Here is a 114,113-nt window from a genome sequence, read left to right as displayed (position 1 = left end):
GCGTGCTGGTGTTCGACGACACGCCGCTGGCGGCCGTGGTCGACGAGATCAACCGCTACCGGCCGGGGCGCCTCATCGTCACGCGCGCCGAACTCGGCCGCCGCAAGGTGCAGGCGCGGCTGCGGCTGGACGAGCTGCCGCATGTCGAGACGCTGATCGCCGTGAGCTACGGCGCGAAGCTCACGTCGCTGCCCGCCGGCATCGTGCTGCTGGGCTAGCCGCGCTGTGTGACGCGGCTGTGAAAAAAACAGTGCTGCGTCCGCGTTCGCAAATTCTCCCGAACTTTTGCAGCGCGCGTGTCGGTCGCATCCGGTGAGCCCGGTCTCTTCTCCAGAACGGTTTTTCTCTGGGGTATGACATGAGCAACAAGACATTCCGCCGCGCGCCGGTCGCGCACGCCGCCGCCCTCGCGCTGGCCATGGCGGGCCTGGCGGGCAATGCACAGGCGCAGCGCGCCTTCAGCGCCGCGTGGATGGCGCAGAAGAACGTGGCGCAGGGCACCGCCGTGGTTACGGGCTACCTGCCCAACGGCACGCCGGCCTCGATGCTGACGAACCCGCTGGCGCAGCAGCAGAAGGCCAACGAGCAGCTGCGCCAGTCGCTCGGCAACCTGGGCCTCACGGCGCAGGCGATTGCCGCGCAGCAGGCCGCACAGGCCGCCGCACGCGCCGCCGCGCTGAACGAGCCCTCGGTGCCCGACGGCCTGGCCGAAGGCGGCCTGAAGGTCGACACGAATTCACTCAGCGCCGGCTGGCTCAACGCTCGCGCGCTCCACCGCGATTCGCAGAAGCAGGTTGACGGCCGCACCGTCGTCACCGTGGAGCAGACCGGCGACAAGGCCATCCTGAACTGGGAGACCTTCAACGTCGGGCGCAACACCACGGTCGATTTCAAGCAGCAGGCCGACTGGGCCGTGCTCAACCGCGTGAACGACCCGAAGGCGCGGCCTTCGCAGATCCAGGGCCAGATCAAGGCCGACGGCACGGTGCTCATCGCCAACCGCAACGGCATCGTGTTCAGCGGCACCAGCCAGACCGACACGCGCAACCTCGTGGCCGCTGCCGCCCACATCGGCGACGACCAGTTCAAGGCGCGCGGCATCTACTCGAACGACACCGCGCCGAGCTTCACCACGCGCAAGGAAGACCAGGGCAAGGTCGAGGTGCAGGCCGGCGCACGGCTGACCACCAAGGAGCCCGCCTCCGTCACGCAGGGCGGCGGCTACGTGCTGCTGCTGGGCAAGGACGTGGCCAACGCCGGCGAGATCGCCGCGCGCAAGGGCCAGGCGCAGCTCGCGGCGGGCGACAGCTTCGTGATCCGCAAGGGCATGGGCACCGAGGCCAACGCCTTCTCGACCACGCGCGGCAACGAGATCGCGCCGCAGTTCGTGGCCGACAGCACGGCGGGCACGGTGCGCAACACCGGCCTCATCGTGGCGCGCGAAGGCGACATCACGCTCGCCGGCCGCGACGTGCGCCAGGACGGCGTGGCGCTGGCCACCTCCACCGTCGCCGTGCGCGGCACGGTGCACTTGCTGAACTCGGCCGCCGACACGCGCGGCAACGTGGCGCTGGGCCAGGGCGCGGTCACGGCCGTACTGATCGAGGACGACGGCAAGGCCAGCGCACTCGACAGCCAGCGCGACGCGCTCATCAAGGAATCGGCCGCGCAGGACGCCGCGCGCGCGCTCGTGCCGCCCGCGCTCTTCGACAACCTCTCGCGGCTGTCGGACCGGCGCGACCAGTCGCGCATCGAGATCGTCTCGGGCGGCGACATCCGCTTCGAGGGCGAGTCGCTCACGCTGGCCACCGGCGGGCAGATCGCGGCCAGCGCCACGCGCCGCAGCTTCGTGGCCGACAAGGCGCGCCTCGATGTGTCGGGCGCGGTGGGCGTGAACGTGACGATGGAATCGAACAACGTCAAGGTCAACGTGCAGGGCAACGAGATGCGCGACGCCCCGCGCAACCGCGAGAGCGGCAAGCTGTTCAACAACGACGTGTGGATCGACCGGCGCAAGCTGGTGCGCGTGGCGCCCGGCGTGGGCGGCTACGAGGGCGAGCGCTGGTACGCGGCGGGCGGCCTGCTGGAGGTCGGCGGCTACCTGGGCAACCAGGGCCACGGCATCGGCGAATGGGCCGCGCAGGGCGGCACGGTGGTGTTGGGCGGCAGCGAGGTGGTCACGCAGGCGGGCTCGACGGTCAACCTGTCGGGTGGTTCGCTCAACGTGCAGACCGGCAAGATCTACCAGACCTGGCTCAAGGGCAGCGACGGGCGGCTGTACAACCTGAACAGCGCGCCGTCGGACCTGCTGTACGACGGCGTCTACAAGGGCTTCGAGGCCGAGCACGTGCGCTGGGGCAAGGCGAACACCGACTATTTCTACAACCCGCTGATCGGGCCGCAGCGCAAGCTGGAGAACGGCTATACCGTCGGGCGCGACGCCGGCCGGCTGGTGGTGAGCGCGCCCACGGCGGTGCTCGAAGGCGACATCGTGGCCGAGGTGTTCAACGGCGCGCAGCAGACGCGCGCCCGCGACGCCGCGCTGGACGACGGCTACCGCCAGTCGCAGACGGCGGTGGCGCGCGGAGGCGTGCTGGCGGTGGGGCGCTACGGCGCGCTCGGCCGCATCGACCTGTTCGACACCGACGTGCGCTTCGGCGACGTGGCACCGGTCACGCAGCAGATGGCCGCAGCCGACGTGCTGGCCGACGAGCGCATCGGCACGCTGTGGCTCGACGCGGCGCACCTGAATGCGCAGCGCCTGTCGGTGCTGGACATTGGCACGCGCGGCAGCATCAACGTCGAGAAGGCGCTCACGCTGGCCGACGGCGGACGCATGGCCCTGCTCGGCGCGTTCATCGACATCGGCGCCGACGTCACGGTGCGCGGCGGCGCGCTGGAAGCCGGCAATGTCTTCACGTCGCCGGTGGCGGGCGCCCAGCCGCGCGTGCTGGCGAAGGACGCCGATTCGTCGCTCACCGTGCGCGACGGCGTCACGCTCGACCTGCGCGGGCGCCGCGTCGACATCGGCACGGCGCCTGAGGACTCGGCCACGCTCGCGGTCATCGACGGCGGCACGGTGCGCCTCGAATCGACGCACGGCGTGACGGTCGGGCAGGGCAGCCTGATCGACGTGTCGTCGGGCGCGGCGCTGCTGGCCAAGGGCAAGCAGAAGGGCGGCAAGGGCGGCAACGTGACGCTGGTGGCCGACTCGGCCGCGTCGCCCACCGATGCGAAGGGGCGCCTGTCGCTCGGCGGCGAGATCCGCGGCCACGGCGTGAACGGCGGCGGCACGCTGAAGATCGAAACGGGCCACGCGCTGCTCATCGGCCCAGACCCGGCGCTGTCGGACGCGACGCAGCTCGTGCTCGACGCGTCGCGCCTGCAGTCGGGCTTTTCCACCTACGACTTCAACGGCCATGCGGGCCTCACGGTCGCGCCGGGCGCGCAGCTCGACGTGCTCATGCCGGTCTATCGCATCGCGCCCGGGGCCGGTGCCGACCATGAAGCCGGCATCGCATTGCCACTGTGGACGCCGCCGCTGCTGCAGCAGGACACGGTGAACCGCCAGGCCGTGCAGCGCCAGGGCGCCGACCTCGTGCTGCGTTCGCAGCGCCGCATCACCGAAGGCGGCAACATCGCCATCGGCGCGGGGGCGGTGGTGACGGTCGATCCGGGCCGCTCGATCCAGCTGCTCGGCGGCGGCCTGAGCAGCTTCGTGGTCGATGGCCGGCTCAACGCCTGGGGCGGGCGCATCGCCATCGACATCGAGGCGCCGGCCTTCAACTCGCCGCTGAGCACGTCGTTGCAGCCGCACAACCGCTCGGTGTGGATCGGTGAGGGCGCGGTGCTCGACGTGGCGGCGCGCGCGCAGACCGGCATCGACGACGACGGCCGCCGCTACGGCACGGTGCGCAACGGCGGCACCATCTCCATCGGCGGCGCGCTCGACTGGGAGGCCAAGGGCGCTGCCAACGCGCCCGACCTCGCGATCGTCATCCGCCCCGGCGCGCTGCTCGATGCCTCGGGCAGCCATGCGCGCATCGACGTGCCGGCGGTCGGCGGCCTGTGGCGCGAGCTCGACGTGGTCAGCGACGGCGGCAGCATCGTGCTCAAGTCGGCGCACAGCCTGTACCTCGATGGCACGTTGCGCGCCCACGCGGGCGGCGCGAATGCGGCGGGCGGCACGCTCGCAGTGGCGCTCGAAGCGCCGGTGTTCTCGAAGATCTACACCGTCGACGACGCCGTGCGGCAGGCGCGCGAGCTGGTGATCTCGCAGGCGCAGCAGCCCAGCGGATTGCCGGCCACCCTCAAGCCGGGCCATGCCGACGCGGCACTGGCCTACGGCAAGGGGCGCCTGAGCGCGGACCAGGTGCGGGACGGGGGCTTTGGCAATCTGTCGCTGCTGGTCAACGGCCTGCTGAGCTTCGACGGCCACGTCGACCTCACGACCGCGCAGAGCCTGCGCCTGTACGCCGGCAGCTTCGCGCTGGCCGACAGCGCGGCCACCGATTCGCACGTGCGGCTCGCCTCGTCCTACCTGCGGCTGGCCGGCGTGACCGGTGCGCCCAAGCAGGACAACGAGGTGATCTACACCACCACCTGGCGCCACGGCGCATCGACCCGCGCGAGCGAGGCCACCTTCACGGCCGAGGCCGACCACATCGACATCCGCGACCGCGTGGGCTTCGGCGCGCACGGCGAGATCGCCATGAAGACCGGCCCCGCGCAGGTGGTGGACCGCCGCGGCTTCGACGCCGTGCACATGACCAGCCGCGGCGACCTGCGCCTGCTGGGCGGCACGCCCACGCTCGGCCTGCTCGGCGCGACCACGACCGAGCTGGCGACGCTGGGCGACCTCACGCTCACCGCCGCGCAGATCTACCCCGCCACCGGCGCCAACGCGCAGATCCGTGCGGGCTACGACGAGGGCCGCGTGCTCGACATCCGTCGCCAGGTCGAGGGCGACGTGGCGATCCCGCAGTCGGCATTCGGCACGCTCGCGCTCGGCGGCGGCACGGTGCGCCAGGGCGGCATCGTGCGCGCGCCGCTGGGCAACCTCATCGTGGGGCAGGACGGACGCAGCACCTTCGAGGCGCGCGCCAGCCTGCTCGAGCTGCTGCCGGGCAGCATCACTTCGGTCAGCGGCGCCGGCCTGCTCATGCCCTACGGCGGCACGACCGACGGCATCGGCTACAGCGTGGCCGGCGCGCCCATCGACAAGCGCGCCATCGGCAGCAGCGGCATCCTGCTCACCGGCGACAGCGTGGTCGGGCACCAGGGCGCGCTGCTCGACCTGTCGGGCGGCGGCGAGCTCACGGGCGCGGGCTTCGTGAGCGGACGCGGCGGGTCGGTGGACGTGCTGCGCACGCCGCTGGCCAATGCCAATCCGGCCAACACCTTCAGCAAGGCGGGCAACGGCGTGTACGCCATCGTGCCGGGCTTCCAGGGCGGCTACGCGCCGGTGTCGCCCGACGCGGGCGCCGGTGAGCCGGCCATCGGCCGGCAGGTCACGCTCGATCACGATGTGGGCGGGCTCAAGGCCGGCACCTACACGCTGCTGCCTTCGACCTACGCGCTGCTGCCCGGTGCCTTCCGCGTGGAAGTGGGGGCGCAAAGCGCGCTGCCCGCGACGCCGCTGCCGGCCGGCTACGGCTCGTACGTGGCGAGCGGCTACCTCGGCGTGGCGAACACGGCGGTGAAGTCGTCGCTGGCCAGCCAGCTGGTCGTCACGCCGGCGGCGCTGGTGAAGCAGCACGCCAGCTACAACGAGATGGGCTACGACGCCTTCGTGGTGGCCGATGCGGCACGCCGCGGCGGCGTGCGCGGCGAGATCGCGGCCGACGCCCGCAACCTGCTGCTGGACTACTTCTATTCCAAGCCGAAGGACGGCGTGTCGATGCTGCAGTTCGACGGCCAGGCGCTGTTCAACCCGGCGGTCGGCAGCGCGGGCTTCGGCGGCACGCTGTCGGCGAAGGGCATCGCCATCGAGGTGACGGCACCGGGCGCGCAGCGCACGGCCGGGTTCACGGGCGCGTCGCTGCAGGCCGACCAGCTCAACGCCTTCGGTGCACCACGGATGATCCTGGGCGGCCAGATCGACCTGCCGTATGCCGACAACTACGCAACCTTCAAGTCGAACACCGGCCATGTCGTCGTGCGCAGCGGCGCGACCTTGCGCGGCGCGGAAATCTTCCTCGTGGCCGGCGGCTACGGCGACGGCATCCAGGTGGAGCAGGGCGCGTCGCTGAACACGCTGGGCGCCGGTGCGCCGGCCTACGATTCCACCGACGGCGTGGTGTTCTCGGCGGGCCTGGGCGGGGTGCTGGGCCTGTCGAACGGCTGGATCAACCTGCTGCCGCCCGTCGCCGGAGGGATACCCGCCACGGTCCAGATCGGCGCGTGCCCCAGCGGCGCCTGCACCGGCCACACCACGCTGTACGGCGAGGGCACGCTGGCCGTGGCCACCAACCGCTCGTTCACGATGGCCGACAACGTGCGCTACGGCGCGAAGAACCTGCTGCTGGCGGTGTCCTCGGTCAACCTGGGCAGCGACGCGGCGCTGCAGCAGGCGGCGGCCAACGGCCAGCTGCCGTCGGGCCTGTCGATGAACCAGGTCATCCTGGCGAACCTGCTGGCCGGCAACAAGGGCGAAGGCGTGCCCGCGGTCGAGACGCTGGTGCTGAACGCGCGCGAGTCGGTGAACATCTACGGCGCGGTGTCGCTGGACACGCTCGACCCCGCCACCGGCGTGTCGTCCATCGAGCGGCTGGTGCTGGGCACGCCCGCCATCTACGGCTACGGCGGCGCGGGCGACACCGCGAAGATCACGACCGGCGAATTCATCTGGACCGGCCTCACGCCGCGCCCGCCCGGCAACGACGAGATCTTTCCCGGTGGGAACGCACCGGGCGGCGCCATCGGCAGCCTGCTGGGCCACGGCACGCTCGACGTGTCGGCCGCGCGCATCGTGCTGGGCCACGCGCCCCACACGCAACCCGACGCGGGCTACTCGGCGGACCGGCTCGCGCTGGGCTTCGGCACGGTCAACCTGAACGCGAGCGAGCGCATCACCGCCAACGGCAAGGGCACGCTGGGCGTGTACCACCAGCAGGGCGCGTACGTGACGGGCAAGGGTTACGACCACACGGGCGGCCAGCTGAACCTGCGCACCCCGCTGCTCACCGGCGAGGCCGGCTCGAACAACCGCATCACGGCGGGCGGCGACATCGTGGTGAGCGCACCGGCAGGCGCGCAGCCCGCCGGTGACGCGGCGCTGGGCGCGCAACTGGCGCTCACCGGTCGCAACATCACCATCGACGGCACGGTGGGCCTGCCCTCGGGCAAGCTGCAGCTCACGGCCAGCGGCGACGTGACGCTGGGCGCCGAGTCGCGCATCGACCTCGCGGGCCGCGCCGTGAAGTTCTTCGAGCAGACGCGCTACAGCCGCGGCGGCGACCTGGAGGTGACGAGCACGGCCGGCAACATCGCGCAGGCGGCGGGTTCGGTGATCGACCTGTCGGCCACGCACAACCGCGGCGGCTCGCTGCAGGCGACGGCGCTGGGCACTGGTGCGGGCCGCATCGACCTGGGCGGACGCATCCTCGGCACCGCGAGCGGCACGTACGACGCGGGCGGCACGGTGGTGCCCTACGACGCGGCCGAGATCAGCGTGCGCGGCCAGACCGTGGCCGACTTCGCGGGCCTGAATACGCGCCTCAACGAAGGCGGCGTGACGGGCGCGCGGCGCTTCCAGATCAAGCAGGGCGACCTCGCCATCGGCGACGAAGTGAAGGCGCGCGTGGTCGAGGTCACGCTCGACGGCGGCAGCCTCACGGTGAACGGCCGCATCGACGCCAGCGGCTTCCAGGTGGGCGCGATCCGCCTTGCGGCCAAGGGCGACCTCACGGTGAACGGCACGCTCGACGCGCACGCCACCGGCCTGCGCGTGGACAGCTACGGCAAGATCATCGACAGCCCGAACCGCGCCATCGTCGACCTCACGAGCACGCACGGCACGCTGACGCTGGGCGGCGGCGCGGCCATCGACCTGCGTGCCGGCACGGCCGTGAGCGCGGCACAAGGCAACGACGGCATCGCGCGCGGCACGCTCGCGCTGAACGCGCCGCGGCGCGGCGACAACGACGTGGCGGTGAACGTCGCCGGCACGCCCGCCATCCAGGGCGCGAAGAGCATCGCGGTCAACGCCTTCCGCACCTACAGCGACGCACCGCTGGCGAGCGCGCCCGACGTCACGGGCCACGTGCCGCAGCTCATCACGCAGAAGTACCTCGACGAGATCGACGGCCACAGCAGCGCCTTCATCGACAAGGCGCTGGCCAACACCTCGCTGTCGGCGCGCCTGGCGGGCCTGGGCAGCTACCACCTGCGCCCCGGCGTGGAGATCGTCAGCAGCACCGGCGAGGGCGACCTCAGCGTGGTCGGCGACATCGACCTCTCGGGCTACCGCTACGGCCCCGGCGCGAACCGCACCGACCCGGCGCGGCGCGGCTTCGGCGAGCCCGGCGTGCTGGTGATCCGCGCCGGCGGCAACCTCAACGTGTACGGCAGCATCAACGACGGCTTCGCGCCGCCGCCGGCCACGCCCGACGACAAGGGCTGGTACCTCACCGAGCAGCGCACGAAGTTCGGCACGCCGTTCACGCCCGACGGCGGCGACATCGTCGTGCCGATCGACGGCGTGGTGCTCGACAAGGGCACCGTGTTCCCGAAGGACGCGCTGCTGAACTACGACGTGCCCGCCGAAGCCATGGCGCTGCCGGCCGGCACGGTGCTGCCCGTGACCGTGACCTTGGGCGCGGCCTACACGCTGCCCGCCGGCACGGTGCTGCGTGCCAACGTCTACAACGCCGACGGCAGCGTGCGCCTGAAGGCCGGCACGGTGCTGGGCGAGGCCGTGGTGCTGGACAGCGGCATGAAGCTGGGCGCGGGCACCGCGCTGCGCGCCGAGGCCAGCGTGCAGGCGATGGTGTGGCCCAAGGGCGTGCGCCTGCCGGTCGCGATGAAGGCCGACGGCACCATCGCGCTGGCGCGCGGTGCGGTGATTCCGTCGCTGACCGATGTGCAGCTGCCGAACGACGCGGCCGTGAACCTGCGGCCCGAAGTCGACGGCGTGCAGGGCCGCAACTGGGCCGTGGCGCCGATGCTGGGGCAGGGCGCGACGAGCTGGAGCCTGCAGCTCACGGCCGGCGCCGACCTGGACTCGGCCGACCGCCGCGCGGTCGATCCGGCCAAGCACGGCGCGCTCATCCTGGCCGACAGCCACGCGATGTACAACGTCAAGCTCACGCCGGGCGGTAGCGGCTTCCTGTGGGGTCCGAACGGGCCCATGTGGGGCCACGACGAGGGAACGCCGATGGACCCGCTGGATTTCGAGGCGGGCTACTGCGACTGGGGCGGTGAGGGCACCTGCGTGGTCGACCCGGCGCGCCTTTCCTACTTCTGGGGCCCCAACGGCGACGACTGGGACCCGAGCTTCGTCGAGGGCACGCCGGTGCTGCCCGAATACGTCACGATCTGCGAGTGGGGGCCGGGCATCTGCACGACGGTCATCAACCCCGTCAAGGACGTCACCAAGTACACGCCGCTGTCGCCGATGTTCAGCGTGCTGCGCACCGGCACGGGCGACCTGGGCCTGGCGGCGGCGGGCAACTTCATCATGGAGTCGCCGTTCGGCGTTTACACGGCCGGCACGCGCTCGGCGCCGCTGCTCGACGCCAACGGCCTTGACCCCTTCAACCTCGCACGCGGCAAGGCCGTCGGCGGCTCGGTGATCGGCCCGCAGACGGCGGACTACAGCGCCGCGCTCGCGGCCTACCAGGCCTGGTACCCCGAGCAGGGCGGCAACCTCGACATCACGGTGGGCGGCAACGTCGTCGGCGACGTCTGGGGTCATTTCGGGGGCGAGCGCGGACAGGCGCCGAGCGCCGCGGTGGGCAGCTGGCTGTGGCGCCAGGGCTCGGGCACGGCCCTGCCCGGCAGCGACCGCATCGCGACGTCGTGGTGGATCAACTTCGGCACCTACGCGCTGCCGGCCGGTGCGCAGGTCAGCACCGACAGCAGCCCCGAGCCCTTCCTGGTGGGCTTCACCGGCATGGGCACGCTGGGCGGCGGCAACCTCACGCTGCGCGCGGGCGGCGACGCGGGCCTCACCACGCGGCTGGGCAACGGCCAGGTCTGGCAGCGCAGCGAGGCCATCGTGGCGGCGGTCGGCAGCACGGGCCGCGTCGACGCCAACGGGCAACTGACGCTCACCGGCGGCGGCGACCTGCAGCTGCGCATCGGCGGCGTCGTCAACCCCAACCTGGCCGCGGCGCAGTACGGCAGCTCTGGCACCAATACGCAGTACCAGGACCTCAACGGCGCCCTGGTCAACCTGCGCGGCGCGGCCACCGTGTCGGCCTCCGCCATCGGCGGCGTCGAGGTGCGCTACCGCAAGTACGCGTTCTCGCTGCCGGGCCAGGAGGGCGATGTGAAGGACACGCGCCCCATCGACCCCTTCACCCCGACCATCGGCGTCGGCAATGCCGGCATCGTGCTCGTGCCGGGCGATTCCGCGATGTACCTGGACACGCCGGGCGACCTGGTGCTCACCAGCGTGGCCGACGCGGGCCGCGCGCGGGTGCCGAACAGCTCGGCATTCAAGTTCGGCGGCACCGAGTACGGCATCGGCCAGGGCTGGTTCACGCTGTGGACCGATCGCACCGCGATCAACCTGTTCAGCGCGGGCGGCAACCTCACGCCCGGCACCGACCTGGCGAACCGGGAGGCCGCCGGCCGGTACCTGGGCAGCATCAACATGAGCGACAACGTCACGGTCTACCCGTCGATCCTGCGCGCGACGGCGGCCTCGGGCAGCCTGTACTTCGGCTTCTCGGCCACGCCCGCCACGCAGGCGCCCGGCCGCGCGCTGGTGCTCGCGCCGTCGCCATCAGGGGCGCTCGAGTTCCTGGCGGGCAACTCGCTGTTCGGCGGCGGCTATCCGGTGGGGATGTCGGGCGCGGTCACGCCGCTGCCCACGCCCTGGGCGCCCGCCTTCGTGGGCTACAACTCGCGCCAGCAGCCGGTGGTCTACAACACCAGCCCGGAGGGCTCGATGGTCGGATCGCCCGGCGTGCCGAACTACGGGGTGGTCGACAACCACCCTCTGTTCGCCTTCGGGCCGGACACGCTGGGCCCCCGCGCGCTGCACGCGGCCGATGCGCCGCCCTCGCTGTTCTACGCCGTGCGCGGCGACATCCTGGGCTTGGCCAGCGGCACGGCGCGCAAGGTGCAGGCCAGCGGCGAACCCGCGCCCGAGATCTGGTACCGCTCGGCCGCGCCGGCGCGCATCCGCGCCGGGCGCGACATCGTCGGCACCGAGGCGCTGATCGTGAACAACGACCCGCGCGACGTGTCGCTGGTGCAGGCCGGGCGCGACATCCTGTACGCGAACCTGCAGGTGGCGGGCCCCGGCACGCTGGAGGTGTCGGCCGGTCGCCACATCACGCAGGACGACCGCGCCAGCGTGGTGAGCCGCGGCGCGCTGGCCGAGGGCGACACGCGCCCCGGCGCGAGCATCGCGATGATGGCCGGCATGGGCGCGATGGGGGTGGGTGGGCCGGACTTCTCGGCCATCGCCGACCGCTACCTCGACCCCGCGAAGCGCGCCGAGTCGGGCCCCGGCCAGTCGCTGGCGAGCCAGCCGGGCCGCGTGGTGAAGACCTACGACGCCGAGCTGGCCGCATGGCTCAAGGAACGCTACGGCTTCGTCGCCACCAGCGCCGACGTGAAGGACCCGGGCAGCGCGCTCGCGTACTTCAAGGCGCTGGCGCCCGAGCAGCAGCGCGTGTTCCTGCGCGGCGTGTACTTCGCCGAGCTGCGTGCGGGCGGGCGCGAGTACAACGACGTGGACGGCCCGCGCTACGGCAGCTACCTGCGCGGGCGCGGCATGATCGCCACGCTGTTCCCCGACCTCGACGCGGCGGGCCAGGAGATCGTGCGCACCGGCGACATCATCCTGTACGGCCCCTCGGGCGTGCACACCGACTTCGGCGGCGACATCCAGATGCTCGCGCCGGGCGGGCAGATCGTGGTGGGCGTGCAGGGCGCGGTGCCGCCGGGCAGCGCGGGCGTCATCACGCAGGGCATGGGCCACATCCAGCTGTTCAGCGAAGGCAGCCTGCTGCTGGGCCTGTCGCGCGTGATGACCACCTTCGGCGGCGACGTGCTGGCCTGGTCGGAGCAGGGCGACATCAACGCGGGCCGGGGTTCCAAGACCACGCTGGTCTACACGCCGCCCAAGCGCGTGTACGACAACATCGGCAACGTGAAGCTGTCGTCGCAGGTGCCCAGCTCGGGCGCGGGCCTGGCCACGCTGGCGCCCATCGCCGAAGTGCCGGCGGGCGACATGGACCTGATCGCGCCGCTGGGCACCATCGACGCGGGCGAGGCGGGCATCCGCGTGTCGGGCAACGTGAACCTCGCGGCCCTGCAGGTGGTGAACGCGGCCAACATCCAGGTCAAGGGCGAATCGGCCGGCCTGCCGGTGGTGGCTTCGGTGAACGTGGGCGCGCTCACCAACGCCAGCGCGGCGGCCTCGCAGGCCGTGGGCGCGGCGCAGGAGGCGATGCAGCGCGAACGCGCGGCGGCGCGCCAGGCGCTGCCGTCGGTGTTCTCGGTGCGCGTGCTGGGCTTCGGCAACGAGGCCGCCGACGGCGCCGCCGCGCCGGCCGATGCGGGCCGCGCCGCTGCGCGCCCGGTGGGCTACGACGCGCACAGCCCGGTGCAGGTGCTGGGGCGCGGGCCGCTGGGCGACGCGCAGAAGACGAAGCTCACGGCGCAGGAGCGGCGTCTGCTGGGGCAGTGAGAGGGAAGGGCGGCAGATGAATTTTTTGTGACAAACGACATTCCGGGGCGCGCAGTTCCGTCTTTGTCTCAGAGCTTTCGTGACTGTCCGATGCCCCCTCTGCTGTTGTCTTCTGCCGGCCCCCGCCCGCGCCCGTGGGCGTCGTTCCTGCTGGCCATGGCGTTCGCCGCCCTGGCCGGCGCGGCGCATGGCACGCCGCCCGAGGCCAACGCCAGCGGCGTGTTCCTCAACGCCGCCGGCGACGTGCTGACCGCGCGCCATGCGGTGGCCGACTGCCGTTCGCTGTTCGCCCTCAAGGACGCGCAGGTGACGCAGGCCCGGGTGATCGCCGAGAGCGCCGAGCTCGATGTCGCGGTGCTGCGCACCACCCTCACGCCGTACCTGCACGCCACGCTCGCGGCGGACGCGCGCACGCCGGCCCCGGGCAGCGTGGGCGTGTTCACCGAGGCCTACGCGGTGCTGCAGCGCATGCCCGACCGCGCGGCGTTGCTCAGCAACGCCATGACCGTGCCCGGCGTGGAAGGGTTGCAGCTGCTGTCGGGCGTGCAACCCGGCGCCAGCGGCAGCGCGGTGCTGGGCGCCGACGGGCTGCTGCTCGGCGTGGTGGTCGAGCGTGTCGCCGCCGCGCCGCATGCCTCGGGCATGGTGCTCAGCCGCGCGGCCTCGGCCGCGGGCGTGGCGGGCGGCGTGACGCGGGTGCGCGCGGTGCCGGCGGCGCGCCTGCGCGACTTCCTGGACGCCCACGGCATCGCCTACACGCAAAGCCGCGAACCGCAGCTCGGCCCCCAACAGTCGCCCGCCGCGCGGGCCTCGACCCTGTCGGTCGGCGTGCTGTGCGGGTGAGCGTCCTTCTTCGATTTTTCATTGGAACTCCCATGACCTCTTCTTCCGGCAAGACCCGCGGCTGGCGCCGCCTGCGCCTGGCGCTCGGCGGGCTCGGCCTCGGGCTGTCCGCCGCCGCCGCGCCCCTGGCCGCATCGGCGCAGGCCCAGCCGCAGGTGCCGCAGCACTGGATCAGCTACGCCAACCTCGCCAGCAACCAGCTGCAGTCGTCGCTCAGCGACCCGGCCAGCGACACCGTGGTGCGGTTGCACACGTGGATGCAGGAACGCATGCTGAAGGAAGGCCAGCCCGTGCCGCCCGCGCCGGTGGTGGTGCGCGTGTGGGTCGCGGGCAGCGGCAAGGTCGAGCGCGTGGCCTTCGATTCGCTGGGCGATGCGCAGGCCGACACCGACCTGCGCGCGCTGCTCACCGCGCAGCCGCTGGCCGAGCCGCCGCCGCGCGACATGCGCCAGCCGATGGTGCTGCAACTCACGCTCAGCTTTGTCGCGCGCACCTGACCGATCGCGCCGCCTTTGCGTGGCGCTGCTGGGCCTGGCGGCTTCAGTACCGCTGCACGCCGCCATGCCCTGGCCCGTGCCAGGGCTCGCGGCATTGGTGAAGGCCTTCGGGCCGGCCGTGGTCCACATCGGCGTGGAGCGGCCCTCGGTGCCGGCGCGCCGCTTCAGCGACCGCTGGCTGCTGCGCGCGCCGCCGGCCGAGGCCGACGAGAGCAGCCTGGGCAGCGGCTTCCTCGTGAGCGCCGACGGGCTCATCCTCACCAACGCGCACGTCGTCGCGCACGGCACGCAGATCCGCGTGAAGCTGCCCGACCGGCGCGAGTTCCGGGCGCGGCTCATCGGCCTCGATGCACTGGCCGACGTCGCCCTGCTGAAGATCGACGCGACCGGCTTGCCCACGGTGCGCATCGGCGACCCGGCGGACGTGGAACCCGGCGACGGCGTGGCTGCCATCGGCTCGCCCTACGGCTTCGGCAACTCGGTGACGGCCGGCATCGTCAGCGCCAAGGGGCGGTTGCTGCCGGGCGCGGAGTCGATGCAGTTCCTGCAGACCGACGTGCCGATCAACCCCGGCAACTCGGGCGGGCCGCTGTTCAACCTGCGCGGCGAGGTGATCGGCATCAACTCGCGCATCTACAGCCGCAGCGGCGGCTACCAGGGGCTGTCGTTCGCCATTCCCATCGACGCCGCCATGCGCATCAAGGACCAGCTGCTGGCCACCGGCACCGTCACGCGCGGGCGCATCGGCGTGTCCGTGCAGGAGGTGGGGCAGGCGCTGGCCGACACCTTCCGCCTGCCGCGCCCGGCCGGCGCGCTGGTGACCGACGTGGAGCCGCGCGGCGCGGCGGCGCGCGGCGGGCTGAAGACCGGCGACGTGATCCTGTCGGTGCAGGGCCGCGAGGTGGTGCAGGCGGCCGACGCGCCGGGCTTCATCGCCGAGCAGGTGCCGGGGCAGCGCGCGCGCCTCATGGTGTGGCGCGACCGCGCCGAGCACGTGGTCGAGGTGAAGGTGGAGGGCTACGACACGCCGCGCCTGCAAGGCGAGGCGGCGACGGCGGCCTCGGTGCCTTCGCGCCTGGGCTTCGCGGTGCGCCCGCTGGCGCCGGCCGAGCGGCAGTTCCTGCGCGTGGAGGGCGGGCTGCTGGTGCAGCGCGTGAACGTGGCGGCGTCGCGCGCGGGCGTGCAGCCGGGCGACGTCATCCTGGCGCTCAACGGCCAGCCGATCGACAGCGCCGAAGCCCTGACCCAGGCGCTGGAAGGAGCCGACGGCACGGCGGCGCTGCTGGTGCAGCGCGCGGGGGCGCGGATCTTCGTGCCGATCTGCGCGCAGGCCGGGTCGCCGAAGTGCTGAGCAAGGCGTTGCGCTGACCGGCCGCGTCATTCGAGCGTCACGAAGCGAACCTAGCATCCGCTTCGACATGCCCCCCGGGCGGCGGCTTTCGCCGGGCGTATCGAACTCATGCGGCATGCACCTCCTTCCTTTCCTCTCGTCTCCCTGGTCGGCATCGCGCTGGTCGCCTGCATGACCGGGCCGTGGATGAGCGCCCGCGCGCAGTCCGACGCGGCGCCGCTTCGGCCGCAGGCCGCGCGCATCGCCTTCGACATTGCGGCCCAGCCGCTGGCCGCCGCGCTGGAGCAGTACGGCCGCGCGACCGGACTGCCCGTGTTCTTCGATGCCGAACGCGTGGCCGGACGCCAAGCCGCGCCCGTGCACGGCCTGTTCGATGCGCAGGCCGCCCTCGATGCGCTGCTCGCGGGCACGGGCCTGGTTGCCGACGACGCCGGCGTGGGGGCCACGACCGCCTTCGTGCTCCGGCTCACTCCGGCTGTGCCTGCGTCGGCACGTCCGACTGATGCGGTGCAGGCCGGGCCCGCCACCGCGCACCGCGGCTACGACGGGCTGGTGCAGACCCGCGTCTGGGAAGCCCTGTGCGCCCACCCGCGCTCAGCACCGGGCGGCTACCGCGCGGCGATGCGTTTCGTGATCGACGGCACCGGCCGCATCGCCCATGCCTTCCTGCTGCACACCAGCGGCGATCGCGTGCGCGACGAGGCCATCCTCGACACGCTGCGGCAGCTGCGCATCGATCGCGCGCCGCCGCCGGACATGGCGCAGCCGCTCACGATGCTGATCCTGCCGCGCTCGCAGACGCCCGGGCTCGAGTGCCCGGTGCGCCGCTGACGCCATCGCCATGCCCGAGAACGCGCTGCCCGCGTTGCGCGACTTCCTGGTCGCGCGCTACGACGAGCTCAAGCAGCGGCTCGCGCGGCGGCTGGGCAATGCCGAGCGCGCCGGCGACGCGCTGCAGGACACCTGGCTGCGCCTGGAAAGCCGCGACGACATCGACGGCGTGCACGACCCTGCCGCCTACCTGCTGCGCGTGGCCGTCAACCTGGCCTACGACCAGGTCGCGAAGCAGGGGCGCCTGGCCACGTCCGACGAGATCGAGGCGCTGCTCGACGAAACGCCCGACCCCGCGCCGGGGCCCGCGCAGATCGCGCAGGACCGCGCGGAGCTGGCCACGCTGCGCGCACTCATCGAGCGGCTGCCGCCACGGCGCCGGCAGGTGCTGGTGATGGTGCGCTGGCAGCACTTGCCGCAGCGCGAGGTGGCGGCGCGGCTCGGCATCTCGCTGCGCACGGTGGAGAAGGAACTCAAGGAAGCGCATGACCACATCGCCGCCCGCATGGGTCGAACGCCCGAAGCAAAGGAGCCGCATGAAAAATAAAGTGCGGTTCACCGCGTCGAGAGCCGTCTCATGGGTATGCGACATCTTTCAACGCGCACGGGTTGACGCCCCGATGACCCCGTCCGATGCACACGCCCAGGCCTTGCGCGAAGCGCAGACCTGGCTGCGCCGGCTGTCGTCCGGCGCGGCCACGCAGCACGACGTCGAGGGCTTTCGCCGCTGGCGCGATGGCAACCCGCTGCACCAGCCCGCGCTGGCGCAGGCCCGGCGCCTGTGGCAAGCGCTCGACCCGGCCATCGGCGGCATGCCGGCCGAAGTCCAGCGAGCTCCCGTGCTGTCGGCGCGGCCGGTGGCTGCGCGCCGCGCGTTCCTCGGCGCGGCGGTGGGCGCGGCCGGGGCCGCGGGTGTGGCGGTGGTCTCTCCGCCGCTAGGCCTGTGGCCGTCGCTCGGCGAGTGGAACGCCGACTACCGCACGGCCACCGGCGAGCAGCGCGCGGTGCAGGTGGCCGAGGGCGTCGACCTGGTGCTCAACACGCAGACCAGCGTGCAGCGCCGCAGTGTCGAGGGCCGCGTCGTCGGCATCGACCTGATCGCGGGCGAGGCGGCCCTCGACCTGGTGGCCGGGCCGCAGCCCTTCGGCGTCGTGGCGGGCGCGGCCCGCAGCGAGGCGCAGGCCGGTCGCTTCGAGGTGCGCTACCTCGCGGGCCGGGGCTGCGTGACCTGCCTCGAAGGGCGCGTGCGCGTCACGCACGCGAGGGGCACGCGCGATCTGCAGGCCGGCGAGCAGGTGCTGTACGACGCGGGTTCGCTCGGGCCGGTGGCAGCCGTGGCAACCCGCGAGGCCTCGGCCTGGCGCAGCGGCGTGCTCGTGTTCAGGCAGACGCCGCTGGCGCACGTGATCGAGGAGATCAACCGCTACCGGCCGGGCCGCGTGGTGCTGCTGGCGCAGCGCCTGGCCGGGCGCGAAGTCAGCGGGCGTTTCGCCATCGCTTCGCTCGACACGGTGCTGGTGCAGATCCAGCGCTCGTACGACCTCGAGGCGCGCGCGCTGCCGGGCGGCGTGCTGCTGCTTAGCTGATGAATGTGACAGCCTGATTGGCCCTCGCGTGCGCTCAGGATTGGTCCAGAAACTTAGCGGTTTTGTTTGCGTCTGTCGGTCTGTCCAGTAAGGGGCACGGATTCCGTGCCGGTGCATTTCATTCTTTACTGGGCGTCAGATGAACACACACGAGGGACACCGCAGCCGCCGCCAGGGCGCTGCCGTGCAGGCGAGGAGTTTCCGGATTTCGCCGCTGGCACAGGCCATGGCGCTGGCGCTGGCCGCCGGCGCGGCCGCCGCACCGGCGCATGCGCAGCGCGCCTTCAGCCCGACTTGGTTCAACGCCAAGGGCGCGGCGCAGGCCACGGCCACGGCCACCGGCCTGATGCCCAACGGGTCGCCGGCGGCGCAGCTCACGAGTCCGCTCGCGCAGCAGCAGCGCGCCAGCGAGCAGCTGCAGCAGTCCATCGGCAACCTGAACTTGGCGGCACGCGGCATCGCGGCGCAGCAGGCAGCACAGGCGGCCGCGCGGCGCGCCGCGCAGAACGACCCCTCGGTGCCCGACGGCCTGGCCGAAGGCGGCCTGAAGGTCGACACGAATTCGCTGACCGCCGGCTGGTCGAATGCGCGCGCGCTGACCGGTGATTCACAGCGGCAGGTCGATGGCCGCACGGTCGTCACCGTCGAGCAGACAGCCGACAAGGCGATCCTGAACTGGGAGACCTTCAACGTCGGCAAGAACACCACGGTGGCTTTCGCGCAGCAGAAAGACTGGGCGGTGCTCAACAGGGTGAACGACCCGCAGGCGCGGCCGAGCCAGATCCAGGGCCGCATCAAGGCCGACGGCACGGTGATGGTGCTCAACCGCAACGGCATCGTGTTCAGCGGCAGCAGCCAGGTCGACACGCGCAACCTCGTGGCCGCGGCGGCGCAGATCGACGACGCGCAGTTCCAGGCCCACGGCGTGTACGCCAACGGCAACACGCCCAACTTCAAGAACGCGCAAGGCCGCGTCGAGGTGCAGCCCGGCGCACGGCTTTCCACGCCCGCGCCGGGCTCGGCCACGCAGGGCGGCGGCTATGTGCTGCTGCTGGGCGCCGAGGTGCACAACGCCGGCGAGATCGCCACGCCCGGCGGGCAGACGATGCTCGCGGCAGGCGACCACTTCACCATCCGCAAGGGCGTGGGCACCGACGGCAACCTGGGCTCGACCACGCGCGGCAACGAAGTCGCGGTCACGTTGGACACGAACAGCCCGGCGGGCACGGTGCGCAACACCGGGCTGATCCAGGCGACCACCGGCGACGTCACGCTGGCCGGGCGCGAGGTGGTGCAGGGCGGCGTCATCCTGTCCAGCACCTCGGTCAACACACGCGGCACGGTGCACCTGAACGCGACCGGCGCCACGGGCCAGGTCCGGTTCGGCGAAGGCAGCACCACGGCCATCGTGCTCGACACCGGCGGCGCGACCGCGCTCGACAGCCAGCGCGCCGGGCTCATGGCGCCGGCGGTCCTGCTGGGCACCGGCAGCATCGTGCTGGCGGGCAACGACCGCCGCGACCTGTCGCGCGTCGAAGTCGCCAGCGGCGGCACGGTCGAGTTCCAGGCCGGCTCGCTCACGCTGGCCACCGGCGGCCAGGTGGTGGTCGACGCGAAGCAGCGCAGCCTCGTGCGCGAGGGTGCGCGCATCGACGTGTCGGGCGCGGTGGGCGTGAAGCTCGCGATGGAGTCCAACAACATCAAGATCAACGTGCAGGGCAACGAGCAGCGCGATGCGCCGCTCAACCGCGACAGCAAGAACCTCAACAACAACGACCTGTGGATCGACCGGCGCTCGCTGGTCTTCGTGCCCGGCGGCACCGGCGGCTACCAGGGCGAGCGCTGGTACACCGGCGGCGGCCTGCTCGAGGTGAGCGGCTACCTGGGCACGCAGGCGCACGGCGTGGGCGAGTGGATGGCGCAGGGCGGCGTGGTGGGCTTCAGCGGCGGCGAGCTGGTCACGCAGCGTGGCGCGAGCATCAACATCTCGGGCGGCACGCTCGACGTGCTCACGGGCAAGCTCAACCAGAGTTGGCTCAAGGGCGCGGACGGGCGGCTCTACGAAGTGTCGAAGGCGCCGGGCGACCTGCGCTACACGGGCGTCTACAAGGGCTTCGAAGACGAACACGCGCGCTGGGGCAAGAAGACGACGGGCTTCTTCTACAACCCGCTGATCGGCCCACAGACGCGGCTGGAAAGCGGCTACACCGTGGGCCGCGACGCCGGCCTGCTCATCGTCGGCACCCAGGCCGCGGTGCTCGAGGGCGCGATCGTCGGCGAGACCTTCCAGGGCGACCGGCAGACGCAGGCGCGGCAGGCCGGGCTCGATGGCTACCAGCAGTCGACCGGCGCGGTGGCGCAGCGCGGGCAGCTCGTCGTGGGCCGCTACGACGCCTACTACGACAAGACGGGCGGTGCGATCCACCGGCGGCTCGATGCTGCGGGCATCAAGAACGTGGTGCTCGGCGACACGGCCGAAGGCATTGCGGCGGGGCTCGACCTCTCGACGGTGTTGCCCGCGGAGCGCCGCGACACGCTGGTGCTCGATGCGGCGCAGCTCAGCGGCTTTGGCCTGGGCGCGGTGCGCATCGCGGCCACCGACAGCATCGCGGTCGACAAGGCGCTGCAGGTCGGCGACGGCGGCCACCTCGTGCTGTACAGCCCGAACGTGAAGGTCAACGCCGACCTCGTCGCGCGCGGCGGCGGCATCCAGTTGGGCAACGTGCTCGAACAGGTCAGCCTCAACTACCTGAAGGACACCAGCACGCTCACCGCGCCCGACGGCGGCACGAGCTCGGTGGTGCTCGCAGGCGGCGCGACGCTCGACACCCGCGGCCTGTGGACCCACCTGCTGACGAACCCGGCCGACGCGGGCGGCGTGGCCTACCGCAACGGCGGCAGCGTGTCCGTGCGCAGCACCGGCGATGTGGTGCTGGGCACCGGCAGCGTCATCGACGTGTCGTCCGGCGCGGCGCTGTTGTCGAAGGCCAAACAGCAAGGCGGCAAGGGCGGCAGCGTCACGCTCGAGGCGGACGGCTTCAACACGGGCAGTGGCCATGTCGCGCTCGACGGCGCGGTGCTGCGCGGCCACGGCGTGGACGGTGGCGGCACGCTGAGCGTGCAGACGATGCGCGTCGCCATCGGCGACACCTCGGGCACGGCGCAGGCCGACACGCTGATGCTCGACGCCGGTTTCTTCGACAAGGGCTTCAGCCGCTATGCGCTCATCGGCAACCATGGCCTCACCGTGGCCGACGGTGCGCAGATCGACGTGACGATGCCGGTGTACCGCTTCGGCGCCCACGCGCAGGACGTCGCCACCGGCAGCCGTCCGGCCGACGCGCTCGAGGTGTGGACGCCGCCGCTCTACCAGGAAGACGCCACCCAAGCGGTGCTCACGCAGCGCAAGGGCGCGAGCCTGTCGCTGCAGGCCGGCACGACGACCACGCTCGCCAAGGAGCTGCCGACGGTGCAGGCCGTGGTGGGCAAGGGCGCGGCGATCCATGTCGACCCGGGCCAGGCCATCGAGGTGCGCAGCGCCGGCCAGCTCACGGTGGACGGCACGCTGCGCGCGAACGGCGGGCGCATCGTGCTGAAGACGGTGGACATCACCGACCTCGAGGCCGACATTGCCAATGCAACGGCCCATGCCCGCTCGATCTGGATCGGCGGGCAGGCGGTGCTCGATGCGTCGGCGCACGCGGCCACCGCCACCGACACCACCGGCAAGCGCTACGGCCTGGTGCGCGACGGCGGCAGCATCGTGGTCGGCGGCGAGATCGATCCGGTGGGGAGCAAGGCCACCGCGTCGCAGAACTTCGTCGTCGTGCGCCCGGGCGCGCTGCTCGATGCCTCGGGCACGCATGCGGTGCTCGACGTGCCCGGCATGGGCGCGACCGATGTGAGCAGCAATGGCGGCAGCATCTCGCTCGCGTCGTACAACGGGCTGCAGCTGGACGGCAGCTTGCGCGCCGTCGCGGGCGGGGAGCGCGCGGCCGGCGGTACGCTGGCCGTGGTGCTCGGCACGCCGGGCCTGCGCCTGCACCTGGACCCGCTGCAGCAGGCGGAAGACCGCGTGCGCCGGCACCGCGTGCTGGTGCTGGGCGTTGAGCAGGGGGCACCGCTGGCGCCCGACACCCTGCAGGCCGGCGTCGACGACGGCGCGCTCGCCTACGGCCAGGGCCGGCTGGGCACCGACACGGTCCGGCGCGGCGGCTTCGACAGCCTCTCGCTGTTTGCCGGCTCCACGCTCGCCTTCGAAGACGGCGTCGACCTGCGCCTGCGGCAGGGCCTGCAGATCTATGCCGGCGGCCTTGCGCTTGCCAAGGACGCACCCGACGACGCGCACGTGGCGCTGTCGGCCGCGCACGTGCGGCTGGCCGGCGCGATGCCGTCGTTCTCGCGTGAAGTGCTGAGGGCGCCCATCGCCGAGGGCGGTGTGGTGCGCGTGCCGTCCGGCGCCCGCCTCGATGTGGCCGGCGACCTGATCGACATCCGCGACGGCATGGGCTTCGGCGTCAATGGCAAGGTCCCGATGCTCGACAGCGCGAGCGAAGCGCCCACGGTCGACCTGGCCGCCTTCGGCCATGTCACGCTGGCCAGCAGCGGCGACCTGCGCTTTCTGCAAGGCCGGCAAGACGTCGGCGTTTCCACGAGCCTCGTCGTGCCCGGCAGCCTGACCCTGCGCGCCGCGCAGATCTACCCGGCCACGGGCGTGGTGGCGCTGGTGTCCGCGGGCCTGGCGCCGGACGGCACCTACCGGCCCGACACGGTGCTGCGCATCGAGGGCACGGGTGCGAGCCCGCAGGTGCCGTACTCGGCCTTCGGTGACCTGTCGCTGCGCGCCGGCGTCATCGAGCAGGGAGGTGTGGTGCGGGTGCCGCTCGGCCAGCTGACGCTCGGCGACGCGCTCACCACGCAGGTCAGGCTGCTGCCCGGCAGTCTCACCTCGGTGAGCGGCGAGGGGCTCAACATGCCCTATGGCGGCACGGTCGACGGCATCAACTACCTGTACGACGGCAAGCAGGTCAAGCTCACTGGCGTGGGCGCGGGCGATACCTACAAGCGCAACCAGACGATCGGCCTCACGTTCATGGGGGCCAGCGTGCAGGGCCAGGAAGGCGCCACGCTCGACCTGTCGGGCGGCGGCAACCTCAGGGGCGCGGGCTTCGTGAGCGGGCGCGGCGGCTCGACCGACGCGCGCTTCAGCCCGCTGATGCAGGTCGGCGCCCGCGGCGGCTTCACGTTGCCGGGGCTCGCGACCAACCCGGTGTATGCCATCGTGCCCGGCGTGCAGCCGGCAGTGGCGCCCACGGGTGCAGAGAAGGGCGCGGTCGATCCGCTCGTGGGTCAGCACATCACCATCGGCGCTGGCGTGCCGGGCCTGCTCGCGGGCACCTACACGCTGATGCCCTCGACCTATGCGTTGCAGCAGGGCGCCTTCCGCGTGGAGCTGAACGGCGCGGCCGGCCTGGGCGCGCCCACCGGCACGCTGGCGATGCGCAACGGCTCGTGGCTCACGGCCGCGCAGCTGGGCGTGGGCCGCACCGGCATCGGCGACACGCTGTTCCGTCAGGCGATCGTGACTTCGGGCGAGGTGCTGCGCAGCTACTCGCAATACAACGAGATGGGCTACGCCGACTTCGTGCGCGCCGATGCGCTGCGCGTGGGCGTGCCGCGCGCCATGCTGCCGGCGGACGCGCGCAACCTGCACCTGAAGCTCGCACCCGGTGCGGGCGCCGAGGCCTTGCGCTTCGACGGCACGGCGCGCTTCCAGGTGGGCGAGGGCGGGCGGGGCGGTTCCGTGGTGGCCACGAGCAGCGAGGAGCAGCTCGGTCTCGAGATCGTCGCGGCCGGCGCGCCGGCGACGGCGGGCTTCCAGGGCGTCACGCTCGACGCCGGCGCACTCAGCGGCATGGGCGCGTCGCGCCTGGTCATCGGCGGCTTGCAAGGCGCCGACTACGGGCAGAGCGGCAACGTCATCCAGACCGGCGACGGCGGGAACAGCGTGGTGCTGCGCCAGGGGGCGGTGCTGTCCGCGCCCGAGGTGTTCCTGGCCGCGGTGGGCGTGACCGAGGGCACGCCGCTCGGCGTGGTGGTCGAGCAGGGCGCGCGCATCCACACCCTCGGCCGTGGCAAGGCGGCTTACGACGCTGGCGACGGCTTCGTCTACGCCGCGACCGGCCAGATGGTGATGGTTTCCAACGGCCGGGTGAGCACGCTGCCGGTGCCCCAGACCCAGGCCGCGTCGGACAACCGCAGCCTGCAGATCGGCGTGTGTGCCAGCGCGTCGTGCAGCGGGCAGACCGAGCTGTATTCCGAAGGCACCATCGCCATGGTGACGCCCGACCGCTTCGAGATGAACGAGGCGGTGCGCTACGGCACGCGCCACCTCACGCTGGCGGTGCGCGGCATCAACGTGGGCGACAGTGCCGCGCTGGCCGCCGCCGCACAGAACCACACGCTGCCGCCGGGACTGGCCATGAGCCAGGCCCTGCTCGACCGCCTGCTGCGCGGCGACCGGCAGTACGGCGCGCCCGCGCTCGAAACGCTGGAACTGAGCGCCAGCGGCGGCGTCAACTTCTTCGGCACCGCGGCGCTGGACACCATCGACCCCGCCACCGGCAAGGCGACGATGGCGCAGCTGGTGCTGGCCACGCCCGCCATCTACGGGCAGGGCGGCGCGGACGACGTGGCCACCATCCGCACCGGTCGCCTGGTGTGGCAGGGCGCGACCACGGCGCCTGCTGCCGTGGTGCGCGACGGCGCGGGCACCGGCAGCGGCACGCTGAACATCGAGGCCGAGCACATCGAGTTCGGCTACGGCCCCAACAGCCAGCCGAGCGGCCTGGAAGACGCGGGTCGCCTGGTGTTGGGCTTTGCCGACGTGAACCTCAAGGCCTCCGAGCGCGTGAGCGCGAACGGCAAGGGCAGCCTCTCGGTCTACCAGGCGCAGGGCGCGTACGAAGCGGGCAAGGGCTACGCGTACAGCGGCGGCAACCTGAACATCGTGGCGCCGCTGCTGACGGGCGAGGCAGGCTCGGTGAACCGCATCACGGCGGGCGGCACGCTGCGCGTGGCCGCACCCGCGGGCGCGCCGGCGGCGGCCACCGGCGATGCCGCATTGGGCGCCGAGCTGAGCCTGCGCGGACACGACCTGACGCTCGACACCGCCGTGGCGCTGCCCAGCGGCAAGCTCACGCTGAGCGCCGAACGCGACCTCACGCTGACCGACCGCGCGGTGCTCGACCTGTCGGGCCGCGAGGTGGTGTTCAACGACGTGAGCAGGTACAGCGCCGGCGGCGACGTGGTGCTCGAAAGCCTGCACGGCAACCTGCGGCAGGCGGCCGGCTCGGTGATCGACATCTCGGCGCAGAACAACCGCGCCGGCACGCTGAAGGCGATGGCGCTCGACGATGCCGCCGGCACGGTCGACCTGCAGGGCCGCATCCTCGGCGCGAGCAGCGGCCACTACGACGCGGGCGGCACGCGGGTGCCGTTCGCGGCGGGCAGCATGGACGTGCGCGCGCGGCAGTTCGGCGATGCCGAATTCGCGGCGCTCAACCAGCGGCTGAACGACGGCGGTGTGTTCGGCGCGCGCAGCTTCCAGCTGCGCCAGGGCGACCTCACCATCGGCGACGGCCTGAAGGCCGGCGAGGTGAACGTGTCGCTCGACAACGGCAGCCTCACCGTCACCGGCACCATCGATGCGAGCGGCGAGCGTGTGGGCCGCATCAGCCTGGCCGCGAAGCACAACCTCACGCTGGCCGGCAGCGCGGTGCTCGATGCGCACGGCCGCACGCTGCGCGTGGACAGCCACGGCCAGATCATCGATTCGCCGAACCGCGCGATGGTCGAACTCACGTCGAACGACGGCCAGCTCACGTTGGCCTCGGGTTCGCGCATCGACCTGCGCCACGGCACAGACGCCACGGTGGGCGGCGAACCGGGTCAGAACGACGGCAGGGCGCGCGGCACGCTGGAACTCAACGCGGGCCGCACCGGCGAGACCGTTGGCGACATCCGCATCGACGCCAGCGGCAACATCGCCATCGAGGGCGCGCGCTCCATCGCCGTGAACGGCATGTGGCGCTACGACGATGCCCGCTTCGGCACCGACGCGGCGGCCACCGGCCGGCCTTACCAGGTCATCGACCAGGCGTACCTCGACGCCAAGCACCTGCAGAGCACCGTCTTCATCGACAACGCGCTGGCCAACGGCGCGCTGATGAACGGCAAGCTCGCAGGCCTGAACAACGCGCGCTATGCCGATGCCTTCCACCTGCGCCCCGGCGTGCAGATCGTCAGCAAGACGCCCGACGGCGACCTGGTGGTGCAGGGCGACATCGACCTGTCGGGCTACCGCTACGCCAGCGCCAATCCGCACACGCAAAAGACCGGCGTGTACGGCTCGGGCGAGGTGGGCGCGCTGGCCCTGCGCGCGGGCGGCAACCTCGACATCTTCGGCAGCATCAACGACGGCTTTGCGCCGCCGCCCGACACGCCGGACGACGGCGGCTGGCTGCTGCTGCCGGGCGTCAACCTGCTGCGCGGCGACACCGTGCTGCCGCGCGGCGGCGTGGTGCTGGCCGACGGCACGACCTTCGAGGGGGGCGCCGGCACGCTCAACTACGACCTGCCGATCAAGTCGACGGCCTTCGGGGCCGGGCAGGTGATGCCGGTGGCCAGCGTGCTGGCCAAGGCGCTCGAACTGAAGGTGGGCACGGTGCTGAGCGCCGACGTGCGCGACGCCTCGGGCACGCTGCTGTTCGCAGCGGGCAGCATCGTGGGCGGCGCCAACGTGACGCTGCCGGTGGGCACGCGCCTGGGGGCCGGCATGCGCCTGCCGTCGGCGGCCACGCTGTCGGGCGTGGTGTGGCCCAAGGGCGTGCCGCTGCCCGGCGACGGCAAGAAGTTCGTGCTCAACGGCGCCCTCACGCTGCCGCTGGGCGCGCTGCTCCCGGCCGCGACCAACATCAAGCTGCCCGCCGGCGTGACCTCGGTGAATCTGCGTCCGGACGGTGCCGGCAGGCTGTGGGCCGCGGCGGCGATGCTGCCTGAAGGTTCGCAGTCGTGGTCGGTGCGGCTGGCCGCGGGTGCAGACCTGAACGCGGCGGACAACCGCATCGTGCAGGTGCATCCGGCGGCGGGCCGGGGCGACCTGCGGCTGGCGGACAGCCACTACGGGATGTTCGGCAAGCTGAAGCCCGGCGGCGCGTTGTGGAGCGTGGAAGGGTCCATCAACTTCGTGGGCGACGAGAGCATGGCTGGCAAGCCCATCGATTTCGCGGACATCCAGTACCCGGAGCTTTGCGTGGACCTTCCCAGCTATTGCGTCATCACCGCCCCGGAGTACAGCTACCTGCCGGGCAGCACGCGCTTCAGCGTGGTGCGCACCGGCGCGGCCGATCTCGACCTGCTGGCCGCCGGCAACCTGCGCATGGATTCGCTGTTCGGCGTGTACACCGCCGGCGCCTCGTCGCAGGCCACGCGGGCCGGCGACCCCTACAACCTGCCGCGCGCGGTGGGCGCCAAGGGCACGGTGCTCAACGACGCGAGCGGTGGCTACGAGAAGTTCGTCGATGGCGGCACGCAGAACCTGGCACGCGCCTGGTACCCCGCCTCCGGCGGCAACCTGACGCTCCAGGCCGGCGGCGACCTGACCGGCGACATGACGCTGACCGCCGGCGGCAGCGGCTATGGGCGGCCGAATCCTGCCGACAAGGGCTTCAGCAGCGGCGCCATCGGCAACTGGCTGTGGCGCCAGGGCACGGGCGACAGCTTCGGCGGCGCGCAGGACCAGCCCACGGCGTGGTGGATCAACTTCGGCTCGTATGTCGGCACGACCGGGGCGGCCGATAAGTTGCTCGGCTTCACCGGCTTCGGCACGCTGGGCGGCGGCGACCTGCGCGTGGACGTGGGCGGCAATGCGGGCCTGCAGGGACGGCGCGGCGCCAAGACAGATTCGTCCATCGACAGCCGGCGCAGCCAGGGCCTGGTGCTGGCGGTGGGCGGCACCGGCCGTGTGCTGGCCGACGGCAGCCTGAGCCTGACGGGCGGTGGCGACGTGCTCGTGCGCGTGGGAGGCGCCTTCAATCCGCTCCACACGCCCTACGTCGAGGGTGCCGGTGGCGACTCCGACGCCGGGCTCAACGGGGCCATCGTCAACCTTCGGGGCGACGTGCAGCTGCAGGCCGGCACCCTCGGCAGCCTGCCCCGGGTCTATGGGCTCTCCGAGCGGGCGCAGTCGCCCCGCGAGACCCGCGCCTACGACCTCTACACGGCAACCCGCGGCATGGCGCAAGGCGGCATCGTGTTGGCCCCGGGCGATGCGAACTACACGCTCGCCACGCGTGGCGACCTGGTGGTCAAGGGGGTGATCGATCCGACGCGCGTCGACCTCCCCAATGCCACGCCGTTCAGCGCCAACGGCCTGGAAGGACGGGGCCAGAGCTGGTTCACCCTGTGGACACCGCACACGGCCATCCGCCTCTTCGGCGCAGGCGGCAACCTGGTGCCGGTGACGGGTGGCGCGGGCGTACCCGTGACCGACTCGGCCTTCGTGTACCCCTCGATCCTGAGTGCGGTGGCCGCCAGTGGCAGCCTGTTCTATGGCGATGCGGCGACCTTCGACAACACCGGCACGGGCACGCCGCTGGTGCTGGCGCCCTCGGCCCACGGCATGCTGGAGTTCCTGGCCAGCGACTCGATCTATGCGGGAGGCAACACCGTGAGCCAGTCGGGCGCGGCGGCCTCTGCGCTGGCGACGCCGTTGCGTCCGGCCTTCCAGGGCACGACCGGCGATGGCACGGTGCTGGACAACCTGTCGGGCGGCAATCGCCTGGATGGCGGCGGTGTGCGTCCGCTGTTCGCCTTCGGCCCCAACACGGTGTCGGGCGAAGCGGTGGGCGAGCAGCCGGCGCGCTTCTACGCCGTGCATGGCGACCTGGTCGGCGTGAGCAGCGGGCGCATCCTGCGCTTCGGGCCTGACGATGCGACGCGTGCCGGCCAGACCTGGTACGAGGGCGCGCAGCCGGTGTGGATGATGGCTGGGCGAGACATCGTGGCGAGCGGCACGCCCATCGGGCAGGCCGAGGATTCGGGCGGCATTGCGCAGACCTACTTCGCGAGCAACGGCAACCTGTTCGCGCACCAGAAGCCGGGCGACATCTCGGTGGTCTCGGCAGGCCGCGACATCCTGTTCAGCACCTTCAACGTGGCCGGCCCCGGCACGCTGGAGATCACGGCCGGGCGCGACATCCGCATGGAGAACAAGGCCTCGGTCAGCAGCCTCGGCGCGGTGGTGCCGGGCGACAGCCGGCCCGGTGCGGGCATCGCGATGTTGGCCGGCGTGGGCGCCCACGGGCCCGACTACGCGGGCTTTGCGCAGCGCTACCTCGATCCGGCCCACCTGATGCAGAGCGGCCAGCCGCTGGCCGACCAGGCCGGCAAGGTGGTGAAGAACTACAACCGCCAGCTCACGCTGGGCGACTGGCTGCGCGCCGAGCATGGCTACAGCGGCGACGACAACGGCGCGGCGGCCTGGATGGCGCAGCGGCAAGCCCGTCTCGACGCGGACACCGGCACGCCGCGCCGCGTGCTCGCCAACGACTACCGGCAGGCGAGCCAGCTGTACCTGGTGAACTGGCTCGAAGCCTCGCAGGGCTACAGCGGCAAGGGCGGCGCACAGGAGGCGCTCGCCTTCTTCAACGCACTGCCGCCGGAACAGCAGCGCATCTACCTGCGCGGCGTGTACTTCGCGGAACTGAAGGAGGGCGGCCGCGAATACAACGACGAGGCCGGCGTGCGCTACGGCAGCTACCTGCGCGGGCGCAACGCCATCGCGTCGCTGTTCCCGGGAACGAGCTACAGGGGCGACATCACGATGTTCGGCGCGGCCGGCATCAACACGCTGTTCGGCGGCGACATCGCGCTGCTCACGCCGGGCGGACGCCAGGTGTTCGGCATCGAGGGCGCGGCGCCCCAGGCCGTGGGCACGCTGATTCCGGGTGTCATCACGCAGGGTGCGGGCGACATTTCTCTGTACGCGCTGGGCAGCATCCTGCTGGGCCAGAGCCGGATCATGACCACCTTCGGCGGCAGCGTGCTGGGCTGGTCGGCCGAAGGCGACATCAACGCGGGCCGGGGCTCGAAGACCACCGTGGTCTACACGCCGCCCAAGCGCGTGTACGACCGTTGGGGCAACGTGGTGCTGTCGTCGGACGTGCCGAGCACGGGCGCGGGCATTGCCACGCTGAACCCGATTCCCGAGGTGCCGGCCGGCGACATCGACCTGATCGCGCCGCTGGGCACCATCGACGCGGGCGAGGCGGGCATCCGCGTGTCGGGCAACGTGAACCTGGCGGCGCTGCAGATCGTGAATGCCGACAACATGGCGGTGCAGGGCAAGAGCACGGGGCTGCCGGTGGTGGCGTCGGTGAATGTCGGTGCCCTGACCAACGCCAGCGCAGCGGCGTCGCAGGCCACGGCGGCGGCGCAGGACGTGATGCAGCGCGAACGCGCTGCGGCGCGCCAGAGCCTGCCGTCGGTGTTCTCGGTGCGCGTGCTGGGCTTCGGCAACGAGCCCGCGTCCGGCGCGCCCGAGGCCCCCGAGGTGCGGCGCAGGCCGGCGGAGCAGGCGAGCTACGACCCGTCGGGCTTCGTCCAGATGGTCGGGCACGGTGCGCTCACCGACGCGCAGCTGACGCGCCTGAACGAGCCCGAACGGCGCGGCCTGCCGCGCGGCCGCTAGCCGGCGATGCACCATGTCGCACGTCTGCCTGTTGCCCCGCGGCGATGCCGCGGGAGCCGCCCCTGCGCCACCGGATGTCCAGCAACTGCTGGTGGCGCACTACGCGCAACTGCACCGGCGGCTGTCGCTGCACCTGGGGTGTGCGGACGCCGCCACCGAAAGCCTGCACGATGCCTGGCTGCGCCTGGGCGAGGCCGCCTTCACGGACACCTTGCAGAACCCCGTGGCCTACATCTTCCGCGTGGCCTGCAATGCGGCGATGGACCGCCTGCGCGCCGAGCGCCCCTGGCAGTACGCCGGCGAGGCGGAGGACACGCTCGCGCAGGTGGCCGATCACGCGCCGGGGCCCGAGCTGATCGCCGAGGCGCGCTCCGACCTGAAGGCGGTCGAACGCGCGATGCAGGGGCTGCCGCACCGTCACCAGGACATCTTTGTGGCCTTGCGCGTGCACGAGCTGACGCGGCACGAGGTGGCCGTGCGGCACGGGCTGTCGCTCCGGCGGGTGGATTCCACGCTGCGCCAGGCGATGCAACGCCTGCCGTCGGGTCGCCGGTCAGGCATGCATGTCTAGGCGGTCTCTTTTGTATGCAATGTTTGCAAATGAAAACTAAAGGCCTATGATGAATTCATCATGGAATCGGCCCGACTCGATCTCCACGTTCCAGACGGCTGGACGGGATGGTTCGAACTCACGCGCACGCCGAAGGGCACTTACGCCGGCATCGCGGCGCTGAGCCTGGACGGCATCACGCGCTGCGCCCTGGTCATCACGCAGCAGCTGTCGTGGGACTCGGCCGTGGCGCGCGCGAACGTGCGCGCGGAGCATTTCGTGCGCCAGTGGTCGCCCGAGCGCGGGCACTGACACGCACCGGCGGGGCATTGAAAGCGCGCCGGCGCCGCGCATGGTAGAAACCGCCACCCGTGGGCGCGGTCGTGCATCGCGCCGCGCGGCAGCGGTGTCTTTCTCCCTTCGCTCCGTGCCCTTGCCCTCCCCATTTCCTGTCGTTCATGCAGAACCTGTTTGCCCGGGCTGACGTGCCGCGCGCCCGGTGGTTCGCCTGGCTGCTGTGCAGCCTGGCGATGCTCGTGCTCGCCGGTTGCGCCGGCCTGCCGACCGAGGTGGTGCGCAAGCCCTCCAGTGCCATCACCGACGGCGCGGACACCGCGCTGGGCCGCCTCGTGCAGGCCGCCGCGCCGCCGGGCGAGCCGCTCAGCGGCTTTCGCCTGCTGCCGATGCCGCAGTTCTCGCTGCATGCGCGCATCGAGCTGGCGCGCCGCGCGCAGCGCTCCATCGACGTGCAGTACTACCTCGTGCAGAACGACGAGACCGGCCGCTACCTGCTGCGCACGCTGCGCGACGCGGCCGACCGCGGCGTGCGCGTGCGCCTGCTGGTGGACGACCTGTACACGGCGGGCGCCGATCCGCTGTTCACCAGCTTTGCGTCGCACCCGAACGTCGAGGTGCGCCTGTTCAACCCGTTCCCGGCCGGGCGTTCGCGCTTCGGCACGCGCTGGGCGTGGTCGATCCTGGACTTCGACCGCGTGCACCGGCGCATGCACAACAAGCTGTTCGTGGTCGACAACACGATGGCGGTCATGGGCGGGCGCAACATCGCCAACGAGTATTTTTTGCGCGACGGGGGCTCCAACTTCATCGACATCGACACGCTGGTGGCCGGTGCCGTGGTGCCCCGGCTGTCCTCGCTGTTCGACATGTACTGGAACAGCCAATACGTCTATCCCATCGAGTCGCTGGTGCCGCGCGGCAACGCGTCGGCGCAGGCGCTGCGCGAGCGCTTCGACCGGCTCACCACGGGGCCCGAGACGCTGCACCCCGAAGAGCCCGAATCGACCGACCTGCTGGGCCACAACCCGCTGGCCAAGGACCTCAACGCCGGCAAGCTCGCGCTGAGCTGGGCGCGCGCCGAGGCGTACGCCGACGCGCCCGCCAAGGCGCTGGCACCCACCGACGAAGGGCGCGGGTTGCCGGCCGACCAGGCCGCCGACAGCGTGCTCTACAACGTGCAGCGCTACCTGCGCGGCGCACAGCACGGGGTCCTGTTGACCACGCCGTACCTGATCCCCGGGCGGGGCGGCATGGAGACGATGCAGATCGTGCGCGGCAATGGCGTGGGCTACACCATCGTCACCAACTCGCTGGCGGCCACCGACGAGTCGCTGGTGCACATCGGCTACCGCCGCTACCGCGCGCAGATGCTGCGTCTGGGCGTGGAGTTGTACGAGCTGAGCCCCAAGCGCGTGGAGCAGACCAAGCGCTTCGGCATCTACGGCTCGGCCAGCGGGCGGCTGCACGGCAAGTCGGCCGTGATCGACGGGCAGGTGGTGTTCGTCGGGTCGATGAACTTCGATCCGCGCTCGGCGCTGCACAACACCGAGATCGGCCTGTTCATCTTCAGCCCGCAGATCGCGCAGCAGCTGACCAGCCTGATCGGTTTCATGCGGCTGGACGGCGCCTACCAGCTTCAGCTGGGGCCGCGCGGCGGCATCGAGTGGGTGAACCCGGCGTCGGGCGACGGGGCGGACACCATCCTGCACACCGAGCCCGAGACCCATTTCTGGGCCCGCTGGCGGCTGGAGCTGCTGGCGCCCCTGGTGCCCGAAAGCCTGCTGTAACGGCTTTTACGTTTACTGCTGCAAACGGCCGTTGAGGTACGGCTCGGGATCGACGGCGGTGCCGTTCTTGCGGATCTCGAAATGCAGCTTCACGCGGTCGGATTCGCTGTTGCCCATTTCGGCGATCTTCTGGCCCTGGCGCACCACGGCGCCTTCCTTCACGAGGATGGTCTTCGCGTGGGCGTAGGCCGTGAGGAAGGTTTCGTTGTGTTTCACGATGACCATGTTGCCGTAGGAGCGCAGCTCGCCGCCCACGTACACCACGCGGCCGTCGGCCGAGGCCACGATGGGGTCGCCCAGGTTGCCCGCAATGTCCAGGCCCTTGTTGCGCACGCCGTCGAAGCGGCCGACGGTGGTGCCGGCGGCGGGGCGGATGAAGAGCGCCTGGCGCGGTGGCGGCGGCGTAGCGCCTGGAACAGGCTGCTGCGGCGGCGTGGGGCCGGGCGTGGTGCAGGCGGCAATGCCCCCAGCCACGAGCAGCGTGGCGGCGGTTCGGAAAACAAAAGTCTGAAGGTGCATGACGCTGTTGGAACGGATTCGTTGCGGAGGGTTCCGTCGAAGGCCGACATCTCGGTGTCGGCCGCTCGGACGATGCTAGCAAACTCGCATCGCCGAGCCCTTCAGCAGCCCCTTCACTTGAGCGGGATCGGCGTGCCGCGATCGACCGGCACGGCCGTCACGCTGTTCTTGGGCGAGCCGTCGATCAGCAGGTCGGAGTAGGTCAGGTAGACCAGCGTGTTGCGCTTGGGATCGACCATGCGCACCACGCGCAGGCGCTTGAAGAGCACCGACAGGCGTTCGCTGTAGACCTCTTCGCGCTTGGGCAGCGGCTGCGTGATGCTCACCGGGCCGACCTGGCGGCAGGCGATGGAGGCCTCGGCCTTGTCCTCGGCCACGCCGAAGGCGCCGGCGATGCCGCCGGTTCGCGCGCGCGAGACGTAGCAGGTGACGCCGCTGACCTTGGGGTCGTCGTAGGCCTCGACCACGATCTTGTGGTCGGGGCCGATGAGCTTGAAGGCGGTGTCGACCTCGCCGACCGTGTCCGCCTTGGCCGCCGAAGCCGCGAGTGCGAAGCCGAGGCTGGCGCCACAGAGGAGGGTGGCGCGCAGGGTCTTGAGCATGGGGAAATTTTTCAAACGATGCTGAGTTCGTGGACGCGGTCGAAGCTGCCGCGCTTGCGGTCTTCGAAGTAGTGTTCGAGCGCCTGGCGCACGGTGCGAAAGGCGATCTCGTCCCAGGGAATCTCGTCCTCGGTGAACAGGCGCGCTTCGATCGTCTCGTGGCCCGGGTCGAAGCGGTCGTCGAGCAGGCGGGCGCGATAGAACATGTGGACCTGGCCCACGCGCACCACGCTGATCACGGCGAACAGGCCCTCGATCTCGAAGTTCGCGCCGGCCTCCTCGTCGGTCTCGCGGGCCGCGCCTTCGGCGGTGGTTTCCTCGAGCTCCATGAAGCCCGCGGGCAGCGTCCACTTGCCCCAGCGCGGCTCGATGTTGCGCTTGCACAGCAGCACTTTGTCGCCCAGCACGGGGATGGTGCCCACCACGTTCAGCGGGTTCTCGTAATGGATCGTGTGGCAGGCCGGGCACACCGCGCGCTGCTTGGTGTCGCCGTCGTCCGGCACGCGGTAGACCACCGCCGTGCCGCAGTTCTTGCAATGCTTGATGGGTACGCGAAGGAGCATGAAGCGGGACCGCGCGGGCGTCAGACGATCTTGACGGTCAGCGCGGGCAGGCCCGCGACCTGGCCCACCAGTGTGTCGCCGGCCACCACGGCCGCGACGCCTTCGGGCGTGCCCGTGAAGATCAGGTCGCCGGGCTGCAGCTCCCAGGCCGCCGACAGGTGCTCGATGGTCTCGGCCACGTTCCAGATCAGCTTGCTCACGGTGCTGCGCTGGCGGTCTTCGCCGTTCACCTGCAGCGAGATTTCCGCCTGCTCGGCGTTGCCGGCCTGCGCCACGGGCACGATCGGGCCGATGGGCGCGCTCTGCTCGAAGCTCTTGCCGATGTCCCAGGGGCGGCCCTGCTTCTTCATGTCGTTCTGCAGGTCGCGGCGCGTCATGTCCAGGCCCACGGCGTAGCCGTAGATGTGCTTGTGGGCGTCGGCGGCTTTGATGTTCTTGCCACCGGTGCCGATGGCCACCACGAGCTCGATCTCGTGGTGCAGGTTCTTCGTGAGCGTGGGGTAGGCCATGGTGCCGGTCTGGCCCGCATCGACCGTCACCAGCGCATCGGCCGGCTTCATGAAGAAGAAGGGCGGCTCGCGGCCAGTGAAACCCATTTCCTTGGCGTGATCTTCGTAGTTGCGGCCCACGCAGTAGATGCGGTGCACCGGGAAGCGTGCGGGCTGACCGGCCACCGGCACCGAAACGGTGGCCGGCGGGGCGAAAACAAACTCGGAAGCCATGGGAAGGTGTCCTTTTTCAGCGAAGCGGGAGGGGAGACCGGCAGTGTGCCAGAGGCGGCACGGGCTTGCCGGCACGCCGGACTCGGGATTTTGCGGCGGCCCACAATAGGCGCTTCTGCGCGTTTCCCCGACCCCTTTTACGACCTCTTCTCTCCCTCGCTCCACCATGCCCATCCGACTCGGCAAAGCCGGCAAGGCCACCGCCTTCAACGAACTCGGCCGCGAACGCGACGAGGCCGGCGACCAGGACGGCGCCCTGGCCGCCTATGCGCAGGCCAGCGCCATCCATCCGTACTGGTCGGCGCCCTGGTACAACGCCGGGCTCATCCACAAGTACCGCGGCGACTGGGCCGCGTCGTTGCAGGCCAACGCCCGCGCCGTGCAGTGCGAGCCGGGCAACGAAGGCGCGCTGTGGAACCTGGGCATCGCGGCCACCGCGCTGGGCGACTGGCCCACGGCGCGGCGCGCGTGGCGCCAGTACGGCATCGGCATCCCGGACGGCGAAGGGCCGGTCGACTATTTCGTCGGTCTCACGCCGATCCGCGTGCATGGTGACGAAGGCACCGAGGTGGTGTGGGCCGACCGCATCGACCCGGCGCGCGCCATCCTGCGCAACGTGCCCACGCCCGCCAGCGGCCACCGCTACGGCGACCTGGTGCTGCACGACGGCGCCGCCAACGGCTACCGCCGCCGCGGCGAACGCGAGGTGCCGGTGTTCGACGCGCTCGCGCTGATCGCGCCGTCGGACCATGCGACCTACGAAGTCTTCGTCGAAGAGGTGCAGGCCGAGGCGATCGATGCGCTGGTGCGGCGCTTCGAGGAAGCGGGCCTCAGCGCCGAGAACTGGACCAGCAGCATGCAGGTGCTGTGCAAGGCCTGCTCCGAAGGCCGCCCCGACGACCAGCACAACCACGCGCCCGGCGAACCGCCCGCGGCCGAAGGGCCGTGGCACCTGGGCATCGCCGCACGCGAAGAAGCCGCGGCGCGCGGCCTGCTCGATGCGTGGCAGCAAAAACACCCCGAAGCCCAGCTGCGCGACTTCCGCTGCGCGCTCCCGGCCACATCACGCTCCTGAGAGGGCGCTATCCTCGAGAAATCATGAAGCTGCATAACTATTTCCGCTCCTCCGCCTCGTTCCGTGTCCGCATCGCCCTGAACCTCAAGGGCCTGGACTACGACTACGTGCCCGTGCACATCGCGCGCGGCGAACACCGCACCGGCCCGTACTCGGCGATCTCGGCCGACATGCTCGTGCCGCTGCTCGAGGACGAGGGCGAGCGCTTCTCGCAATCGATGGCCATCATCGAGTACCTGGACGAAACGCACCCCGAGCCGGCGCTGCTGCCCAGCGACCCGGTGGGCCGCGCCCATGTGCGCGCGCTGGCGCAGTCGATCGCCTGCGAGATCCACCCGCTGAACAACCTGCGCGTGCTCAAGTACCTCGTGAAGGAACTGAAGGTCGACGACGAAGCCAAGAACACCTGGTACCGCCACTGGGTGCGCGACGGCCTGCTGTCGTTCGAGCGCCAGCTCGCGCAGCACCCGGGCGGCACCTACTGCTGGGGCGACACGCCCACCATCGCCGACTGCTGCCTCGTGCCGCAGATCTTCAATGGCCGCCGCTTCGACTGCGACTTCAGCGGCCTGCCGCGCACCATGGCCGCCTTCGACGCCTGCATGAAGCTCGACGCCTTCCAGCGCGCGCAGCCCTCGCAGTCGCCCGACGCGGAACCCTGAGCCGGCGCGTCGCGATGAATCCGCAATGGCTGGTGCCCGAATGGCCCGCGCCGCCGAACGTGCGCGCGCTGTGCACCACGCGCGACGGCGGCGTGTCGACTGGGCGCTATGACAGCCTGAACCTCGGCGACCACGTGGCCGACGACGCCGCGCACGTCGCCGAGAACCGCCGCCGGCTGCAGCAAGCGATCGGCACGCGGCCGGTGTTCCTGCAGCAGGTGCATGGCACGGGGCTCGTGTCGCTCGACGATGCGGTGCACGACGGCACCGTCGCCGATGCCTGCGCGGCGACGACTTCCGCGCGCGCCTGCACGGTCATGGTGGCCGACTGCCTGCCCGTGCTCTTCACCGACGAACGCGGCCACCGCGTGGCCGCCGCGCATGCGGGCTGGCGCGGGCTGGCCGGCGGCGTGCTCGAGCAGACCGTGCGCGCCTTCGCGCAGGATGAAGGGGCGCCGCGCCTCATGGCCTGGCTCGGCCCCTGCATCGGCCCGAAGGCCTTCGAGGTGGGGGCGGAGGTCAAGGCCGTCTTCGAGGCGCAGTCGCCCGAGGCGGCGTCGTGCTTCACGCCCGCAGCAGGCGAAGGCAAGTGGCTGGCCGATTTGCCTGCGCTCGCGCGGCAGCGGCTGCATGCGGTGGGTGTCGCGTCGCTTCACGGCAACGACAGCGGCGATGCGTGGTGCACCGTCGCACAGCCGTCACGGTTCTTTTCGCACCGGCGCGACGGCGTCAGCGGGCGCTTCGCCGCGCTGGTCTGGAAGGTCTGAAGCCGCAGCCTCCGCGGCCGCGCGACGGGCGGCTTCCTGGGCCTGCGCCTCGTGTTCCTTGATCGCCCGCCGGCGCGCCGGCGTGGCCATCAGGTAGATCACCAGCGCCACCGGCGCGAGGCCGTAAAGAAGAAATGTGAAGATGGCGCCCAGCACCGTGCCCGTGGTGTTGGTGGCTTCGGCCACCGCCATCATCACGGCCACATAGAGCCAGCCGATCACGATCAAATGGATGAACACAGGCGCAGACGTTTTGTTTCAAGGGATTAGTGAAAGCGCGGCGTTGTGAGTGCCTTGCGAATGCAGCATACTCAAAACACGCAAGCCATCCGTTCGTATCGACCCAGGCCACGGCCAGGAGACATGATGAAGCAACAAGACACGGGGGCCGATGCGTTCGCGCCCTTTCAAAAAGCCCTCACGCAGGGCTGGACCCAGGCCATGGAGGCTTTCCAGAAAGCTGCAGGTCCAGGAGGTTCCGCCGCTTTCGACGTCGGCGGCACGCCGCTATGGCAATTGCCACAAATGGCGCAATTTCCGGGCGCAGCCGCCATGCCCGAGCTGCCCAAGTTCTCCATCGATCCCGAGCAGCTGCAGTCCATCCAGCAGCAGTACCTGAGCGACGCCACCGACCTGTGGCGCCGCGGCTTCGGTGCCCGGCCCGAGGGCGACAAGCGCTTTGCCGCCGAGGCCTGGGGCAGCAACCCGCTGGCGGCCTTCTCGGCCGCGGTGTACCTGCTCAACGGCCGCACCATGATGCGCATGGCCGAGGCCATCGACGCCGACGACAAGACCAAGGCGCGCCTGCGCTTCGCGGTCGAGCAGTGGATGGCCGCGGCCTCGCCCAGCAACTCGCTCGCCTTCAACGCCGAGGCGCAGAAGAAAGCCATCGACACGCAGGGCGAGAGCATCGCCAAGGGCATCCAGAACCTGCTGCACGACATGAAGCAGGGCCACGTCAGCATGACCGACGAGAGCGCCTTCGAAGTGGGGCGCAACGTGGCCACCACCGAAGGCGCCGTGGTGTTCGAGAACGACTATTTCCAGCTGCTCGAATACAAGCCGCTCACCGCCAAGGTGTACGAGCGGCCGTTCCTGCTGGTGCCGCCGTGCATCAACAAGTTCTACATCCTCGACCTGCAGCCCGACAACTCGCTCATTCGCTATGCGAACGAGCAGGGCCACCGCGTGTTCGTGGTGAGCTGGCGCAACCCCGACGAGTCGCTGGCCCAGGCCACCTGGGACGACTACATCGAGAACGCCGCCATCAAGGCGATCCACACGGTGCAGGAGATCAGCGGAAGCAAGCAGATCAACACGCTGGGCTTCTGCGTGGGCGGCACCATCCTGAGCACCGCGCTGGCCGTGCTCGCGGCGCGCGGCGAGAAGCCGGCCGCATCGGTCACGCTGCTGACCACCTTCCTCGACTTCAGCGACACCGGCATCCTGGACATCTTCGTGGACGAGCCCATGGTGCAGTATCGCGAGATGCAATTGGGCAAGGGCGGCCTGCTGCCGGGCGGCGACCTGGCCTCGACCTTCAGCTTCCTGCGCCCGAACGACCTGGTGTGGAACTACGTGGTCGGCAACTACCTCAAGGGCGAGACGCCGCCGGCCTTCGACCTGCTGTACTGGAACAGCGACGCGACCAACCTGCCGGGCCCGTTCTACGCCTGGTACCTGCGCAACACGTACCACGAGAACAAGCTGGCCAAGCCGAATGCGCTCACCGTGTGCGGCGAGAAGGTCGACCTGGGCAAGATCGACATCCCGGCCTACATCTACGGCTCGCGCGAAGACCACATCGTGCCCATCGGCGGCGCCTACACCTCCACGCAACTGCTCACGGGCAAGAAGCGCTTCGTGATGGGCGCCTCGGGCCACATCGCCGGCGTGATCAACCCGCCCGCCAAGAACAAGCGCAGCCACTGGCTGCGCGAGGACGGCAAGTTTCCCAAGACCCAGCCCGAATGGCTGGCCGGCGCGCAGGAGCAGCCGGGCAGCTGGTGGACCGACTGGGCACAATGGCTCAAGGGCCACGCGGGCAAGCAGATCCCCGCGCCCAAGGGCTACGGCAACGGCAAGGCCTACAAGGCCATCGAACCGGCGCCGGGACGCTACGTGAAGGCCAAGGCCTGAACGGGCGCCAGCTCCCGCAAGATCGCAACCGATTTCAAATCACCTCAACGGAGAGAACCTCATGGAAGACATCGTCATCGTTTCGGCTGCGCGTACGGCGGTCGGCAAATTCGGCGGCTCGCTCGCCGGCATTCCCGCCACCGAGCTGGGCGCCCTCGTGATCAAGGAAGTGATCGCGCGCGCCAACCTCACGGCCGACCAGGTGGGCGAGGCCATCATGGGCCAGGTGCTCGCGGCCGGTGCCGGCCAGAATCCCGCGCGCCAGGCCTGGCTCAAGGGCGGCGGCACCAAGGAAACGCCGGCGCTCACCATCAACGCCGTGTGCGGCTCGGGCCTGAAGGCCGTGATGCTGGCGGCGCAGGCCGTGGCCACGGGCGACTCCGAAATCGTGATCGCCGGCGGCCAGGAAAACATGAGCATGGCGCCGCACGTGCTGCCCAACTCGCGCAACGGCCAGCGCATGGGCGACTGGAAGCTGGTCGACACCATGATCGTCGACGGCCTGTGGGACGTGTACAACCAGTACCACATGGGCATCACGGCCGAGAACGTGGCCAAGAAGTACAACATCGACCGCGCCTCGCAGGACGAACTGGCGCTGGCCAGCCAGACCAAGGCCGCTGCTGCGCAGGATGCGGGCAAGTTCAAGGACGAGATCGTCGGCGTGAGCATTCCGCAGAAGAAGGGCGACCCCATCGTCTTCAACCAGGACGAGTTCATCAACCGCAAGACCAACGCCGAAGTGCTGGCCGGCCTGCGTCCCGCCTTCGACAAGGCTGGCGGCGTGACCGCGGGCAATGCTTCGGGCCTGAACGACGGCGCCGCCGCCGTGATGGTCATGACGGCCAAGAAGGCCGCCGCCCTGGGCCTAAAGCCGCTGGGCCGCATCGCCAGCTACGCCACCGCCGGCCTGGACCCGACCATCATGGGCATGGGCCCCGTGCCGGCGTCGCAGAAGGCGCTGCAACGCGCCGGCTGGAAGGCCGCCGACCTCGACCTGCTCGAGATCAACGAAGCCTTCGCCGCACAGGCCTGCGCCGTGAACCGCGAAATGGGCTGGGACGTGAACAAGGTGAACGTGAACGGCGGCGCCATCGCCATCGGCCACCCCATCGGCGCGTCGGGCTGCCGCATCCTGGTGACGTTGCTGCACGAAATGCAGCGCCAGAACGCCAAGAAGGGCATCGCTTCGCTGTGCATCGGCGGCGGCATGGGCGTGGCGCTGACGATCGAGCGCTGAGCCTGATCACCGGGTGAACCGGTACGGGGAGGGGAGACAGGGGCTCGCAAGGGCCGCTGCCTCCCCTCCCTTTTTTGTGCGCGCTGTTTGCGGGTTTCGCCTGCGGATTACTTCGACCGGTCTGAGTCCACGAGGTCCCAGGCCAGGCCCGCGAGCCAGCCGATGCCCACCAGCCACGCGCCGGCGTGCACCGTGTCGATGTCCGTCGGTGCCAGCCAATGAACCCCCAGGGCGATCAGCAGCCCGGCAACGGCGCCGAGGCAGGACCAGGGGGAGCTGAGGGCTTCGAGCATGTCAGGGCGACTGTAGCGACCCTCTTTCGCGCCTCGCATCGACCCGATTCGGCGTGCTGAGAACCTTTGGATTCATTTGGGCGACGGTCACCCGACTGGCTGACGCTCTTGTTCACCGCTCAAAAATTGAGCAAAGTGTGGAATCCCTTTGTAAAACAACAACTTGCATCCGTTTTACAAAGCTCCACCCGAGTTACCCCCAAAGTTGCCCACAGAAAGTGGGGATTGCAGTGGACTTCTTCACAACCCGCCGCAAGTCGTTGGTTTCAAAGGGCGGCCTAGCACAGGCCACCCCCTGTTTTTCCGCTTGACTTTCCTGTTTTCAAGCGATTTTCAGGCCCCTCGGCGGCCTGACTTGTGCACTGCAAAATTTTTAAGCAGACTAACTATTCCCTTTATAAAACAACAACTTGCGTTCGCTTTACAACGCTGCCCCTGACTTACCCCCAAAGTTGTGCACAGAAAATGGGGAAGACATCGGGTTTCTCACAAGCCGCCTGCAAGTGCCTGTTTTTGGCCGGAAAACGAGCCGTCAGCCGGTTTCGGCCTGCGCCTCGGCGTAGTGCTTGCACAAGGTCTCGACCAGCGCCTGGGCGTACACGGGCAGGGCGGCGCGGTCGCGCACGAGCAGGTAGCGCTCGCGCACGCACCACGGGTCGCTGAGCTCGACCAGCGCGAGCCCCATGCTCTCCTGGTTGCGCCGCGCGGCCGACTCCGGCACCACGCCGATGCCCACGCCGCTGCCGATCATCCGGCACATGGCGTCGAAGCTGCCGAGCTGGATGCGCAGCTTCTGGCGCTTGCCCAGGTGGTCGGTGATCTGCCCCAGGAAGGCCTGCAGCGTGCTGCCCTGCTGCATGCCGATGGCGTCTTCGTCGAGCGTCTCGGCGAAGGAGATGCGGCGGCGCCGCGCAAAGCGGTGCTGGCGCGCCGTGACGAGCACCAGCCGGTCGGTGCTGAAGTGGATGGTGTCCAGGCCCAGCGTGTCCATCTGGCCCGCGACGATGCCGATGTCGGCGCGCCCGTCGCGCACGCCGCGCGGGATCTGAGCATTCGGTTTTTCCTGAAGGTCGACGTTGATGCGCGGGTTGGCGGCCAGGAAGCCGGGCAGGATCTCGGGTAGGAAGTCGGTCACCGCCGTGGTGTTGGCGAACACGCGCAGGTGGCCGCGCAGGCCGCCGCCGTACTCGAGCAGGTCGGCGCGCAGCTGGTCGGCCTGGTGCAGCACCAGCCGGGCGTGGTGCAGGAAGGCTTCGCCCGGCGGCAGCAGGCGCACGCCGCGGGCCTCGCGCTGCAGCAGCTGCACGCCGGCCTGGGTCTCGAGCGCCTTGATGCGCGCGCTGGCCGCGGCCAGCGACAGGTGCTGGCGCTCGGCCGCCCGCGTGAGGTTGCCGAGTTCGGCCGTGGCCACGAACAGGCGCAGGTCGGTGAGGTCGAAGAGCATGGGGCGATGGTAGTCAAGCCTTCGGAATTTCAGAAGCCTGGGTTCCGAAATCGCAGATTGCGCCGGCGGGGCGGGCAGATGACCATGCGGCCATGGAGACACACGACACCACCCCCGCCTTGCGGCTTCGCGCCAAGGCGCTGATCGCCTTCGGCCTCGCCGCCACCGCCTTGCTGGCCGCCAACCCGGCCACCGCCCAGACCTACCCCTCGCGCCCCATCACGCTCGTCGTGCCGCAGGCCGCGGGCGGCACCAACGACATCGTCGGCCGCCTCGTGGGCCAGAAGCTCGGCGAGGTGCTGAACAACGCCAGCGTGGTGGTCGACAACCGCCCCGGCGCGGGCGGCAACATCGGCACGCAGCTGGTCGCCAAGGGCCCGAAGGACGGCTACACGCTGCTCATGACGATCAGCAGCAGCCAGGCCATCAACCCCGCGCTCTACAAGAACCCGGGCTTCGACCCCGAGAAAGACTTCTAGCCCGTCGGCCTGATCGGCGCCGTGCCCAACGTGCTGCTGGTGAACCCGTCGTTCCCCGCGAAGAACTTCGCCGAATTCCTGAAACTGGCGCGCGCGAAGGGCGCCAGCTACCAGTACGCCTCGGCCGGCAACGGCACGCTCAACCACCTGCTGGGCGAAATGCTCAACAGCATGGGCGGCATCTCGATGCAGCACGTGCCGTACAAGGGCGTGGCGCCCGCGCTCAACGACGTGCTCGGCGGGCAACTGCCGATCGTGTTCGCGAGCCTGCCTTCGGCGCTGGCGCACATCAAGGCCGGCAAGCTGCGCGCGCTGGCCGTGAGCGGCGAAAAGCGCTCGCCCGTGCTGCCCGACGTGCCCGCCATCGCCGAGCAGGTGCCGGGCTACAACGGCACGCTGTGGATCGGCCTGTTCGCGCCCGCGGGCGTGCCGGCCGACGTGCTCGCCACCCTGCAGGACGCCACGCGCAAGGCGCTCGCGGCCAAGGACCTGCGCGAGAAGCTCGACCAGCAGGGCGTGGAGATCGCCGCGCCCACCTCGCCCGAGCAGTTCTCGGCGCTGCTGCATGCCGACCTCGCCAAGTGGGCGCGCATCGTCAAGGCCTCGGGCGCCGCGGTCGACTGATCCATCGATTCATTTCTCTTCTTGCCACTCACGCCATGACTTCTCCCCTGATCGACGCCGAAGCCCTCGCGCACCTGCAGGCCTGGCAGGGCCGCAGCGAAACACTGCGCGACGACCTCACGGCTGCGCCCGTGCGCGGCTTGTCCGCCACGCTCGACCGCGACGACCCGCTGCCCGAGGCGGGCACGCGCCTGCCTGCGCTGTGGCACTGGCTCTACTTCCTGCCGCACCACCGCCAGTCGGAGATCGGCGAAGACGGCCACGCGAAGCGCGGCGGCTTCCTGCCGCCCGTGCCGCTGCCGCGCCGCATGTGGGCCGGCGGCCGGTTGACGTGGGAGCCGGGCAATCCGCTGCAGGTGGGCGATGCGGTCGAGCGCACGTCGACCATCGCCTCGGTCACGCACAAGGCCGGCCGCACGGGCGAGCTGGTGTTCGTGCTGGTGCGCCATGAAGTGCGCAACGCGCGCGGGCTCGCACTCACCGAAGAGCACGACATCGTGTACCGCGCCGCCGCCGCACCAGGCGAAGCCACGCCGCCGCCCACGCCCGCACCGAAGGACGCCACCTTCAGCCGCGACCTCGTGCCCGACGACGTGCTGCTGTTCCGCTACTCGGCGCTGACCTTCAACGGCCACCGCATCCACTACGACCGCCGCTACGTGACGCAGGTCGAGGGCTACCCGGGCCTCATCGTGCACGGGCCGCTGATCGCGACGCTGCTGGTCGACCTGCTGCGCCGCAACGCGCCGGCCGATGCGCAGCTCGCGCGCTTCGAGTTCCGCGCCGTGCGCCCGACCTTCGACATCGCGCCGTTCCGCGTGCACGGCAAGCCCGCCGAAGGCAGCACCGACGGCAAGACCTTCAGCCTGTGGGGCGAAGACGCCGACGGCTGGCTCACGATGCAGGCCACGGCCGTGCTCGCCTGACGCAAGGAAAGAAAGAAGAAGCCCATGACCAGACCCCTGGACGGCATCACCGTCATTTCGCTCGAACACGCCATCGCGGCGCCGTTCTGCACCCGCCAGCTCGCCGACCTCGGCGCGCGCGTCATCAAGGTCGAGCGCCGCGGCGGCGGTGACTTTGCGCGCGCCTACGACGAGCGCGTGAACGGCGAGGCCTCGCACTTCGTGTGGGTCAACCGCTCGAAGGAAAGCCTCACGCTCGACCTGAAGCAGCCTGCCGCGCTCGCCGTGCTGCAGGAACTGGTGGCCGGCGCCGACGTGCTGGTGCAGAACCTCGCGCCCGGCGCCGCCGCGCGCATGGGCCTGGGCGCGCAGGTGCTGCAGGAAAAACACCCCGCGCTCATCGTCTGCGACATCTCGGGCTACGGCGAAGACGGACCGTACCGCGACAAGAAGGCCTACGACCTGTTGATCCAGAGCGAGGCCGGTTTCCTCTCGGTGACGGGCACGCCCGACGACCCGTGCAAGTCGGGCAATTCCATCGCCGACATCGCGGCGGGCATGTACGCCTACACCGGCATCCTGGCGGCGCTGATGCAGCGCGGCAAGACGGGCAAGGGCTCGCACATCGACGTGTCGATGCTCGAATCGCTCGCCGAGTGGATGGGCTATCCGATGTACTACGCCTACGACGGCGCGCCGCCGCCGCCGCGCAGCGCCGCCTCGCACGCGACCATCTATCCCTACGGCCCGTTCCCCGCGGGCGACGGCGGCACCGTGATGCTGGGTCTGCAGAACGAGCGCGAGTGGCGCGCCTTCTGCGACAAGGTGCTGCTGCGCCCCGAGCTCGCGAGCGACCCGCGCTTCGACAGCAACGCGCGGCGCAACGAGCACCGCGAGGCGCTGCGTGCGCTCATCGTCGACACCTTCGGCGCGCTGAGTGCGGCGCAGGTGCTCGAACGGCTCGACACCGCGCAGATCGCCAATGCGCGCATGAACGACATGGCCGGGCTGTGGGCGCATCCGCAGCTGCAGGCACGCGAGCGCTGGCGCCAGGTGGGCTCGCCGGCCGGCGACATCCCGGCGCTGCTGCCGGCCGGTCGTCAGAGCGCGTTCGACTACCGCATGGACCCGGTGCCCGCGGTCGGCCAGCACACCGACGCCATCCTGCGCAGCCTGGGCCGCGGCGACGACGCGATCGCGACGCTGCGCGCGGCCGGTGCGGTATGAGCGGGCCCGCGAACACCGCGCTCGCCCTGGCGCGCGCCTTTCTCTTCGTGCCGGCCGACCGGCCGGAGCGCCATGCGCGGGCATTGGCCACGGGCGCGGGCGGCGTGATCATCGACCTCGAAGACGCCGTGGCGCCCGCGCGCAAGGCCGAGTCGTGCGATGCGCTCGGCGCCTCGCTGGCGGCGTTGCCCGCCGAAGGGCGAGGGCGACTGCTCGTACGCGTGAACGCCAGCGGCACGCCGTGGCATGACGACGACTGCGCGCGCGCGGCCGGCTGGATCGCCGAGGGGCGGATCGCCGGCATCGTGCTGCCCAAGGCCGAGCACGCCGACGAACTGCATCGGCTGGCCGCCACGGTCGGACCGAAGGCCGTGCTGGTGCCGCTCATCGAATCGGCCGCGGGGCTCGCGGCGCTCGATGCCATCGCGGGTGCGCCGCAGGTGCTGCGGCTGGCCTTCGGCCATCTCGATTTCCAGGCCGACCTCGGCATGGCCTGCGATGCCGACGAGGCCGAGCTGGTGCCCGTGCGCCTCGCGCTCGTGCTGGCCTCGCGCCGCGCCGGGCTGGCCACGCCCATCGACGGTGTGTCGCCGGACTGGCGCGACGCGCAGCGGCTCGCCGCCGACACCGCGCGCGCCCGGCGCGGCGGCTTCGGCGCCAAGCTGTGCATCCATCCCGAGCAGGTCGCGCCCGTACAGGCCGCGCTCGGGCCCACGGCCGACGAGGTGGCCTGGGCGCACCGCGTCACCGAGGCCGTGCGCGCGGCCGGCGGCGGCGTCGTGAGCCTTGACGGCCGCATGGTCGACGGGCCCGTGGTGCGGCTGGCCGAGCGCTGGCTGGCGCTGGCCGGGCCCCACGGTCCGGGCGATTCATCCGTGACGCACTGATCCACAGAGAAACCACAAGGAGACAAAGAAGTGAACGCAACGAAGACCTGGAAACTGAAAGCCCTCATCGCCGCATCGGCGGGCGCCTGCTTGCTCGCCGCCGCATCGCCCGCCGCCGCGCAGGCCGCGTGGCCCGACAAGCCCATCGTGATGGTCGTGCCGTACTCGGCCGGCGGCCCCACCGACGTGGTGGCGCGCATGCTCGCCGTGCCCATGGGCAAGTCGCTGGGGCAGACCGTGGTGGTCGAGAACACCGTGGGCGCGGGCGGCACCATCGCGCCGACCCGCGTGGCCAAGGCCGCGCCCAACGGCTACACCATCCTCATCCACCACATGGGCATGGCCACCGCGCCCGCGCTGTACAAGAAGCTCAACTACGACCCGCTGAAAGACTTCGAGTACGTCGGCCAGGTCATGGACGTGCCGATGACCCTGCTGTCGCGCAAGGACTTCCCGGCCAACAACTTCAAGGAGCTGCTGGCCTACGTGAAGGCCAACAAGGAGAAGGTGTCGCTCGCCAACGCCGGCATCGGCGCCGTCTCGCAGCTGTGCGGCATGCTCTTCGCGCACCAGATCGGCGTGCAGCTGACGACCGTGCCCTACAAGGGCGCAGGCCCGGCGCTCAACGACCTCATGGGCGGGCAGGTCGACCTGCTGTGCGACCAGACCACGCAGACCGCGCCCGTCATCAAGGACGGCCAGCGCGTGAAGGTGTTCGGCGTGACCACGCCCAAGCGCCTGTCGAGCATGCCCGACATTCCCACGCTCGACGAGCAGGGCCTCAAGGGCTTCGACGTGAAGGTGTGGCACGGCGTGTACGCGCCCAAGGGCACGCCGCCGGCCGTGATCGAGAAGCTCAACGTGGCCCTGCGCGCCGCGCTGCAGGACGACAACGTGAAGAAGCGCTTCGCCGAGCTGAGCACCGAGGCCGTGCCGATGGACAAGGTCACGCCCGAGGCGCTGCGCAGCCACCTGGCGGCGGAGATCGAGAAGTGGGGGAAGGTGATCCGGGCTGCGGGGGTGCAGGCGGATTGAGCGCGACAGCTTGAGAGGTTCGGGGTCGGGGGCCGCAATGCCCCGGGCTCAGAGCTTCTTCTTCATGTAGGCGAGGTAGTTGCCGCGCGCGTAGTTGTCGATGCGGGCGAACTCTTCGTAGCCTTGCTTCAGGTAGAAGCCTCGCGCCTGCCACTCGAAGGTTTCGAGCGCGGCATTCCCGGCACCCAGCGCCTTGCCGCGCGCTTCCGCCTCCGCGAGCAGGCGACGGCCCAGGCCGGTGCGCCGGGCTTCCTCCTCGACGAACAGCACGTCGATGCGCAGCCATTCGAGGAAAACGAAGCCACGCAGCCCGCCCATCAGGCGGCCCTGCGCATCCTTCGCGTTCAGCCACACGGGTTGCGTATCGGGGTACTCGCCGACGAAGCCGTAGTTGAACTCGCGCAACCGGCGGCCCAGGACGCCGGAGCGAACCTCTTCTTCGGAGGCGGTCGAAATCACTGTTTCGGTCATGCGTCGCCGTTCGCCAGCAGCGTCTCTTCGAACAACTTCAGCAACAGCCGCGCGAACACATCCATGTTCCATGGCCGGTCGGTCGCGCCGGTCTCGATCGTGCGGCTGATCACAAGGCCGTCCGCGCCGGTCACGGCGATGCAGACATGCCCGGGCGCATCGCCGTACGGACTGCCTGATGGTCCCGCCGCACCGCTCTCGCAGAGGCCCCATTTCGAGCGGTGGGCATCACGGATGCGGCCCGACATGAAGCGCGCATAGGGCTCGGTCTCGCCGCGCATGTCGCCCATGTCCTCGGGCGTGAGGCCGAGCAGGGCCTTGCCGGCGCGCCGCGAGTAGATGACCGCGCCGCCCAGGAAGTAGGCCGAGGCGCCCGGCAGGGCGAGCAGGGCGGCCGAGACCAGGCCGCCGGCCGACGATTCGGCCACCGCCACCGTCTGGCGCCGCTCGCGCAGCGTCGCCCCCACGCGGGCGGCGAGCACGGAAAGCGGTTCGAGGTCGGTGAGGTCGGGCGTGGACATGGAGGTCGAAAGAAGTAAGAAAGAAGAAATGACCGACCGTTCGATCGATCAAGGGAACGCGTGAGCGAATGAACGAACGGTCAGGCGAGGCCCGCGCGCGAGCCCGGCCGCCGCACATACGATGGCGCGCGCTCATGGCTCGAGGTGTGGCCGTACACCGTGTCGGCCGGGTAGTACTCGGCCTGCAGCTGCACCTTGGCCGCGGCTTCCTCGCCCGCCACATGGGCGATGAAGGCCAGCATCAGGTCGGTGCCCGCCGAGACGCCGGCCGAGGTCCAGACATGGCCGTCCTGCACGAAGCGCTGCTCCACCACCTTCACGTCGCCGAGCGCGCGCAGGCGGTCGAGCGATCCCCAGTGCGTGGTCGCGGTGCGGCCCGAGAGCAGGCCGGCCGCATGCAGCACGAAGGCACCGGTGCACACCGACAGCAGCGCCTTGCAGCCGGGCGCCTGCGCGGCCAGGAACTGCACCATGGCGGGGTTGTCGACCTCGCGCCGCGTGCCCATGCCGCCGGGCACGAGCACGAAATCGAGCGGCGGGCAGTCGGCGAACGACACATGCGGGTTGATCGACAGCCCCTTGGCGCAGACGACCGGGCCATGCGTTTGCGCCACCACGAGGCAGTTCGCGGGGCCGCCGGCGAGCTTGCTCCACATGGTGAGCATTTCCCAGGGACCGACGAAATCGAGCTCCTCGACCTCGGGGAAGACGACGATTGCGAAATTCATGCGTGCGAACTCCTGGTGGGGTGGCCGGCAGGGGCCGTGTCACGGGCGCGAAGCCGCAAGCATATAGAGTGCCGGCGAGGTGATGTCCGTGACAGCTGGTTGCAAGCTTGGCTCAGTGTTCTCCCTCAGAGTTGTGTGGCCTGAAAATGGCTAGAGTGAAGGCGGCCGTTCAGGCTTTTTGCTAGCTTCAATCAAGGAAATCTCATGAGCAAGAAAGTTGCATATGTCACCGGAGGCATGGGTGGCATCGGAACAGCCATCTGCCAGCGTCTCTACAAAGACGGGTTCACCGTGGTCGCAGGTTGCGGCCCCACGCGGGACTACGCCAAGTGGCTGGCCGAACAGAAAGCCGAAGGCTTCGAGTTCCACGCGTCGGTCGGCAATGTCGGCGACTGGCAATCCACCGTCGAGGCCTTCTCCGCCGCCAAGGCGGCCCACGGGGCGATTGACGTGCTCGTCAACAACGCCGGCATCACGCGGGACCGCATGTTCCTCAAGATGACGCCCGAGGACTGGAGCGCGGTGATCGAAACCAACCTCAACAGCATGTTCAACGTCACCAAGCAGGTGGTGGGCGACATGGTCGAAAAGGGCTGGGGCCGCATCATCAACATCAGCTCGGTCAACGGCGCCAAGGGCCAGGCCGGCCAGACCAACTACTCGGCGGCCAAGGCCGGCATGCACGGCTTCACGATGGCGCTGGCGCAGGAGCTGGCCAACAAGGGCGTCACCGTGAACACGGTGAGCCCGGGCTACATCGGCACCGACATGGTCAAGGCCATCCGCCAGGAAGTGCTCGACAAGATCGTGGCCACGATCCCGGTCAAGCGCCTGGGCGAGCCGAGCGAAATCGCTTCCATCATCGCGTGGCTCGCCACCGACGAAGGCGGCTACAGCACCGGGGCCGACTTCTCGGTCAACGGCGGCCTCCACATGCACTGAGCATGCGCGCCACGCCCTGAAAACAAAAACCCGCTTCGGCGGGTTTTTTCATTTGGGCCGGAACCACTCCCACAGGACACACGACCTCAACCATCGAAAGCAACCCGACACGAACCCTTTCTTCTGCGTTTTCCTTCATCTTTTCAGGAGGCAGTCATGGCACATACAACAAGCACAGTACCCAGGAAGCTCCCCCTTTACCGTTCCCTGTACGTGCAGGTGATCACCGCGGTGATCGTCGGCGTGCTCCTGGGGTACTTCTACCCCTCGCTCGGCGAGTCGATGAAGCCCTTGGGCGACGGCTTCATCAAGCTCATCAAGATGATCATCGCGCCGATCATCTTCTGCACGGTGGTGGTCGGCATCGCCGGCATGGAAGACATGAAGAAGGTCGGCAAGACCGGCGGGCTGGCGCTCCTGTACTTCGAGATCGTGAGCAGCATCGCGCTGGTGGTCGGCCTCGTGCTGGTGAACCTGCTCAAGCCGGGCGCGGGCATGAACATCGACGCGTCCACGCTCGACACCAAGGCCATCGCGGCCTACACCGGCCCCGGCAAGATGACCGGCACGGTCGACTTTCTGCTCAACGTGATTCCCTCCACCGTGGTCGATGCCTTCGCCAAGGGCGAGATCCTGCAGGTGCTCCTGATCGCGGTGTTGTTCGGCTTTGCGCTGCACCGCTTCGGCGGGCGCGGCACGCTGGTGTTCGACGTGATCGAGAAGGGCTCGCACGTGCTGTTCGTGATCGTCAACTACATCATGAAGCTCGCGCCCATCGGCGCCTTCGGCGCCATGGCCTTCACCATCGGCAAGTACGGGCTGGGCAGCCTGCTGTCGCTGGGCAAGCTCATGGGCACCTTCTACCTGACCTGTCTGCTGTTCATCTTCGTGGTGCTGGGGCTCATTGCGCGCTTTCACGGCTTCAGCATCTGGAAGTTCATCAAGTACATCAAGGAAGAGCTGCTGATCGTGCTGGGCACCTCGTCCAGCGAATCGGTGCTGCCGCGCATGATGGAGAAGATGGAGAACCTGGGCGCCCACAAGACCTGCGTGGGGCTGGTGATTCCCACGGGCTATTCGTTCAACCTGGACGGCACCTCGATCTACCTGACGATGGCGGCGGTGTTCATTGCGCAGGCCACCAACACGCCGATGACGCTCACGCAGGAGATCACGCTGCTGGCCGTGCTGCTGCTCACGTCGAAGGGCGCGGCGGGCGTCACGGGCAGCGGCTTCATCGTGCTGGCGGCCACGCTGTCGGCGGTGGGACACGTGCCGGTGGCGGGGCTGGCGCTCATCCTGGGCATCGACCGTTTCATGTCCGAGGCGCGCGCGCTGACCAACCTGATCGGCAACGGCGTGGCCACCATCGTGGTGGCCAAGTGGACGAATGAACTCGACGAGGAGCGGCTGCAGGCAGGACTCAACAACGAAAGCTGGGTCGAGTCGCAGGAACCCGAGGAACTGGTGAACGCGCGCGAATCGAAGATGGCGCCGTAGCCGGAGCAGGGCGCCGGCCCGCGCGTTTGGGTGCGGTGCGGCGCGTTTCGGTGCGCTTCAGTGCGCGTCAGTGCACCAGGGCCACCGCGAGCAGCGGCTGCGCTCTGGCGTCGAGCTCGCGTTCGTACAGCGGGGCGGCCTTGGCGTAGGCGCCCTGGGCGCGATGGGCCGCGGCCAGGTTCTGCCGGCTGACCAGTACGGCGTGTGCGTCGGGGCGCCGCTGCTTCTCGTGGATCGCCAGGGCGCGTTCGTACAGCGCAATGGCCTGGTCGAAGGCCTCGCGGCGGTAGTGCAGGCCGGCCAGCGCGCTCAGCGTGAACGCCACCTGCGGGCTGTCCGGCCCGGCGGTCTTTTCCTGGATGGCGAGCGCGGCCGTGTACGACTGCGCGGCCCGGGTCAGCTGCCCCTGCCGCTGGTGGACATGGGCCAGCAGCACGAGGCTGAGGGCCGTGTCGGCGGACTCGGGCCCGCCCGTGCGTTGCGCCGTCTGCAGCACTTGCTGCGCCAGCTCGAGCGTGCCGACGTCGTAGCAGTTGGCGTTGATGCGTTGCACGAGTTCCTGGCGCAGCGCGCGCCATTCGGGGTTGCCGTCCTGCGCGTACAGCGCGCCGAACTGCGAGGCCGCCAGGACGACGCCGGCGGCAAGCCATGCCTTCGCGAATTTCATGGGGCCGAATCTAGTGGCCCGGCCCGAAAAACGAATACCTCGTTCATGGGAGTCCGCGCCCGCGGGGCAGGGCCCCGGGGCGCGGACGGCGTTGGCGCCCTGCCTCAGGCGAGATCGAAGCGGTCCAGGTTCATCACCTTGGTCCAGGCGGCCACGAAGTCGTCGATGAACTTCTGCTGGCTGTCGGAAGCGCCGTAGACCTCGGCGATGGCGCGCAGCTGCGCGTTGGAGCCGAACACCAGGTCGACGCGCGTGCCGGTCCACTTGAGGGTGCCGGTCTTGCGGTCGCGGCCTTCGTACTCTTCCTTGGCGTCCGACACGGCCTTCCACTCCGTGCCCATGTCGAGCAGGTTCACGAAGTAGTCGTTGCTCAGCGTGCCGGGCGTCTTCGTGAAGACGCCGTGGCGCGTCTGGCCGACGTTGGTGTCGAGCACGCGCAGGCCACCAACCAGCACCGTCATCTCGGGCGCCGTGAGCGTGAGCAGCTGCGCCTTGTCGATCAGCAGCGCTTCGCCGGGCACGCTGTAGCGGCCCTTCAGGTAGTTGCGGAAGCCGTCGGCCGCGGGCTCCAGCGGCTCGAACGAGGGCACGTCGGTCTGTTCCTGCGAGGCGTCGGCGCGGCCCGGCGAGAATGGCACCTTCACTTCACGCCCGCCGTTGCGCGCGGCCTGTTCCACGCCCGCACCGCCGGCCAGCACGATCAGGTCGGCCAGCGAGATCTTCTTGCCGCCGGTCTGTGCCGCGTTGAACTCGCTCTGGATGCCTTCGAGCACCTTCAGCACCTGGGCCAGCTGCGCGGGCTGGTTGACGGCCCAGTCCTTCTGCGGTGCCAGCCGCACGCGGGCGCCGTTGGCACCGCCGCGCATGTCGGAGCCGCGGAAGGTGGAGGCCGAGGCCCATGCCGTCGACACCAGCTGCGCGGGCGTGAGGCCCGAGGCCAGCACCTTCTTCGTCAGCGCCGCGACGTCGCTGGCGTCGACCAGCGGGTGGTCGACGGCCGGGATCGGGTCTTGCCAGATGAGCTCTTCGGCCGGCACCTCGGGCCCGAGGTAGCGGGCGCGCGGGCCCATGTCGCGGTGCGTGAGCTTGAACCAGGCGCGCGCGAAGGCGTCGGCGAGCTGGTCGGGGTTGGCCAGGAAGCGGCGCGAGATCTTTTCGTAGGCCGGGTCCAGGCGCAGCGACAGGTCGGTGGTGAGCATGGTCGGCGCGTGGCGCTTGGAACCGTCGTGCGCGTCGGGGATGGTGCCGGCACCGGCGCCGCCCTTGGCCACCCACTGGTGCGCGCCGGCGGGGCTCTTGGTCAGCTCCCATTCGTAGCCGAACAGGTTCTCGAAGAAGTTGTTGCTCCACTTCGTGGGCGTGGTGGTCCACGTCACTTCGAGGCCGCTGGTGATGGTGTCGCCGCCCTTGCCGGTGCCGAAGCTGTTCTTCCAGCCGAAGCCCTGGTCTTCGAGGCCGGCGGCTTCGGGTTCCTTGCCGACGTTCGAGGCCGGCCCCGCGCCGTGCGTCTTGCCGAAGGTGTGGCCGCCGGCGATGAGCGCCACGGTTTCCTCGTCGTTCATGGCCATGCGGGCGAAGGTGTCGCGGATGTCGTGGGCCGCGGCGATCGGGTCGGGGTTGCCGTCCGGGCCTTCGGGGTTCACGTAGATCAGGCCCATCTGCACGGCGCCCAGCGGGTTCTCGAGGTTGCGGCTGTGCGGCACCTTGCTGTCGTCGTCCTTCACGAGCACGCCGCGGTCTTTCTCGACGCCGGGCGAGCCCTGTGCGTAGCGCACGTCGCCACCCAGCCAGGTCTTCTCGCGGCCCCAGTACACGTCCTGGTCGGGCTCCCACACGTCGGGGCGGCCACCGCCGAAGCCGAAGGTCTTGAAGCCCATGGTTTCGAGCGCGACGTTGCCGGTGAGGATCAGCAGGTCGGCCCAGGAAATCTTCTGGCCGTACTTCTGCTTGATCGGCCACAGCAGGCGGCGCGCCTTGTCCAGGCTCACGTTGTCGGGCCAGCTGTTGAGCGGCGCAAAGCGCTGCTGGCCGCGGCCGGCGCCGCCACGGCCGTCGCCGATGCGGTAGGTGCCGGCGCTGTGCCAGGCCATGCGGATGAAGAGCGGGCCGTAGTGGCCGAAGTCGGCGGGCCACCAGTCTTGCGAGTCGGTCATCAGCGCGGCGAGGTCTTTCTTCACCGCGGCGAGGTCCAGGCTCTGGAAGGCCTTGGCGTAGTCGAAACCGGCGCCCAGGGGATCGGATTTGGAGGAGTGCTGGTGCAGCAGGTCCAGGCGCAGCTGCTCGGGCCACCAGTCGCGGTTCGTGGTGCCGGCGCCGGTGGCCTGGCTGAACGGGCACTTCGCTTCGGTTTTCTCGTTGCTCATGGGGAGGCTCCTGTTGTTGGGGGGACGGGGGGACCGCTCAAATTCTGGATGAGAAAGGTGTCGATGCGAATAGAAGTGCTTTATGCCTACGATAGTTCGCGTCGCTTCCGTAGGGGTGTAGACGCAGGCCCGTAGAAGCCTGCGGGCTTCAAAGGTTGAGGGCCGTTCCTGCAAAATGGACCGATGCCCCACAGCGTCTCCCTCATCAATACGATCGCCGCCGGCCTGGGGTTGGCGCTGGTGTTCGGCTTTCTCGCGGCGCGGCTGCGATTGCCGGCGCTGGTGGGGTACCTCCTGGCGGGCGTGATCATCGGCCCGTTCACGCCGGGCTTCGTGGCCGACGCGGGCATTGCCGCGCAGCTGGCCGAGATCGGCGTGATGCTGCTGATGTTCGGCGTGGGCCTGCATTTTTCGCTGGCCGACCTGCTTGCGGTGCGCAAGATCGCGCTGCCCGGCGCCATCGCGCAGATCGCGGTCGCCACGCTGCTCGGCGGCGGGCTGGCCATGTGGTGGGGCTGGAGCTGGGGCACGGCGCTGGTGTTCGGGCTGGCGCTGTCGGTGGCGAGCACTGTGGTGCTGCTGCGCGCGCTCGAGAGCCTGGGCATCCTCGATTCCTTCACCGGCCGCATCGCCATCGGCTGGCTGGTGGTCGAAGACCTCGCGATGGTGCTGGTGCTCGTGCTGTTGCCGCCGCTGGCGGGCGCGCTGGGCGGCACCAATGCCGACACCAACGGCGCGCCCGTCTGGCAGACGCTGGGCCTCACGCTGCTGCAGGTTGGCGGCTTCGTGGTGCTGATGCTGGTGGTGGGGCGGCGCGTGTTCCCGTGGATCCTCTGGCAGGTCACGCGCACCGGCTCGCGCGAGCTGTTCACGCTGTGCGTGGTGGCGGCGGCCGTGAGCATCGCGTTTGCCTCGGCGGCGCTGTTCGGCGTGTCGTTCGCGCTGGGCGCCTTCTTCGCCGGCATGGTGATGCGCGAGTCGCAGTTCAGCCACCGCGCGGCGCAGGAGTCGCTGCCGCTGCGCGATGCCTTTGCCGTGCTGTTCTTCGTGTCGGTCGGCATGCTGTTCGACCCCTCGGTGCTGCTGGAGCGCCCGCTGCAGGTGCTGGCCGTGGTGCTGGTGATCGTGCTGGGCAAGTCGCTCGCGGCCTGTGCGTTGGTGCTGGTGTTCCGCTACCCGCTGGCCACCGCGCTCACGGTGAGCGCGAGCCTGGCGCAGATCGGCGAGTTCTCGTTCATCCTGGCCGGGCTGGGGGTGTCGCTCGGCCTGCTGCCGGTGGAAGGGCAGAGCCTGGTGCTGGCGGGCGCGCTGATCTCCATCGCCACCAACCCGCTGTGGTTCAGCCTCATCGCGCCGCTGCAGAAATGGCTGCACGCGCATTCGAAGTTCGCACGCGAACTCGACGCGCGCAGCGACCCGCTGGCCGAGCTGCCCATGACCACCGAAGCCAAGTACCTGTCGCGGCAGGTGGTGCTGGTCGGCTACGGCCGGGTGGGCCGGCGCATCGCCGCCGAGCTCGAGACGAACGACATTCCCTACGTGGTGGCCGAGCAGAACCGCGAGCTGGTCGAGAAGCTGCGCGAGGCCGGTATCCCCGCCGTGTGGGGCGACGCGGCCGACCCGGCGGTGCTGATCCAGGCGCACGTGGCGCGCGCCCGTGTGCTCGTGGTGGCCACGCCCGACGCCATGAACGTGCGCCAGATGATCGAAACCGCGCGCACGCTGAACCCCACCATCCAGACCGTGGTGCGCAGCCACAACGAACAGGAAGCCCGCCTGCTGGCCGCCGAAACCGACGCGAAGGTGTTCCTGGGCGAACAGGAACTCGCCCAGGCCATGGCCCGCGATGTGGTGCAGCGCGCCGCTGCGATGGCGGTGCCGGCCTGAGGGCCGGTCGATTCCTCCTGTTGCAGGTCGCGTCGGCCGAGGAGCCGTTCCTCGGCCAAGGCATGCGCCCGCACATTTCATCGATTTCTCCTTTTTCTGATCCCATGTCACTGAAAGCCCGATGGCATTCGTTGCTCGGCGCGGTGCGCGAGTCCCTGGTCTGCCTCGCGCTGGCCTTCCGCTCCAGCCTGCGCCCCGGCATCGCGCTGCGTTCCGCGGGCCTGTGCCTGCTGGTCTTCACGGTGTGGAGCTGGGTGCTCTACCGCCACTTCCAGCCGATCGGAACGGCGGCCGGGGTGGTGTCGGTCTTCATCGTGATGGGCGGGGCGGTGCTCGGCCTGCTGCCCGGCACGGGAGGCAGTGGGGGGAGCATCGCGGGCATGGCGGGCATCGCCCCTGCGCTGGCGATGTTGCTGCTCTATGCGGCGCTGCTCACGGTCGTGGTGCTGGTGGTGATGTACGTCGGCGTCATCGTCGCCACCATCCGGCTGGCGTTGCGCTGGGTGGTGTTGGGCCCGGTGCGCGAGCGCGTGCAGGCGCGTTACCCGGCGCTGCTGCAGTCACGGCCCGAGTCCTCGGGCTTGCTGGTCGGCGTGCGCGGATGGCTGGGGCCCTGGCTGGGCGCGAGCCTGGGGATGCTGCTGTGCCTGCTGGTGCCGGTGATCAACGGCGTGCTGCTGTTCCTGCTGCTCGCCTACCTCAACGTGCGCTTCCTGCTGGCGCCCGCGCTCGCCGGCATTGCGAACGGCGAGGAGCGCATGCAGGTCGTGCGTCGCCAGCGCGGTGCGATGGTGGCGTTCGGCGTTCTGATCCTGCTGCTGGCGCTCGTGCCGGTGGTGAATCTGCTGCTGCCCGCCTTGCTGGGCGCAGGCACCTGCCACCTCGGCTGCCGAGGTATGGAGGCACAGCGCCGGGCTGACACCGACGCCTTGACCGACGCTTCGGCCGGCGTTCAAAGGTCCTCGATCACCAGCGTACGGTAGCGCTCGGCGATCGAGTAGGGCACGGTACGCACCAGTTCCATCACGCGCTCGGCGATGGCGCCGTCCTTGGTGCGGATCAGCAGGCCCGTGTGGCCTTCGTGGGCCAGCTGGATGAAGGCGCGCACCGTGTCGCCGTCGGTGCCGGCGGAGGGCAGGGGACTGTGCGAGGCATGCACGGTCGGCGCGATTTCCGCCAGGACGGTTTCGGCCGGTATCAGGTAGACCTCGTCGCCGCTCACGATGCCTTTCGCGATCAGCCCGTGGCCGATGCGGCTGGCGTCTTCGACGCTCGGAAACATCACCAGGGAGTAACCGGTCGGGTAGAACGCGCCACCGAAGGCGGCGCGCATGTTGGGTTCAAGCGTGAAATGTTTCATGCTGACTCCTTGTTCTGATGCAACTCCCCACCCCTAACATTAGGCCGCGCGGCGTCCATGCACTGTAGGAGAAGCCCTAGTACTGACAACCGCGCCGGCCCCTTGCCCGTTCAAAGGCGGGTTCATTCCCTGTTTCATTTCTCTGACCGTCATGCCTTCGCCGAGAGACATCGCACTCACCGTCCACGAACTGGAAGAAGGGGAGTTCTACTGGGTGCTGATGGAGGCCGTGGACGGCTCGCCCGGCGACTCCACCCATGTGTACGTGCCGCTCGAAGCCGCCCACGAGCCCTACGCCACGTATTCGAATGCGCTGGTGGCCGGCGTGGCGGTGCTGCGGCGGCTCTTCGGGCCCGACGGCAAGCCCGTCTGACGAGGCCCGCAAGGGCGCCGCCGCAGGGCGCTCCCTATAATCCCGGCGGTTGGAAACATTGGTTCACACCGGTGTTGTCCAACACCCCACGGTTCGAAGGTGCCCTGCACGACCAGTCACAGGATTGGCGGCGGGGTTAAACGGGAAGCAGGTGCGAGGCGTCGTTTTTTCGAACGACCCTTCCATTCCTGCGCTGCCCCCGCAACGGTCAGCGGACATCGACACCCTCAGGCCCCGGCGATCTTTCGCTTGGGCAGCCACTGCGCTTCGGCGTGGGAAGGCGAGGGCTTCGGCGCCGAGGTGCATGCATTGCATCCCGACGCACTCCGCGAGCCCGGATACCGGCCTTCGCAACCGCCTTCGGATGCTGCGGGAGTGCGTGTCCGGGCCTGCCGCTTTTCCCTCGCGCGAAACGGCACCGCCCCTCGTCTCTTCTCCCTTGGCGTCCGCGATCGGTCAGGAGCCTGCGGGGACGCAGGCCGGAGGAGAAGTCGGATGAATCGCATTGCATCGCCGCCGCGCGATCGCTCGGGCCCGCCCCTGCAACGGGCGCGCCTTTCGGGTCTTTCAGGTCTTTCACTGGGGCTCGGCCTCGCTTGCGGGCCAGTTCTCGCCCAGTCGGCCGACGCAACCGGTCGCCCCAGCCTCACGCCCGTGCAGGTCGAAGCCAGCCGCCACACGCCGCTGGCCCTGGACGAACCCACGCAGACCGGCAGCCGCCTGGGCCTCACGCCACTCGAAACGCCGGCCAGCATCGAGGTGCTCACCGGCGACGCGATCCGCGCGCGCGGCGACGTGTCGGTGGTCGAGGCCGCGAGCCGCGCCACCGGCATCACGGGCTCGCCCGCGCCGGGCAATGGCGGCTCGTCGCTGTCGGCGCGCGGCTTCAACGGCCACGGCTCGGTGATGCAGTTGTACGACGGCACGCGCCTGTATGTGGGCGCGGGCACCGTCACCTTCCCGTTCGACACCTGGTCGACCGACCGCATCGAGGTGCTGCGCGGCGCCGCCTCGGTGATGTTCGGCGAGGGCGCCATCGGCGGCGCGATCAACGTGGTGCCCAAGAAGCCCACGCGCGGCCCGATCCGCAACGAGGCGCTCGTGAGCGGGGGCTCCGACGCCACGCGCCAGGTCGCCTTCGGCAGCGGCGGGGCGATCAACGACATGCTGTCGTACCGCTTCGACATCAGCCACCGCAGGACCGACGGCTTCATGCGGCGCGGCGAGGCCGAGAGCCTGGCGGTGGGCGGCGCGGTGCGGCTCGATGTGTCGCCACGGCTGCAGTTCACGCTCTCGCACGACGAAGGTCGCCAGACGCCGCAGCGCTATTTCGGCGTGCCGCTCGTCAACGGGCGCGTGAGCAGCCTGAACCGCGAACAGAACTACAACCTCGACGACGCCGAGGTCAAGTACCGCGACCGCTGGACCCGCCTCGATGCGCAGTGGACGCCCAACGACGCCGTCACCGTGCGCAACCAGCTCTATCGCCTGGACAGCAAGCGCCACTGGCGCGACAGCGAAACCTACACCTACAGCGCCACCACGAACCGCGTGACGCGCGGCGACTACCTGGAAATCGGCCATGACCAGGAACAGATCGGCAACCGCACCGACGCCACCTTCAAGCACGCGCTGTTCGGGCTGAAGAACCAGGTGCTGGTGGGCTTCGATGTGAACCGCATCGACTTCCTGAATTCGAGCGACACGCCCTACGGCGGGCGCTCGGTGGTCGATGCCTTCGTCTTCAACCCCGGCTACTACGCTTCGCCCACGCCCTACCTGCCGCGCTACAAGACCAAGACCCGCACCTACGCCTTCTTCGCCGAAGACAAGCTGGCCTTCAACGAACACTGGTCGGTGGTCGGCAGCCTGCGCTGGGACCACGCGAAGATCGTGCGCACCGATCCGCAGAACCGCGCCCCGCGCCTGGACAAGACCTTCGAGTACGCCACCGGCCGCCTGGGCGTGGTCTACGCGCCCGACGCCGCGCAGTCGTTCTATGCGCAGGTGGCGCGCGCGGCCGATCCGCTCACCGGGCTCATCAGCACCTCGGCCACGCAGGTGCCGTTCGAGCTCAGCGTCGGCAAGCAGGTCGAGGTGGGCTACAAGCGCCAGCTTGCCGAGGGCCGCGGCGCCTGGAGCGTGGCGGCCTACCGCATCGAGAAGACCAAGCTGCTGTCGCGCGACGCGAACGACCCGACCGTCGTGCAGCAGATCGGCAAGCAGTCGTCCGAAGGCATCGAAGCCACGCTCGACCTCGCGCTGACCTCCACGCTGCGCCTCGAAGCCAACGCCGCGCGGCTGCGTGCGCGCTACGACGACTTCAACGAGGCGGTCGGCAAGTCGCTGGTCTCGCGCGCGGGCAACACGCCCGCCGGCGTGCCCCAGGTGGCGGCCAACCTGTGGCTGCACTGGCGCTTCCTGCCGCAGTGGGAGGCCGAGCTGGGCGTGCGCCACGTCGGCGCGCGGCAGGTCGATGCGGCCAACACGCGCCGCATCGGCTCCTACACCGTGGCCGATGCGGGCGTGAGCTGGCAGGCGAACCCGTCGCTCAAGCTCGCGCTGCGCGCCTACAACCTGGCCGACCGCAAGTACCCGGTCTCGTTCTCGAACGGCGGCAACCAGTGGCTGCTGGGCCGGCTGCGCTCGTTCGAGCTGTCGGCGTTCGTGACCTTCTGAGCATGGCCGCATGAGCACCGCATGGCAACGTACATGGCCCCCGCTGCGGCGGGCGCTGTACTGGACGCACCGATGGCTGGGCATCGGCGGCTGCCTGCTGTTCGTCATGTGGTTCGTCTCGGGCGTGGTCATGATGTACGTGGGGTACCCGAACCTCACGGACGAAGAGCGGCTCGCGGGGCTCGCCCCGGTGCGCTTCGAACAGGCGGTGGTCGCGCCGTCCGCCGCGCTCGAGGCGCTGCCGCAAGCGGTGCGCACGCAGCCGCCCCGGCGCATGGCGCTGGAGATGCAGGCGGGCGCCGACCCGCAGCCCGTGTGGCGCATCGTCGATGCGCGCGGCGGGCGGCATGCCGTGTCCGCGCGCGATGGCCATGTGCTCGGCCCGATCGATGCGGCGCAGGCCGAGGCCATCGCCCGCGACTTCTCCGCGCAGCCCGGCGCACGCTGGGCCGAAACGCTGGAGCGCGACCAGTGGACCGTGCCGCAGGGCCTGAACCCGCTGCGCCCGCTGCACCGTATCGAAACCGGCGACGCGGCGGGCACTGAGCTGTACGTGTCCTCGCGCACCGGCGAGGTGGTGCGCGACACCACGCGCACCGAGCGCTTCTGGAACTGGCTGGGCGCCGTGCCGCACTGGATCTACTTCACGCCGCTGCGCGCCGACCCGCCGCTGTGGCACGACGTGGTCGTGTGGCTGTCGGCCGCCTGCATCGTCTCGGCCGTGACGGGCATCGTCATCGGCATCCTGCGCATCCGGCTGCGGCGGCGCTTTCGCAGCGGCGCGGTCACGCCGTACACCGGCTGGATGGCCTGGCACCACATCGCCGGGCTGATCGGCGGTTTCTTCGTGCTGACCTGGATCGTGAGCGGCTGGCTCTCGATGAACCCCAACGGCTGGTTTCAGCGCGGGCCCGCCGATGTGGCCGCGATGGCGCGCTACACGGGCGCCGGTGCATCGCCTTTCCCCTGGCCGCCGGCCGTGCTGCCGGCAGGCGAGGGCGCTGTCACACCGCGCGAAGCGCTGCTGATGTGGTTCGACGGCAAGCCGCTGCTGCAACTGCGCGACGCGCAGGCCCGCGTGCAGGTGATTGATGCAGCGACCGGTGCGCCGGCCGTCATCGCTCGCGACGACATCGAACGCGCCGCCGTACGCCTGCGCCCCGGCGCCACCATCACGCAGGCCACCTTGCAGACGCACGAAGACTTCCACTGGTACGGCCACCACCGCACGCGCGTGCTGCCCGTGTGGCGGCTCGAATTCGACGACGCCGCTCGCAGCTGGCTCTACATCGACCCGACGAGCGGCCAGGTGGCCGGCAGCAACGACCGCAACGCGCGGCTGCGGCGCTGGCTCTTCAATGCCGCGCACAGCCTCGACTTCCCCTGGCTCATCCGGTACCGGCCCGCCTGGGACCTGGTGGTGTGGTTCCTGTCGGTCATCGGCGCGGTCGCTTCGGCGAGCGGCGTGGTGATCGGCTGGCGGCGGCTGCGGCGCAAGCCACAGCCTTCGCCTGTTCAGCGGGGGTTGCAAGGCTCCCGGGTTTCATGACGGGGACTTGCGCAAGCCGGTCCATCCCCCAACAATCAACTTTCGCACTTCGGTGCATTTCAGGAGGTGCGCGATGCACATCGAACCCGGACTCGTCGACGGATCCAAGATCTTCCTCAGCTATGCCACAGGGGCGGCTGCGCTGGCCTACACAGGCAAAGTCGCTTTCGACACCTTGCTGAAGGACGGCCCCGTGGGCCTGTTGCTGCGCTCCGCCTTCACGATCATGCTCGTGTTCTGCTTCTTCGAGGTGTTCCCGCACCATCCGGTGGGCGTGTCCGAGGTGCACCTGATTTTGGGCACCACGCTGATGCTGCTCTTCGGGCTCGCGCCCGCGGCCATCGGCCTGGCCGGCGGCTTGCTCATCCAGAGCCTGTTCTTCGCACCGCCCGACCTGCCGCAGTACGGCATGAACGTCACGACCTTGCTCGTGCCGCTGTTTGCGACCGCCGCGCTGGCGCGCCGCATCATTCCCGCGAACATGGCCTACGTGGACATCAGCTACCAGCAGGCCTTCAAGCTGTCGGTGGCCTACCAGGGCGGGATCGTGGTGTGGGTCGGCTTCTGGGCGCTCTACGGCCGCGGCACGGGCCTGGAGAACCTGGGCCAGATCGCCAGCTTCGGCGCGGCCTACATGACGGTCGTGCTGGTCGAGCCGCTGGTCGACCTGGGCGTGCTGGCCGCGGCCAAGGCCTGGCGTCGCCTGCAGGGCACGGCCCTCGTCGAGCGCCGCCTGTACAGCGCCGTCTGATTCGCGCCGGCAGCCCCCCTGAAGAGGGCGTGCCGTTCGCCGGCGCGTGCGCCACGCACGCGCCGCGCGCCCGATTCCCTGTGCGCCTTCTGCGCCTGAAAGCACTCATTCCATGACACAAAGCAACGCCAAGATCCCCGTCACCATCGTCACGGGCTTCCTCGGCAGCGGCAAGACCACGCTGCTGCGCCACATCCTCGGCAATGCCGAGGGCCGCCGCATCGCGGTGGTGGTCAACGAGTTCGGCGAACTCGGCATCGACGGCGACATCCTGCGCGGTTGCGGCATCGGCTGCGACGACGAGGGCAACGAGCGCGAAGGCGCGCTGTACGAACTGGCCAACGGCTGCGTCTGCTGCACCGTGCAGGAAGAGTTCCTGCCCGTGATGCTGCAGCTGGCCGAGCGGCGCGACCAGATCGACGCCGTGCTCATCGAGACCTCGGGCCTGGCGCTGCCCAAGCCGCTGGTGCAGGCCTTCCAGTGGCCCGACATCGCGAACATCTTCACCGTCGATTCGGTGGTCACCGTGGTCGACGGCCCGGCTGCTGCTTCGGGCCAGTTCGCCGCGAACCCCGCGCAGGTCGACGTGCAGCGCCGCGCCGACCCCAATCTGGACCACGAATCGCCGCTGCACGAACTGTTCGAAGACCAGCTCTCGGCCGCCGACCTCGTGGTGCTCAACAAGACCGACCTCATGGATGCCGCCGCGCGCGCACAGGTCGAGGCGCTGGTGCGCGAAGAGCTGCCGCCCGAGGTGAAGATCGTCGGCGCCACCGAAGGCAAGCTGCCGCTGGCGCTGCTGCTGGGCCAGGGCCGCGCCGCCGAAAGCACCATCCACCTGCGCGAGAGCCACCACGACCACGAGGAGGACCACGACCACGACGAGTTCGACTCGCTCGTGATCGAGCTGCCGCCCGTGGACCGCGACGGTCTCATCGCCGTGCTGGCCGCGCTGGTCGAGCGGCACACCATCTACCGCGTGAAGGGCTTCGTCGCCGTGCCGAACAAGCCGATGCGCCTGCTGGTGCAGGGCGTGGGCCGCCGCTTCGACCACCACTTCGATCGCCGCTGGCGCGACGGCGAGGCGCAGCGCACGCGGCTCGTGTTCATCGGCGAAGACCTGGATGAAGGCGCGTTGCGCAAGGCACTGGAAGGCGTGGCGGCCGTTCCCGCCTGACCGCATGCACCTGCTGAGCACCCAGCCCGGCCGCTTCGTCGAGGACGACCCGAGCGTCGTCACCCGGCTCGACCAGACGCCGGGCGACATCGTGGTGCTCAGCTCGGCCGACACCACGCTCGCGCTGCTCGCCGCCGCACGCACGGCGCTGGCGGCCACCGACCCCGGCTACCCTTCGCTGCGGCTGGCCAACCTCATGCACCTGCGCCAGCCCGCGTCGCTCGACCTGTACGTCGACGAGGTGCTGCGGCATGCGCGCGTGGTGGTGGTCGATCACCTGGGGGCCGAGTCGGCCTGGGCCTACGGGCTGCAGCAGCTCGAGAAGCTCGCCAAGCGCCAAGGCCAGCAGCTCGCGATGTTCTCGGGCGACCTGCAGGAAGACGAAGACCTGCTCGCGCGCGGCACCGCGGCGCGCGGCGTGAGCCGGCAGCTGTGGCAGTACCTGCGCTCGGGCGGCGCGGGCAACGCGGCGCAGTTCCTGCGCGCGGTGGCCTTCCACGGCCTGGGCCATGGCGAGGCGCCCTTGCCGCCGCGCAGCCTGCCGCAGGTCGCGCTGCATGTGCCGGGCGGCGTGGACGCGACGCACACGGTCGCGGGCATCGACGACCTGCGCGCGGGCTGGCATGCGGACGCGCCCGTGGTGGCACTGGTGTTCTATCGCTCGCACCTGCTGTCGGGTAACACCGAAGCCTTCGATGCGCTGGCCGCCGCCCTGCATGCGCAAGGACTGAACCCGCTGCCTGTGGCGCTCGATTCGCTGAAAGACCCGCTGTGCCTCTCCGCACTGCGCGCGCTGTGCACCGAGCACGACGTGCAGCTGGTGCTCAACACCACCGCCTTTGCTGCGTTGGGGCAGGGCGCTTCGGACGAGAATGGCGAACCCCTGGCGCTGGCCGGCGATGCCCCCGTGCTGCAGGTGATCGTGAGCGGCGGCAACCGAGAAGACTGGCTTGCCGACAGCCAGGGCCTGCGCCCACGCGACATCGCGATGCAGATCGCGCTGCCCGAGATGGACGGGCGCATCGTCACGCGCGCCGTGAGCTTCAAGGGCCTGTCGCACCGCTGCGAACTCACGCAGACCGAGGTGGTCGGCTACCGGCCCGAGCCCGACCGCATCGCCTTCGTGGCCGAACTCGCGCGCCGCTGGTGCAGCCTGCGCCGCCTGCGCACCGACGAGAAGCGCGTCGCGCTCATCCTGGCGAACTACCCCGGCAGCGAAGGCCGCATCGGCAGCGGCGTGGGGTTGGACACGCCGGCCTCGGTGATGGCCATCCTGCGCACGATGCAGGCCGAGGGCTACACGCTCGACACGCTGCCCGCGGACGGCGACGCGCTGATGCGCACGCTGCAGGAGGGCATCGCCAACGACCCCGCCCAATGGGCCGCGCGGCCCGCGTGGCAGAGCTACGCGCTCGCCGACTACCGCGCGCGCCTCGCGGCGCTGCCCGAGGGCATGGCCGCCGCCATCGACGCGCAATGGGGCCCGCCCGAGCACGACCCGATGCTGCGCCAGGGCCGCTTCATGATCGCCGGGCTGCGGCTGGGCCGCGTGTTCGTGGGCATCCAGCCCGCGCGCGCCCTCGGCCCGCTCGGCTTGGCCGACTACGCGAGCTACCACGACGCCGAGCTGGTGCCGCCGCACAGTTATCTCGCGTTCTACTTCTGGTTGCGCGATGTGTTCGCCATCGACGCGGTCGTCCACGTCGGCAAGCACGGCAACCTCGAATGGCTGCCGGGCAAGAGCCTGGCGCTCGCGGCCACCTGCTGGCCCGACGCCATCCTCGGGCCGCTGCCCAACGTGTACCCCTTCATCGTCAACGACCCCGGCGAGGGCGCGCAGGCCAAGCGCCGCACGCAGGCCGTGATCGTCGACCACCTGATGCCGCCGCTCACGCGCGCCGAGAACCACGGCCCGCTGCAGGATCTGGAGCGGCAGGTCGACGAGTACTACGACGCGCTGCTGGTCGACGCGCGCCGCGCCAAGGTGCTGCGTGCACAGATCCTCGCGACCGTGCGCGCCCAGCATCTGGTCGAAGAACTGGGCATGCCGGGTGCCGAAGACGATGCCGTGCTCGCGCGCGTCGATGCCTACCTGTGCGAGCTGAAAGAGACCCAGATCCGCGACGGCCTGCATGTGTTCGGCGATTCGCCACGCGCGCGGCTGCGGCGCGACACGCTGCTCGCGCTCGCGCGCTTTCCGGCCGGTGACGGCGCGGGCGAGAACGCCGGGCTGCTCGGCGCGCTCGCAGCCGACCTGCTGCCCGGCGAGGCCTTCGACCCGCTCGACATCGACGCGGCGAAACCCTGGCAGGGCGCGCGGCCCGCGCTGCTGGCGGCCGTGAGCGACGAGGCCTGGCGCCACCAGGGCGACACGCGCGAGCGGCTGGAGCTGCTGGCGCAGCAGCTGCTCGAAGCGGACGCCTGCCCGGCCGGACTGCCGCGCACCGCCGCCGTGATGGGCCGCATCGCGCACCGTCTCGCGCCCGCGCTCGATGCGTGTGGCGGGGAAGAACTGCGTCAGCTGTCGCGCGCACTGCAAGGCCGCTTCGTGCCGCCGGGCCCGAGCGGCTCGCCCTCGCGCGGCCGGCCCGATGTGCTGCCGACCGGGCGCAACTTCTACGCCGTCGACACGCGCGCCATCCCCACGCCCACGGCCTGGATGCTCGGGCTCAAGTCGGCCGCGCAGCTGGTCGAACGCCACCTGCAGGAGCATGGCGACTACCCCGTGGCGCTGGGCCTGTCGGTCTGGGGCACGGCCACCATGCGCACCGGCGGCGACGACCTGGCGCAGGCTTTCGCGCTCATCGGCGTGCGGCCCAAGTGGGCGCCGGGCAGCCAGCGCGTGGTCGATTTCGAGGTGCTGCCCACCGTGGGCCTCGGGCGTCCGCGCATCGATGTCACGCTGCGCATCTCGGGCTTCTTCCGCGACGCCTTTCCCAATGCCGTGCAGATGTTCGACGCGGCCGTGCAGGCCGTGGCCGCGCAGGACGACGAAGACGCCGAGCGCAACCCGATCCGCGCCCGCATCCTGCGCGAGGCCGCCGCGCTCGAAGCGCAGGGCCAGACGCCCGAGGCCGCGCGCCTGCAGGCCGGCTGGCGCGTCTTCGGTTCCGCGCCCGGCAGCTACGGCTCGGGCCTGCAGCCGCTGTTCGACCATGGCGACTGGCAGAGCGACGACGACCTGTCGAAGGCCTACGTCGGCGGCAGCGCCCATGCCTACGGCCAGGGCAGCGACGGCGTGCCGGCGGGCGATGCGCTGGTGCGCCGGCTGCGCGCCATGAACGTCGTGCTGCAGAACCAGGACAGCCGCGAGCACGACCTGCTCGACTCCAACGACTACTACCAGTTCCAGGGCGGCATGGCCGCCGCTGTGCGCCACCTGAGCGGTCAACAGCCCGCGATGTACCACGGCGACCACGGCAACCCGCAGGCGCCGCGCGTGCGCACGCTGAAGGAAGAAATCAGCCGCGTGATCCGCGCGCGCGTGGTCAACCCCAAGTGGATCGACGGCGTGAAGCGCCACGGCTACAAGGGCGCCTTCGAGATGGCCGCCACGGTCGACTATCTGTTCGGCTTCGACGCCACCGCGCGCGTGGTGGGCGACCACCAGTACGCGATGGTGGCCGACGCCTACGTGCTCGACGACGCCACCCGCGACTTCGTGAACGCGCACAATCCGCGCGCGCTGCAGGACATGCTCAACCGCCTGCTCGAAGCCATGCAGCGCGGCCTCTGGCAGTCGCCCGGCGACTACAAGGACCAATTGGAAAACCTGCTGCTCGACCACGAGCAGCAGATGGAAGGAAGCCCCCGATGACCACAGCCGCCCCGATGCCGGTGCCGTTCCCCTTTGCCGCGATCGCCGGCCAGCCGCAACTGCGCCAGGCGCTGCTGCTGGCCGCGGTCGATCCCGCGCTGGGCGGCGTGCTCATCGAAGGCCCGCGCGGCACCGCCAAGACCACGGCCGCGCGCGCGCTCGCCGAGCTGCTGCCCGGCGCGCCCTTCGTCACGCTGCCGCTGGGCGCGAGCCTCGAAAGCCTCGTGGGCACGCTCGACCTGGGGCAGGCGCTGGCCGGCCACGAACTGAAATTTGCGCCCGGCCTGCTGGCGCGCGCGCATGGCGGCGTGCTGTACGTCGACGAGATCAACCTGCTGCCCGACGCGCTCATCGACTCGCTGCTCGACGCGGCGGCCAGCGGCGTCAACGTGGTGGAGCGCGACGGCATCTCGCACCGGCATGCCGCGCGCTTCGTGCTCGTGGGCACCATGAACCCGGAAGAGGGCACGCTGCGCCCGCAGCTGCTCGACCGCTTCGGCCTGTGCGTGCGGCTGCGCAACCTGCAGGACGCGGCCGAGCGCCAGGCCATCGTGCGTGCGCGGCTGGCCTTCGATGCCGATCCGCAGGGCTTTCGCGCGGCGCATGCGAAGGAGGAGGCCGAACTCGCGACGGCGCTGGTGCGTGCACGCGCCCTCGTTGCGGACGCGGCGGCTCTGCCGTACGGCGATGCGGTGCACGAAGCCGTCGGCGCGCTGTGCATCGCGGCCGGCGTGGACGGCCTGCGCGCCGACCTCGTGATGCTGCGCTCGGCACGTGCGCTCGCGGCGTGGGAGGGCGCGGCGTCGATCACCGACGACCACGTGCAGCGCGTCGCCGAGGCGGTGCTGCTGCACCGGCGTCACCCGGCGGCCGAAGCGGCCGTGGCGCCTCCCATGCCGTCGCCCGCACCTCATCGCAATCCGGGTGACACGCCCGCACGCGATGCCGGCGACAGCGACTGGGGCGCGATGCCGCCCGAGCCTGTCGGCATCGAGCGCGTGAAGCCGCTGCGCCCGCTGATCTCCACTCAACAGGCCGCCCCAAAAAAAGCCTGAGCCTCCGGGACGCCGCACCCGCTGGCGCACGCCAGGGTGACCGGAGGCAGGGCACGCAACGGGACGCCTGGCACGGTGCCGCCGCGTCCGGCTCGGCCTTCGACTGGCCGCGCACGCTCGTGGCCCGCGGCGCGGACCGCCTGCAGGCCGCGCACCTGCGCCATCGCCCGCAGGAGGCGCGCAGCGGCGCGTTGCATTGCTTCCTGCTCGACTGTTCGGCGTCGATGCGCCACGACGGCCAGCTCGCGCGCGCCAAGGGCCAGCTGCTCGCGCTGATGCAGGAGGCTTACCAGCGGCGCGACCATGTGGCGCTGCTGTGCTTTGCCGGCGACGTGGTCGAGCTGCGCCTGCCGCCGCGCCGCGCCAGCGCCTGGAACGACGACTGGGTTGCGCCCATCGCGGCCGGTGGCGGCACGCCGCTGGCACTCGGCGTGCTGCGCGCGCAGCAGTTGCTGGCGAAGCACGAGGCCCGCCAGCGCTGGCTCTGGCTGCTGACGGACGGCCGCAGCAATGAAAGCCCCGCGCGCCCCGCCGCGGCGGACGTCGCCTGCGTGATGGACTTCGAGCGCGCCCGCACGCCGCTGCACCGGGCGCGGCAGCTGGCCGCGCAGTGGGACGCGCGCTACCTCAGCGCCTGAATCACAGGATCGAGGGGCGCGCCTCGGCGCTCGTGGATCGACTTGGGGCGAGAAGGGGCATCCGCCGCGCGCCGTACCGCTGCAGGCGGCGCCTTCGATACTGCGGCGCTCCCAACGAAACCCAGGAACCCCCATGTCCGTCACTCCCCGCCGCGTGGTGCGCGAAGGCGCGTTCAAGCACATCATTGCCGACGGCGTGCAGGTCGGCGACACCATTTACCTCTCGGGCCAGGTGAGCGTGGACGGCGAGGGCCGCACCCTCGGCGCCGGCGACATCGCGGCGCAGGTGCGGCAGGCCTACGCCAACGTGCGCAGCGTGCTCGCATCCTTCGGCGCCTCGATGGCCGATGTGGTGGACGAAACCCTGTTCGTCACCGACATCGACGGTTTCCTCGGTCAGGCCGAGGCGCTCTTCGCCCTGCGCGCCGAGATGTTCGGCGGCGAGCCGCAGGTGTCGCAGACGCTGGTGCAGGTGGCGCGGCTCGGCAGCCCGGACTGGCTGATCGAGATCAAGTGCATCGCCAGAACTACTGCGACCTAACAGCGTAAACAAGGAGGTGCCTAGCCTGTCAAGCGAGACATCGAAGCGCTGCGGGACTAGTGTCGATAGGTTTTCCACAGATTTAGATCGCTCGGCAATTGACAGATCGTTGGCAGGGGTGTTGGTCTCATTGCGGTAAGCCGGTAAGCTGAATCTTTCGAGTCACACGGGCCGCAACTAGTAAGGCAAGGCCACTTCAAGTACTAGTGAAAGTCCGCGAAGCGCGTGGCTCGACTATCCAGTACGCTTCCGCGCCAGGGAGAACGAATACCATGGAAATTGAAGATCTCGACCAGTTCATGGCCGATCCAGAATTGGCGCAGCTGCTCGAACAAGCCAAGATATCCGACGACATTTTTGACGTCGTAAAGCTAAGAGAGAACCAGCACTCTGACATGCTGGCCTGGTGTCTCAATCCGAACGAGGGGCATAGTCAAGGGGACGCAGTAGTCAAGGATTTCTTGGTCGCAGCGTGGGAAGAAAGCGCAAATGCCGCCTATGCGAATAGGCGCTTTTTTGAAGTTTGGCGGCCCGCAAAGATTCGTACGACGAGTTTCGGCTCTGCCTTCTTGACGCGAGAGTTGGGCGTTCATATCGATGGCGAAGGGACCAAGGGACGGCTGGATCTCTTTCTGGTGGACCCGCTGAACAAGATCGTTGTGACGATCGAAAACAAGGCGGGTCGCAAGTTGTCTGAAGATCAGTTGAAAGACTATTGGGATGCTGTCCGCCGGCAAGTCATGGCGCGGCCAGCTTTCAAGGACTACGAGTTCGCGTTTGTCTTTATCGACCGTGAACTTGACGAACATACTGATCGAACGAAGGCCGGGAGCAAGTGGGTGGTCCTTGACTATTCTTGGTTGAAGGCGTCCGCCGACCGAGCACGGCAGCATGTCGCGCGGTCTAATCAATCAGCCCAGTTGATGATGGCCTACTGCCAACGCCAGACTGATGATTGGCAATCGGACGATGAGCGCAAGCTGGTTGATACAGCGGCAAGCCTGGCGGCTAGGCACGAACGTGTCGTGACGCGATTGAAGCATCTCCGACGCACAAGAATCACGTCGTGGACACCCACATTGATGGCCGGGCCCGACGGCGATCTGCTCCGCTTCTTTCATCAAAACGAACATGCGTGCGACTCGTTGGTCGAGGGTAGTGGTATCGCCGCTGTTGCAGTGAAGCTCAAGAGGAAGCGCCCTGAGCTCGCCGCGCATCATATTGATGTTTTTCGTCGGTGGTTGGCACTGGGCTCCGACATGTCGGATGAGCTCATGAAGGAGGACGCTAAGCCTGAGTGGCCTGTCTATATCTCTATTCGGCGCGAATCTCCGGAGGAGAGCGACGAGCCACGATTCCAAGTTCGCTTGATTTGGACCAGGTCAGCATTTGCACCCCATCTTGACGAGGATGAAATTCGGAGTTGCTTAGAGGGCGACTTCCCGGAGCTGGCTAAGCGAAAAGCACGCAATGTTCGGCGGATCAAGATTGGCGGAGTGACTGGTGCAGGTACCGCCGTTGACAAAGCCCTTGAGGCCAGTGATCGACTTGAGTTGCTTCTTCGCGCATGTCCCGCTGCCCAAGGCATCTAAATTGCTGGGTTTTCGGACCGCGTGTGCAGCTTCGAGCGCTGTCTGCAAATAGTCGATGAACAGTTTGTCGCTTGTCTTCATCGCCTCCATCGCTTAGAACTTTGACGCCAGCTTGACCTCTTCGCAGTTGGACTAGCAAGCCCGGTGCAGGTGGCGCGCCTCGGCAGCCCGGACTGGCTGATCGAGATCAAGTGCATCGCCAGAACAGCTGCAGCCTGAAGGGCTGAAGGCCTGTTCAGCCAGGCAGTTCGGGTACCGTATGGCATGCGTCCGAAACCCCCTCTCCTGGCCCTTGCGTTGACCCTGGCCATGCCTGCCGCCTTTGCCCAAACCGAGCCGGCCGCGCAGCCCTTGAGTGCCGAAGAGTGCAAGGCGCAGGAAGCGGTGCTGGAGCGCGACATGGCCCTGGCCCGTTCGCGCGGCCAGATGCTGCGCCGGCGCGAGCTGGCCGACACCCTGAGCGCGCTGCAGCAGCGCTGCCAGGCGCTGGCGCCGATGAGCCGCGAAGCGCACATCGAGAAACTGGAACGCGAGATCCGCGCGCTGCGCACCGAGCTCGAACGCGCGGAGGCGCAACTGCGCAGCGTGAAGAGCGAGTCGCCCTGAGCTACGTCACCAGGGCAGCTCGCTGAGCGGTCTGCGCGGATCTGAAACAGCCGGCGCCACATCGGCGGGGGTGGCCGGCCCGTCTTTCTCCGCCACGGCCTCCACCGGCGCCAGCATCGTCCCGCGGCAGTTCGGCGAGCCGCAATGGCAGGGGTACTTCGATGGCGGCGAGCCGTCGTCGGCCGTCAGCGAATAGTCGATGAAGAGCTCGTCGCCGGCCTCCACCGCCTCCATCGTCTGGAAGCGCAGCACCATCTCGCCCGCCTCGTCGTACTCCTCGACCGCCTCGCAGTTCGGCTCGCACGAATGATTCAGGTGGCGCGTGGCGTTGCCGCCCTTGGCACCGTCGATGGTCTCGCCGGTCGTCAGCGTGAACAGGTAGGTGAGCTGGTCGTCCCAGAGCTTGGAGGCGACTTCCTGCTTGGTGTAGCGGCGGCCTTCGTACAGGCCCAGGAAGGCTTCGGCCGGCAGGTCGCGCGTGGCGAAGGCGCCCAGGCCATGCACGCCGCTGGGGCCCACGCGGATGAAGGGGGTGGACGAGGTTCGCTTGGGGGACTTCATGAACGGACGGGGCGCGAGGAATCGGAAGAAAAGGTGGGCTGGGGCTGGAGTGTCGCGGTCATCTCGATCTGGCGTATGACAACGGTGGCGCCGCGTGCGGCCATCGCGCGGTGCAGCGCGCTGCCCTCGGGCTCGTCGACCAGCCGCCAGCGCGCGCCGGGGCGTGCCTGCGCGAGCGCGTCGAGCAAGGCATGGGCCGAGGCGTCGTCGGGCGCGGCGGCGTCCAGCAGCATGTGCAGCGGCAAGGCCGGCGGCAGCAGGATGGCGTAGCCGCCCGTTGCCGCGCCGAGGGCTGCGGCGCCGTCGTGCGCGAGCGCACCTTGCACGGTCGGCCACTCGCGGCGCCAGGTGGGGCGCGAGAGGGCGGTGCAGGCCGCATGCAGGGCAGCGAGCGCATCGGTGTCGGGCGCTGTCGAGGCTGCCTCAGCACGAGGTTCGAAGCTGCCTTCGAGCACCTCGAGCGTGCGGGTTTCGACGAACCCCGCCTGCTGGTACAGCTGCCGCGCGGGGTTCTGCTCGATGACTTCGAGCTGCACCTGCGCGATGCCCGCCGCCGACAGGTCGCGCAGCTGCGCCTCGATGAGCTGCTTCGCCAGCCCCCGGCGCCGTTGTGCGCTCGCGATGCCGAAGCCCGCGAGGTAGGCGCGCGGTCCGCGCCGGCCGACGAGCGAGAGGCCGCAGGCGTTGCCGCCTGCGACGATCACGCGCGAGAGCCCGAGGTCGGCTTCGGCGCGCCGCACATGCCGCTCGAACATCGCGCGGTCGAACGCGATCGGCACGAAGTAGTCCTCGTAGGAACGGTTCCAGAGCGCGGTGAGTTCGTCGGTACCGAAGTTCGCGGCGGGAACGATGTCGAAATTCATGGGGTGTGCGAGTCAGTTGCGCGGCGCATCCAGCGACGCAAGGCAATTCACGATGGCATCGGCCGCCTCGTCCAGCCGGGGGCCGGGCCGCATCATCAGGTCGAAGCGCGCCGAGGCAAAGCTGCAGACGCGCCCGCGCTGGATGGCCGACATGGCCGACCAGCCGGGGCGCCCCGCCATGGCCGAGATTTCGCCGAGGGCCGAGACCATCAGCACGTCGGGGTTGGCGCGCACCACGAACTCGGGGTTCATCCTGGGGAAGGGGCCGAGCGAGCCCGGCACCGCGTTGGCCAGGCCCAGGCGCGCCAGGGTCTCGCCGATGAAGGAGCTTTCGCTCGCCGCCGCCACGCCGCCGTGCACCTCGAAGTACACGCGCCGCCCCTGCCAGTTCAGCGGCACGCGGGCGCGCGCTGCGTTCAGCCGGGCATCGAGGCTGCGCCAGAAGGCCTCGCCCGCGCCCGGCTTGCCGGTGGCGCGGGCCACGGTTTCCATCACGCGGCGCATGTCGGCATGGGTCTTGGCGTCGAGCGCCAGCACCTTGATGCCCAGGCGCTCCAGCGCTTCGGCGGCGCGGCTGCGCGGGCGCAGCAGCACGAGGTCGGGCTTGAGCGCGACGATGCGCTCGATGTTCGCGTCGTCCATGCCGCCGACCTGCGGCAGGCCCTTCACCGCCGCCGGCCAGTTGGCGTGGCGGTCGATGCCCACGAGCCGGTCGCAGGCGTCGAGCGCACAGACCGTCTCGGTGAGCGAGGGCATCAGCGACACGATGCGCCTGGCGGGCGCCTGCAGCTCGAGCACCCGGCCCCGGTCGTCTTCCAGCCGGATGGCGCCGGCGTGCGCGGCCGGGCCGAGGCCCAGTGCCACGAAGGCCGCAGCCCGGGCGATGTGGCGGAAGGCGGTTGAAAAGGGTGGGCGCTGGGGCAGGGCGTTGGAAGTCATCGGGGCGGGCGGAGTCAGCCCGCTATTGTCGCGGCGCTTGCATCCGCAGCTGGCGCGCCGCTTCTTCCGCCCGTGCGTCGTCCACTTCGCGCAGCACGTTGCTGAGATCGACCGGGCCGGTCTCGCGCACGAAGGTGCCCGTGAGCTCGGTCTCGGGCCGCAGCAGGCCGCGCTCGTAGAGCTGCCAGATCTCGTCGCCGTAGTGCGTCTGCAGCAGCGCGGGCGCGTACTGACCGAAGAAGTTGCGCAGGTTCTCCACGTCGCGCAGCAGCATGCGCTTGGCGTGGTTGTTGCCGGCCGCGTCCACCGCCTGCGGCAGGTCGATGATCACTGGGCCGTCTTCGGCCAGCAGCACGTTGAACTCCGACAGGTCGCCGTGCACGATGCCGGCGCAGAGCATGCGCATCACTTCCTTGAGCAGGCTCGCGTGGTGGCGCAGCGCATCGTCGGGCGAGAAGGCCACGTCGTTCAGGCGCGGGGCGGCGTCGCCGTTCGCGTCGGTCACCAGGTCCATGAGCAGCACGCCTTCGAGGAAGTTGTGCGGCGTGGGCACGCGCACGCCGGCCGCGGCCAGGCGGTAGAGCGCGTCGACCTCGGCGCTTTGCCAGATGGCCTCGGTCACCTTGCGCCCGAAGCGCGTGCCCTTGGCCATGGCGCGCGCCTCGCGGGTGTTCTTCACGCGCCGGTTCTCGGTGTAGTCGACGGCCTGGCGGAAGCTGCGCTTGTCGGCTTCCTTGTAGATCTTGGCGCAGCGCGTTTCTTCGCCGCAGCGCACGACGTAGACCATGGCTTCCTTGCCGCTCATGAGCTGGCGCACGACGCTGTCGATCAGCCCTTCGTCGACGAGGGATTGCAGTCTGGGGGGTGTCTTCATGCGTGCGCCTCCGGCACAGCCAGGGGGCGGGTCGAGAGGAAGGCCCTCAGGCTTTCCGTGCCGATCTGGTAGGCGCCATCATGCCTGTGCGCGGCAAAGCCCAGCTGGCGGTTGATGGCGAGCATGGGCGCATTGACTTCCGCGTTCTGCGTGACGGCGATCGCCACCTCGGGATGCCGTTCGCGCACGAGCTGCAACATGATCGCCTTCACGCCCTTGGCCAGTCCCTTGCCGCGCCAATGGCGGGCAACCCCGGTGAGGCGCTGGAACATGCGGTCGGGGTACAGCTGGTTCCAGCTGGCGTCGCATACGGCGGCCACCTCGTCGTTGGCATCGCGCAGCAGCACGAGAAAGTGCTCGCCACCGCGCCGGTCGATTTCGGCGTACCAGGCGTGGAAGCCTTCCAGCTCGAAGCGCAGGGGCGCGCGTTCCAGCGCGCTGGTGGGCGCGTCTTCGAGCAGCGCGGACAGCGGCGCCATCAGCGTGGCCAGCCGATCGAAGGGGACGCGGCCTGCGTGGATCTCCAGGCGCAGCCCGTGCGTGGGCGCGAGGGCGTCGGCGCGCCAGCGTGCGAGCGCCGACCAGTCGAGGCTGTCGAAGGCCATGCGGTTCTCGATGCTGCGGTGCTTTTCGGTCGCACCGATGGCCGCGAGGAACGCCCGGCCTTCCGGCAAGTGGGTCTTGAAGGTCGCGGTGGTGGGGTCGCGCGTCTCCATCAGCGCCAGCAGCCGGTGCAGCAAGGTGCTGGCCACGCCCTGGCGTTGGTGCGATCGCAGCACGCCGCCCCACACGTCGATGAAAGGCGCGAAGGTCGCGTAGTCGGGCGAGCCTTCGCGGCGCATGCCCATGTTGAGGCTGCCGACGATGCGCCCCTGTGCGTCCCGCGCGAAGGCGCGGTGCACCACATGCAGCGGCGTGTGCTGTTGCACGTTCTGCTGGGTGTGGGCGTCGTCGGGCTGCGGTTCGCCCGGAAAGTCTTCGTCGTGGCGCTGGCGCCAGTAGGCCAGCGCCTGCGCCCATTCTTCAGCGGACGCCCGCTGTGGATCGAAAGGAGAAGTCGTGAACTGCCGCGCATCGGCGGCACGGGTTTCAAGCATGGTGAGCCTTGATTCGAAAAGGGAACAGACCGCGCACGGCACTCGTGTGCCGGCGTGGCGTTGTTTGTCTGAATCGGACGGCGTGTCGCGGCAGGACACCGCGAGGGTCGAACGGGCTGGCTGGTGGTGCCTTCAGCGGCACCGGGTGCGCGGGGAGCGCTTCAGCAGCAGTTCGGATGCGACCCGACGAACCGTACGTGGGAGGGAGAGTGAATAGCAGTGTCTTCCATCGCGCACCTCCAGTCCGGTTTGTTGATCGAGGCGTCGAATGTAGCGAGGTTCGCGCGGTCTGTGAAGTGCAAGGCGCCTGGGGCAGAATCCAAAAACCAACAGGGAGATGCCATGAATCCGAAGAAGATCTTCGACGCGGCGCGCGAAGCCGATGTCGACACGGTGCGCGCCTGCATCGCGGCCGGGGCTGACATGGCCGCGGTGAACAAGCAGGGCTTCACCGCGCTGCAGTGCGCCGCGATGGGCACGAACGAATCCGAGCTCGAGCCGATCCTCGCCGTGCTGCAACTGCTGCTCGAGGCCGGCAGCCCGCTCGAATACATCGGCACCGATGGCCGCACCGCGCTGTACCTCACGGCCGAGTTCTCGCCGACCACGGAGCCGGTGCAACTGCTCGTCGACGCGGGTGCCAACCCCGACGTGCGCGACAGCCACGGCAACCACATCACGGAGAACGCGATGGAGGAAGAGGTTGCGCAGCTGCTGTCGCGCATCACCGGCCACGCGCTGCCTGAGCCGCCACCGCCCGAGCCCGACCCGGTGAAGATGAGCGCCGCGCAGTGGCGCGCCGCCGAGGCACGCATCGCCGAGGTGTTCGCCGCACTGACGCAGGCGGGCCTGGTCGCGCTGCAGGACGCGGGCGACACGCAGTCCGATGGCTTCTCCGATTGCTCCGAAGCGTTCCGCGAACGTGGCGGCAAGAAGGCCGGCGTGCACGGCTTCTGCTTCTACACGCGGCAGGACCAGAACCGCGCCAAGCGCACCAGCCAGCTCTCGCTCGCGTTCTGGGGTGCGCCCGAAGGCGGCGATGCCGACATGCAGCGCGTCGGCGAACTGGTGGTCGGCCAGTTTCGCGGCGCGGGCTTCGAGGTGCGCTGGAACGGCGCGTCGTCGATGCGGCCCGAAGTCGATCTGCGCGCCTGAGCTTCAGCCCAACGCCGCGCGCAGCCGGGTCGCGAGCTGGCGCGCCTGGGTGGGCGAGGCGACGTTGGTGAAGCCCATCAGCAGCCCCTGGCTTTCAACGGACGTGGTGCCCCGGGCCGACAGCGGCTGGCAGTTCAGGCCGGCCGCCTGTGCGCGGCGGGCCAGCACCACGTCGCTGTCGCGGTGCCCTTCGAAGCGCGCGATCAGGTGCATGCCGCCGGCCTGCAGGTCGATGCGCACGCCGTCGCCGAAGGCCCTGTGCAAGGCCTCGACCAGCAGGGCGCGGCGGCGCGCGTAGAGCAGGCGCATCTTCTTCAGGTGGCGCGAGAAATGGCCGTCGCGCATGAAGTCGGCCACCGTGGCCTGCGTGATCTGCGGGCAGCCGTTGGACGCGATGCGCGCCGCGTCCTCGAAGCGTTCACGCAGCGATTCGGGCACCACCAGGTAGCCCAGCGCGAGGCCCGGGTAGAGCACCTTGGAGAAGCTGCCCGCGTACAGCACGCGGTCGTGTCCGTCGAGGCTCTTGAGCGCGGGCAGCGGTGCGCCGGCGTAGCGGTACTCGCCGTCGTAGTCGTCCTCGACGATCCAGGCCTTGGCGCGCGAGGCCCAGTCGAGCAGCTGCAGCCGGCGCGCCAGCGACATCGACACCCCCAGCGGCGCCTGGTGCGAGGGCGTGACGACCGCCATGCGCGCCTTCGGCGAGCGGCGCACGCCGCGCGCGACCACCAGGCCTTCGTCGTCCACCGGCACGGGCACGATGCGGTGGCCGGCGCTGTGCAGCACGTCGCGCGTGGGCGCGTACCCCGGGTCTTCGATCCACACGCGGTCGTCCCGGGCGAGCAGCGTGCGTGCCACCAGCGCCAGCGACGCGCGGTAGCCACCGGTGACGAAGACCTGCGCCGGCTGGCAGGCCACGCCACGCGACACCCGCAGGTAGGCCGCGATGGCCTCGCGCAGCGGCGCATGGCCTGCGGGGTCGCCGTAGAACAGGTCGGCCGCGCCCATGGCGCGCGCACGGCGGGCCATCAGCCGCGCCCAGAGCTTGCGCGGAAAGGCATCGAGTGCCGGGATGCCGAGTTGCAGCGGTGGCGGGGCGATGGGGCCGGCCAGGGCCGGCGCGTCCGCGACGGGGCGCGAACCGGCGCGCACTGGCCGCTGCACCGGCAGCGACGGCGACACCACCGTGCCCGCCTGTCCCTGCGCGCAGAAATAGCCTTCGCCCGCGAGCTGGCTGTAGGCCGTTTCCACCGTGCCGCGCGCCACGCCCAGCTCGCTGGCCAGGCTGCGCGCCGAGGCCACGCGGTCGCCGGGGCGAAGCACGCCGTGTTCGATGGCTGTGCGAAAGCGCTCATAGACCTGGCGATGCAGCGGAGTCGCGGTCGAGCGGTCGATGCCGGGGAGGGCGTTGTCTGGCGGTTCGATCATGGCCCATTAATTTTGACGATTCTTGGTTCTTTCGTCTGGTGCATCGCGATCCTAAGCTCGAGCCTTCGAACAGCCAGCAGGAAAGAAGGACACGCAATGGGCGAGAAGGTATTCGTGGCGGGCGCGACCGGGGCCGTGGGCTCGGCGTTGATTCCGCTGCTGGTCGAGGCCGGTCACACGGTGTACGGCGCCACCCGCCGCGCCGAGCGTGCTGCGGCGCTGGAGGCACGCGGCGCCACGCCGGTCGTCGTCGACGTGTTCGACGCGCAGGCCTTGCGCGACGCGCTGGTGCGCATCGCGCCCACGGTCGTCATCCACCAGCTCACCGATCTGCCCCGGGACCTGGACCCGGCGCTCATGGCCGAGGCGGTGGTGCGCAATGCGCGCGTGCGCATCGAGGGCACGCGGCACCTCGTGGCGGCGGCGCTGGCGGCCGGTGCGAAGCAGCTGATTGCGCAGAGCATCGCCTGGGCCTACGCGCCCGGGCCGACGCCGCACACCGAGGACGACCCGCTCGACCTCGGGGCCGAGGGCGGTCGCCGCATCAGCATCGACGGCGTGGCGGCGCTGGAGCGCAGCGTGCTGGGTGCCGTCGGCCTCACGGGCACGGTGCTGCGCTACGGGCAGCTGCATGGGCCGGGCACCTCGAACGCGGCACCGAAGGGCGCGAGCCCGGTGCATGTCGAGGCCGCGGCCTGGGCGGCGCTGCTCGCGATGCGGCATGCGCGCGGCGGCATCTTCAACATCGCGGAGGACAGCGCCGAGGTCAGCAGCGAGAAGGCAAGGCGCGAACTGGCGTGGCATGCGGCGCTGCGGTCGTCGCAGGAGGTCGCGTCATGAAGGCCGCACGCTGGCATCGCACGCCGTCGATCGGCGCGGGTCTTGCAGGGCTGTCGCTGGTGCTCGCTGCCGGCTGGGTGCTGATGCCGCGCGCCGGCCAGCAGGAGGCCGTGCAGTGGTTCGCCGACGTGTGCAGTTCGGTGGCGCGGCCGATGTTCGCGTCCGCCCCCGTGCCTGCGGGCTCGGAGGCGACAGCGCGGCCCGCGACGCAGGTCAAGGTGCTGTCGTGCGAGGCACTGCCGCACGTGCCCGGCAAGTCGGTGACGACGGTGCTCGTCGACTTTCCGCCGCTGGCCTATTCGCCCGCGCACCGGCACCCGGGCTCGGTGACCGCGATCATTGTCGAGGGCACCATCCGCTCGCAACTGGGCGGCGGCCCGGTGGGCACTTTCAAGAGCGGCGAGACCTTCTTCGAGCCACCGAACACGCTGCACATGTTCGCGGAGAACCCCGACCCGGTGAAGCCCGCGAAGCTGATGGCGGTGTTCGTCACCGATACCAACTGCGGACCGTTGCTGCTGCCGCCCTGAGCGGCCCCGGGTCGCGCAAGGGTTCCGACGCCTGCCGCGCCGGGCGCGTTTAGAGTCCGGCGATGACCCTGACCTATGCATACCTCGCTGTCGCGATCGTCGTCGAAGTGCTCGCGACCAGCTTCCTCAAGGCCTCGGACAGCTTCACCCAGCTCTGGCCCAGCGTGGCCACGGTGGTGGGCTACGCCGTGTCGTTCTACTTTCTCTCGCTTGCGCTGCGCGTGCTGCCCACCGGCATCGCCTACGCGATCTGGTCGGGCGTGGGCATCGTGCTGATCTCGGTGGTGAGCTGGCTCTGGTTCGGCCAGACGCTCGATGCGCCGGCCATCGTCGGGCTCGGGCTGATCATCGCGGGCGTGGTGGTGGTCAACGTGTTCTCGAAGTCGGTGGGGCACTGAGGCATGGGCACGATCGAACAGCTGCTGCCCCGGTTGCCCGCCGGCACGACGTGGACACCGGCCAGCGAGGGCGAGTCGGGCGATGCGGTGTTCCGCCGCAGCGACGGCGCGGCCTTCGCGAAGGTGTCGCTCGGTGCGGGTGTCGGGAAGCTCGACGAGGAACGCCGGCGCACCGAGTGGCTCGCGCCGTACAAGGTCGGCTCCGCGCGCGTGCTCGACTGGCGCGCGACGCCCGAGGGTGCCTGCCTGGTCACGGCCGCGGTGCCGGGCGTGCCGGCCAGCGACCTGCCGGCGGCCGAGCTGCTGCGTGCCTGGCCGTCGATGGCGCGGCGCCTGCGCGCACTGCATGAGATTCCGGCGGGCGAGTGCCCGTTTGCGCGCCCGCTGTCGGCGATGTTCGACCGCGCCGCCGATGTCGTCGCACGCGGTGCGGTGAACCCCGAGTTCCTCGACCCCGACCAGCAGGACGTGCCGCCGCCATTGCTGCTGGCGCGGCTGCACGCCGACCTGCAGCACCGGCTCGCGCAGGAAGCGCAAGACTGCGTCGTGTGCCACGGCGATGCCTGCCTGCCGAACTTCCTTGTCGACCCACAGACGCTGCAATGCACCGGCCTCATCGACGTGGGGCGGCTGGGCACGGCGGACCGGTATGTCGACCTGTCGCTGCTGCTGGGCAATGCGCGCGAGAGCTGGCGCGATGCGGCCGACGCGCGCGCCGCGCATGCCTTGCTCTTCGCGCAGTTGGGCATCGACGCGCCCGACGACGGCCGGCTCGATTTCTATCTTCGGCTCGACCCGCTGACCTGGGGCTGATGGCCGCGCCGGCGCGCCGCATTGTTTCCTTTTCGGGAACGCCGTGGTTCTTTTTGCTGCGGGTTTTTACCTAAATCACGCCGCACAATTCATCTCACGGACCGGCCCCCAAAAGCCGGTCCGGATGAACAGGCCCCGAGCGAGTTGGCCGCCCTTCAAGAAGAGGGACGGTGACCCACCCAAGACCGGTTCAAACCATCCAAGCCAACACTTGTACTACTGAACTGAATTGAAGAAGGAAACCGCCATGAACGCCTCGAAGATCCTCTCCGCCGTTGCTGTTGCCCTGATGGCCGTCGCCGGTGCCGCCCACGCTGAAACCTACGAAGGCGTGCATCGCCTGACCTCGGCCGCCAGCCGCGCCGACGTCGCCGCACAAGCTGTCGTGGCCGCGCACAGCGCCGACCCCTATGCCACCGGCGCCGAGGCAGGCCCCGCCCAGGTGTTCGTGTCGACCGTAAGCCGCGACGCCGTGCGCGCCCAGGCCGTGGTGGCCGCTCGCAGCGAGAACCCCTACAGCGAGGCCGTGACCTCCCGCGTGGCCCCGGTGCTGGCCAGCGGCCTGGACCGCGCCAGCGTGCGCGCCGAGGCCCGTGCCGCCGCTCGCGGCGAGGCACTGCCGCTGTAATCGATCGATCTGACAGGCAGGCACGCGCACTCGGCCCCACGGGGCGGGTGTCGACGGGCCAGGGAAAGAAAAACCGGCCTTGCGAAAGCAAGGGCCGGTTTTTTCACGAACGGGGCGGGGCGGTTGTCAGAAGCAGCGTTCTTCGATCGTGCCCACGCGGTCCGGATAGAAGGCCACGTAGTCCTTGATCGGCGCGACCGATTCGTAGGGTGACTCGTAGGTCCACACGGCATTCACCGAGCGCTCGCCGCCGGCTGGAATGCTGTAGTAGGCGCACTCGCCCTTGTACGGGCAGTAGGTCGCATGCGTGGTGCGCTCCAGCAGCGACATGCGCACGTCCTTGCGCGGAAGGTAATGCACCGTGCCGAAATGCGACTCTCGCAAGGTCAGCGCCTCGCGCGAGCTGGCAATGACATGGCCTCCCACCGACACCACCACGCGCAACGGATTCGGCGTGATGGTGATCGCATGGTCGGGGCCCGGAATCTTGACGGTGCGTTCTGGCGTGGCGAACATGGACAAGCTCCTTCGGACGAATCGGCGGATGCGCATCTTGCTGCGTTGTCGCGACGATTTGAAGTCTCCCGCGAATCCACCTGTTCCCGGCGTGGTTAAAGGCGGCCCGGCTCGAAAACCAAAGTTTCAGATTCGCTGTTTTTGCGGTGCACACCGAAGCCCGCGCGGCCCGGCGCGATGTGTTCGCGCAGCGTGAGCGCCGGAATGTCGTAGTCGCCGCCGTTCTGCGGGCGGAACGCAATCGGGTCGGTGCTCCACAGCGTGTCGAGCCGCTCGCCCAGCTCACCGGTGATGCGCGCATAGGCTGTGGCATCGACCTTGCCCGTGCGGTGCACCACGAAGGGCGGCAGCACGTCGAAGCCGGGGTAGTAGAGGATGCCGTGGTGGATGGGAAACAGCAGGTCGTCCATCGGCCCGTTGATGCCGCGCGGGGCGTAGTGCGAGGCCCAGCCGCCGGTCGTCACCACCAGCATCGCGCGCTTGCCGGCCAGCGTGCCTTCGCCGAAGCGATCGCCCCAGTGTGTATCGGAATGTTCGCCCACGCCGTAGGCAAAGCCGTAGGCGTAGATGCGCTCGATCCAGCCCTTGAGGATGGCGGGCATCGAGTACCACCACAGCGGGAACTGCAGGATCACCGTGTCGGCCCACAGCAGCTTCTCCTGCTCGGCGGCGATGTCGGCGGTCTGCGTGCCGCCCTCGAAGGCGTGCAGCGAGTCGAGCACGGGGTCGAAGGGCGCGGCGGTGTCGCGCGCGGGAAAGTCGTCGGCGTCGAGCGCGGGCTTCCAGCGCATCGCGTACAGGTCGGACACGCGCACGGTGTGGCCCGCGCTCGTGAGGCGTTCGACCATGAAGCGATGAAGCGAGCCGTTCAGCGAGGCGGCTTCGGGATGGGCAAGGACCAGCAGGATGTTCACGGTGTCAAAGGGTTCGAGTGAAGATGCCCTCAGGTTAGGGATCGCCGCGCTATATTGGAAATGAATAGTTTGAATGCCAGGTATCGCCATGAACAATTTCAGCCGCCTCGACCTCAACCTGTTGGTCACGCTCGACACCTTGCTGGCCGAGCGCAACGTGACCCGCGCGGCCGAGCGCCTGAACCTTTCGCAGCCCTCGGTGAGCGTGCAGCTCGCCAAGCTGCGCGAGCTCTTCGACGACCCGCTGCTCGTGCCCGCGCAGCGCGGCATGCGGCCCACCGCACGTGCCGACGAACTGCGCGAGCCGCTGCGCGAAGCCCTCGCATCGCTGGGCCGCGCGGTGGCGCCCAGCCAGCCCTTCGATCCGGCCAAGGCAACCACCACCTGGCGCGTGGCCGCGGCCGACTACGCCGAGTCGGCCATCCTGCTGCCCGCGCTGGCCGGCCTGCGCGCGGCCGCGCCCAACACCCGGCTGGCCGTGGTCGAGGCCGTGCCGACGCGCATGGCGCGCCAGCTCGAGCAGGCGGAGATCGACCTGTTCTTCCACACCAGCGTCGGTGCGCCACCCGGCCTGCACCGGCGCGTGCTGTTCCACGAGCGCTACGTGCTGGCCGGACGGGCAGGGCACCCGCGCCTGAAGCGCCGCCCCACGCTCGCGCAGTTCTGCGCGCTGGAGCATGTGGTGGTGTCGCTCAGCGGCGGCGGCTTTGCCGGCCCCACCGACGAGGCACTGGCGGCGCAGGGCCTCACGCGGCGCGTGGCGCTGTCGGTGCCGCACTTTCTTTTCATGATGTCCGTGCTCGCCAGCACCGACATGGTCGCCATGCTGCCCGAGCGCCTGGCGCGCGGCGCGCCGGGGCTGCGCATGGTGGAGGCGCCGCTGGAGGTGCCGGGCTACGAGATGGCGATGCTGTGGCACGAGCGGCGGCATCGCGACCCGGGGCATCGGTGGCTGCGGGAGCAGATCGCCCGCAGCTTGTAGCGCCGGCTGGCGAGCCAGTCGCCCCCTTTGCCGGCATCGGCTTTTCGCCATGACGACGCAGAGCTTGCCGCTGCGGGCGTACAGTCGAAGCGTGGGCCTGTCGGGGCTCTCTCTGCACGAATGGAGGTCGAAGATGGCCCAGCACGCAATTACCGCGGTTCACTTCAAGGACGGAAAGGTGGACCTCGTCGCCATTCACCCGGTCGTGGAGAAGGAGTTCGGTTCGACGGAATTTGCCCTTGGCACGGCACAGCGCGTCAGCGTCGGCGAATGCGTCAAGCTCCTTGCGGCCGGCGAGGAGGTGTGCCTGGCCCGGCGCACTGAAAACCACGGCTGGGAAGTCATTTGCGACGCTCGGCTCTTGCCGGGCGGGACCGCTTTCGCCGGCGTCGACATCCTGGACCGTCCCACGGATGCCTTGCTGCAGCTTCCTGCGTGGGACTAGGTCACCGGGCGCCCGCGCTGGATGCACCTTTGAAGGGCAGCAAACGAGTCGTCGCCGATCGGGTCAGCCGGAGACACTCTTTGTGTGACGGAAGAAGTTCTCGGGGTCGTACCTGCGCTTGAGCGCCGCGAGTTTGTCCAGGTTGGACCGGCCGTACGCGGCTTCGATGCGGTCCTGACCCTCTTCCTCCGTCAGGAAGTTGATGTAGGCCCCGCCTGTCGAGCAGGCGCGCGTCGCTTCGAAGCAGTCCCGCGCCCACTGGATGTGGATGTGGTCGTCGCCCGGCTTCTCCCAGGAGCCCGCGATGTTCAGCACATAGGCCGCGTCCCGGTTGCCCGCCGGCGAATGCCCGGCAGGCAGCTCGCCCAGCGCACCCTGTATCTGGAACAGGAGGATGGCCGAATGGGGCGATTGAATCCGGCCCGCATGCGTCACGGCGAGGTCGATGGTCCGCTGATCGATGCCTGGCAGGTAGTGCGACTTCCAGTAGTAGCGCCGTCCCTTGGGCTGCGTGGCGTCGAGCAGGCTCTGCATCTGCGTGTAGGGCCGGCGCGTCACGATGTCGGCCACTGGCTGGCCAAGCCCGCGCAGCGGTGCGATCAATGCCTCTCCTTCTTCGACCTTGCCGGTGTAGCAGACGAAGATGGCCACGATCGGCTTGCCGTGTACCTCCTTCGGGAGCCAGGGGGCCGGCGGCGCGATCCGCAGAACCGCCACGCTGGTCAGTTCGCGCGGGGCCTCTGCGCTGAACGCACGGTAGGCGTCGAGAACCTGCCGGGCGTCGTCGCCGCTCCATGCGATCGCACCGCCCAGGATTTCGGGGCCGACGGGAAAGAGCCGGTACTCGAAGGAGGTGACGATGCCGAAGTTGCCGCTGCCACCACGCAGCGCCCAGAACAGGTCCTCGTTTTCGTCCGCAGACGCACGCAGGACCTCGCCGCCGGCCGTCACGACCTCCATCGAGACCACGTTGTCGCAGGTCCAGCCGTGGCGACGGGTGAGGTAGCCGAATCCGCCGCCGACGGTGAGGCCTGCAATCCCGGTGGCAGACACAAAACCGAGCACGGCGGCGAGCCCGTGCAGCTGTGTCTCGCGGTCGACGTCGCCCAGCGTGCAGCCCGCTTGTGCGCGCGCCGTGCGGCGCGCTGGATCGACCCAGACGCCTCTGAGCAGCGACATGTCGATCATGAGGCCGCCCTCGCAGACCGCAAGCCCTGCGATGTTGTGGCCGCCGCCGCGCACGGAACTCAGAAGCCCGTGCTGGCGCGCGAACCGGACGGCCTGCACGACATCGACCGTGCCGGTGCAGCGCGCCACCAGGCCCGGGCGGCGATCGATCATCGCGTTCCAGACCTTGCGCGACTCCTCGTAGGCCGGGTCCTCCGCGGTCAGCACCTGGCCTTTGAACGTGGCCTTGAACGACTGCAGGATCTCCGGCGAAAGGTCCACGGTCCCGCCGTCCATGCGTGTGAGTTGGATCGTCATGAGTCGTCTCCGAAAAGAGTGAGGAAGTCGGGGGCAGCTTGCGCGTGACCAGGCGGGCGAACAAGTCCAGAATCTGAAGCGTTGCCGCTCTGGAGACGAGGCGATGGAAAATACCTACGGTCAGTTCTGCACCGTCGCCAGGGGGGCCGAGGTGTTGTGCGAGCGATGGACGCCGCTGGTCGTGCGCGAGTTGCTGTGCGGCAGCAAACGCTTCAACGACCTGCATCGCGGCGTCCCGCGAATGTCCACCAGCCTGCTGGCGCAGCGGCTTCATCGCCTCGAGGAATTCGGTGTCGTGCGCCGCAACACCGTCGGCAAGGTGTGGGAATACAGCCTCACCGAGGCCGGCGAGGAACTTCGACCCATCGTCATGGCGCTGGGCCATTGGGGTGCGCAGTGGATCGGCAGCCGCCTGCGCGACGATGAACTGGATGCGGGCCTGCTCATGTGGGACATGCGCCGGTTCGCGTGCATTCAGGAGTTCCCGCCCCGACCCGTGATCATCCACTTCCAGCTGCGCGACGCACGGACGCGCGAGCGCACGTGGTGGCTCGTGGTGGAGGACGGCGTGGCCGATCTGTGCCGCGACGACCCGGGGCGCGAGCTGACGCTCGTGGTCGATGCCTCCGTGCGCGCCTTGACCGAAGTGTGGACGGGCGATCGCACGCCTGCGCAAGCGCTTCAGTCGCGCGAGATCCGTGTCGATGGGGCGAGGTGCGACGCGCAAGACCTGTGGCGGTGGCTGGGCACCAGCGTGTTCGCCTCGACGCGTCGCGCTGCGGGACGGAAGTTGCCGGACGGCCAATCTCTGGCGCCGTAGCTGCTCACGGCGAGCCAGCTACGCCGGCGCAAGGTCCTCGTGGATGCACAGGAAGTTGCCCTCCGTGTCCTTGAACCAGGCCGCCTTTTCCGAACCGAGCACGCAGACATGGTCGACCGTCTTCAGATCGGGAAAGTCGTAGTCCTCGAACACCACGCCGGCGCGCTTGAGCTTGTCGATGCTGGCGGCGATGTCCGGCACCTGGAAGCTGATCGCCGTGTGATCGGCCTTCGTGCCCTCGGGTTTGGGGAACAGTGCCAGCGTGCTGCCGCCCACCGTGTAGACGAACTTGCCGTCGGGCCGCAAGCCACCCGCCTTCAGGCCCAGGCAGCCTTCGTAGAAGGCACGCGCGCGGTCCATGTCCTTCACGGGAAGCATGGTCGTGACAGACGAGTCGGACAGCATGGTGGGTCCTTTCGCACAGTTCGGCGCAGCGGGTGCCGCTTGGCGGCATGGCCTTGGCTGGCCGGGTGGTGGTCAGCTTACGCCTGAGGCGGGTGCGATGCCAGTGCGGTGGGTAACCTGTTTGGTGATGCGAGGCCCTTCGCGAACTCGCCTTAGGTGTTCAGGAAGCAGCGCGTCGTCGCCATCATCCGCACGTTCTTCGTCGAGTTGACGGAGGGCGTGTGCAAGAGGCGCAGGTCCATCAGGAAGACATCGCCTGCGCGCCCTGACATCTCGACGAGGCCGAGGCCCAGTGGATGGAGGCTCTGCGCCAGGTCGCCGGTCGTCTTCAGAAGCTGCCGAAGCTCGGAGGCAGCAACCCGCCCCGGTGTGCCGACGCGATGCGATCCGGCCAATGCCAGCGTCGCGCCGCCGCCGGGTGCCACGTCGTCGATCAGGAAGAAGGCCTGGATTCCCGGCAGCGGATCTTGCGGTCGGGTCGAGACGTCGACGTGCCAGTTCAGGCCCGTGAGGGTCGAGGCGCCTTGAAGGGGCGGGGACAGCAGCAGCTGCGTGTCCTGGATGGCGGTCGGGGCACGTCCACCGAGTCGGGTGACGCAGTCGATCAGCGCCGGCGTCACCAGCGCTTCATGCACGCCGGGCACCTTGACGAGCGCCGACAGCTTGCCGATCTGCTGGAAGACGGGGAGTTTGTGCAGCGCGCCGGGCAGGCTCCTTCCGCCGGACAAGGCTTTCAGGCGCTTGATCTCACCGAGCAGCTTCTGCCGCAGGCCCGCGATCTGCTTGTGCGGATGGAAGCCTTCCAACCGCACATAGCCCTTGTCGGTGAAGAAGTCGGTGTGAGAGGGAGTCATGGCTTGAAGCGGCCGCGCAGTCCGCCAATGAACGTCGCGCGGCGTGGAAGCAAGAATACAAGAGCGGCTGCACAGGGCGAGCATGGCTAACATCGGCCGAAAGCAGATCAAGGAGGACGCAGGATGACGGTGGTGGCAGAGACTTTGCGGATGGCGACGCTGCAGCAGCTCGGCGCGTCCGCGCCCTTGGTGCAATTGGCGATGGGCGAGTGCCTCCATGAAGTGTTCCGCACGGTCTGCCTGGGGCCGCCGTTCCTTGCGTACCACGGCGCCCGCGCACCCGACGGGCCGCCATGGGTTCCGCTGTGGGATCGCGGCAGCCGGGTCACGGGTGTGCGCGCGCATCCGGGCGGCCTGGAGTTCGTCGAGTTCAGCGTGGAAGACCCTCGTGCGTTCGAGCGCATCGCGTTGACCGAGCAAGGCTTCTGGGTGACCCGCTTCGACGTGCTGTATGAAAACGATGTGCCCGAGAGCGTTCTGCACGAGGCCGCACGCCGGGTCAGGTTCCGGTATCTGGATCAGCACCTGGCTGCGAGGGAAGAGGCCGAGGAGCGACTGAGCACCTTCAGCGATCACCGCCTGTGGCTGCAAGGCCTCGTGGCGGACATCGATCGACAGGCCAGCGAGGCCTGACCGCAGTGTTCACACGAAACCTATTCTTTCATTGGTGCATCGCCCTCGCATCAGCTCTCATGCTCCACATGCCGGCGCACCCGGCCGAGGCCGAACCCGCTCGCGACACGACGTCCGCGCAAGCGCAGATCGCGTTCTTCGATGCCGTGGAGCGCGGTCGCCTGCGCGAGGTCGAGGCATTTCTTGCGCAGGGCTTTGGTGTCAACGATGTGCAGGGCTACGGTTTCAATGTGGGCGACTCCCCGTTGATGAAGGCCGCGCAGCAAGGCAACGCGCAGATGGTGAAGTTCCTGCTGCGTCGCCATGCCGATGTGAACTACCACAACGTCAACGACGGTGAGACGGCGCTGTTGCGCGCAGCCAAGTTCGCGGGCTCGGGCGGCGCCAGCGATACGCACGCCATCGACTTCCGCCAGACCCTGGCGCTGCTGCTGAAGGCGGGCGCGAACCCCGACACGCCCGATCGCAACGGCGGTCTTCCGTTGTTCTTCGCGCCCACGACCTGGGTCATCCAGGCGCTGCTGGCTGCGGGCGCGGACCCCAATGCTGCGACCAGTAACCCACCGCTGATCGAGCACGCGCATGACCCTGCGCGCGTGCGGGTGCTGCTGGCCGCCGGCGCGCGGCCGGATGTGCGCGATGCGCAGGGCGTGTCGGCGCTGGCGGTGGCGGCGGAGAAGGGCCGCCTCGAAAGCGTCCGGCAGCTCCTGGCGGTCATGTCGCCGGATGCGGTGCGGGGCACCGATGCCGACGGACACAACGCGCTCGATGCGGCGGCCAGGGGTGGCGATGCGGGGATCGTTCGCCTGCTGCTGGCGCAGGGCCTGCCGGCGACCGAGCGCGCCGTGCGTGCAGCGGCGACGCAGGGGCATCTGCAGGCCGCCCGCCTGCTGCACCGGGCCATGGACCCGCCGCAGTGGCCGACCCTCGAAGCGGGGGCACCGGCCGAGGCGCGGGTCTATCTGCTGATCCTGCAGCAGAGGCCAAAGGAGGCCCTGGCCGCCTATCGCGCCTTCGAAGCCGTCGCGTGCGGACGCATGACGCCGTTGGCGTCGGCGGTCGATGCCGGCAACGTGGAGGCCGTGCGCGCCTTGCTGGCCCTGGGCGTCGACGTGAACCACCAGACCCCCGCGCCGCTGCGCAGCGAACTGGTGCCGCAGCCGCAGACCTCGTCGGGGCTGCCCCGCCTTGTCCATGTGCTGCCGCCTCCTTGCAACGACGCTTCGCTCGCACCGCACGCAGGTTCACCGACGTTGCTGTAGGCCACGCTGCCTGTCGGCCGGTTGCTGTTCGCACCCGTGCCCGGCACTGAAAGCGCCTTGCCGCCGGCGGCGTTCTGGACGGACAACGCCTTGATGCGCGCCGTGGCGCGCAACAACCTCGAGATCGCGCAGCTGCTGGTGGCCGCCGGTGCCGATCCGACGCTGCGAAGCAACTACTCGCCGCACGCCTCGGCGCAGGCATGGCTGCAGGCGCACCCGCCATCGCGCGGCGCGTCGCTGGCCGCATGGAAGAAATTGCTGAAGCTGAGTCGGCCCTGAGATGCAAACCCTGTCGCTCGATATCCGAGGTTGGCTTTGGTAGATTCCGCCACTCCGACCTCCACCGACAGGAGCGCTTCATGAGTACACAAAAAGAATTGCATCGCGGCCGCCTGATCGACCACATCGGACTGGTCGTTCGCGATCTGGCGGCCAGCAAGGCTTTCTACAGCGCCGTCTTCGAGGCGCTGAAGATCCCGATGGGCGGCTCCGACGCGCGCAACTTCTGGGCCGACGAACTGTTCGTGTCGACGCGCGACAGCGACGAAGTGCAGGGCGAACTCACCGGGCGCCACCACATCGCATTCCAGGCGCAAGACCGGGCCATGGTCGACGCCTTCTACCAGGCCGCATTGGCGCATGGAGGCCGGGACAACGGCCCGCCGGGTGAACGCGCCTACCACCCGGGCTACTACGCGGCGTTCGTGCTGGACCCGGATGGCAACAACATCGAGGCCGTGTTCCACGGCGAGGCCGATCGCAGTGCGGCTTCGGTGCGGATCAGGTTCTGATCCGTTCGAGGTACGTCGTGACGGCGAGGGCGGTCGTCAGGCCCAAGGGTACTTTCCCTGCAGCGACGCCAGCTCGTCCTGTTCTGCCTGCGTAAGCAGGGCGCCGAGCCGCAGCTTTCGCTTGAGGCTGCGCAGGCGCTTCAGGTCGTGTCGGAGCCAGAAAACCGTGCCGCCCAGCAGGACCAGGAGGCCGATGGCACCCCCTACGAAGTTCAGTTTTTCACTCATGCGTGACGCGTCCAGCGTTCGCCCGTACCCACGCAGTCGTTTCGGGGTTACTCATCATCACGCGGCGTTCGTTGTGTCTCTCGCATCGGGGCCATGCACTGATCAAAGAGCCTGCCCGGAGCGAGGACGAGCCTTTTTGAACAGCACTGTCATTTCTTCGCTCGGGCTGCGATAGCCGCATGCCTCGAAGAATCGCTTCGCATTGCCCAGCGCCTTGACGTAGACAGGGACACCAGGAAACTCCGCTTCAACGGCGCTCAGTAGCGCCCGGCCGATGCCCGAGCCCTGGGCGTTCGGGTGGACAACCAGTTCACCGAGCATCGTCGTGAATGCCCCGTCGCTGAAGGCTGAGACATAGCCGAGAAGCGCACCGCTGTCTGCACGTGCGTGGACGACGAGCGGGTAGGCCCGATGGGAGCGTTCGAACGATGCTTCGTCGTACCCGCTGCCCCAACCGACCGACGCCATCAGATGGCCAAACTCCTGCCAGGTGACGGTTCGTTCGTTCGAAATCATGTAGTTCATGCCAAGGCGATTTTCCGCGCTTTGGTAGCGAGAGACCGAAAAAGGGCCACGCCAACCGCGTGCCCCTTCCCCACAACTCACAGCTTCGGCGTGTACTTCACCGTGAACAGCACGTTGCGCGGATCGCCGTAGTTGTTGTTCCCGTTGGCCTCGCTGTAGGCCGGGATGTAGTAGCGCTTGTCGAAGATGTTGTTGATGTTGACGGCCAGCGCCACCTCCGGCGTCAGCTGGTAGGCCAGGCGCGCGCTCCACACGGCGAAGCCGGGCACCTTGTACGTGCGGTCGTAGCCCAGCGTGTGGCTCTGGATGCTGAAGCCGCCGCCCACGCTGAGCCGGCTCCAGTCGCCCGGTAGCTGGTAGTTGGTCCACACGCGCAGCATGTGCTTGGGCGTCCACTGGCTGAAGATCTTGCCCTTGTTGTCCGGGTCTTCGAGGAACCGGGTGGTGTTGTAGGTGTAGCCCGCCGTGAGCTGCAGCCGCGGCGCGACCTCGCCGCTGACTTCGGCCTCGAAGCCCTGGCTGCGCACCTTGCCCGACGACTTGGAGCAGTACCAGCCATCGCACGCAAAGCCGCCATCGCGGTCGGTCACGGCGCGGTTGGTGTGGTTGTAGCGGAACACGGCCAGCGAGGTGTTCAGGCGGCCGTCCATCAGCTCGCCCTTGAGGCCCACCTCGTAGTTGCTGCCGATGATGGGCTTGAGCCCGTCGCCCGAGACGGTGCGCTCGGTCTGCGGCTCGAACACGTCGGTGTAGCTCGCGTAGGCCGACCATTGCTTGTTGAGCGCGAACACGAGGCCGACGTAGGGCGTCACTTCGCCCGACGTGGAGACGGTGCTCGTGAAGCCCGCGGACTGGCTCGAATAGAGGTAGTCGTACCAGCTCAGGCGCGCGCCGACGATGGCCGTGAGCGGCTCGGCCAACTGGGCCCGCCAGCTGCCGTAGATGCCCTTTTGCCGCACGTCGTAGTGCGTGTGGCTCTTTCCGCCGCCGGCGGCCATGATGGTGTCGTAGTTCTGCGCCGGGCGGTTGTGGTCGATGGCGAAGATGTTGCCGCCGCCGCTGAACCGGCGCGCATACCGGTCGGTCGACTCGAACTTCGAGTAGTTGGCGCCGATGGTCAGGTCGTGCTGCATCGACAGCGCGTCGAAGCGTCCGCGCAGGTAGACGTCGAAGCCGAGCTTGCGCGAATCGAAGCGGGTGTCCCAGTCGGCGAAGTTCAGCCCGCTGCCGTCGGCCGCGACGTCGCCGTGCATGCGCTGGTGCTGCGCGCTGTTCTTCTCGTTCATGCCGAGCGCGGAGAACTTCAGCTTCCACTTGTCGTTGAAGCGGTGCTCGGCGTCGACATACACCGTGGTCTGCTCGATGTCGCTGTGGTTCCACAGGGCACCTGTGAACACGGAGCGCGGCAGGCCGATGTCGGTGCCGTCCGGGTAACGCGGAAAACCGCGCAGCATCGGACGCCCCTTGGCGTGCGAGTGGCTCACGCCGAAGCCGACGGTGGTGTCGGGCGAAATGTCGTAGTCGATGGCGCCGTAGAGCGAGCGCGTCTTGCGCCACACGTAGTCGGTGAACGAGTGGCTGCGGTCTTCGTCGACCACCACGCGGCCGCGCAGCGTGCCTTCGGCATTGAGCGGACCGCCGGCGTCGAGCTGCGCGCCGTAGTGGTCCCACGAGCCCGCCTTGCCGGTGAGCGTGAGCGTCTTCTCGGGCTGGCCGCGCTTGCGCACGAGGTTGATTGCGCCGCCCGGGCTGCCGGTGCCTTGCAGCAGGCCCGAGGCGCCGCGCAGCACCTCCACGCGATCGAAGAACACCGTGTCTTCGGTGGCCCAGTTGCCCAGCGAGTACATGTTGCGCGGCACGGGCACGCCGTCGTATTGCCAGGCGTCGATCTGGAAGCCGCGCGACGTGAGGACCATGCCCGGCCCCACGCCCTTGACGCCCACCACGCCCGTGACGTTGTTGACCGCGTCGCGCAGGTCGACGAGGCCCTGGTCGTCCATGCGCTGGCGCGTGATCACGCTGACCGATTGCGGAATGTCCTTGAGCGCCTGCTCGCCCTTGCCGAGCGTCAGCGCGCGCGCCGTGTACGAGCGCGTGCCTTCGGTGGTGGCGCTGCGTTCGGCCTCGGCCGTGACGGTGACTGGTGCGAGTGTGGTGCTGCCGTCGGCGCCGGTGTCTGCAGGGCCGCCGATGCTCGAGCGGCGCAGCGCATACGAGCCGCCCGCGCCACCCGCCGCCTCGAGGCCCGAGCCGGCCAGCAGCCGCGCGAAGCCTTCGCCCACAGCGTGCTGACCCTGCAGGCCGGGCGAGCGCTTGCCCTGCGCGAGGGCCGGCGGGATCGTGATGCTCACACCGGCAGAGGCGGCGAAGCTCGACAGGGCCTCGTCGAGTGGGCCGGGCGCGATGTTGTAGGCCTTGCGTGTTTCGGCTTGCGTGGCCTGTGCGTTGGGCGTGCCCGGCATCTGCGCGGCGACCGTCCCGGCGGCGGCGCACGCCATGGCGAACAGCGCGCCATGCACGGCGATCGACAGTGCACGCAACGAGACGGCGTCGGAATCAAGGGGGGACGGTCGGCGAGGGGCCATGGGTTTCTCTCTCTCCTGCAAGGGTGTGAAGTTGCTGTTCCTCAAGGCTTCACACGCGAGGAAAGAAAAGGGGACAGGCCGCGACAGAAAAAATCGCAGCGGCCGAAATCGCTGCCAGCACCCGACGCCTCAACCGCCCGGCGCCACCACCGTGACCCAGTAGCGCGTGCGAAAGAGCACGTCCACCGGCAAGGCCTGCGGCAGGCTGTCGAGCACCGGGCCGGTGTCGCGCAGCTGGAACACGCCCGACACGCGCAGGTCGGCCACGGCCGGATCGCAGCGCAGCACCCCGGGCCGGTAGCGGCCCAGTTCGGCGAGGAAGTCGTGCAGCCGCATGTTCCTGGCGCGCAGGACACCGCGCGACCAATCGTCGGCATCGGCGGCTGCCGCCGTGATCTCGCTGATGGCCGTCGAAGAGAACATGGCCTGCTCGCCGGCACGCACCACCGCTGCCAGACTGCGCGCGTGGTCGGGGCGAACCTCGACCGCGCCGTCGAGCACCGTCAGCTGGCTGCGATCGCCTTCGTGCTGCCGGACCACGAAGCGCGTGCCCAGCGCACGCAGGCGCCCCTGCGCGGTCTCGACGATGAAAGGGCGGTAGGAGGCGTCGGAGGAGGGCACGGCATCGGGTGCCGTCTCGATGAGTATTTCGCCCGCATGCAGCCGCACCACGCGCTGCGTCGCGCCGTAGGCCACGTCGATGGCCGTCGCGGTGTTGAGCTGCACGCGCGTGCCGTCGGCCAGACGCAGTTCGCGGCGTTCGCCAGTGGCGGTGCGGTGGTCGGCCAGCCATTCGCGCGCCGGTGATGCGCGCCAGGCCAGCCAGCCGGCGGGCGCCGCGGTCAGCAGCACGGCGAGCGCCTTGGCGGCGGTACGGCGGTCGCTTCGCACCGCTCGGCCCAGCACCGGCATCGACAGCGCGCCCGGCAGCCTGCCGAACTTGCCACTGACTTGCTCGGCGCGCTGCCAGGCCGTTTCGTGCGCGGGGTCGGCCGCCCGCCAGCGCGTCCATTGCGTGCGATCGGCCGCCGTGGCCTCGCCCGACTGCAGCAGGACGAACCATTGCGCCGCCTGCAGGGCGACGGCCTTGTCGACCCCGACCGTCATCGTGCGTTGCACCGTCACGCGACCAGCAGGATGCAGCGGGCCATGGCCTCGGCCATGTAGCGCTTGACGGTGCGCTCGCTCACGCCCAGCTTCGTTGCGATCTCCGCATAGCCCAGCCCTTCGAGCTGCGCCATCAGGAAGGCCTGGCGCACCGGCGGCGCCAGGCCGTCGAGCATCGCGTCGATCTCCTGCAGGGTTTCGAGAATGATCGCCTGCTGCTCGGGCGAGGGCGCCAGCGGTTCGGGCAACGCGCTCAAGGCCTCGAGGTAGGCCTGTTCCAGCGAACGCCGGCGGTACAGGTTGGCCAGCAGCCGCTTGGCAACGACCGTCAGGTAGGCGCGCGGCTCCCGCAATTGCCAGTCGCACTGCTTCTCGGGCGTGTGGTCTGGCGCGGTGAGGATGCGCAGGAAGGTGTCTTGCGCGAGGTCTGCCGCATCGAAGGCATTGCCGAGCTTCCTGCGCAACCAGCCCTGCAACCACCCGTGGTGCTCGCTATAGAGGGTGTGGATGTGCGGGTGCAGAGCGGGATCGGCGGCCATGGCGGACGTAGTGCGGTGGCCAGGCCATCAAAATAAGAATTATTCTCATTGTATGACGAGTGTGCACCAATGGCTACGTTCGGGGCTGCTGCACCAGTTGAAGCTCATTGCCGGCGGGGTCGCGCAATGTGGCGAGGATGCCGCCCCAGGACTGCGGCTCGGGGAGGCCGCTGAAGGCGACGCCGCGTGACGAGAGTTCGGTGTACTTCGACTGGATGTTGTCCACGTCGAAAGACAGGCCTGTGAAGCGACCTACCAGGGCCAGGTCTTCTGGCGGGGCATCTGCTTCGACACTTTCGACCACCAGGCTCATGGGTCCTGCGTCGAACACGCAAAAGCCCTGATCGCGGCCGTCGGCCTTCAGGGGCAGGCCGAGGATCTCTTCATAGAAGCGGGCGGCGAGGGCGAGGTCCTGGACGAAGATGCGGGCGGTGTGAAGCTGCATGGTGTCTCCTGGCCAAGGGGGAGGCGCGTACTGCCGAATGGCGACCGTTCGAGACGCTCACTTGCCCTCGGATGACGGTGTCACGAAGGTGGCAATCGATGCCAAACCTCGTGCGTCCAGGTCCGTGCATTCGGTCCACCGACGACTTTCCGGATCGGTTCGGTCTCGGGTAGACATTGCAAGCGCGACGATCGGACCTCCAAGCGCGCTCGCAACGGCATTCGCTTTGGGGCTTGTCCCGAGAACACCCGAGATATAGAAGAAGCGGCGCTCACCCGTTCTGAGTTCGATATCAGCGGCGTGACTGCTGGAGGCCATTGTCGCGAGGCGATAGGTGCCGGGCGAGAGCACCAAGGCGGTGTACGCGCCCGACGGGAGCCTCGCCGCCGCAGTGCCATTGATGGCCGCAACAACCTCGGTGCTGTCGTGAGGTGCCCTCAGCAGATAAAGAATGGACTTATCGGGAGGAGCGTCGATCCAGGTGATTTCCTGGGGCTTCTTGAAGCTGGCGGTATTGGCGCACCCCGTGAGAAGCGCGAGTGAGGCGGCCAAGGCGATAAGGGCGCGCGGTGTTTGAGCGACCTGTGCACACGCACTGCTCGATGAAAGAAAACGCATCGTCGTCCAGCCGCGCCGCCATGAGCCGAAGGTATGCATGCTTGGCCTGCGGCGGGTATTACTTCTTCGCAAGAAACGCCGCAACCAAGGCATTCGCATGCCCATGACCCATCTGATGCTGGGTCTTGAGCTGGCTCACGAGCTCCATGTGCTTCAGCGGGCCCGCAGCCTGAAGAATGTCCATCCAATGCGCGATCGGCTGGCCGTAGGTCTTCTCGATGGAGGGGAAGTACGAGGCGGGTCCTTTTACCTTGGTGGTCTCGGTCATGGGCGGTTCTTTCGCGGGTGAAGAGTGAGGTTCGTGAAAGGGAGCGAGGCCATTCTTACAGCTGCCAGCTCCTGTTGCTGGCATTGGGCTGGATCAGGTCCCACATGTTTCCGCACAGGTCCTTGAAGACAGCCACGACCCCGTGCGGCTGCTCCTCCGGCGGGCGGACGAACTCGACGCCTGCGGCCTTGTACTTTTCGTAGTCGCGCCAGAAGTCGTCCGTGTACAGGAACAGGAACACACGGCCGCCGGCCTGGTCGCCGATGGCGCGTTGCTGTTCTGGCGCCGATGCTTGCGCCAGGAGAAGGCAGGCCCCTTCTCCGCCCTGCGGCTTGACCACGACCCAGCGCTTTCCTTGCGCAGGCACGGGCGTGTCTTCGACGAGTTCGAAGCCCAGTGTGCCGACGAAGAATTCGAGCGCCTTGTCGTAGTCGGGGACCACGAGGGACACCAGGCCGAGTGATTGATGCATGGGGTGCGATCGCAAAAATCAGCGATGGTAAATCGCCGAGCCACCGCGCGTGATGCCCGACCTCGCATGTTGGATCAGGATCGAAACCTAGTTGGCAGACGCGGTGGCCGCATTCGCTGCCGAAAAACAGGAGATGCTGAATTCGACGCCTACCTTGATATTCGTGCGCATCTCTGCCTGCGGGAATCGACCCGTTCGCATCACCCATCCCCTGAGCAAGAGGTCATCGACGCCGATATAGATATCGATTCGACGAAAGCCCCGGTGTATGGCTGCCACCCGATGACACCTCACACCATCGACGCATGCAAATTTGCGAAAGCGCGGCCGGGCGAGGGTCGAAAACAGGTCATCACCTTCTTCGCGGAACAGGAGAGACCAGATCGTGAAGGCCGATCCCCTGGATACGCCGGTCGTGCCCGCAACAGCCATGAGGAGCGATTCCTCTTGCTCCAGTTCCGCGGGCGAGCTGTAGTCCTGGCTCCAGTAGTACGGCTTCCCCGCATCCAAGCCAACTTGAGAGCGTGAGATCAAGTGCCGTTTCGGCCTGTAGGGATGCGGGCTGCTGAAGCGAAATTTGAAGTCTGCAGGGCGCCGAAAAGCTGTCTCGAATGACATCGGCGAAGACTTCGGCCGATCCAGCTCTTGGACGAAGCCCGAATCGGCATAGGAGTCCATGGCGCGGTATCGCGAAGCCACTTCTTCGAGAAGGTCTCGGGCGCTGGTGAAGCTTGTCATTGGGGAGCGTCGTTCGCGGGTCAAGTTGCAAAGGCGCCTGGGGAGAGTGCCGGACGCCAGTGGACGTTGTCCGGATACTTTCGACAGTGCTTGAAGCAGAGAAAGATTTCTACGACGGCGCTGGCCTGAAACCATTCATCGGCCATCAGCCTCAGTTCTCCAGCGCCGAAGGAGAGCACGGTGCCGTCGGGAAATATCGGGTTTGGTTTGTCATGGAATGCACGCACCATGGTCGAGGATGAAGCGTCGAAGCGTTCAACCATGCAGGTGACGCCGCCGCCAGCCACTTGAAGATAGTTGCCCTGATCGTCGGTCAGCGAAGCATACGAATGCCGACCGTAGCTGCGAAGCGCGAGCAGCCTGCTTTCCAACACACGGTCGAAAGGTGCGGTCAAAGAGGCGAAGTTTTGACCTTCAAATTTCATGATTCGACAGCTGGCTTGAATGTTGGTACCCGTCCGCTTCCTGGTGTAGCGAGGAGCTGCGTGGCCTTGTTTGATTTCTTCAGTGCCATTGCCGGCAAAGATTGATCGATTCCAGCGAACCGGCTCGCCACACCGCGTGGCCCTTGGTCTTGGCGGTGAACACGCCATGCAACAGGACATAGCTCCGATTTCGACAGGCAGAGCTTGCTGACCAATTGACCGGGACGACCAAGGCCACCGAGTTCAAGTGGATGCGTGCGTTCAGGTCTTCTTGATGCAAGTACAGCGCATCGCCGTCGAACTCGGTGTTCAGAAAGCCAACCACCGCAACTCGTTTGCCTTCGAAGGAATCCGGATTGGCAATCAACTGGACCATGGATACCTCGTACATTCCGCAATCGCCGTTTGCAGCTCGAGGAACCGATAAGGAGCAGTGCTGCTCCGCACTTGCCGTGTGGAGCGCAAGACCCATGAGCAATCCCGCAGCTGCCTGCTGGAGGTATTGGCCGCAACGCATCCGCTTCATGATGGTGCAATACTGGTTATCAAGTTACTTGAGCAAGCGACGTCCGCGAACGGCTGGTTTTGGCCGATTGTGTTGAAAAACTCGCCTCGAATCTTGCCTGCGTTGGCGATCGCACAGGATTCGCAATCGAGTTAACGAAGCGAGAGCGCGCAGCACGCCGCTGCGTTCACCTCACACGCTTTTCACGGCTGCATGTCCTTCAATTGGCATCAACCACTTGGCCATCCGCCGCAGATTCTGGGCTGTAGCCGCCAGCAGGAACTCGTCCTGCGCACCACTGAGCCCGCGAAGCCGGAGCCGATCCAGCTTCATGATGCGCTTGAGGTGCGCGAACAGCATCTCCACTTTCTTGCGATCCCTGCGTGACTGGCTGTACTCCGGTGTCCTTGCAATGGATCGTGCCGTCTCGCGTGCACCTTCATGGACGCTTCTCGCGATCTTGCGGAATGGCGTGTTCGGGCAGCACCGATCTTTCATCGCACAGCCGACGCAGTCTGACTGACTCGCTCGGTAGATCACCGTGTCGGCCTTCGTGACGTGGCTGCGCGGGATCGTGAATCGGCGTCGTTCATTACGCAGCGCATGGCCTTCGGGGCATACGTACTCATTGCGCTCTGGTTCCCACTCGAACTCGCCGATCGACAGGCTGCCGTCCTTGCGGGCCGTCTTGTCCCACACGGGCACATGAGGTTCGATCTGCTTGTCTTCAACCATCCAACCAAGCAGCGGTGCAGTGCCGTACGCCGTATCACCCACAAGCCGTCGCGGCTTGATGTCGAAGCGCTCTTCGACCCGATCGATCATGGTTCGGGTGGAGTCGACCTCCGGTGTGCGATGCGCAGGCGTGGCCTCCACGTCCATGATGATGCCGGCCGACAGATCGATCAGATAGTTGGTCGAGTACGCGTAGAAGGCCGGACCACCCGGTGCTGCGGTCCATTGCGCAGCCGGGTCGGTCGGAGAGATGTTCCTGGATGGTGCCTGCGTGTCGTGCGGCACCTCGGGCGCACCGTCGGCAACCGGATTAGTGGCGTCCAGCGCTTCGAGGTACTCGCGCACCGCACGGCTGCACTGGGTGCCTTGGCGCCACTGCGCAACCTCGGAGGCAGGAACATTGCGCGCGCGGTTAGCGTCGGCCTTGATGACGCTGGCATCGATGGCAAATCCCTCCCCTTGCACCAGCCCTTCGGTCATGCAGCGGTGCAGCACCGCCTCGAAGACGAATCGAAATGCATTGCTCTGGCGGAAGCGGCCATGCCGGTTCTTGGAGAAAGTGGAATGGTCGGGCACCTTGTCCTCCAGGCCCAGGCGACAGAACCATCGGTAGGCCAAGTGGAGATGGACTTCCTCGCACAACCGGCGCTCGGATCGGATGCCCAGGCAGTAGCCGATGACCAGCATGCGGATCATGAGTTCGGGATCAATCGATGGCCGGCCGGTGTGGCTGTAGAACGGCGCAAGATGTTGGCGTAGCTCGCTCAGATCGAGGAAGCGATCAACGCCTCGAAGCAGGTGATCACGCGGGACGTGATCGTCGAGGTTGAATGCGTAGAACAACTGATCTTGAGCGGTGCCTTGACCCATCATGATGCATACCTCCATCGATCACGAAGCGCATGCAAACTGCAAGCCAGCTACGGGGATTCGGGAGAGTTTTTCAACACAATCGGCCGACTGTAGCCGGTCGCGCTGTCGTCGCGAAGGGCCCCGAAGAGACATTCCAGGCTTCGTGTTCAGCGCTTTGAGGCGGTCGCTCATACGGGCAAGAAAGGCGCGCTCATGCTCGTTATGCCCTGGCGCGAACTACTCCCCCGATTGGAGCGCGTGCTCGAAGATGGCTTCGAGCGCCTTTGCCTCACCAGTGGTCAAGAGGGAAATGGGGTTCCCATTACCTTCACTGTCCGTCCAATCATCGTATTGACCTTCTCTGCCGTCCGCTGACACCGCCCTGTGGCAGTAGTCGAGGTGTCCTTCGAAATAGAACACGCTGACATGCCACCCACCAATTTCATATTGCATTTCACCTTTGTAGGGGCGGTGCCCTGAGGTAGTAGCGACCGGTATCTCGCCTCGGATGGCGTGCCGAAAATGCTCCGCGACAACTGTTGCTGACAAGACTCTCATGTGTCGTTCGAGGTGATTGGGAGCGGTCGCCCGTCAACGACCGCAGTTGGCCGATGTGCTCCATGGCCGAACGCTGACTTCATGGGCTGTCGGAGAAACACGCTCCTCCGGTTGCGCCAAGTCGCACTAGCAGATGTACAGGAGCAGCGCCCCGCCATCCGAACAGGTCGCGTTGTAGAACTGGCGCAAGGCTTCGTAGTGGTGGCACACGTATTGACGGTCAAGGTCCTCGCCGGTCCACCCCGGGTAGATTTCTGCGGCCTCGGCACGGTCTGCATCGAAGCGGCTCCACAGCGTCGATGCGTCTATGGAGTTCAGCGCGTCGGCCGCCGCGCACACCTCGTCAGGTCGGAGGTATCGGAAAGGGCCGTAGCCAGCATCTGTATCGGCAAGCGCCTCACCCCCGAGCACGGCCATGGCAAGGGGACCTTCGCCTCCCCATGCCTCACCTGTCAGGAGAAAGTGGATCAGATGCCAAGACTTGTCCAGATCGAAGCTGACCGGAGGCTCCGGAAACTCGCCGTCGTCCGGATACGCCAGTTCCGCAGCAAGGGCAGGCTGGTTGATGAGTGCGGTGAGTTGGTCGGGGGAGATTCGAAGGTAGCTGCCGATCATCGACATTGGTCGTCTCCTGAAAATGAATCCCTGAAGTGGGCCGACGAGGCCTGCCGAATTTTTCTTGGTCGCGGGCGATCACTCTTGGCCATGACCGGGCGTTGACGGGATGCTTGAGGACGGCCCTTCACGATGCCGCCGCGCACCCCTCAGGCTTGAACACCCGCGTGGTCGAACCCGGAAACTTCTCAAGCTTGGCCGCTGGCCGCGACGGGCGAGGGACCAACTCTCCGCCGCAGTTCGGGCACGTACCCGCAAGGCGTTGATTCGCGCAATCACTGCAGAACGTGCACTCGAAAGAGCAGATACGGGCATCGGCTGAATCCGGCGGCAAGTCTCGGTTGCAGCATTCACACCCGGGGCGCATTTGGAGCATGGCGAAACCTCAGAGAGCGTTTTGTCAGTTGAGCTTAAACGAAGGCAAGGCGGCCGATGGCGGAATTCAGTCCGTCGAGCCAACGGGCCCGAGTGCAAGGCTCATCGGCTGCACCATCAGATGCGAGTGTTCCCGCAGCGGCTCCAACGCACCATTGGGTCGGAAGCCGCACGCCGTGTACAGGCGCATCGCGGGTGTGTCTGCGACAGTGACACCCAGGCCCACGCGCTTCATCCCTGCGCGCGCAGCCCAGGAAACCGCCGCTTCGAGTAAAGCGCGACCGGCTCCCATTCCTCGTGATGCAGGATCGACCCACATCTGAAAAAGATGAGCGACAGCCGGTTCATCGCCGGACACCTTGCACCAGATCAGGCCGCAGGCGTCGTTGCGGTTGAACGCGAAAAGCACACGGTCTTTCCCGGATGAAGTTGCCGCGGCAATGCGGGCGGACCACATCGCATCGGTTCTCGTGGCCTCTGCTTCGTACGTGCTTCCGAAGGCATCGGGGGAATCGAGCAACGCCCGCAGGCGCAGGTCTCGATAGGTCTTCCATTCATCGGGTTTCGCTGGTTGCACCGAGATCTCTGCGGTCGGGTTCATGGACGATCGTTCATTCAAAAAAACTAGCGAATACCGCGACGCATGCGCTTCAAGCGGCTGCTCATGATCCACGCAACCACCGGCCCGAGCACCATGCCAGTCAGGCAGCTCCACACAACGACATGGCTCTTGAGCTCGAGCAGCCAGGTGAGCATCGGGTACTGCGGCCACGGCGTCCGGGAAGCTCCACCAATAGGAAGCGCCGCGGCTGGAGCCCGTGCGATGTTGGGTGCCGTCGAGCCAGTAGGCGGCCAACGGTGCAAGGCCCAGATAGGCAAACATCGCCGCCCAGGGGCCCAGCACGATGGCGCCCAGGAAGGCGTCGATGAAACGGGAGCGCATCGATTTACCGCTCACGCATGCGCCGCCAGATCAGGTCCGCCGCCTCGCTCGCACTCACCAGCGCCGAGTCGATGACCTGGCGGCTCGTGCCCCAGGCCTCGTAGTCATGCCGAAGCACAGCCTCCCAGCTCGGCAACGCGAAGCCCGCAATGTCGGCTTCCCGGCTCTCCACGCGCCTGCGATGCTCAACGACGTCAGAGCACACGACCTCGATCTCCACCAGATGCGACGACGTCTCTGCCGCCACGGCCCGCCAAGCCTCGCGCGTGACCAACAGCGGATTGACGCAATCAGCAACCACGGACATGCCGAGCGCAAGGTTGGACCGAGCCAGCGCGTAGGCCACGACGTAGCCCGCCGGGCCCACGTCGTCAGCGCGTCCGTTCGCGGTCTTCAGCGCATGCTCGATGGCGTCGATGCGCAGGTACACCGAAGGGACGCGCGTCACGAGTTCGCGCGCGATGGTGGTCTTGCCTGTGCCGGGCAGTCCGCTCAGGACGATCAGGGTTCGATGTTCCGAAGTCGATCTCATGGAAGGGGATGGCGTCTGCGAAGGGCCGTTCGTCGGCGATCGTACCCACCATTCGTTCATGCGGGCCCGTCGACCCGTCAGATCAGCGGCACCGTCGCTTCCTTCAGCACCCGCAGCACGAAGTGCGACTTGCTGTGGCGAATGCCGGGGATCTTGTAGAGCTTCTCGCGCAGCAGCCGCTCGTAGTCGCGCGTGTCGCGCACGGCGATGCGGATGTAGTAGTCGTAGTCGCCCGACACGAGGTAGGCCTCCTGGATCTCGGGAATGGTGGCGAGGGTGCGGCCGAAGTCGTACAGGGTTTCGTCGGTGTGGCTCTCGAGCGTGACCTGCACGATGACCGAATCGTGGTACCCCAGCTTGGCCGGGTCGACGTCGACGGTGTAGCGCTTGATGACGCCCGAGGCCTCGAGTTTCTTGATGCGCGTCCAGCAGCTGGTGGGCGACAGGCCGACCTCGTTGCCGATCTCTTGCAGGGTCTTGCGCGAGTCGAGCAGCAGCACCCGCAGGATCGCCAGATCGGTCTTGTCGAAAGATCCTTCGCTGTCTGACGGTGTTTGGCGATTGGTTTTCATGTTTCGGGCTTAAACAGCCAAAAGAAAGAAGCAAATTCTGCCTCAAGAGCGGAAGAATTGACGGCATGCGACTGCTCGACCTTCCCCCCACATCCTCGCCCTGCCTCTCGCCGGCCATGCCCGAGACCCCACCCCGCGTGCGCAACGGCGCCGAGGCGCTGCTCGACACGCTGGTCGAGTGCGGCGTCGACACGATCTTCGGCTACCCCGGCGGCGCGGCGCTGCCGCTGTACGACGCGCTGCACGGCGAACCCCGGCTGCGCCATGTGCTGGTGCGCCACGAACAGGCGGCGGTGCATGCGGCCGAGGGCTATGCGCGCAGCACGGGCCGCGTCGGCGTGGTGCTGGTCACCTCGGGGCCGGGCGTGGGCAACACGATCACGGGGCTGCTCGACGCGATGAGTGATTCGGTGCCGGTGCTGTGCATCAGCGGGCAGGTGTCGACGGCGGTGATCGGCACGCAGGCTTTCCAGGAAAGCGACGCGCTGGGCATGTCGCGCCCGGTGACCAAGTGGAACCGGCAGGTGCGCGCGGCCGACGACGTGCCTGCGCTGGTGCGCCGCGCACTCGACATCGCCACCACCGGCCGCCCCGGCCCGGTGCTGCTCGACGTGCCGAAGGACATCCAGCTGATGCGCCTCACGCACGGCGCCGCACCGGCCCCGCTGCGCGCGCTGCGCACGGGCCGCGCGCCGCTGCCGCCGCGGGCGATGCTGCAGCGCGCCGCCGACCTGATCTCGACCGCGCGCCGGCCGGTGCTCTACGGTGGCGGCGGGCTCATCAACTCGGGGCCGGCGGCCTGCGAGGCGTTCACGCAGCTGGTGCACCGGCTGCACGCGCCGTGCACGCTCACGCTGATGGGGCTGGGCGCGTTCCCGGCATCGGACCCGAAGTTCGTCGGCATGCTGGGCATGCACGGCATGCTCGAAGCCAACCTCGCGATGCACGAGGCCGACCTGGTGGTGTGTGTGGGCGCGCGTTTCGACGACCGCGTGACGGGCAAGCTCGACGAGTTCTGTCCGCACGCCCGCAAGATCCACATCGACATCGACCCCGGCAGCATCAACAAGGTGGTGCACGTCGACGTGCCGATGGTGGGCGACTGCGGCGCCATCGTCGAAGCGCTGTTGGGGCTGCTGCCCGACGATTTTGCGCCCGAGCGGCTGGCGCCGTGGTGGGCGCGCATCGAGCGCTGGCGTGCCGAAGACTGCCTGGCCTTCACGCCGTCGACCGAAGAAATCCTGCCGCAGCAGCTGATGTCGTCGCTGCAGCGTGCCATCGCGGGCCGCGACGCGATCGTCTCGACCGATGTGGGCCAGCACCAGATGTGGGCCGCGCAGTACCTGCGCTTCGACAGCCCGCGCCATTGGCTCACGTCGGGCGGCGCCGGCACCATGGGCTACGGGCTGCCCGCGGCCATCGGCGCGCAGATCGGCCACCCCGACGCGCTCACGGTGTGCGTGAGCGGCGACGCCTCGGTGCTGATGAACATCCAGGAGCTGTCGACGGCGATGCAGCACGGAACGGCCGTGAAGCTGGTGCTGAGCAACAACGGCTACATGGGCATGGTGCGCCAGTGGCAGGAGCTGAACCACGGCAACCGCCTGAGCCACAGCTGGAACGAGGCGCTGCCTGATTTCGTGGCGTTGGCCAAGGCCTTTGGCTGGGGGGCGCGACGCGTGTCCGATCCGGCGGAGCTGGAAGAGGCGCTGGCCGAATGCCTGGAGAGCGAAGGGCCGTTCTTTCTGGACGTGCAGGTGGCGGCGCAGGAGAACTGCTTCCCGATGATGCCGTCGGGGTGCGGGCATCACCGGGTGATGCTGGCGAAGGACAGGTGGTACGAGGGGGAGTGAGGGCGCGTTGGCCCGAGGCCTGCGGTCTTGTCCCCTCTCCCTTTGGGAGAGGGCCAGGGTGAGGGCAGGGGCCTGACACGCGGCGACGCGCTCGGCGCACGTCGCCGCAGCACGCCTCAGGGCACCCGAACCGGCGTGACCTTGCGGATCAACTGGCCGTAGGTGTCGGCGACATACAGCGTGCCCGCTGCGTTGATCGTGAGCCCTTGTGGCTGATTGAACCTGGCAGCATCGCCGATGCCGTCTTGGCTACCCGTACGACCCTCTTTGCCGGCGAGCGTGGAGACCACCCTTGCCGGTGTGATCCTGCGCAACAGGCTGCTCCCGAAATCGGCCACGTAGACATTGCCGTCCGCATCGACAGCGATGCCGCGGGGATCGGAGAAAGTCGCGGAGTCGCCGGGGCCATCGGTGGCGCCGGGCGTTCCCGTCCCTGCAAATGTCGTGACCACCCCGGTGGGGGTGATCTTGCGAATTCGATGGTTCTCGGAGTCGGCGACGTAGAGGTTGCCTGACGCATCGATGGCCATGTTGTAGCCGCGCCCGAATTTCGCGGCGGTTCCCGTACCGTTGGCAAAGCCCCGCGGGCTGCTGCCGGCCAGCGTGGTGACATTGAGGGCCGGGTCGATCTTGCGAACGACGCCGCCGACATACTCCAGAACGTACAGATTGCCGGCAGCATCCACGGCCACCGAGATGGGCATGTTGAAGGTGGCGGCGGTTCCGTTGCCATCGGCCGTGATGTTCGTGCCATTGCCCGCCACCGTGGTCACATCGCCCGTCGATGTGACCTTGCGGATTCGATGGCCTTGGGCGTCCGCGACGAAGGCGGTATCGGTCGCATCCACGGTGAAGCTGGTGAGGTCCTTGAACGAAGCGTTGAGGCCGTTGCCGTCCACCGACGCCAAGACTCCGTTGCCGGCAAACGTGGTGACGTCGGCCTCGGGCGAAATCTTGCGCAAGAGGTTGTTCGACCAGTCGCCGACGAGCAGACCCCCATTCTTGGTGAGGGCGATGCCGTAAGGGAGGTCGAACGATGCGGCCGTACCCTTGCCGTCGGCAGTGCCCGAGGTGCCGGTGCCGGCGAGCGTCTCGACCTTGGCCGCCGCGGCCGAGCAGGCCACCGTCACGTCGCTCACGTCGGCCGAGGCCTTGCCGGTGTCCTTGGTGACGGTACAGACCTGCCACAGGGGTTGCGTACGGATGCTGACCTTGTAGTCCGAGCCCTCGACCAGGGTCGTTGCAAAGGTGAACTTGCCATCGGCCGACAGCTGGAGGTCGTCGCCGGCATTGTTTTGCAGCACCAGGCGGCCTTCAAGGCCGGTGACCGTGCCGCCGATGGAATGCTTCACGGCGGGCGGCACTGTCGCCGGAGGGGGCGGTGCGACCATCGGCAGAAAAGTACCGCCACCTCCACCCCCGCCGCACGATGCCACCAACATGACCGCACCGGCCACGGCGCCGATTCGCGCGACCGAACTTGCTTGACTGAAAAGCATCTTGACTCCTCTTTATGGTTGTGTGACTCAACAAAAAGAAGCCCCCTGCCGACGGGCGTGCAGGGGGTTTCTAAATGTCAATCATTGTTAAAAAGAGTGTCCGATGACATCCCTGGAACTGGGTATTTTTTGCGGTCGGCCCTCTCATCTGGCGCCAGCAATGGCTCCCTGGTCCGCCAGCCAGGGGGGACCCGACAACATCGCGCGGCCTTCATCGCCGCTCACCTTCACCCCAACGCTCTCCCGCAAGCGGGAGAGGGAGTCATTCATTCGGGAGGCGTACGGGAGCCCCCTTCACGAGTGCCCGTCCACCCGCATCTGGAACAGGAAGTAGGGCGGAATGCACGCCCCGCGTCCTTCGGGCTGGCCTTCGGCTTGCGCGCAGATGTAGTCCTCGCGGCAAGGCTGTTGCGCCGAGCAGCTGCGCAGGTTGCCGGGCCGTGTGTGCTTGCTCAGGCAATCCCCGAAGGGTTGCTTGGCTGCCAGGCACTGGTTGAAGTCGCTGAGGATGGCGATGTCGCCGCAGGTGCCGTTCGGGTCTTTCGGATCGCAGCGACCCGAGCACATGCCGCCGGGGAAACCGACCGAGGTTTTCTCGCAGACCGAATCCGCGCCTTCGCAGGTCGTGGCGGCGGTGCGCGGCAGCTTCTGCGCGCGGTCGCGCCACGGGTCGGCCGAGGCGGTGATGCGCGTGGGCTCGCAGCTGGCGCCGACGGTGGCTTTGTCGGGCGCGGCGTTCGCATCGTCCGGCGAGGCCAGCGGGCGGAACGGGTCGGGCACGGGCGTCGTCAACGCGGCCTTCACATAGCGTTCGCGCCGCGCCAGTTCATCCTGCAGGTGCGGCGAATGCGGCAGCGCGAGCGCGTTGCCGGTCGTGAAGGTGCGCGAGGCGCCGCGCCGGTCCACACCCAGCAGGTGAAAGCCCGCGACCGCGCGGCTCTGGTGGCAGCCCGCGCAGCTCAGGTCGTCGAGCCGGCGCAGCACGGCCTGCGGTGACTGCAGCGTGCGGCTGCCGGGCACGGGTTGCCAGTCGCCGGGCGCGAACAATTGTTCGAAGGGGCGGTTCGCCAGGCGCTCGAGGCCGCGCGGCGCGACGGAGACCGACTCGGTCGCCAGGAAGCGATCGGGGATGCGCACGGTGGCACTGTCGAGCGCGCGCAGCGTGTCGGGCTGCTGCAGCCATTGCAGCAGCGCCTTGCGCAGCGGGGCGTCGGCCTTGAGCTTCGCGACGTCGGGCGTGTTCTCGAGCGGGCCTGCGTCGAAGCGCTGCGTGCCCGCGTTCCAGCGGAAGGCGCGCAGCAGGTACTCGGCATGGCCGCCGAGGTCAGGCCGCACGGCCGAGGGCCAGCGCGCGCTCTGCAGGTTGGTCGTTACCTGCGCGATGCGGGCCTGCGCGAGCCGCGGCGGGGCGAGCGGGCCGTCGGCCGACACGAGCCAGCGGCCGAGCGCTTCGTCCTTCATCGACGCTTGCGGTGGTTGCCAGCGGCGTGCGGCACCGGCGCAGCTGCCGTCGGCATCGGGCGCATCGCCGCGCAGCTCGACGGCGACGGTCATCGGCAGGCGCGACTGCATCGCGGCCGAGCGGTACGCCAGCCGGTACACGAGCCGCGTCTCGCCGCAGGCACCGGGCTGGAACGGTCGGCGGTCCATGCGGTTGGCCACGCCGACCAGCTCGAAGAAGGCGTCGGGGCTGGCAAGCCAGCGTGCGTCGAAGATCCGGTGCGGGTAGCGCGCAATGCCGACGCCGGCTTGCGGGTCGCGGCGCTGCAGGGCGGCGAGGCTGGCCTTCAGCGGGTCGGCGATCGATTGCCAGGCCGGCGAGCGTGCAAGTGCTTGATTGGTGGCGATGCCGCTGGCAGCCACGGGCACGTCGAACCAGCGACCGAAACCGGCGCCGGATTTCTCGGCAGCCTGCAGCGCGACGGGCGAGGTGACGAGCAGCACCGGGTCGGCTGCGTGGGCACCGAACGAGAGGGCCAGCGCAAGGCCGGAGGAAAGAAGGCGTAGGAGGCGTGGCACGCGGACGATTGTGCCGCCGCGAGTCAGCCCGCCACCGTCAACGCCATCTGCTGCCGCATGAGTCCGGCCACGGCCACGCCCTGCGGATCGCCCAGCCGCTCCAGCGCGGCGATCACGCCCTTGCGGTCGTCTTCCGAGCGGTCCTGGTTGAGCTTGAACTTGCCTTCGAGCACGCGCACGGGAATCTCGACCGCCGCGATCATGTCCAGGCGCGGCGCCACGAAGTCGAAGGGCATGGCGTCGAAGTCCCAGTTGCCGCCCAGCGGCGTGTCGTACAGCGCGACGGTGCGGCGCAGCACGGCATGGATGGCCATGCGGTCCTCGATCACGCGGGGCATGCCGCGCGCGTGGATCGCGGTGTAGTTCCAGGTCGGGAAGGTGCTCTGCTTCACGTACCAGCTGGGCGTGACGAAGGCATGCGGCCCCTGGAAGATGGCGAGCACCTCGGCGCCCGCACGCAGTTCGTCGAACTGCGGGTTCTTCTTCGACAGGTGCGTGGTGAGCAGGCCGGGGCCGTCGTCCTGCGCGTCGAGCAGGAAGGGCAGGTGCGTGGCGCTGGCGCCTGACGGGCCGACGGTGATGAGCGTGCCGAAGCTCCACGCGCGGATGCCGGCGTGCAGCGTCGCGAGGTCGTCTTCGATGTACGGTGTGGGCGTGTACATGGCGAGGACTTCAGCGCGCGGCCAGCGCGTGCATCCAGCGGGCGGCGTCGTCGAAGGCGCGGCCCGCCACGTCGGCGATCGATACGGCTTCGAGAAAGCCGTGGATCGTGCCTGGGTAGAGCACGTCGGTCACGGCCACGCCGGCTTCGCGCAGCCGTGCGGCCATGAGCACGCTGTCGTCGTGCAGCGGGTCGCACTCGGTGATCGCCAGGCACGCGGGCGGCAGGCCCTCGAGCCGGGCCGTGAGGCTGGCCAGGCGTGGGTCGCGAAAGTCTTCGGGCCGGCGCAGGTACAGGCCGTAGAACCACACCATCATGTGCAGCGACAGGCCGTACTCGCCCGCGCCGTAGCGCACCACCGACTCGCGGTACAGCTCGGTGCTGTAGGCGCCGTAGTTCAGCAGCATGCCCAGCGGCAGCGCCTCGCCCGCGTCGCGCAGCACGAGGCAGGCACCCACCGACAGGTTGGCGCCCGCCGAGTCGCCACCGATGAAGAGCTGCGCGGGGTCGATGTCGAGCGAGCCCGCATTCGCCGCGAGCCAGCGCATCACGTCGACGCATTCGTCGTGCGGCTGCGGAAACTGCGCCTCGGGCGCCCGCGTGTAGTCGATGCCGATGACGGCGATGCCCGCGCGGCCCGCGTACTCGCGCATCACGCGGTCGTGGGTGTCGAGGCTGAACAGCACGAAGCCGCCGCCGTGGATGTAGACCAGCGCGCCCTGCAGCCTGCGGTGCTGCGGGTAGTGCACGCGGATGCGCACGTTGCCGTGGCGCGTGGGCACCTGCTGTTCGACGGTGCGCGCCATCGTCGGGCCGCCTTCGGTCCACGGGGCGCGCACCTTCTCGGCGTTGGCGCGGCCTTCGGCAATCGGGATGGTGTGGCGCTTCGGATAGCGGCCGCCCTCGGCCGCCATGAGGCGCATGAACTCGACGATCTGCGGGTCGAGCGGAGGCGGGGCGGTGGGGTTCAGCCAGGTGGCGGGCAAAGGAGCGGCGGTCACGCAAACACTTTCTCGGGAGGGCAGGAGACAGAATCGGCCAGCGACGCGAGCGGCCGTGGCGTGGCCGCCAGCAGCGCCTGCGTGTAGGGATGGCTCGGCCGGTCGAACACGGCGTCGCGCGGGCCTTGCTCCACGATGCGACCGCGCTCCATCACGACGACGCGGTCGGCGATCTGCTCGACGGCCGCGAGGTCGTGGCTGATGAAGAGGCACGCAAAGCCGTGGTGCGCCTGCAGGCTCTGAAACAGGCGCAGCACCTGCGCCTGGATGGTCATGTCGAGCGCGGACACGGGCTCGTCGGCCACCACGAAGGCGGGCCGGCGCACCAGCGCACGCGCAATCGCCACGCGCTGGCGCTGGCCGCCCGAGAGCTCGTGCGGGTAGCGCGCGCCCAGGCCGTCCAGGCCGACTTCGTCGAGCGTTTCGTGCACGCGCTTTCCGCGCGCGGCGGC

General features: G+C 69.1%; 97 protein-coding genes, 1 pseudogene and 1 riboswitch (1 of these 99 running past the window's edge). Of the genes and pseudogenes, 51 read left to right on the top strand and 47 right to left on the bottom strand.

Going from position 1 to position 114,113, the window contains the following annotated elements:
• From FFI97_RS00490 to FFI97_RS00435, 12 genes are all read left to right on the top strand, one after another.
• A protein-coding gene (locus FFI97_RS00490) for a FecR family protein (RefSeq protein WP_221937652.1) crosses the window boundary here: on the top strand, window positions 1-218 show its 3' portion. It extends 802 nt beyond the left edge of the window; 218 of the gene's 1,020 nt are visible here — the last part of the coding sequence; its start codon lies beyond the left edge, outside the window; the stop codon is at window positions 216-218.
• A gap of 140 nt (window positions 219-358) precedes the next feature.
• The gene (locus tag FFI97_RS00485; RefSeq protein ID WP_144004326.1) at window positions 359-12,868 is read left to right on the top strand and encodes a filamentous haemagglutinin family protein; all 12,510 of its coding nucleotides are present in this window, start codon (window positions 359-361) and stop codon (window positions 12,866-12,868) included.
• 90 nt (window positions 12,869-12,958) lie between these two features.
• The gene (locus FFI97_RS00480) at window positions 12,959-13,711 is read left to right on the top strand and encodes a serine protease (RefSeq protein ID WP_139703108.1); all 753 of its coding nucleotides are present in this window, start codon (window positions 12,959-12,961) and stop codon (window positions 13,709-13,711) included.
• 32 nt (window positions 13,712-13,743) lie between these two features.
• The gene (locus tag FFI97_RS33515; protein WP_185993525.1) at window positions 13,744-14,208 is read left to right on the top strand and encodes a hypothetical protein; all 465 of its coding nucleotides are present in this window, start codon (window positions 13,744-13,746) and stop codon (window positions 14,206-14,208) included.
• A 64-nt stretch (window positions 14,209-14,272) separates the two neighbouring features.
• On the top strand, window positions 14,273-15,559 hold the full coding sequence (locus FFI97_RS00470; protein ID WP_139703106.1) for a trypsin-like peptidase domain-containing protein: 1,287 nt from the start codon (window positions 14,273-14,275) through the stop codon (window positions 15,557-15,559).
• A gap of 108 nt (window positions 15,560-15,667) precedes the next feature.
• Window positions 15,668-16,390 (top strand): TonB C-terminal domain-containing protein, encoded by a 723-nt coding sequence (locus tag FFI97_RS00465; protein WP_139703105.1) that lies wholly within the window; start codon window positions 15,668-15,670, stop codon window positions 16,388-16,390.
• A 10-nt stretch (window positions 16,391-16,400) separates the two neighbouring features.
• Window positions 16,401-16,937: an RNA polymerase sigma factor gene (locus tag FFI97_RS00460; RefSeq protein WP_062483065.1), complete on the top strand. Its 537-nt coding sequence runs from the start codon at window positions 16,401-16,403 to the stop codon at window positions 16,935-16,937.
• A gap of 73 nt (window positions 16,938-17,010) precedes the next feature.
• Window positions 17,011-17,976: a FecR family protein gene (locus FFI97_RS00455; protein WP_185993524.1), complete on the top strand. Its 966-nt coding sequence runs from the start codon at window positions 17,011-17,013 to the stop codon at window positions 17,974-17,976.
• Window positions 17,977-18,115: 139 nt separating this feature from the next.
• Window positions 18,116-30,727, top strand: a complete 12,612-nt coding sequence (locus FFI97_RS00450) for a filamentous haemagglutinin family protein (RefSeq protein WP_144004325.1) — start codon at window positions 18,116-18,118, stop codon at window positions 30,725-30,727.
• Between the two features lie 13 nt (window positions 30,728-30,740).
• Window positions 30,741-31,298 (top strand): RNA polymerase sigma factor, encoded by a 558-nt coding sequence (locus tag FFI97_RS00445; protein ID WP_139703103.1) that lies wholly within the window; start codon window positions 30,741-30,743, stop codon window positions 31,296-31,298.
• 60 nt (window positions 31,299-31,358) lie between these two features.
• A complete protein-coding gene (locus tag FFI97_RS00440) occupies window positions 31,359-31,589 on the top strand; it encodes a hypothetical protein (protein WP_139703102.1) in 231 nt (76 codons plus the stop codon).
• Between the two features lie 146 nt (window positions 31,590-31,735).
• Window positions 31,736-33,361 carry a phospholipase D family protein gene (locus FFI97_RS00435; protein WP_139703101.1) on the top strand — a complete coding sequence of 542 codons (1,626 nt, stop codon included), beginning with the start codon at window positions 31,736-31,738 and terminating at the stop codon, window positions 33,359-33,361.
• A gap of 12 nt (window positions 33,362-33,373) precedes the next feature.
• Here the strand turns inward: FFI97_RS00435 and FFI97_RS00430 are convergent, their stop codons facing one another.
• The 4 genes from FFI97_RS00430 to FFI97_RS00415 form a co-directional block, all read right to left on the bottom strand.
• Window positions 33,374-33,880 (bottom strand): murein hydrolase activator EnvC family protein, encoded by a 507-nt coding sequence (locus FFI97_RS00430; protein WP_062480281.1) that lies wholly within the window; start codon window positions 33,878-33,880, stop codon window positions 33,374-33,376.
• A gap of 113 nt (window positions 33,881-33,993) precedes the next feature.
• Window positions 33,994-34,482: a CreA family protein gene (locus tag FFI97_RS00425; protein WP_062480278.1), complete on the bottom strand. Its 489-nt coding sequence runs from the start codon at window positions 34,480-34,482 to the stop codon at window positions 33,994-33,996.
• Between the two features lie 11 nt (window positions 34,483-34,493).
• On the bottom strand, window positions 34,494-35,045 hold the full coding sequence (locus tag FFI97_RS00420) for an NUDIX hydrolase (protein ID WP_062480276.1): 552 nt from the start codon (window positions 35,043-35,045) through the stop codon (window positions 34,494-34,496).
• Window positions 35,046-35,065: 20 nt separating this feature from the next.
• Window positions 35,066-35,767 (bottom strand): fumarylacetoacetate hydrolase family protein, encoded by a 702-nt coding sequence (locus FFI97_RS00415; protein WP_070061132.1) that lies wholly within the window; start codon window positions 35,765-35,767, stop codon window positions 35,066-35,068.
• Window positions 35,768-35,933: 166 nt separating this feature from the next.
• On the opposite strand from FFI97_RS00415, the gene FFI97_RS00410 reads away from it, so the two are divergent.
• From FFI97_RS00410 to pgeF, 3 genes are read left to right on the top strand one after another with little or no spacing between them, the layout of a single operon-like run.
• On the top strand, window positions 35,934-36,842 hold the full coding sequence (locus tag FFI97_RS00410; protein WP_139703100.1) for a tetratricopeptide repeat protein: 909 nt from the start codon (window positions 35,934-35,936) through the stop codon (window positions 36,840-36,842).
• Window positions 36,843-36,865: 23 nt separating this feature from the next.
• Entirely contained in the window at window positions 36,866-37,504 is a 639-nt protein-coding gene (maiA, locus tag FFI97_RS00405) for a maleylacetoacetate isomerase (protein ID WP_062480269.1), read from the top strand.
• A 14-nt stretch (window positions 37,505-37,518) separates the two neighbouring features.
• Window positions 37,519-38,271 carry a peptidoglycan editing factor PgeF gene (gene pgeF / locus FFI97_RS00400; protein ID WP_139703099.1) on the top strand — a complete coding sequence of 251 codons (753 nt, stop codon included), beginning with the start codon at window positions 37,519-37,521 and terminating at the stop codon, window positions 38,269-38,271.
• Here the strand turns inward: pgeF and FFI97_RS00395 are convergent.
• Window positions 38,203-38,511 carry a hypothetical protein gene (locus FFI97_RS00395; RefSeq protein ID WP_139703098.1) on the bottom strand — a complete coding sequence of 103 codons (309 nt, stop codon included), beginning with the start codon at window positions 38,509-38,511 and terminating at the stop codon, window positions 38,203-38,205. The two genes, pgeF and FFI97_RS00395, sit on opposite strands and share 69 nt — an antisense overlap.
• Before the next feature lie 126 nt (window positions 38,512-38,637).
• On the opposite strand from FFI97_RS00395, the gene phaC reads away from it, so the two are divergent.
• Entirely contained in the window at window positions 38,638-40,410 is a 1,773-nt protein-coding gene (gene phaC / locus FFI97_RS00390) for a class I poly(R)-hydroxyalkanoic acid synthase (protein ID WP_139703097.1), read from the top strand.
• A 61-nt stretch (window positions 40,411-40,471) separates the two neighbouring features.
• Complete coding sequence (locus tag FFI97_RS00385) at window positions 40,472-41,650, top strand: acetyl-CoA C-acetyltransferase (RefSeq protein WP_062480264.1); 1,179 nt, start codon at window positions 40,472-40,474, stop codon at window positions 41,648-41,650.
• A gap of 107 nt (window positions 41,651-41,757) precedes the next feature.
• On the opposite strand, the gene FFI97_RS00380 is transcribed toward FFI97_RS00385, so the two are convergent.
• Both FFI97_RS00380 and FFI97_RS00375 read right to left on the bottom strand, forming a co-directional pair.
• On the bottom strand, window positions 41,758-41,943 hold the full coding sequence (locus FFI97_RS00380; protein ID WP_139703096.1) for a hypothetical protein: 186 nt from the start codon (window positions 41,941-41,943) through the stop codon (window positions 41,758-41,760).
• Window positions 41,944-42,475: 532 nt separating this feature from the next.
• Window positions 42,476-43,387: a LysR substrate-binding domain-containing protein gene (locus tag FFI97_RS00375; RefSeq protein ID WP_139703095.1), complete on the bottom strand. Its 912-nt coding sequence runs from the start codon at window positions 43,385-43,387 to the stop codon at window positions 42,476-42,478.
• Between the two features lie 92 nt (window positions 43,388-43,479).
• On the opposite strand from FFI97_RS00375, the pseudogene FFI97_RS00370 reads away from it, so the two are divergent.
• The 5 genes and pseudogenes from FFI97_RS00370 (at window position 43,480) to FFI97_RS00350 (ending at window position 48,544) form a co-directional block, all read left to right on the top strand.
• Window positions 43,480-44,490 (top strand): annotated as a pseudogene (locus FFI97_RS00370) (tripartite tricarboxylate transporter substrate binding protein).
• A gap of 35 nt (window positions 44,491-44,525) precedes the next feature.
• Window positions 44,526-45,416, top strand: a complete 891-nt coding sequence (locus FFI97_RS00365; protein WP_139703094.1) for a MaoC family dehydratase N-terminal domain-containing protein — start codon at window positions 44,526-44,528, stop codon at window positions 45,414-45,416.
• A gap of 24 nt (window positions 45,417-45,440) precedes the next feature.
• A complete protein-coding gene (locus FFI97_RS00360; RefSeq protein ID WP_139703093.1) occupies window positions 45,441-46,622 on the top strand; it encodes a CaiB/BaiF CoA transferase family protein in 1,182 nt (393 codons plus the stop codon).
• Window positions 46,619-47,509 (top strand): HpcH/HpaI aldolase/citrate lyase family protein, encoded by an 891-nt coding sequence (locus FFI97_RS00355; protein WP_139703092.1) that lies wholly within the window; start codon window positions 46,619-46,621, stop codon window positions 47,507-47,509. Before FFI97_RS00360 ends, FFI97_RS00355 begins: the two co-directional genes overlap by 4 nt.
• 30 nt (window positions 47,510-47,539) lie before the next feature.
• Entirely contained in the window at window positions 47,540-48,544 is a 1,005-nt protein-coding gene (locus FFI97_RS00350) for a tripartite tricarboxylate transporter substrate binding protein BugD (RefSeq protein ID WP_139703091.1), read from the top strand.
• 48 nt (window positions 48,545-48,592) lie between these two features.
• Here FFI97_RS00350 and FFI97_RS00345 read toward each other — a convergent pair whose 3' ends face one another.
• The 3 genes from FFI97_RS00345 to FFI97_RS00335 all read right to left on the bottom strand — a co-directional run bounded on the left by FFI97_RS00345 (window position 48,593) and on the right by FFI97_RS00335 (window position 50,264).
• On the bottom strand, window positions 48,593-49,015 hold the full coding sequence (locus FFI97_RS00345; protein WP_139703090.1) for a GNAT family N-acetyltransferase: 423 nt from the start codon (window positions 49,013-49,015) through the stop codon (window positions 48,593-48,595).
• Entirely contained in the window at window positions 49,012-49,536 is a 525-nt protein-coding gene (locus FFI97_RS00340; protein ID WP_139703089.1) for a CinA family protein, read from the bottom strand. Before FFI97_RS00340 ends, FFI97_RS00345 begins: the two co-directional genes overlap by 4 nt.
• A gap of 80 nt (window positions 49,537-49,616) precedes the next feature.
• Entirely contained in the window at window positions 49,617-50,264 is a 648-nt protein-coding gene (locus FFI97_RS00335; RefSeq protein ID WP_070061119.1) for a DJ-1/PfpI family protein, read from the bottom strand.
• 204 nt (window positions 50,265-50,468) lie between these two features.
• Here FFI97_RS00335 and phbB point away from each other — a divergent pair, with 204 nt between their 5' ends.
• Both phbB and FFI97_RS00325 read left to right on the top strand, forming a co-directional pair.
• Window positions 50,469-51,206, top strand: coding sequence for an acetoacetyl-CoA reductase (phbB, locus tag FFI97_RS00330; protein WP_062480872.1), 738 nt, complete (start codon window positions 50,469-50,471; stop codon window positions 51,204-51,206).
• 156 nt (window positions 51,207-51,362) lie between these two features.
• Window positions 51,363-52,706 carry a dicarboxylate/amino acid:cation symporter gene (locus tag FFI97_RS00325; RefSeq protein ID WP_139703088.1) on the top strand — a complete coding sequence of 448 codons (1,344 nt, stop codon included), beginning with the start codon at window positions 51,363-51,365 and terminating at the stop codon, window positions 52,704-52,706.
• A 67-nt stretch (window positions 52,707-52,773) separates the two neighbouring features.
• Here the strand turns inward: FFI97_RS00325 and FFI97_RS00320 are convergent, their stop codons facing one another.
• Together FFI97_RS00320 and katG are read right to left on the bottom strand one after the other, a co-directional pair.
• Window positions 52,774-53,373 carry a tetratricopeptide repeat protein gene (locus FFI97_RS00320; RefSeq protein ID WP_139703087.1) on the bottom strand — a complete coding sequence of 200 codons (600 nt, stop codon included), beginning with the start codon at window positions 53,371-53,373 and terminating at the stop codon, window positions 52,774-52,776.
• Window positions 53,374-53,477: 104 nt separating this feature from the next.
• The gene (gene katG / locus FFI97_RS00315) at window positions 53,478-55,736 is read right to left on the bottom strand and encodes a catalase/peroxidase HPI (protein ID WP_139703086.1); all 2,259 of its coding nucleotides are present in this window, start codon (window positions 55,734-55,736) and stop codon (window positions 53,478-53,480) included.
• 183 nt (window positions 55,737-55,919) lie between these two features.
• Here katG and ybaL point away from each other — a divergent pair, with 183 nt between their 5' ends.
• Together ybaL and FFI97_RS00305 are read left to right on the top strand one after the other, a co-directional pair.
• Window positions 55,920-57,623, top strand: coding sequence for a YbaL family putative K(+) efflux transporter (gene ybaL / locus FFI97_RS00310; RefSeq protein WP_139703085.1), 1,704 nt, complete (start codon window positions 55,920-55,922; stop codon window positions 57,621-57,623).
• 104 nt (window positions 57,624-57,727) lie between these two features.
• Entirely contained in the window at window positions 57,728-58,606 is an 879-nt protein-coding gene (locus FFI97_RS00305) for an EI24 domain-containing protein (protein ID WP_159276324.1), read from the top strand.
• On the opposite strand, the gene FFI97_RS00300 is transcribed toward FFI97_RS00305, so the two are convergent.
• The gene (locus FFI97_RS00300) at window positions 58,576-58,983 is read right to left on the bottom strand and encodes a hypothetical protein (protein WP_070061115.1); all 408 of its coding nucleotides are present in this window, start codon (window positions 58,981-58,983) and stop codon (window positions 58,576-58,578) included. The genes FFI97_RS00305 and FFI97_RS00300 overlap by 31 nt on opposite strands.
• A 151-nt stretch (window positions 58,984-59,134) precedes the next feature.
• On the opposite strand from FFI97_RS00300, the gene FFI97_RS00295 reads away from it, so the two are divergent.
• The 11 genes from FFI97_RS00295 to FFI97_RS00245 all read left to right on the top strand — a co-directional run bounded on the left by FFI97_RS00295 (window position 59,135) and on the right by FFI97_RS00245 (window position 73,761).
• Entirely contained in the window at window positions 59,135-59,356 is a 222-nt protein-coding gene (locus tag FFI97_RS00295; protein ID WP_062480886.1) for a hypothetical protein, read from the top strand.
• Between the two features lie 80 nt (window positions 59,357-59,436).
• A riboswitch (cobalamin riboswitch) is annotated at window positions 59,437-59,721 on the top strand.
• 289 nt (window positions 59,722-60,010) lie between these two features.
• Complete coding sequence (locus FFI97_RS00290) at window positions 60,011-62,035, top strand: TonB-dependent receptor (RefSeq protein WP_260684861.1); 2,025 nt, start codon at window positions 60,011-60,013, stop codon at window positions 62,033-62,035.
• Window positions 62,036-62,045: 10 nt separating this feature from the next.
• Entirely contained in the window at window positions 62,046-63,584 is a 1,539-nt protein-coding gene (locus FFI97_RS00285; protein ID WP_139703082.1) for a PepSY domain-containing protein, read from the top strand.
• Between the two features lie 73 nt (window positions 63,585-63,657).
• Window positions 63,658-64,335: an energy-coupling factor ABC transporter permease gene (locus FFI97_RS00280; protein WP_070061112.1), complete on the top strand. Its 678-nt coding sequence runs from the start codon at window positions 63,658-63,660 to the stop codon at window positions 64,333-64,335.
• Window positions 64,336-64,447: 112 nt separating this feature from the next.
• On the top strand, window positions 64,448-65,512 hold the full coding sequence (gene cobW, locus FFI97_RS00275; RefSeq protein WP_139703081.1) for a cobalamin biosynthesis protein CobW: 1,065 nt from the start codon (window positions 64,448-64,450) through the stop codon (window positions 65,510-65,512).
• A gap of 4 nt (window positions 65,513-65,516) precedes the next feature.
• Window positions 65,517-69,329: a cobaltochelatase subunit CobN gene (gene cobN, locus FFI97_RS00270; protein ID WP_144004323.1), complete on the top strand. Its 3,813-nt coding sequence runs from the start codon at window positions 65,517-65,519 to the stop codon at window positions 69,327-69,329.
• Window positions 69,326-70,384, top strand: a complete 1,059-nt coding sequence (locus FFI97_RS00265; protein WP_139703080.1) for an ATP-binding protein — start codon at window positions 69,326-69,328, stop codon at window positions 70,382-70,384. The genes cobN and FFI97_RS00265 overlap by 4 nt, the downstream gene beginning before the upstream one ends.
• Window positions 70,385-70,503: 119 nt before the next feature.
• The gene (locus FFI97_RS00260) at window positions 70,504-71,022 is read left to right on the top strand and encodes a vWA domain-containing protein (protein WP_260684860.1); all 519 of its coding nucleotides are present in this window, start codon (window positions 70,504-70,506) and stop codon (window positions 71,020-71,022) included.
• A 133-nt stretch (window positions 71,023-71,155) separates the two neighbouring features.
• On the top strand, window positions 71,156-71,563 hold the full coding sequence (locus tag FFI97_RS00255; protein ID WP_139703078.1) for a RidA family protein: 408 nt from the start codon (window positions 71,156-71,158) through the stop codon (window positions 71,561-71,563).
• A 272-nt stretch (window positions 71,564-71,835) separates the two neighbouring features.
• Window positions 71,836-73,155: a PD-(D/E)XK nuclease family protein gene (locus FFI97_RS00250; protein ID WP_139703077.1), complete on the top strand. Its 1,320-nt coding sequence runs from the start codon at window positions 71,836-71,838 to the stop codon at window positions 73,153-73,155.
• 309 nt (window positions 73,156-73,464) lie between these two features.
• Window positions 73,465-73,761, top strand: a complete 297-nt coding sequence (locus tag FFI97_RS00245; RefSeq protein ID WP_139703076.1) for a DUF1090 family protein — start codon at window positions 73,465-73,467, stop codon at window positions 73,759-73,761.
• Between the two features lie 6 nt (window positions 73,762-73,767).
• Here the strand turns inward: FFI97_RS00245 and FFI97_RS00240 are convergent, their stop codons facing one another.
• The 5 genes from FFI97_RS00240 to FFI97_RS00220 are packed head-to-tail and all read right to left on the bottom strand — an operon-like array spanning window position 73,768 to window position 78,095.
• Window positions 73,768-74,322: an SET domain-containing protein gene (locus FFI97_RS00240; RefSeq protein WP_139703075.1), complete on the bottom strand. Its 555-nt coding sequence runs from the start codon at window positions 74,320-74,322 to the stop codon at window positions 73,768-73,770.
• On the bottom strand, window positions 74,319-75,185 hold the full coding sequence (locus FFI97_RS00235) for a GNAT family N-acetyltransferase (RefSeq protein ID WP_139703074.1): 867 nt from the start codon (window positions 75,183-75,185) through the stop codon (window positions 74,319-74,321). The genes FFI97_RS00240 and FFI97_RS00235 overlap by 4 nt, the downstream gene beginning before the upstream one ends.
• Window positions 75,186-75,197: 12 nt before the next feature.
• Window positions 75,198-76,124, bottom strand: coding sequence for an ABC transporter substrate-binding protein (locus FFI97_RS00230; protein ID WP_139703073.1), 927 nt, complete (start codon window positions 76,122-76,124; stop codon window positions 75,198-75,200).
• Window positions 76,125-76,146: 22 nt separating this feature from the next.
• On the bottom strand, window positions 76,147-76,998 hold the full coding sequence (locus FFI97_RS00225; protein ID WP_070061104.1) for a PA4780 family RIO1-like protein kinase: 852 nt from the start codon (window positions 76,996-76,998) through the stop codon (window positions 76,147-76,149).
• On the bottom strand, window positions 76,995-78,095 hold the full coding sequence (locus FFI97_RS00220) for an N-acetyltransferase (protein ID WP_139703072.1): 1,101 nt from the start codon (window positions 78,093-78,095) through the stop codon (window positions 76,995-76,997). Before FFI97_RS00220 ends, FFI97_RS00225 begins: the two co-directional genes overlap by 4 nt.
• A gap of 342 nt (window positions 78,096-78,437) precedes the next feature.
• On the opposite strand from FFI97_RS00220, the gene FFI97_RS00215 reads away from it, so the two are divergent.
• On the top strand, window positions 78,438-79,250 hold the full coding sequence (locus FFI97_RS00215; protein WP_139703071.1) for an ankyrin repeat domain-containing protein: 813 nt from the start codon (window positions 78,438-78,440) through the stop codon (window positions 79,248-79,250).
• 3 nt (window positions 79,251-79,253) lie between these two features.
• On the opposite strand, the gene FFI97_RS00210 is transcribed toward FFI97_RS00215, so the two are convergent.
• On the bottom strand, window positions 79,254-80,675 hold the full coding sequence (locus FFI97_RS00210) for a PLP-dependent aminotransferase family protein (protein WP_139703070.1): 1,422 nt from the start codon (window positions 80,673-80,675) through the stop codon (window positions 79,254-79,256).
• Between the two features lie 96 nt (window positions 80,676-80,771).
• Here FFI97_RS00210 and FFI97_RS00205 point away from each other — a divergent pair, with 96 nt between their 5' ends.
• The 5 genes from FFI97_RS00205 to FFI97_RS00185 all read left to right on the top strand — a co-directional run bounded on the left by FFI97_RS00205 (window position 80,772) and on the right by FFI97_RS00185 (window position 83,884).
• Window positions 80,772-81,515, top strand: a complete 744-nt coding sequence (locus FFI97_RS00205; protein ID WP_139703069.1) for an NAD-dependent epimerase/dehydratase family protein — start codon at window positions 80,772-80,774, stop codon at window positions 81,513-81,515.
• Window positions 81,512-82,045, top strand: a complete 534-nt coding sequence (locus FFI97_RS00200) for a cupin domain-containing protein (RefSeq protein WP_139703068.1) — start codon at window positions 81,512-81,514, stop codon at window positions 82,043-82,045. Before FFI97_RS00205 ends, FFI97_RS00200 begins: the two co-directional genes overlap by 4 nt.
• Before the next feature lie 62 nt (window positions 82,046-82,107).
• Entirely contained in the window at window positions 82,108-82,443 is a 336-nt protein-coding gene (locus FFI97_RS00195) for an SMR family transporter (RefSeq protein ID WP_062481473.1), read from the top strand.
• 3 nt (window positions 82,444-82,446) lie between these two features.
• Window positions 82,447-83,256: an APH(3'') family aminoglycoside O-phosphotransferase gene (locus FFI97_RS00190; RefSeq protein ID WP_139703067.1), complete on the top strand. Its 810-nt coding sequence runs from the start codon at window positions 82,447-82,449 to the stop codon at window positions 83,254-83,256.
• Between the two features lie 247 nt (window positions 83,257-83,503).
• Complete coding sequence (locus FFI97_RS00185; protein ID WP_095947133.1) at window positions 83,504-83,884, top strand: helicase SNF2; 381 nt, start codon at window positions 83,504-83,506, stop codon at window positions 83,882-83,884.
• A 126-nt stretch (window positions 83,885-84,010) separates the two neighbouring features.
• Here FFI97_RS00185 and FFI97_RS00180 read toward each other — a convergent pair whose 3' ends face one another.
• Window positions 84,011-84,400 (bottom strand): DUF427 domain-containing protein, encoded by a 390-nt coding sequence (locus FFI97_RS00180; RefSeq protein ID WP_062481469.1) that lies wholly within the window; start codon window positions 84,398-84,400, stop codon window positions 84,011-84,013.
• Window positions 84,401-84,495: 95 nt separating this feature from the next.
• Window positions 84,496-85,314: an NAD(P)H-dependent oxidoreductase gene (locus FFI97_RS00175; protein WP_139703066.1), complete on the bottom strand. Its 819-nt coding sequence runs from the start codon at window positions 85,312-85,314 to the stop codon at window positions 84,496-84,498.
• Window positions 85,315-85,402: 88 nt separating this feature from the next.
• Between FFI97_RS00175 and FFI97_RS00170 the strand changes: the two genes are divergently transcribed.
• Entirely contained in the window at window positions 85,403-86,296 is an 894-nt protein-coding gene (locus FFI97_RS00170) for a LysR family transcriptional regulator (RefSeq protein ID WP_139703065.1), read from the top strand.
• 49 nt (window positions 86,297-86,345) lie between these two features.
• The gene (locus tag FFI97_RS00165; RefSeq protein ID WP_260684859.1) at window positions 86,346-86,741 is read left to right on the top strand and encodes a hypothetical protein; all 396 of its coding nucleotides are present in this window, start codon (window positions 86,346-86,348) and stop codon (window positions 86,739-86,741) included.
• Between the two features lie 63 nt (window positions 86,742-86,804).
• Here FFI97_RS00165 and FFI97_RS00160 read toward each other — a convergent pair whose 3' ends face one another.
• Window positions 86,805-88,226 carry an FAD-binding oxidoreductase gene (locus tag FFI97_RS00160; RefSeq protein ID WP_144004322.1) on the bottom strand — a complete coding sequence of 474 codons (1,422 nt, stop codon included), beginning with the start codon at window positions 88,224-88,226 and terminating at the stop codon, window positions 86,805-86,807.
• Window positions 88,227-88,329: 103 nt separating this feature from the next.
• Between FFI97_RS00160 and FFI97_RS00155 the strand changes: the two genes are divergently transcribed.
• Complete coding sequence (locus tag FFI97_RS00155; protein ID WP_095745771.1) at window positions 88,330-89,046, top strand: winged helix-turn-helix transcriptional regulator; 717 nt, start codon at window positions 88,330-88,332, stop codon at window positions 89,044-89,046.
• An 18-nt stretch (window positions 89,047-89,064) separates the two neighbouring features.
• Here FFI97_RS00155 and FFI97_RS00150 read toward each other — a convergent pair whose 3' ends face one another.
• Together FFI97_RS00150 and FFI97_RS00145 are read right to left on the bottom strand one after the other, a co-directional pair.
• A complete protein-coding gene (locus FFI97_RS00150; RefSeq protein ID WP_095745770.1) occupies window positions 89,065-89,451 on the bottom strand; it encodes a VOC family protein in 387 nt (128 codons plus the stop codon).
• A gap of 152 nt (window positions 89,452-89,603) precedes the next feature.
• Window positions 89,604-90,398 (bottom strand): phytanoyl-CoA dioxygenase family protein, encoded by a 795-nt coding sequence (locus FFI97_RS00145; protein WP_260684858.1) that lies wholly within the window; start codon window positions 90,396-90,398, stop codon window positions 89,604-89,606.
• A 30-nt stretch (window positions 90,399-90,428) separates the two neighbouring features.
• Between FFI97_RS00145 and FFI97_RS00140 the strand changes: the two genes are divergently transcribed.
• The 4 genes from FFI97_RS00140 to FFI97_RS00125 all read left to right on the top strand — a co-directional run bounded on the left by FFI97_RS00140 (window position 90,429) and on the right by FFI97_RS00125 (window position 92,991).
• Window positions 90,429-90,938 carry a hypothetical protein gene (locus FFI97_RS00140; protein ID WP_139703064.1) on the top strand — a complete coding sequence of 170 codons (510 nt, stop codon included), beginning with the start codon at window positions 90,429-90,431 and terminating at the stop codon, window positions 90,936-90,938.
• A 59-nt stretch (window positions 90,939-90,997) separates the two neighbouring features.
• The gene (locus FFI97_RS00135) at window positions 90,998-92,200 is read left to right on the top strand and encodes an ankyrin repeat domain-containing protein (protein ID WP_144004321.1); all 1,203 of its coding nucleotides are present in this window, start codon (window positions 90,998-91,000) and stop codon (window positions 92,198-92,200) included.
• Between the two features lie 36 nt (window positions 92,201-92,236).
• Entirely contained in the window at window positions 92,237-92,479 is a 243-nt protein-coding gene (locus FFI97_RS00130) for an ankyrin repeat domain-containing protein (protein WP_144004320.1), read from the top strand.
• Window positions 92,480-92,559: 80 nt separating this feature from the next.
• On the top strand, window positions 92,560-92,991 hold the full coding sequence (locus tag FFI97_RS00125) for a VOC family protein (protein ID WP_139703062.1): 432 nt from the start codon (window positions 92,560-92,562) through the stop codon (window positions 92,989-92,991).
• Window positions 92,992-93,027: 36 nt separating this feature from the next.
• Here the strand turns inward: FFI97_RS00125 and FFI97_RS00120 are convergent, their stop codons facing one another.
• The 18 genes from FFI97_RS00120 to FFI97_RS00035 form a co-directional block, all read right to left on the bottom strand.
• Window positions 93,028-93,219: a hypothetical protein gene (locus FFI97_RS00120; protein WP_139703061.1), complete on the bottom strand. Its 192-nt coding sequence runs from the start codon at window positions 93,217-93,219 to the stop codon at window positions 93,028-93,030.
• A gap of 102 nt (window positions 93,220-93,321) precedes the next feature.
• Complete coding sequence (locus FFI97_RS00115; RefSeq protein WP_139703060.1) at window positions 93,322-93,744, bottom strand: GNAT family N-acetyltransferase; 423 nt, start codon at window positions 93,742-93,744, stop codon at window positions 93,322-93,324.
• A 77-nt stretch (window positions 93,745-93,821) separates the two neighbouring features.
• Window positions 93,822-96,329, bottom strand: coding sequence for a TonB-dependent siderophore receptor (locus FFI97_RS00110; protein WP_139703059.1), 2,508 nt, complete (start codon window positions 96,327-96,329; stop codon window positions 93,822-93,824).
• Window positions 96,330-96,458: 129 nt separating this feature from the next.
• Window positions 96,459-97,454 (bottom strand): FecR domain-containing protein, encoded by a 996-nt coding sequence (locus tag FFI97_RS00105; protein ID WP_260684857.1) that lies wholly within the window; start codon window positions 97,452-97,454, stop codon window positions 96,459-96,461.
• Window positions 97,451-97,975 carry a sigma-70 family RNA polymerase sigma factor gene (locus tag FFI97_RS00100; protein ID WP_139703058.1) on the bottom strand — a complete coding sequence of 175 codons (525 nt, stop codon included), beginning with the start codon at window positions 97,973-97,975 and terminating at the stop codon, window positions 97,451-97,453. Before FFI97_RS00100 ends, FFI97_RS00105 begins: the two co-directional genes overlap by 4 nt.
• A gap of 73 nt (window positions 97,976-98,048) precedes the next feature.
• Window positions 98,049-98,420: a VOC family protein gene (locus FFI97_RS00095; protein WP_139703057.1), complete on the bottom strand. Its 372-nt coding sequence runs from the start codon at window positions 98,418-98,420 to the stop codon at window positions 98,049-98,051.
• A 57-nt stretch (window positions 98,421-98,477) separates the two neighbouring features.
• Complete coding sequence (locus tag FFI97_RS00090; RefSeq protein ID WP_139703056.1) at window positions 98,478-99,077, bottom strand: hypothetical protein; 600 nt, start codon at window positions 99,075-99,077, stop codon at window positions 98,478-98,480.
• Window positions 99,078-99,096: 19 nt separating this feature from the next.
• A complete protein-coding gene (locus FFI97_RS00085) occupies window positions 99,097-99,306 on the bottom strand; it encodes a DUF4287 domain-containing protein (RefSeq protein WP_139703055.1) in 210 nt (69 codons plus the stop codon).
• A gap of 55 nt (window positions 99,307-99,361) precedes the next feature.
• Window positions 99,362-99,778, bottom strand: a complete 417-nt coding sequence (locus FFI97_RS00080) for a VOC family protein (RefSeq protein ID WP_139703054.1) — start codon at window positions 99,776-99,778, stop codon at window positions 99,362-99,364.
• Window positions 99,779-99,865: 87 nt separating this feature from the next.
• On the bottom strand, window positions 99,866-100,516 hold the full coding sequence (locus tag FFI97_RS00075) for a hypothetical protein (protein ID WP_139703053.1): 651 nt from the start codon (window positions 100,514-100,516) through the stop codon (window positions 99,866-99,868).
• A 20-nt stretch (window positions 100,517-100,536) separates the two neighbouring features.
• The gene (locus FFI97_RS00070) at window positions 100,537-100,941 is read right to left on the bottom strand and encodes a hypothetical protein (protein ID WP_139703052.1); all 405 of its coding nucleotides are present in this window, start codon (window positions 100,939-100,941) and stop codon (window positions 100,537-100,539) included.
• Between the two features lie 79 nt (window positions 100,942-101,020).
• Window positions 101,021-101,467, bottom strand: a complete 447-nt coding sequence (locus FFI97_RS00065) for a hypothetical protein (RefSeq protein ID WP_221937651.1) — start codon at window positions 101,465-101,467, stop codon at window positions 101,021-101,023.
• Window positions 101,468-101,638: 171 nt separating this feature from the next.
• Window positions 101,639-103,054 (bottom strand): IS1182 family transposase, encoded by a 1,416-nt coding sequence (locus FFI97_RS00060; protein WP_139701439.1) that lies wholly within the window; start codon window positions 103,052-103,054, stop codon window positions 101,639-101,641.
• A gap of 663 nt (window positions 103,055-103,717) precedes the next feature.
• A complete protein-coding gene (locus FFI97_RS00055; RefSeq protein ID WP_139703050.1) occupies window positions 103,718-104,212 on the bottom strand; it encodes a YfbM family protein in 495 nt (164 codons plus the stop codon).
• Window positions 104,213-104,333: 121 nt separating this feature from the next.
• Window positions 104,334-104,582 carry a DUF1272 domain-containing protein gene (locus tag FFI97_RS00050; protein ID WP_139703049.1) on the bottom strand — a complete coding sequence of 83 codons (249 nt, stop codon included), beginning with the start codon at window positions 104,580-104,582 and terminating at the stop codon, window positions 104,334-104,336.
• Window positions 104,583-104,648: 66 nt separating this feature from the next.
• Window positions 104,649-105,539 carry an N-acetyltransferase gene (locus FFI97_RS33820; RefSeq protein ID WP_260684856.1) on the bottom strand — a complete coding sequence of 297 codons (891 nt, stop codon included), beginning with the start codon at window positions 105,537-105,539 and terminating at the stop codon, window positions 104,649-104,651.
• Window positions 105,529-106,056 (bottom strand): AAA family ATPase, encoded by a 528-nt coding sequence (locus tag FFI97_RS00040; RefSeq protein WP_139703048.1) that lies wholly within the window; start codon window positions 106,054-106,056, stop codon window positions 105,529-105,531. The genes FFI97_RS33820 and FFI97_RS00040 overlap by 11 nt, the downstream gene beginning before the upstream one ends.
• 77 nt (window positions 106,057-106,133) lie before the next feature.
• Complete coding sequence (locus FFI97_RS00035) at window positions 106,134-106,628, bottom strand: Lrp/AsnC family transcriptional regulator (protein ID WP_185993523.1); 495 nt, start codon at window positions 106,626-106,628, stop codon at window positions 106,134-106,136.
• 65 nt (window positions 106,629-106,693) lie between these two features.
• On the opposite strand from FFI97_RS00035, the gene ilvB reads away from it, so the two are divergent.
• The gene (ilvB, locus tag FFI97_RS00030) at window positions 106,694-108,481 is read left to right on the top strand and encodes a biosynthetic-type acetolactate synthase large subunit (RefSeq protein WP_139703047.1); all 1,788 of its coding nucleotides are present in this window, start codon (window positions 106,694-106,696) and stop codon (window positions 108,479-108,481) included.
• Between the two features lie 116 nt (window positions 108,482-108,597).
• On the opposite strand, the gene FFI97_RS00025 is transcribed toward ilvB, so the two are convergent.
• The 5 genes from FFI97_RS00025 to FFI97_RS00005 all read right to left on the bottom strand — a co-directional run.
• Window positions 108,598-109,833, bottom strand: a complete 1,236-nt coding sequence (locus FFI97_RS00025) for an NHL repeat-containing protein (protein ID WP_185993522.1) — start codon at window positions 109,831-109,833, stop codon at window positions 108,598-108,600.
• Between the two features lie 441 nt (window positions 109,834-110,274).
• Complete coding sequence (locus FFI97_RS00020; protein WP_260684855.1) at window positions 110,275-111,999, bottom strand: hypothetical protein; 1,725 nt, start codon at window positions 111,997-111,999, stop codon at window positions 110,275-110,277.
• 23 nt (window positions 112,000-112,022) lie between these two features.
• Window positions 112,023-112,661: an FMN-binding negative transcriptional regulator gene (locus FFI97_RS00015; protein ID WP_139703045.1), complete on the bottom strand. Its 639-nt coding sequence runs from the start codon at window positions 112,659-112,661 to the stop codon at window positions 112,023-112,025.
• Window positions 112,662-112,671: 10 nt separating this feature from the next.
• Window positions 112,672-113,661 carry an alpha/beta hydrolase fold domain-containing protein gene (locus tag FFI97_RS00010; protein ID WP_260684854.1) on the bottom strand — a complete coding sequence of 330 codons (990 nt, stop codon included), beginning with the start codon at window positions 113,659-113,661 and terminating at the stop codon, window positions 112,672-112,674.
• Window positions 113,658-114,113: ATP-binding cassette domain-containing protein (locus FFI97_RS00005; protein ID WP_144004318.1), on the bottom strand; the 456-nt coding region annotated here is incomplete at its 5' end. The genes FFI97_RS00005 and FFI97_RS00010, both read right to left, overlap by 4 nt.

Origin of the sequence: Variovorax sp. KBS0712 (genome assembly GCF_006323185.2) — a bacterium.
GTDB lineage: Bacteria > Pseudomonadota > Gammaproteobacteria > Burkholderiales > Burkholderiaceae_C > Variovorax > Variovorax boronicumulans.
Note: the sequence above shows the minus strand (reverse complement) of the source record. Positions and strands in the feature narration are given on the sequence as shown.

What these genes read in the sequence shown, in the direction of transcription:
- FFI97_RS00485 (WP_144004326.1), top strand. Translation starts at nt 359, where the DNA reads ATGAGCAACAAGACATTCCGCCGCGCGCCGGTCGCGCACGCCGCCGCC.
- FFI97_RS00480 (WP_139703108.1), top strand. Translation starts at nt 12,959, where the DNA reads ATGCCCCCTCTGCTGTTGTCTTCTGCCGGCCCCCGCCCGCGCCCGTGG.
- FFI97_RS33515 (WP_185993525.1), top strand. Translation starts at nt 13,744, where the DNA reads ATGACCTCTTCTTCCGGCAAGACCCGCGGCTGGCGCCGCCTGCGCCTG.
- FFI97_RS00470 (WP_139703106.1), top strand. Translation starts at nt 14,273, where the DNA reads ATGCCCTGGCCCGTGCCAGGGCTCGCGGCATTGGTGAAGGCCTTCGGG.
- FFI97_RS00465 (WP_139703105.1), top strand. Translation starts at nt 15,668, where the DNA reads ATGCGGCATGCACCTCCTTCCTTTCCTCTCGTCTCCCTGGTCGGCATC.
- FFI97_RS00460 (WP_062483065.1), top strand. Translation starts at nt 16,401, where the DNA reads ATGCCCGAGAACGCGCTGCCCGCGTTGCGCGACTTCCTGGTCGCGCGC.
- FFI97_RS00455 (WP_185993524.1), top strand. Translation starts at nt 17,011, where the DNA reads ATGACCCCGTCCGATGCACACGCCCAGGCCTTGCGCGAAGCGCAGACC.
- FFI97_RS00450 (WP_144004325.1), top strand. Translation starts at nt 18,116, where the DNA reads ATGAACACACACGAGGGACACCGCAGCCGCCGCCAGGGCGCTGCCGTG.
- FFI97_RS00445 (WP_139703103.1), top strand. Translation starts at nt 30,741, where the DNA reads ATGTCGCACGTCTGCCTGTTGCCCCGCGGCGATGCCGCGGGAGCCGCC.
- FFI97_RS00440 (WP_139703102.1), top strand. Translation starts at nt 31,359, where the DNA reads ATGGAATCGGCCCGACTCGATCTCCACGTTCCAGACGGCTGGACGGGA.
- FFI97_RS00435 (WP_139703101.1), top strand. Translation starts at nt 31,736, where the DNA reads ATGCAGAACCTGTTTGCCCGGGCTGACGTGCCGCGCGCCCGGTGGTTC.
- FFI97_RS00430 (WP_062480281.1), bottom strand. Translation starts at nt 33,880, where the DNA reads ATGCACCTTCAGACTTTTGTTTTCCGAACCGCCGCCACGCTGCTCGTG.
- FFI97_RS00425 (WP_062480278.1), bottom strand. Translation starts at nt 34,482, where the DNA reads ATGCTCAAGACCCTGCGCGCCACCCTCCTCTGTGGCGCCAGCCTCGGC.
- FFI97_RS00420 (WP_062480276.1), bottom strand. Translation starts at nt 35,045, where the DNA reads ATGCTCCTTCGCGTACCCATCAAGCATTGCAAGAACTGCGGCACGGCG.
- FFI97_RS00415 (WP_070061132.1), bottom strand. Translation starts at nt 35,767, where the DNA reads ATGGCTTCCGAGTTTGTTTTCGCCCCGCCGGCCACCGTTTCGGTGCCG.
- FFI97_RS00410 (WP_139703100.1), top strand. Translation starts at nt 35,934, where the DNA reads ATGCCCATCCGACTCGGCAAAGCCGGCAAGGCCACCGCCTTCAACGAA.
- maiA (WP_062480269.1), top strand. Translation starts at nt 36,866, where the DNA reads ATGAAGCTGCATAACTATTTCCGCTCCTCCGCCTCGTTCCGTGTCCGC.
- pgeF (WP_139703099.1), top strand. Translation starts at nt 37,519, where the DNA reads ATGAATCCGCAATGGCTGGTGCCCGAATGGCCCGCGCCGCCGAACGTG.
- phaC (WP_139703097.1), top strand. Translation starts at nt 38,638, where the DNA reads ATGAAGCAACAAGACACGGGGGCCGATGCGTTCGCGCCCTTTCAAAAA.
- FFI97_RS00385 (WP_062480264.1), top strand. Translation starts at nt 40,472, where the DNA reads ATGGAAGACATCGTCATCGTTTCGGCTGCGCGTACGGCGGTCGGCAAA.
- FFI97_RS00380 (WP_139703096.1), bottom strand. Translation starts at nt 41,943, where the DNA reads ATGCTCGAAGCCCTCAGCTCCCCCTGGTCCTGCCTCGGCGCCGTTGCC.
- FFI97_RS00375 (WP_139703095.1), bottom strand. Translation starts at nt 43,387, where the DNA reads ATGCTCTTCGACCTCACCGACCTGCGCCTGTTCGTGGCCACGGCCGAA.
- FFI97_RS00365 (WP_139703094.1), top strand. Translation starts at nt 44,526, where the DNA reads ATGACTTCTCCCCTGATCGACGCCGAAGCCCTCGCGCACCTGCAGGCC.
- FFI97_RS00360 (WP_139703093.1), top strand. Translation starts at nt 45,441, where the DNA reads ATGACCAGACCCCTGGACGGCATCACCGTCATTTCGCTCGAACACGCC.
- FFI97_RS00355 (WP_139703092.1), top strand. Translation starts at nt 46,619, where the DNA reads ATGAGCGGGCCCGCGAACACCGCGCTCGCCCTGGCGCGCGCCTTTCTC.
- FFI97_RS00345 (WP_139703090.1), bottom strand. Translation starts at nt 49,015, where the DNA reads ATGACCGAAACAGTGATTTCGACCGCCTCCGAAGAAGAGGTTCGCTCC.
- FFI97_RS00340 (WP_139703089.1), bottom strand. Translation starts at nt 49,536, where the DNA reads ATGTCCACGCCCGACCTCACCGACCTCGAACCGCTTTCCGTGCTCGCC.
- FFI97_RS00335 (WP_070061119.1), bottom strand. Translation starts at nt 50,264, where the DNA reads ATGAATTTCGCAATCGTCGTCTTCCCCGAGGTCGAGGAGCTCGATTTC.
- phbB (WP_062480872.1), top strand. Translation starts at nt 50,469, where the DNA reads ATGAGCAAGAAAGTTGCATATGTCACCGGAGGCATGGGTGGCATCGGA.
- FFI97_RS00325 (WP_139703088.1), top strand. Translation starts at nt 51,363, where the DNA reads ATGGCACATACAACAAGCACAGTACCCAGGAAGCTCCCCCTTTACCGT.
- FFI97_RS00320 (WP_139703087.1), bottom strand. Translation starts at nt 53,373, where the DNA reads ATGAAATTCGCGAAGGCATGGCTTGCCGCCGGCGTCGTCCTGGCGGCC.
- katG (WP_139703086.1), bottom strand. Translation starts at nt 55,736, where the DNA reads ATGAGCAACGAGAAAACCGAAGCGAAGTGCCCGTTCAGCCAGGCCACC.
- ybaL (WP_139703085.1), top strand. Translation starts at nt 55,920, where the DNA reads ATGCCCCACAGCGTCTCCCTCATCAATACGATCGCCGCCGGCCTGGGG.
- FFI97_RS00305 (WP_159276324.1), top strand. Translation starts at nt 57,728, where the DNA reads ATGTCACTGAAAGCCCGATGGCATTCGTTGCTCGGCGCGGTGCGCGAG.
- FFI97_RS00300 (WP_070061115.1), bottom strand. Translation starts at nt 58,983, where the DNA reads ATGAAACATTTCACGCTTGAACCCAACATGCGCGCCGCCTTCGGTGGC.
- FFI97_RS00295 (WP_062480886.1), top strand. Translation starts at nt 59,135, where the DNA reads ATGCCTTCGCCGAGAGACATCGCACTCACCGTCCACGAACTGGAAGAA.
- FFI97_RS00285 (WP_139703082.1), top strand. Translation starts at nt 62,046, where the DNA reads ATGAGCACCGCATGGCAACGTACATGGCCCCCGCTGCGGCGGGCGCTG.
- FFI97_RS00280 (WP_070061112.1), top strand. Translation starts at nt 63,658, where the DNA reads ATGCACATCGAACCCGGACTCGTCGACGGATCCAAGATCTTCCTCAGC.
- cobW (WP_139703081.1), top strand. Translation starts at nt 64,448, where the DNA reads ATGACACAAAGCAACGCCAAGATCCCCGTCACCATCGTCACGGGCTTC.
- cobN (WP_144004323.1), top strand. Translation starts at nt 65,517, where the DNA reads ATGCACCTGCTGAGCACCCAGCCCGGCCGCTTCGTCGAGGACGACCCG.
- FFI97_RS00265 (WP_139703080.1), top strand. Translation starts at nt 69,326, where the DNA reads ATGACCACAGCCGCCCCGATGCCGGTGCCGTTCCCCTTTGCCGCGATC.
- FFI97_RS00255 (WP_139703078.1), top strand. Translation starts at nt 71,156, where the DNA reads ATGTCCGTCACTCCCCGCCGCGTGGTGCGCGAAGGCGCGTTCAAGCAC.
- FFI97_RS00250 (WP_139703077.1), top strand. Translation starts at nt 71,836, where the DNA reads ATGGAAATTGAAGATCTCGACCAGTTCATGGCCGATCCAGAATTGGCG.
- FFI97_RS00245 (WP_139703076.1), top strand. Translation starts at nt 73,465, where the DNA reads ATGCCTGCCGCCTTTGCCCAAACCGAGCCGGCCGCGCAGCCCTTGAGT.
- FFI97_RS00240 (WP_139703075.1), bottom strand. Translation starts at nt 74,322, where the DNA reads ATGAAGTCCCCCAAGCGAACCTCGTCCACCCCCTTCATCCGCGTGGGC.
- FFI97_RS00235 (WP_139703074.1), bottom strand. Translation starts at nt 75,185, where the DNA reads ATGAATTTCGACATCGTTCCCGCCGCGAACTTCGGTACCGACGAACTC.
- FFI97_RS00230 (WP_139703073.1), bottom strand. Translation starts at nt 76,124, where the DNA reads ATGACTTCCAACGCCCTGCCCCAGCGCCCACCCTTTTCAACCGCCTTC.
- FFI97_RS00225 (WP_070061104.1), bottom strand. Translation starts at nt 76,998, where the DNA reads ATGAAGACACCCCCCAGACTGCAATCCCTCGTCGACGAAGGGCTGATC.
- FFI97_RS00220 (WP_139703072.1), bottom strand. Translation starts at nt 78,095, where the DNA reads ATGCTTGAAACCCGTGCCGCCGATGCGCGGCAGTTCACGACTTCTCCT.
- FFI97_RS00215 (WP_139703071.1), top strand. Translation starts at nt 78,438, where the DNA reads ATGAATCCGAAGAAGATCTTCGACGCGGCGCGCGAAGCCGATGTCGAC.
- FFI97_RS00210 (WP_139703070.1), bottom strand. Translation starts at nt 80,675, where the DNA reads ATGATCGAACCGCCAGACAACGCCCTCCCCGGCATCGACCGCTCGACC.
- FFI97_RS00205 (WP_139703069.1), top strand. Translation starts at nt 80,772, where the DNA reads ATGGGCGAGAAGGTATTCGTGGCGGGCGCGACCGGGGCCGTGGGCTCG.
- FFI97_RS00200 (WP_139703068.1), top strand. Translation starts at nt 81,512, where the DNA reads ATGAAGGCCGCACGCTGGCATCGCACGCCGTCGATCGGCGCGGGTCTT.
- FFI97_RS00195 (WP_062481473.1), top strand. Translation starts at nt 82,108, where the DNA reads ATGACCCTGACCTATGCATACCTCGCTGTCGCGATCGTCGTCGAAGTG.
- FFI97_RS00190 (WP_139703067.1), top strand. Translation starts at nt 82,447, where the DNA reads ATGGGCACGATCGAACAGCTGCTGCCCCGGTTGCCCGCCGGCACGACG.
- FFI97_RS00185 (WP_095947133.1), top strand. Translation starts at nt 83,504, where the DNA reads ATGAACGCCTCGAAGATCCTCTCCGCCGTTGCTGTTGCCCTGATGGCC.
- FFI97_RS00180 (WP_062481469.1), bottom strand. Translation starts at nt 84,400, where the DNA reads ATGTTCGCCACGCCAGAACGCACCGTCAAGATTCCGGGCCCCGACCAT.
- FFI97_RS00170 (WP_139703065.1), top strand. Translation starts at nt 85,403, where the DNA reads ATGAACAATTTCAGCCGCCTCGACCTCAACCTGTTGGTCACGCTCGAC.
- FFI97_RS00165 (WP_260684859.1), top strand. Translation starts at nt 86,346, where the DNA reads ATGACGACGCAGAGCTTGCCGCTGCGGGCGTACAGTCGAAGCGTGGGC.
- FFI97_RS00160 (WP_144004322.1), bottom strand. Translation starts at nt 88,226, where the DNA reads ATGACGATCCAACTCACACGCATGGACGGCGGGACCGTGGACCTTTCG.
- FFI97_RS00155 (WP_095745771.1), top strand. Translation starts at nt 88,330, where the DNA reads ATGGAAAATACCTACGGTCAGTTCTGCACCGTCGCCAGGGGGGCCGAG.
- FFI97_RS00150 (WP_095745770.1), bottom strand. Translation starts at nt 89,451, where the DNA reads ATGCTGTCCGACTCGTCTGTCACGACCATGCTTCCCGTGAAGGACATG.
- FFI97_RS00145 (WP_260684858.1), bottom strand. Translation starts at nt 90,398, where the DNA reads ATGTTAGCCATGCTCGCCCTGTGCAGCCGCTCTTGTATTCTTGCTTCC.
- FFI97_RS00140 (WP_139703064.1), top strand. Translation starts at nt 90,429, where the DNA reads ATGACGGTGGTGGCAGAGACTTTGCGGATGGCGACGCTGCAGCAGCTC.
- FFI97_RS00135 (WP_144004321.1), top strand. Translation starts at nt 90,998, where the DNA reads ATGCTCCACATGCCGGCGCACCCGGCCGAGGCCGAACCCGCTCGCGAC.
- FFI97_RS00125 (WP_139703062.1), top strand. Translation starts at nt 92,560, where the DNA reads ATGAGTACACAAAAAGAATTGCATCGCGGCCGCCTGATCGACCACATC.
- FFI97_RS00120 (WP_139703061.1), bottom strand. Translation starts at nt 93,219, where the DNA reads ATGAGTGAAAAACTGAACTTCGTAGGGGGTGCCATCGGCCTCCTGGTC.
- FFI97_RS00115 (WP_139703060.1), bottom strand. Translation starts at nt 93,744, where the DNA reads ATGAACTACATGATTTCGAACGAACGAACCGTCACCTGGCAGGAGTTT.
- FFI97_RS00110 (WP_139703059.1), bottom strand. Translation starts at nt 96,329, where the DNA reads ATGGCCCCTCGCCGACCGTCCCCCCTTGATTCCGACGCCGTCTCGTTG.
- FFI97_RS00100 (WP_139703058.1), bottom strand. Translation starts at nt 97,975, where the DNA reads ATGGCCGCCGATCCCGCTCTGCACCCGCACATCCACACCCTCTATAGC.
- FFI97_RS00095 (WP_139703057.1), bottom strand. Translation starts at nt 98,420, where the DNA reads ATGCAGCTTCACACCGCCCGCATCTTCGTCCAGGACCTCGCCCTCGCC.
- FFI97_RS00090 (WP_139703056.1), bottom strand. Translation starts at nt 99,077, where the DNA reads ATGCATACCTTCGGCTCATGGCGGCGCGGCTGGACGACGATGCGTTTT.
- FFI97_RS00085 (WP_139703055.1), bottom strand. Translation starts at nt 99,306, where the DNA reads ATGACCGAGACCACCAAGGTAAAAGGACCCGCCTCGTACTTCCCCTCC.
- FFI97_RS00080 (WP_139703054.1), bottom strand. Translation starts at nt 99,778, where the DNA reads ATGCATCAATCACTCGGCCTGGTGTCCCTCGTGGTCCCCGACTACGAC.
- FFI97_RS00075 (WP_139703053.1), bottom strand. Translation starts at nt 100,516, where the DNA reads ATGACAAGCTTCACCAGCGCCCGAGACCTTCTCGAAGAAGTGGCTTCG.
- FFI97_RS00070 (WP_139703052.1), bottom strand. Translation starts at nt 100,941, where the DNA reads ATGAAATTTGAAGGTCAAAACTTCGCCTCTTTGACCGCACCTTTCGAC.
- FFI97_RS00065 (WP_221937651.1), bottom strand. Translation starts at nt 101,467, where the DNA reads ATGAAGCGGATGCGTTGCGGCCAATACCTCCAGCAGGCAGCTGCGGGA.
- FFI97_RS00060 (WP_139701439.1), bottom strand. Translation starts at nt 103,054, where the DNA reads ATGATGGGTCAAGGCACCGCTCAAGATCAGTTGTTCTACGCATTCAAC.
- FFI97_RS00055 (WP_139703050.1), bottom strand. Translation starts at nt 104,212, where the DNA reads ATGTCGATGATCGGCAGCTACCTTCGAATCTCCCCCGACCAACTCACC.
- FFI97_RS00050 (WP_139703049.1), bottom strand. Translation starts at nt 104,582, where the DNA reads ATGCTCCAAATGCGCCCCGGGTGTGAATGCTGCAACCGAGACTTGCCG.
- FFI97_RS00040 (WP_139703048.1), bottom strand. Translation starts at nt 106,056, where the DNA reads ATGAGATCGACTTCGGAACATCGAACCCTGATCGTCCTGAGCGGACTG.
- FFI97_RS00035 (WP_185993523.1), bottom strand. Translation starts at nt 106,628, where the DNA reads ATGAAAACCAATCGCCAAACACCGTCAGACAGCGAAGGATCTTTCGAC.
- ilvB (WP_139703047.1), top strand. Translation starts at nt 106,694, where the DNA reads ATGCGACTGCTCGACCTTCCCCCCACATCCTCGCCCTGCCTCTCGCCG.
- FFI97_RS00015 (WP_139703045.1), bottom strand. Translation starts at nt 112,661, where the DNA reads ATGTACACGCCCACACCGTACATCGAAGACGACCTCGCGACGCTGCAC.